Genomic DNA, 111,283 nt, shown 5'->3' with positions numbered 1-111,283 from the left:
TTCCGTGCCTGCGTGAAGAAGAACTTCCCCAAGCTCAAGGTCCTGGAGATCCCGGCCAAGTGGGAGTCCGACACCGCGGCCTCCAAGCTGGACACCCTCCTCAACGCCAACCCCGACATCAAGGGCATCTACATGCAGGCGGGCGGCGTCTACCTCGCGCCGACCCTCCAGACCCTGAAGTCGAAGGGCATGCTGAAGAAGGCCGGGCAGGCCGGTCACATCACGATCGTCTCCAACGACGGCATCCCGCAGGAGTACGACGCCATCCGCAAGGGCGAGATCGACGCGACCGTCTCCCAGCCCGCCGACCTGTACGCCAAGTACGGCATGTACTACATCAAGGCGGCGATGGAGGGGAAGACGTTCGAGCCCGGTCCCACCGACCACGACTCGACCATCGTCAAGCTGCCCAGCGGCATCCTGGAGGACCAGCTGCCCGCCCCGCTGGTCACCAAGGACAACGTCGACGACCCCGAGCTCTGGGGCAACACGGTCAAATGAGTACGGCCGTGATCACACCCATCGTCGAGGCGCGGGACATCGTCAAGCGCTACGGCCCCACCATCGCCCTCGCCGACGCCCGGCTCACCGTCCTCCCCGGCGAGTCCCATGCCCTCGTCGGCCGCAACGGCGCCGGCAAGTCGACCCTGGTCAACATCCTCACCGGCCTCCAGGCGGCCGACGAGGGCGAGGTCCGCTTCGACGGTGACCCCGCGCCCCCGCTGGCCGACCGCGACGCCTGGCGCCGCAAGGTCGCCTGCGTGTACCAGAAGCCCACGGTCGTCCCCGAGCTGACGGTCGCCGAGAACCTGTTCATCAACCGCCAGCCCCTCCAACGCGGCTTCATCAGCTGGCGCAAGCTGCGCGCCGAGGCCGCCCAGCTCCTCGACACCTGGGACGTGCACGTCGACCCCGAGGCCCGCACCGCCGACCTCGAGGTCGAGGACCGCCAAATGGTCGAGATCGCGAGGGCGTTGAGCTTCGGCGCCCGCTTCATCATCCTTGATGAGCCCACCGCCCAGCTCGACAACCGTGAGATCGAGCGGCTCTTCACCCGCATGCGGGCGCTCCAGGACTCCGGCGTCACCTTCCTGTTCATCTCGCACCACCTCCAGGAGGTGTACGAGGTCTGCCAGACCGTCACGGTCCTGCGCGACGCCCGCTGGATCACGACGGCACCGGTCGCCGAACTCCCGCGCCGGGCCCTGGTCGAGGCCATGGCGGGCGAGTCCATCGAGACCATCGCCGAACAGGCCGTGGACCCCAGGGACGTCGACCACGACGCGCCCGTTCTCCTCGAAGCGCGCGGGCTCACCTCACCGTCGTACGAGAACATCGACCTCACCGTCCGCCGCGGCGAGGTCGTCGGACTCGCCGGGATCAGCGGCAGCGGCAAGGTGGAGCTCGCCGAGTCCTTCGCGGGACTGCACACACCCACGAGCGGGACCGCTCAACTGGGCGATCAGAGACTCCCGTTCGGCGATGTGCAGGCCGCCCTCAAGGCGGGCGTCGCCTGCGTGCCCCGCGACCGGCACGACCAGGGCCTGGTCGCCGGCATGACCATCGGTGACAACGCCACCATGAGCGTCCTCGACCGGCTCGGCCGCTTCGGCTTCGTCGGCACCGAACGCAAGCGCGGCTTCGCCACCGCCCTCATCGAACGCCTCGACATCCACACCGAGGGCCCGGACCAGCCCGTCTCCGACCTGTCCGGCGGCAACGCGCAGAAGGTCGTGATGGCCCGCGCCCTCGCCTCCGACCCCCGTCTGCTCGTGCTGATCAACCCCACCGCGGGCGTCGACGTGAAGTCCAAGGAGTCCCTGCTCGCCCGCATGGACAGCGCCCGCGAGGACGGCACCGCCGTACTCGTCGTCTCCGACGAACTCGATGACCTGCGCCGCTGCGACCGCGTCCTCGTCCTGTTCCACGGCCGTGTCGTCGCCGAGCACCCGGCGGGCTGGCGCGACCACGAGCTGATCGCCTCCATCGAAGGAGTGGACCATGGCTGACACCAAGGCCCCACCGGTTACGCCCGTCAAGGTCCCCGATCCCCGTGCGGCCAGGACGGTCCTGCTCCGCCGCGCACGCGAACTCGCCCTGGTGCCGGCCTTGTTGCTCCTCCTGGTGCTCGGCGCGCTGGTCAACGACTCGTTCCTCACCGAGCGCAACCTGATCTCGATCCTGGGCGCCTCCGCCGCGCTGGCGATGGTCGTGCTGGCCGAGTCGCTCGTCCTCATCACCGGCAAGTTCGACCTGTCCCTGGAGTCGGTGGTCGGCATCGCACCCGCCGTCGGAGCGCTCCTCGTCCTGCCCGCCGCGCAGTCCGGCTGGGGTACCGAACTCCCCGCCGCCCTCGCCCTGTTGGCGATCGTCGTCGTGGGAGCGGCCGTCGGTGCCTTCAACGGCATCCTGGTCGTGAAGTTCAAGCTCAACGCGTTCATCGTGACGCTGGCGATGCTGATCGTCCTGCGTGGTCTGCTGGTCGGGGCGACCAAGGGCAAGACGCTGTTCGGGATGCCCGACAGCTTCTACTCCCTCGCCACCACCACCTTCCTGACCATCCCGATGTCGGTGTGGCTCGCGGCGGCCGCCTTCGCGATCGCCGGGTTCGTGCTCAAGTACCACCGCATCGGACGAGCCCTGTACGCCATCGGCGGGAACGCGGACGCCGCCCGCGCGGCAGGCATCCGGGTCGAGCGTGTGATGCTCGGCGTGTTCGTCGTCGCGGGCACCCTCGCGGCCGTCGGCGGGATCATCCAGACCGGCTACGTCGGGGCGATCAGCGCCAACCAGGGCAACAACATGATCTTCACCGTGTTCGCGGCCGCGGTGATCGGCGGCATCAGCCTGGACGGCGGCAAGGGCACCATGTTCGGCGCCCTGACCGGCGTACTCCTCCTCGGCGTCGTCCAGAACCTGCTCACCCTCGCCCAGGTCCCGTCCTTCTGGATCCAGGCCATCTACGGCGGAATCATCCTGGTCGCCCTCATGATCGCCCGCGTGACGACGGGCCGCGCGCAGGACTGACCCCGCGCCTGACTGCCACCGACCGAAAGGCCCTCTGTGTCCCCGAGCTCCGCCCGCATCATCGCGGTCGACACCTACGACATCCGCTTCCCCACCTCGCGCGAGCTCGACGGCTCCGACGCGATGAACCCGGACCCCGACTACTCGGCCGCGTACGTCGTACTGCGCACCGACGCCGGGGACGGGCTGGAGGGGCACGGATTCACCTTCACCATCGGGCGTGGCAACGAGGTCCAGGTCGCCGCGATCGAGGCGCTGCGCGGGCATGTCGTCGGCCGGTCCGTCGGCGAGCTGTGCGCCGATCCGAGGACCCTGAACCGCGACCTGATCGGCGACAGCCAGCTGCGCTGGCTCGGTCCCGAGAAGGGCGTGATGCACATGGCGATCGGCGCGGTCATGAACGGCGTGTGGGACCTCGCAGCCAAGCGGGCCGAGAAGCCCCTGTGGCGTCTGCTCGCCGACGCCGACCCCGAGTGGATCGTCCGCCAGATCGACTTCCGGTACATCACCGACGCGCTCACCCCGGAGGAGGCGCTGCAGATCCTGCGCCGGGGCCGGGAGGGTTTGGAGGAGCGCACAGCCCGGCTCCTGGAGCGCGGATACCCCGCCTACACCACCTCCGCCGGCTGGCTCGGCTACGACGACGACAAACTCACCCGCCTCGCCGCCGAGGCCGTCGCCGACGGCTTCCGGCAGATCAAGCTGAAGGTCGGCGCGGATTTGGAGGACGACGTACGGCGCTGCCGTGTCGCCCGTTCGGTCGTCGGGCCGGACATCCGCATGGCGATCGACGCCAACCAGCGCTGGGACGTCGACGAGGCGATCCGCTGGACCAAGGCGCTCGCCGAGTTCGACCCGTACTGGATCGAGGAGCCCACCAGCCCCGACGACGTCCTCGGCCACGCGGCGATCCGCAAGGCCGTCGCCCCGGTGAAGGTGGCCACCGGAGAGCACGTGCAGAACAGGGTCGTCTTCAAGCAACTCCTCCAGGCCGGCGCCCTCGACGTCCTGCAGATCGACGCGGCCCGTGTCGGCGGCGTCAACGAGAACCTCGCGATCCTGCTGCTCGCCGCCAAGTTCGGCGTGCCGGTGTGCCCGCACGCGGGCGGCGTCGGGCTGTGCGAACTCGTCCAGCACCTGTCGATGTTCGACTATGTGGCGGTCACCGGCACCACCGAAGACCGGGTCATCGAGTACGTCGACCATCTGCACGACCACTTCCTCGATCCGGTGGTGATCAGGGAAGGTCACTACACGGCACCCATCGCGCCGGGCTTCTCGGCTGCCATGCGGCCCGAGTCGATCGCGCGGTACACGTTCCCCGGCGGTACCTTCTGGGCCGCCGACCTCGAGACGCAGAAGAAGGGCCAGGCCGCATGAGCGACTTCGAGGGCCTCAAGGCCCTGGTGACGGGCGGCGCCTCCGGCATCGGCCGGGCCACCGCGGAACTCCTGGCCGAGCGCGGCGCCCAGGTCGCCGTGCTCGACCTGGACCCGTCGTCGGTGGAGAAGCCGCTGCTCGCCTTCCGCGCCGACGTCACCGACGACGCCTCCGTACGCGAGGCCGTGGCGGCCGCCGTGGCCGACCTCGGCGGACTGGACGTAGTGATCAACAACGCCGGCATCGGCGCCCAGGGGACCGTCGAGGACAACGACGACGCCGAGTGGCACCGGGTCCTCGACGTCAACGTCGTCGGCATGGTGCGGGTGGCCCGCGCCGCGCTGCCGCATCTGCGCCGGTCCGCGCACGCGGCGATCGTCAACACCTGCTCCATCGCGGCCACGGCGGGACTCCCGCAGCGGGCGCTGTACAGCGCGACCAAGGGCGCCGTGTACTCGCTCACCCTCGCCATGGCCGCCGACCACGTCCGCGAGGGCATCCGCGTCAACTGCGTCAACCCCGGCACGGCGGACACCCCCTGGGTCGGCCGCCTGCTCGACGCCGCCGACGACCCGGCCGCCGAACGCGCCGCCCTGGAGGCCCGCCAGCCCACGGGCCGCCTCGTCTCGGCCGCCGAAGTCGCGGGCGCCATCGCTTACTTGGCGAGCCCCCTCTCCGGGGCCACGACCGGCACCGCCCTCGCCGTCGACGGCGGCATGCAGGGCCTGCGCCTGCGGCCGGTGGGCCGGTGAAGCGGCTCGGCGGCAGCGCCGTCCAGGTCAGCGAACTGGCCTTCGGCGCCGGGACCATCGGCAACCTCTACACCGAGGTCGGCGAGCAGCAGGCGTACGAGGCGGTGGACGCCGCCTGGCAGCGCGGCATCCGCTACTTCGACACCGCGCCGCACTACGGCCTCGGCCTGTCGGAACGCCGCCTGGGCGCGGCCCTGCGCGGACGCCCCCGCGCGCAGTACACGATCTCGACAAAGGTGGGCCGCCGCCTGGAGCCGTCTGACGGAGACGGCGACGACCTCGGCAACGGCTTCGCCGTCCCCGCCACGCACCGCCGCGTCTGGGACTTCAGCGAGGACGGCATACGACGCACCCTCGAGGCCAGCCTGGAACGGCTCGGCCTCGACCGCGTCGACATCGTCTACCTCCACGACCCCGACGACCACGCCGAATGGGCCTTCCGGGAGGGCTACCCGGCGCTGGAGAAGCTTCGCTCGGAGGGCGTCGTCGGCGCGATCGGCGCCGGCATGAACCAGGCGCAGATGCTCACGCGCTTCGTGCACGACACCGACGTCGACGTGGTGCTGTGCGCCGGCCGCTACACGCTGCTCGACCAGGGGGCGCTCACCGAGCTGCTGCCCGCCGCCGAGGCACGCGGCACCTCCGTCGTGATCGGCGGCGCCTTCAACTCCGGCCTCCTGGCGGACCCGAAGCCGGGCGCGACGTACAACTACGCCGCCGCGTCGCCCGAGTTGCTGCACCGGGCGCTGCGCCTGAAGTCCGTCGCCGACCGCCACGGCACCACCCTGCGCGCCGCCGCCCTGGCCTTCTGCGCCGCCCACCCGGCGGTCGCGAGCGTGCTCGTCGGCGCTCGCTCGGCGCACGAAGTCGTCGACTGCGCCCACCAGTTCGCGGCCCCCGTGCCCGCCGCCTTCTGGCAGGAGCTGCGCGACACCGGCCTCCTGCCGCCCGACGCCCCCGTCCCCGCCGAGGAATCGTGATGAGAGTCGCCCTGCACACCAAGGTCCGCGCGGACCGTGTCGCCGAGTACGAGGCCGCCCACCGCGAGGTCCCGAAGGAACTCACGGACGCCATCCGGGCCGCCGGTGCCTCCTCCTGGACGATCTGGCGGTGGGGGTCCCCCCGCGCGAGCGAAGCCGAGCGTGGGGGAGGCACCGACCTCTTCCACGTCCTGGAGTGCGAGGACTACGGCCGGCTCCTCGCCGAGCTGGAGAAACTGCCGGTGAACGTGGCCTGGCAGGCCCGCATGGCCGAGCTGCTCGACGTGGTGCACGACTACTCCCGCGAAGGCGCGGACGCCGGCCTGCCCGTCGTATGGGAGCTGCCGTGACGGTCGTGGACGCCCATCACCATGTGTGGGACCTCTCCGTCCGGGACCAGGACTGGATCACCGGTCCCGACCTCCAGCCGCTCCGGCGGAACTTCACCATCGCCGACCTGGCCCCCGAAGCACGGGCGGCCGGAGTCGACCGTACGGTCCTCGTCCAGACGGTCACTGTGCCCGAGGAGACCCCGGAGTTCCTGGCCCTCGCCGCCGAGCACGAGCTGATCGCCGGTGTCGTCGGCTGGACCGACCTCACCCGCCCGGACGCCGCCGAGGAACTGGCCCGGTTGCGGGAGCTGCCCGGAGGGCAGTACCTGAAGGGCATCCGCCACCAGGTCCAGGGCGAGCCCGACCCGGAGTGGCTGCTGCGTGCGGAGGTACGGCGCGGACTGGCCGCCGTCGCGGACACGGGGCTGGTCTACGATCTGGTCGTCCTGCCGAACCAGCTGTCGGTCTGCGTCAAGGCGGCCGAGGCGCTGCCGCAGCTCACCTTCGTCCTCGATCACCTGGGCAAGCCGCCCATCGCCTCCGGCGAGCGAGAACCCTGGGAGACCGCCGTCCGCTCTCTGGCCGCCCTCTCCAACACTGTCTGCAAGTTCTCCGGCATGGTCACCGAGGCGGACGTCGCCTCCTGGACGGTCGACGACCTGCGCCCGTACGCCGACGTGGTGCTGGACGCCTTCGGCCCGGACCGGCTGATGTTCGGCTCCGACTGGCCGGTGTGCACTCTGGCGGCGTCGTACGGTCAGGTGCTCGCCACGGCCGAGGAGTTGCTCAGCCCGTTCGATCGCACACAAGTCTTCGAAACCACCGCCACCCGCGTCTACGACCTCTGAGCCACCTCCGCCAGCCGGGTCGGCGGCAGATACTCCCGCACGTACGTCCGCTCCCAGCACGCACCCGTCTCCCGCAGCTCCCGCCAGGTGGTGTAGCGGTAACGGAAGAGACGGGCGCGGACGAACCGCGGGGGCTCGTCGGGCGGGAAGGGCGAGCGGCGCAGCAGCCTCAGCGTGTCCCGGTCGTTCACCAGCAGCCGCTCCACCAGCGCGCCGAACCACGAGCCGGCATACGCGGGCGACAGCGCGGCGAACCACATCATCCAGTCCAGCCGCAGATGGTACGGCGCGAACTGGCGCGGCCAGTGCCGGGGATCACCGGGCTTGCCCTTGAACTCGTACTCCCGCCAGTCGGAGTCCTCGTGCGGTACGGCGTCGGCCGTGCCCTCGATCACCACCTCGTACCGCACCCGGCTGACGCTGCCGAACGCGCCGTAGGTGTTCACCAGGTGCAGCGGGTCGAAGGAGCGGTTCATGATCTGGCGGCGGGAGATCATGTTGCGGACCGGCTGATAGCTGAGGAACACGATCAGCGCGGCGACCGCGAGGACCACGACCATGTACCAGAGGGGAGCGTCGGGCACCGCCGGCGGGTCGCTCGGGAACTGCACCACGGACAGGGCCAGCACGATAGTGATCCAGTTCAGCCAGGAGAAGTTGCCCGACAGAACCAGCCACAGCTGCGTGACGATCATCAGCGAGGCGGCGGCGGTGGCGACCGGCTGCGGGGTGAACAGCAGAACAGGCACCACGAGCTGGGTGACATGGTTGGCGGCCACCTCCACCCGGTGCAGCGGGCGCGGCAGATGGTGGAAGAACCAGCTCAGCGGGCCCGGCATCGGCTGGGTCTCGTGGTGGTAGTCCAGACACGTCAGCTTCCGCCAGCACGCGTCCCCGCGCAGCTTGATCAGACCCGCGCCGAACTCCACCCGGAACAGGATCCAGCGCAGCAGGAACAGCACCACGATCGGCGGCGCCACCTCGTCGTTGCCGAGGAACACGGCGAGAAAGCCGACCTCCAGCAACAGGGACTCCCATCCGAACCCGTACCAGGTCTGGCCGACGTTGACGATCGACAGATACAGCGCCCACGGCACCAGCCACAGCAGCATGCCGCCCCACAACGGCAGCAGCGAGTCCAGGCCGGCCAGCAGCGCCGCCGACACCGCACAGCCCGACCAGGCGCACACCGCGAAGAAGCGGTCGGAGTAGTGGAGTTGGAAGATGCTCGGCGCCCGCTTGAAGGGCACATACTCGACGAACCGCGGCACCGGCAGCATCCCGCGGGCACCGATCAGCGCCCGGAACTGCAGGGCCGCCGTCAGGAACGCGACCAGGTACACGCCGGCCAGAGCCCGCTGGAAGACCAGCCGGCTCAGCCAGTAGTCGGGTGCGGTGAACCAGTCCACGGGCATGCGCTCCTCTCTTCCATTCTGGCGCCGGTACGTCTGCCCCCGGACCGGTTCGTCACTCTCTGCGTCCGCCCTCTCCGTTTACGTGATCACAGGAGAGTGAAGCAGACATCTTCGGCGGTCCGGCCGATGCCCTCGACCGCTGACCCGGTCGAAGAATCGGTCGAATCCTGGCAAAGTGGGCGCATGGCTGATCGGGGAGCGAGCGCCCTGTCTCTCCCGGACGACTGGCCCGCCCACCCGGACCCGATCCTGGCGCTCAACCAGATGGGCAGCTTCGACTGGGACCTGGACACCGGTCTGTTCCACATGGACCCCCAGGCCCACGAGGTCTTCGACCTGCGCCCCGAGGAATACGACGGCCGCCCGGAGTCCCTGGGCATCCGGGTCCCGCGCAGCGAAGGCCGACGACTCGACACCCTGGTCGCCCAGGCCATCAAGGACGGCAGCGAGAACTACGGCGCCTACTTCCGCCTCCGCCGCCGCGACGGCACCCTGCGCTGGACCCACACCCAGGGCTACATCCGGCGCGACGAGACGGGCCGGCCGCGCCGGATCATCGGCATCGTCCGGGACGCCACCCAGGAGCTCGGCGAGTTCGCGGCGCGCCGCGAACCCGTCGGCCAGGACCACGCCCGGCGCGATCAGACCGACGTCGTGGAGTTCACCACGGCCGCCCTTGCGCACGCCCGTACCGTCCAGGACGTCATCGACGTCCTCAAGGACACGCACGGCGTCACCCACCTCGGCGCGACCAGTCTGATCATGGGCCTGGTGGAGGCCGGACGCATCCGGCTGGTCGCCGAGGGCCCCGAGGGCAGCTTCGTGCCCGGCACGCTGATCACCCGTATCGACGAGCCCTACCCGATGAGCGAGGCCGTGCGCACCCTCAGCCCCCGCTTCATCGAGTCCCCGGAGGAGTTCGCCGAGGGCTACCCCATCCTGTGGCCGCACATCACCGACCTCAACATCACCTCGGCCGCCTATCTGCCGCTCATCGTCCAGGCCCAGCCCATCGGCGCGATGGGCCTGCTCTACAACGACCGCCGCGGCTTCACCCCCGAGGAACGCAACATCCTGGTCGCGCTCGGCAGCAGCATCGCGCAGAGCCTGCAACGGGCGATGTTCTACGAGCAGGAGAAGGACCTGGCCAGCGGTCTCCAGCAGGCCATGCTGCCGCGCACCATCCCCAGCGTGCGGGGCGCCGACGTCGCGGTCCGCTACCGGGCCGGTGGTGCCGGGGGCTCCCTCGGCCGGGACATCGGCGGCGACTGGTACGACCTGATCCCGCTCCCCGGCGGCCGGGTCGGCGCTGTCATCGGCGATGTCCAGGGCCACGACACACACGCCGCCGCCGTCATGGGCCAGCTGCGCATCGTCCTGCGCGCCTACGCCGCAGAGGGGCACACGCCCGCCACGGTGATGGCCCGTGCCTCCGTCTTCCTCCACGAACTGGACACCGACCGCTTCGCGACCTGCCTGTACGCGGAGGCCGACCTGGCCACCGGCGTGGTCCAGGTGGTCCGGGCCGGCCATATCGACCCGCTGATCCGGGCTCCGGACGGCGGCTGTCGCCGCGTGCCCGTCGTGGGCGGCCTGCCGCTCGGCCTGTCCGCCGAATTCGGGCGCCTCGAGTACCCCGTCGGCACCGTCGAGCTCGACCCCGGCCACACCCTGCTGCTCTGCACCGACGGCCTGGTCGAAGAGCCCGGCGCCGACCTCGACGACGGCGTGCAGGCCCTCACCGCGCTGGTCGCCTCCGGCCCCCAGGACGTGTGGAAACTCGCCGACCTGCTCATCGACGTGGCCGAGGAACGCGGCGGCGAGGACGACGTCGCGCTGCTCCTGCTGCGCCGCCGCGGCCTTGACGCCCCCCAGACCGGCGGCCGGCTCCAGCAGCACGTGGCCCCCGGCGACCCGGTGGCCCTCACCGAGGCCCGGCACATGATCCGCGCCGCGGTCGGCGCCTGGGGTGCCGCCGACCGCTCCGACGAGGTCGAACTCGTCGCCGACGAGCTGATCACCAACGCCCTGATGCACACCGAGGGCGCCGCGATCGTCACCCTGCGGGTCCTGTCCGGCGCCGACCGCCGACTGCGCGTCGAGGTCGAGGACTCCTCCAGCGCCCTGCCGCGCCGCCGTGAGGCGACCCACTCCTGCGTCTCCGGACGCGGCCTGCTCCTCGTCGAGGTGCTCACCGACGTGTGGGGCGTGGAGGCGCGTGGCGGCGGCAAGTGCGTGTGGGCCGAGTTCGTGGTGCCGGGACGTCGCTGAATCCCCTGGCACTGTCGGTCCCGGATGGCACTCTGGACGTATGCCGGAACTGCCCGAGGTCGAAGCGCTCAAGGACTTCCTGACCGACAACCTCGTGGGTCACGAGATCGTGCGCGTGCTGCCGGTCGCGATCAGTGTGCTCAAGACGTACGACCCGCCCCTCGCCGCCGTCGAGGGCCACGAGGTCGCCGCCGTGCACCGGTACGGCAAGTTCCTCGACTGCGAGACGGACGGCGGCCCGCACTTCGTGACCCACCTCGCCCGCGCGGGCTGGCTCCACTGGAAGGACCGCCTCCCGGACGGCCCGCCCCGCCCCGGCAAGGGCCCACTGGCACTGCGCGTCGCGCTGGAGACCGGTGCCGGCTTCGACCTGACCGAGGCCGGCACCCAGAAACGGCTCGCGGTGTACGTCGTCCGGGACCCGCAGGAGGTGCCCGGCGTGGCCCGGCTGGGCCCGGACCCGCTCGCCGACGACTTCGACGAGGCCCGGTTCACCGCGCTGCTGGAGGGCGAACGCCGACAGCTCAAGGGCGCCCTGCGCGATCAGAGCCTCATCGCCGGCGTCGGCAACGCCTACAGCGACGAGATCCTGCACGCCGCGAAGATGTCCCCGTTCAAGCTCGCCGCCTCCCTGACACCCGAGGAGATCCGAAGACTGTACGAGGCCCTGCGCACGACGCTCACGGAAGCCGTCGAACGCTCCCGGGGCCTGGCGGCCGGACGCCTCAAGGCCGAGAAGAAGAGCGGCCTGCGCGTCCACGGCCGGACCGGCGAGCCCTGCCCGGTGTGCGGCGACACGATCCGGGAGGTCTCCTTCAGCGACTCCTCGCTCCAGTACTGCCCCACTTGCCAGACGGGCGGCAAGCCACTGGCAGACCGCAGGATGTCCCGCCTGCTCAAGTGACGGGCCTGGATCAGCCGCCGCTCCGGTTGGGTAGCGCCCCAGGGGCGCGGGGCTGTATCGACATGCGGCTCCGCCGCGTGGGCGCGACCAGCCACGATGGTGCCGCAGACGCCCGACGGCACATCGCGGCACCTCCAGCGGAGCGCCTAGCGCGAGTCGACCGTCACCAGCCGCTCCCCAGCCTTCGTGCGCACCTCGTACCGCGCGATCTGGTCGGGGTGCAGGGCCGCCGCGCCCTGCAGCGTGTTCGGGCGGGCGTCATGGTGGGGCGCGGTCCAGTTGGTCACCGTCTCCTCCGAGCCGTCATGGCCGATGGCGACCAGCCGGCAGGCCCGGGGGCCGGCCGCATCCTTGACCTCCACCACCACCTGGCTGCCCCAGACCTCGTTCTCGGTCGTTACCTGTGCCCACACCCCGGTGCGCTCGTCGGTCGCCGACACGCGCACCGCCCGGTCGCCGCCCTCGGTCACGATCGCGATCCCGGGCCCGGCCACGGCGCACACCACCGCGGCGGCCACGGCGAACAGCAGCCGTCGACGCCCGGCCCGGTGCCGCGCCGCGACCTCGCCGAGAAGCCGGTCCAGTAGCCGGGGGCCGGGTCCGGCCATGGGGTGCACCGAGCGTGGCGTCGCGCGCCGGTAGAGCATCAACTGCCGTGCGGTGGGCCCGAATTCGGTGACGTGCGCGGTGCATCGAGGGCACTCCATGAGGTGGTCCTCGAAACGGAAGGCGTCCGCCTCGTCCAGCACGCCGAGCGCGTACGCGCCGACGTCGCGATGCCTCTCCAGGGACCTCATGCCGAATCCTCGTGATCCTCGTGCCGGTGGGTGTGGGTGGGGTTACTCCTTGCTCCCACCGGTACGCACCAAGCCGCCGAATCACTCAAGCCCCGTACAGAATCGCAACCAAGGAATTCGGAGCGGCCCGGCCCGAGGATTGCTCTGGATTCCGAAGAATCCAGAGGAATCTAGAAGAGATGGATGGCGAGGTGCCCCAGCGGCAGCCCCAGCTGCCACGCCGGCGTCCACACCTTCGGCCCGTCGTCCTCGCCCACCACGGCACCGCCGCCCGGGACCGCGTTCAGGTCGGGGGCGAGCAGCTCGGTCTCCTGCAGCCAGCGCCAGGCCTCCTGAGCCAGTTCCAGATCCGGCGCGGGGCCACCCGCCCGGGCCGCCTCGGCGGTGAGTTCGGCCATGCGCTCGCGCACCCAGTCCTCCCACGGCTGGTCGTACGCCGTCAGCGACAGCCAGGTCTCCAGCTGGGAGACGACCCGGATGCCGGAGAGCTCGCCCTCGGTGTCGGACAGGAAGATGGTCAGCGCCAGGGCGTCCCGCCCGGCGCGGAACTCGAAGGACGTCGGCGGCATGAGATCGCCGGTCCGCAGCAGTTCGTCGGCGATGTACTCGGCGTACAACCAGGCCATGGGGACGGTCAGTTCACCGCCACCGGTGCCGTCCGTACTCTGGTGACCTCTGTGCTGCATCCCTTCCTGCCTTCCTCCGGTGCGTGCGCGTCGCCGACCCCGGGTCTGTGGCCCGCGGCCCCATCCGGAACACGGATGAGGACAGCCGATTACTCAACCGGGGTCCTCAGCAAGGCGCTTTACGGAGGTTTGACTCGGCAGTCGGTTTCACCGCAGGTCGGTCGCGTATCCCGGAAGCACCCGGCGCAGGGCGCGCAGCGCGTAGTACGCGCGGGACTTCACGGTACCGGGCGGGATTCCCAGGGTTGCCGCCGCTTCCGCCACACTGGCCCCCTGGAAGTACACGAGCACCAGGACTTCACGGTGCTCCGGAGTGAGTGTCTTCACAGCCTCGCGTACGTCGACGGTCGCGGCCGACCGCTCGGCGTGGTCGGCGATCACCCGCGCGCTCTCCAGGACGGCGTCGCCGACCTCCGGCGGACGCGCCTGCCGGGCCCGCTGCGCGTCGATCGCGAGCCGTCGGCCCACGGTCAGCAGCCAGGGCAGTACGGACTCGAAGGCATCGGCGCGCAGCGCCTCGGGGTGCTGCCAGGCGCGTACCAGGGTCTCCTGGACGAGGTCCTCGGCGCGCTGCCGGTCGCCGTCACACAGCCGGAGCAGCAGCGCGAAGAGCGGTCGGCCGTGCTCCCGCTGCAGCGCGGCGAGCTCGTGCTCGGCGGTCGTCCCGTTGGTGATGGTGGTTCCGGCCGTCATGCGCGTATGGGATCGCAGGGTGCGTTTTCGGGACAGGGCGCGCACACGCTGGTGCGGCGGACGGTCGAACGCGTCGGCGAACGGTACGACGAACGGTCCGCAACCGCCGGTCGCGCACACCGGACGGGTTAAAGGGAGCCCTGGGGCTGTTTGGCGCTGTGTTCAACTTCGTACTTATTAGTCCGTAAATGTGACCGCACTGGGGTGAGTTGATGATCGTACGCATCGCACGCAGACGACAGGTGGCCCTGGCCCTGACGGCCCTTCTCGCCGCGGGCGCCACCTGCCAGGCCCAGAACGAGAAGTCCTCCGGCCGGGCCGGCAGCCCGGCCTCCGCCGACTCCAGCGCATTCACCCTCGTCGCGTCCGGCGACGTCCTCCCGCACGCGTCCGTCCTCGACCGGGCGCGCTTCGACGGGGGCGGGGTCGGCCACGACTTCCGGCCCATGCTGTCCGGGGTGGAGCCGGTCGTCTCCCGGGCGGACCTGGCGCTGTGTCACATGGAGGCCGTGTACGGCGTGGGAGGCGCCCACACCGGTCGGCCGGGCACGTTTCCGCCGGAGATCGCCGGAGGGCTCGCCGCGACCGGCTACGACGGCTGCTCCACCGCCGCCACACGCGGCACCGCCGACAGCGCCGAGGCCATCGGGCGCACCCTGGACGCCCTCGACCAGGCCGGGGTCCGGCACGCCGGGGCGGCGCGTACCGAGGCCGAGGCGCGCACGGTCACGATCCTGCCCGCGGGCCGGGCGATGGTCGCCCACCTCGCCTACACCAACGGCACCAACGGTCACCCGCTCCCGGGGCGGCCCTGGGCAGTCAACCAGATCGACGAGGGCCGGGTCCTCGCCGATGCCCGGGCAGCCCGGCAGGCCGGCGCCGATGTGGTCGTCGTGTCCCTGCACTGGGGCACCGAGTGGCAGGACGAACCGGACCGGCGGCAGCTGAGCCTGGCGGAGACCCTCACCGCCGCCAAGACCCGCGGCCGCCCCGACATCGACCTGATCCTCGGTACCCACGCCCATGTCCCGCAGGCGTACGAGAAGGTCAACGGCACCTGGGTGGTCTACGGGATGGGTGACCAGGTCACCGGCCAGATGCCCGACCGCCAGGGCGTCCCGGACCCCCGGGGCACCCAGTCCACCATCGGCCGCTTCACCTTCACCCCGCCCGCCCGGCCCGGGCAGCGCTGGCAGGTGACGAAGGCCGAGTTCATTCCGCAGCTGTACGACATCGACGCAGGCCGGGTGGTCAACATCAACGCCTCCCTCGCCCAGGGCGCCGACGTCGCCGCCGCGCGCGACCGCATCCAGCAGGTCGTGCTCAGCCGGGGTGCGGCGCAGGACGGGCTGGTGATGGGGGAGTAGCCGGTCAGTTCACGTCGACGTGATCGAACAGCTTCAGCATCTCGCCGAGCACCCGCAGGCACGCCGTCACCTCGGCGTCCGTCAGATCGCCGCCGACCTCCCGCAGGATGCCGTGCTCGCGGGCGAGGACGGCGGTGATCGCCGCGCGGCCGTCGTCCGTGAGCCGGATCAGGGGCGAGCGCTGGTGCGCCGGGTTGGGGACGCTCTCCACCAGCCCGCGCGCCGCGGCGTCGTTGACCATCCGCTGCACGAACTGCCGGCTCAGCGCCTGGGCCCGGCCCATCTGCGGCACGGTCATGGGCCCCTGTTTGCCCAGCAGGTCCAGGACGGCCCGTACCCCCACGGACAGCCCTTCGACGGCCTCGCCCTGCTCCACCTTGCGCTGCACGCGCCGGTACAGCGGGCCCATCAGGTCGAACACCGCGGTGAGGCGGTGAGCGAGTTCGTCGGGAGGGAGCGGTTTGTCGATGTCGTTCACGAGGCCATCATGGCACCTCGGTTGTCAAACTGCCCCAGAGATGACACCTTGGTTGTCATGACGACTGCTACGGAACTGAGGTACTTCGCATCTGCTGACGGCGATCTCGCCTACCACGACACGGGCAGCGGCGACCTGTTGGTCCTGCTCCACTCCGGGTACGCCGACCGCCGCGTCTTCGACGCCCAGACGCCGGCCTTCGCCGCCGGCCACCGGGTGATCGCCCCCGACGTACGTGGCCACGGTGCCTCCGCCAACGCGAGCAGACCGTTCCGCTGGGCCGACGACCTGGCCGCGCTGCTGCGTCACCTCGACGCGGGCCCGGCCGTCCTCGTCGGCGTCTCGATGGGTGGGGGCATCGCCACGGACACCGCGCTGGAGTACCCGGAGCTGGTCCGGGCGGTCGTCGTCTGCGGAGCCGCGACCAGTGAGTTCACGTACACCGAACCGTGGGGGCGCGAGATCGAGGCCGAGTTCGCCCGGGCCCTGGGCGCCGGGGACATCGACGCCTGGCTGGCGGCGTTCATGCGGACCGCGGCCGGACCGCACCGCACGGTCGACGAGGTGGACCCGGACATCCTGCGGCGGCTGCGGGAGATGGCCCTCGGCACCATCTCCAAGCACACGGCCGGTGAGCGGAACTGGCACGTCCCCCTCACCGACACGTGGCCCCGCGTGCCGAAGATCGACGTACCGCTGCTCGCCGTGAACGGGACCCTGGACTCCGCCGAACTGATCGCCGAGGCCGAACGACTCGCGCGCACCGTCCCCGACGGCCGTTCCGTCACCGTCGAAGACGCCGCGCACTACCCGAACATGGAGCGGCCCGACGTCTTCAACGAGATCCTCGCCGACTTCCTGCGCACCCTCTAACGGCCCGCCAGTTCCGACTTCCGGTACGAGTACCCGAAGTAGATCACCAGTCCGAGCGCGAACCACACGGCGAACCGCGCCCAGGTCTGCCACGCCAGGAACGTGATCAGCCAGATCGAGAAGACGACCCCCACCGCCGGCACCCACGGCATCCACGGCGTACGGAAGGTGCGCGGCAGCTCCGGGTGCCGGTAGCGCAGCACGATCACCGCGGTGCACACCACCGCGAACGCCAGCAGGATGCCGATGTTGGTCAGCTCGGCCGCCTCGCCGATGGGCAGGAACCCGGCGATCGCGGCCGACGCCACCCCGACGATCCATGTCACGCGGGTCGGCACGTGCCGCGTGGGGTGCGTCTTCGCGAACCACGTCGGCAGCAGCCCGTCCCGGGACATGGCGAACCACACCCGGGTGCAGCCCAGCATGAACGTGAACATCACCGTGAGGATGCCGATGATCGCACCCGCCGCGATCACGTTCGCCAGCCCGGTCAGCCCCACCGACTGGAACGCCGTCGAGAAGCCGCTCTCTGGGTCGATCTCCGTGTAGTTCTGCATGCCGGTCAGCACCAGACAGGCCGCCACGTACAGCACCATCGAGATCGCCAGCGAGTAGATGATCGCCTTCGGCATGTGCCGCTGCGCGTCCTTCGACTCCTCGGCCGCCGTCGACATCGCGTCGTACCCGAAGACCGCGAAGAACACGGTCGCCGCGCCGGTGAACGCGCCGCCGATGCCGTACGGGAAGAACGGGTCGTAGTTGGCCCCGGTGATGTGGAACGCGCCCACCCCGATGACCAGCAGCACGACCAGCACCTTCAGGGCGACCACCGCCGTCTCGAAGCGGGCCGCGCTGCGGATGCCGAGGTTCAGCAGATACGCGATGAGCAGGCACAGCAGCGCGGCGAACAGGTCGACCCGGTGCCCCTCGCCCGTCCCGGGCGCGCCCAGCATCCACGCGGGCAGGTCGGCGCCCAGCTCGCCGATCAGGAAGCCGAAGTAGCCCGAGATGCCGATCGCGACCACCGCCACGATCGCCGTGTACTCCAGCAGCAGGTCCCAGCCGATGAACCAGCCCGCGAGCTCGCCGAGCACCGCGTAGCCGTACGTGTAGGCGGAACCCGCCTTCGGAATGAGGCTGGCGAACTCGGCGTACGACAGTGCCGCCGCCGCGCTCGCGACGCCCGCGATGAGGAACGAGACGAGCACCGCTGGCCCCGCCGTGCCGTTGGCCACCGTGCCCGCGAGGGTGAAGATGCCCGCGCCGATGATGCCGCCGACGCCGATCGCGGTCAGTTGCCACAGGCCGAGGGACCGTTCGAGCTGGGTGCCCTCGACGACTTCCGTCTCTTCGATGTGCTCAATGGGTTTGCGGCGGAGAATCCCCTCGCCCATTCGGAGCCTGGCCATGCGCCTCACCTCTTCGCGATCGGCAACCGGCTGACCGCGGATCATGATGGCTCAGCAACGCCCTCGGAGGAAGACGCCACGCATGCCCCTACGGCACCACGGTCACCGGCCAGCGTCCCGCTTTGACCAGTTTGATCGCCACCGAGCCGACGAAGCGGTGACCGGCCTGCTCGGAGGCACCCACCACGACCGCGTCCGCCTTCAGCTCGTCCGCCGCCTTGACCAGGCCGTTGTAGGGATCGCCACGGAAGGTGTGAAACTCCCAGCGCAGCTCGAATATCCCCTTCAGCCGCTCGGTGGCCTCCCGGATCTCCGTCACCAGGTTCTCGGCGATCGCGTCGGTCGTCGCCGCGACCGGCGCCCCGAGCGCCGCACCGGCCGCCATGACCGGCTGGACGTACACGATGGCGAGCAGCGCCTTCTGCCTGCGGGCCAGGCCCGCGGCGTACGCCGTCGCCCGCATCGAGGTGTCCGAGCCGTCCACGCCGACCAGGATGACCTTCGGGCCGTCCGTGCCGCGCTCGAACTGGTGCGAGTGCTGTTCCGTCACGGCTCGAGGCTATCGGAAGCCGCAGGCCCGGACGCCGGGCGGGAGGCGACGGGCGCCGCGGACGGAGTGTCATGGGCCGCACGGGTGTTTCCTGCCACCGCTGCGGTGTTGCTGAGATGCGCCGGGCGTGGGCCGGGCGACTGATGAGTCATGAAGAAGGATCAGATGCTCCCGCGGCGCAGGGTGGTGCTGGGCGGCGCAGCCGCACTGGGCGCGGCCGGAACGGCCGGTCTGCTTGCCCTGGGCGCCGACGGGGACCCGGTCACACCGCTTGCCCCCGCGGCGGGTCCTCCGGCGCGCCGCCCGCTCAAGCCCTCCGCCTACCGCCTCCAGCCCCTCGCCGGATACGGCCCCCCGGCCGCCTCCGGCCGGACCCCGGTACGCAGTGAACCCCTCCTGCGGGTGACCGGAATCGGCCGCACCATGGTGCTGACCTTCGACGACGGCCCCGACCCGCACTACACCCCGGACATCCTGAGCACCCTGCGGGCCTACGACGTCCGCGCCATGTTCTTCGTGTGCGGCGAGATGGTCGTCCACAACAAGGACTTGCTGGCCCAGATGGCCGAGGAAGGTCACGTCGTCGGCAACCACACCTGGTCCCACCCCCTGCTGACCGGGCTGACCCGTGGTCGGATCCGCTCCGAGATGGAGCGCACCAGCGAGATCATCGAGGAGGCGTACGGCGAGCGGCCCCGCTGGTTCCGCGCCCCCTACGGTGCCTGGAACCGGGCGGTGTTCCAATTCGGTGCCGAACTGGGCATGGAACCCCTCGGCTGGACCGTCGACTCCCTCGACTGGATCGAGCCCGGCACCCGCACCATTGTCGACCGGGTGAGAAACGGCGCCGGACCCGGCGTCGTGGTGCTCTCGCACGACTCCGGGGGAGACCGCTCGCAGAGCGTGCGGGCGCTGCGCGACTATCTGCCGCAGCTGCTGGACGCCGGCTACCACATCACCGTGCCGCGCCGGTACCAGGTGTGAGGGGCGAGCGCCCGCACCGTCGGGGCCCGGTCAGCGGACCTCGACCATGCGGGCGAAGACGACCACGTTCCCGTCGTAGCCGTTCTGCTCGGAGAAACCGCCGCCGCAGGTGATGACCCGCAGCTCGGACGTGCCCTTGGAACCGTAGACCCGGTCGCCGGGGAAGTTGTTCTTCTCGAACACCTCGATGCTGTAGATCTCGAAAACCGCGGTCCTTCTGTCCTGCCGGGTGACCTCCACCCGATTCCCCCGCTTCAGCGACCCGAGACCGTAGAACACGGCGGGCCCCTGGTGGTTGTCGACATGGCCGACGATCACCGCGGTGCCCCTTTCACCGGGGGCGACGGCACCGGTGAACCAGCCCGCCAGATTGGCGTTCGCGGGCGGCGGCGCATCGACCCAGCCGGCCGAGTCCAGACCGACCGGCATCATGGGCGCGTTGACCTGGATGGCGGGAATCCTGACCCGGTCCGGCACGGAGTAGGGCAGCGGGGACGGGGCATTCGTGAAGGTGCCCGGGACGGTGCGGGTGTCCGAGGCCGCCGCCGACGCGGGCTGCGGCGGACCCACGTTGAACTCCCCCGAGCCGTTCCGGATGAGCGCGAGACCGGTCAGCAGGACAAGCGCTATCACGCCCCACGGGGCACGCTTCCTCGGCCGCACCTCCTCTTCGGCCGGCCCGAACTCGGAAACATACATTCGCCATCCCCTCTCGACGCGGCCGTCGCCACGTCATTTCGCGCATAGGAGAACGCTAAGTCCAGCGCGAGTCACAGGCGACGGGGCGGATACGAACGGGTGGCCCTGCGCGGCTTCCCGGTGCGCCATCCGAGTAGCCGCGAACAGGAATTTTTCGACGGCGCGTGACCTGCGGCAATATCAGATTGTGTGGTTTTCGCCCGGCGTGTCGCCTCACCAGGACGGACCATTGCCGAAATGCGGGCGCGTCCCCGGCAACTGAGGGTCTGTCTGGGAGACGCTTTCTCGCCGATCGACCGGGGACGGGTCCCGGGGCGTCTTCCGCGGAGGAAGACATGCGAACTCTACGTGCACTGGCGGCCTCTGCGGCTGCCGTCGCCGCCCTCGGGCTCGCCGCTCCCGCGGCCGTAGCCTGGGAAGACCCGAACGGCGGCGGGAACGGCGGCGGCTTCGGTGGGAACGGCGGCAACGGGGGCGACAACGGGAACGGCGGCGGCTTCGGGGGCAATGGCAACGGAAACGGCGGCGGCTTCGGGGGCAACGGGAACGGGAACGGCGGCGGCTTCGGCGGCAATGGCGGTAATGGTGGCCATGGTGGGGGTGATGGCGGCGGCTTTGGCGGGAACGGTGGCAACGGTGGGGGTGATGGGGGCGGCTTCGGCGGGAAGGGGAACGGCGGCAACGGCGGCAACGGCAACGGGAACGGCGGCGGCTTCGGCGGTAACGGCGGCAACGGCGGGGGTGGTGGCGGCTTCGGAGGCAACGGCAACGGCGGTAATGGTGGCCATGGTGGGGGTAATGGCGGCGGCTTCGGCGGTAACGGCGGCAATGGTGGCCATAACGGCAACGGGAACGGCGGTGGCTTCGGCGGTAACGGCGGTAACGGCGGGGGTGGTGGCGGCTTCGGAGGCAACGGCAACGGCGGTAATGGTGGCCATGGTGGGGGTGATGGCGGCGGCTTCGGCGGGAACGGCGGGAACGGTGGGGGGAATGGCGGCGGGAACGGCGGGAACGGTGGGGGGAATGGCGGCGGGAACGGCGGGAACGGTGGGGGGAATGGCGGCGGGAACGGCGGGAACGGTGGGGGGAATGGCGGCGGGAACGGCGGCGGCATCGGAGGCGGCAATGGCGGCGGCAACGCCGGTGGCAACGGCCTCGTCTCCCCGAGGAACATCGTCGCCCTGCCCGGCGTGATCTCCCGAGGCGGCCAGCTGGCCGTCACGGTCAACGACTGCCCCACCGGCGGCACCATCACGTCCCCTGCCTTCCCGACGACCAGGCTGCCGGTCAGCGCCGCCGGCGGGGCGTTGAGGGCCATCGCGATCATCAACAGCAACGCCCGCCCCGGTAGGTACGACATCACCGTCAACTGCTCCGGCCGGGTCCTGACCCGCCCGGGCGCCTTCACCGTCCTCGGCGGTGTCCGCGGCGGCATCGGCGGCAGCAGCAGCGTCGGGGCGACGCCGACCGACATGGCCATCGGCGGCGGCATGGTGGCCTCGGCCGTCCTCGGCGGCGGGCTGCTCTGGGTGCGCCGCCGCTCGGAGCAGCAGAACTGAGGCCGGGCCGGCCCTCAGGCCTCTCACGTGCAAGGCCTTCACCACGTATCCCGACGTCCCGACGGAATCCGTGGCGAAGGCCTCTGCGGTGGCGGCGAATGGATGCCGCGGTAGGGGCCTGTCAGCCGCGCTCGGCGTCGGGGAAGAGGCTGAGGAACGGCTCGGCCGAGGCTGTGATGCCACGGCTGTAGGGCGCGTCGAAGTCCCAGATCAGGAAGAGCAGGAAGGCGATCAGCGCGGAGAACAGGCCGGCGAGAATCAGCTCGCGTGGTGTCCGCCGGATCTGCAGGGCGAGGACCATCCCGATGGTGACCACTGCTCCGACGACGAGGCCGAACCAGACCACGCCCGGCATGGTCGGCGCGGTCGAGTCCGCGCGGGCGGCACGCGCCTGGTCCGCCGCGGCCACCTGGTCGAGGAGCGGCTGGTAGGCCTGGGCCTCGAAGTCCGACTTCGGCTGGTAGTCCGTCACGTCGGCGCGTACCCGGTCCAGGAGCTCGGTGCCGCGTTCGGTGACCTTGCCGTTGTCGGCCATCGCCTGCCACTCGGTGGTGACGACATGTCCTACATAGGCGTTGACATCGCCCCGGATGCGGTCACGGACGTCGGCAGGGTAGACCCGCACCCGCTCCGAGATCTCGTGCAGCGCCTGGGCCTCCGCCCGGACGTGCTCCTGGGCGACGCTGCGGGCCTCCCAGACACCGGCGATGGCCAGGCCCAGGACGATGGCGTAGACCACGCCGATCCACATCGTCATGTACTCGATGACGTCCGGCGTCTCGGAGGGATCCTCGTCCTCGGACGCCGATCGGTGGCGCAGGAGGGTGATGACGACCACCACGGCGCAGGCGGCCAGCATCGCGAGAGTGAGAACAAGCCATTCCGGCAACGGGTTCCTCCAGGGATCAACGCGGCCGCAGCGCGGCGACGGCGATCACCGCGGGCGCGGTGATGAGCAGGACGTAGGTGACCGGCGACCGGCGGTGGTGCGATGACCGGTTACGCGGCGGGGTGCGGTACTCCGGGTAGCTCACCGGGGTCACCGAGGGACGCGGAGTGGGCGACGGCGACGGCGACGGCTTCGGAGTCGGGGTCGGGGTCGGCCTCGGGGTGGGCGTCGGAGTCGGGGTGGGAGCGGCGGGCGGTGCGGGCCGGGGAGCCGGCGGGGGAGACGGAGGCGGTGGCTCCGGCGTCGGTTTCGGTGGCGGCGGTGGCGGCGGCTCCGGAGGGGGCGGCGGGGCCGGTTTCGGCGGCGGAGATGGGGTGGGCGTCGGGGTGGGTGTCGGTGTGGGCGACGGGCACATTGGGGGAGTGGGCCACGTGTGGCTCCCTGCCACTGCCACCGCCTCCGTGCCCCCGGGGCCGGTCGAGGCGTACGCACAGGCGTCGGCCGTAGCGACACCGGCCGGGACGCCGACGAGGACCCAGGCCAGTGTCACCAGGGCCAATACCCGTACGGCGACGGGCGAACGGGTCGGTTCGGATCCATGCACGACGGAGATCATGAGGCGTCGAAGGCCGCCGCACGCGCCTCGGCCGGGGGATTGCCCCGAAGGAGGGAAGCGAGGTGGCGGGGCGTTTGATCAGCGGGCGCCCGTGTGTCCGGACGGGTGGACGCCCATGCGACCCACCCGGGAGTCCGGCCGGCCACTTCACGGATTCCGGAAAGAAATCTCGTCGCGGTTGAACACAACCACCGTCCCCGTTCGTACCCATTGTCGTGCGGCGGCGCAGCAGGGCGCTGCAACACCCTTGCGATTATGGGGAGTTGACGATGAAGACCTCCTGGCGGAGCGCCTCACTCGTGGCGAGTGCCGTGGCCGTACTGGCGCTGACGACGGCGTGCGGTCAGGAAAACGGCGGCCAGTCGGCCAGTCAGAACGTGGGCGCCACGGCCGCGGCGGGCGGTTACGGCGGCACGGGCCTCGGTTCGGGTACTGGAACAGGGGCCGATGCGGGCGCGGCGCCGGACCAGCAGAACGCCGGGGCCAAGGCCGCCCCCGCGGGCAAGTTGGCGGTGTCGGCCAATGCGGAGCTCGGCCAGGTGCTGACCGACAGTGCCGGTCGCACCCTGTACCGGTTCGATCAGGACACCGCCGAGCCGCCGAAGACCAACTGCGAGGGCGACTGTGCGACCGCCTGGCCGCCCGTGCCTGCGGACGATGTCAAGGCCGGTGAGGGAGTCGACGAGGAGTTGCTCGGCGAGGTCACCCGTCCCGACGGCACCAAGCAGCTGACGATCGCCGGCTGGCCGGCGTACCGCTATGCGAAGGACGTCAACCCGGGCGACACCAAGGGCCAGGGTGTGGGCGGCACTTGGTACGCGCTGGCCCCCGACGGCAAGAAGGCCAAGCTGGCCGACCTGCCCGGCCTGTCCACCCGTGAGGACCCGAAGCTCGGCGAGATCGTCGTCGACAAGAACGGCCACACGGTCTACCGCTTCATGAAGGACGAGGCCTGGCCGGAGCCGGTGTCGGCCTGCACCGGCGAGTGCCTGGAGAAGTGGCCGGTCGTCGCCCCCGTGGCCGCCAACGACACCAAGGGCGTCGAGAAGGAGGGTCTGATGAGCTTCACCCGGCCCGACGGCGTCAAGCAGCAGACGGTCGACTGCTGGCCCATCTACACCTTCGCCGGTGACAAGGCCCCCGGCGACACCAACGGTCAGGGCGTGGGCGGCACCTGGTTCGCCGTCTCGCCCGACGGAAAGCCGGTCGGCGCGCCCGCAAAGGAAGAGTAGGAGGACCTCCCCACCGGTCTGTCCCCTGGCGCGCGACCTCGCGGTCCGCCTCCCGCATCCATGCGGAAGGCGGACCGCTTTGCCGTAATTCACCGGGAGTCCGCATGACTCATCCCCATACGCCGGAACTTCGGAACTCTGCGAGATGCTGCGGATACTTTTCGTAGCCTGTTCCCGAGTGGGTCAATTTGGCACGTGCCGCAGGCAGTGACCGGGAACGGATGGTCAATTTCCGTTTCCGCTCGCTCCTTTGGCGGGCGATCAGTAGCCTCAGCTCGAACACCGGATCGCCTACGCCTTGGAGAGATAGATGGAGCGTCCCGCCTGGGCCCCACGGAGCATCGACATCTCGGTGCCGAGCGTTTCGCGAATGTACGACTACTACCTGGGCGGTTCGCACAACTTCGAGGTCGACCGGGAGGCGGCCCGCAGGGCGATGGAGTTCATGCCGGGACTCCCCAAGATCATGCAGGCGAACCGGGCGTTCATGCGTCGCGCGGTGCGGTACGCGGTCGGCGAGGGCATCACACAGTTCCTCGACGTCGGCTCGGGCATCCCGACCTTCGGCAACGTCCACGAGGTGGCCCAGCAGGCGCGTCCCGGGGCGCGCGTGGTCTACGTCGACCACGACCCGGTGGCCGTGGCGCACAGCGAGGCCGTCCTCGAGGGCAACGAGAACGCGGAGGTCGTCGCCGCCGACCTCCGCAAGCCGCAGGAGATCCTGTCGAGCCCTCAGGTGGAGCACCTGCTCGACCTGAAGCGGCCAGTCGCGCTGCTCCTCGTTGCCATACTGCACTTCGTGGAGGACGCGGACGATCCCTACGGGGCGGTGGCTCAACTGAGCGACGCACTGGCGCCCGGCAGCATGCTGGTTCTCACCCATGCCTCGTACGAGGGAATCCCGCTGCCACCCGAGCGGGCGAGCGGCACGGTGGACGTATACAAGGACCTTCGCAACCCGCTGATCATGCGCTCGCGCGAGGAGATCGCGCGGTTCTTCGAGGGGTACGACATGGTGGAACCGGGACTGGTGCCGATGCCCGTATGGCGACCGGACACCGAACCGGAGGACGAGGATCCGTATGCCTTCTCCGGTTTCGCGGGCGTGGGGCGTACGGCGTGAGCGCGGAGCCGGACGGGCCGGAGGACAGAGTGCGCCGGTTCGCGACGATCTGGAGCCGGGCGGTGTTCCCGGCCACCTCGACGTCGCTGACCCGGCCGGAGTTCGAGGAGCAACTGCTGCCGCTGGCCCGGCGGTTGAGCGAGATGCTGCGGGCCCGCACCTTCGACGCGGCAGAAGCGCAGGCGGTCGGCGCCGCCCTGGTCGACGCGCACTGCACCGACCCGGAGGCGCTCACCCGCGCCCTGGACTGCATCGACGCCTACCTGGTGCTCTACTGCGGCGAGGACGGTCCGCAGGACGATCTGCGGGCGCGGTCGGCGCGGCTGCAGCACGCCGTGGCCGCCGGGTTCGCCCAGGCGCTGCGCGAGCGGACCCTGGCCGAGCAGGAGGCCATCGCCCAGGCGGCGTTGCGTGCCCAGGGCGTGGTGGCACAGGCGCTGCACACGAGCGAGGCCCGCTTCCGGGCGGTGTTCGAGGGCGCGGCCATAGGCATCGGCATCGCCGACCTGGACGGAAACGTCCTGGAGGCCAACCAGGCGCTGCTGCGCATGTTCGGCGGCTCCGAGCAGAGCGTGCGCGGCCGCAACTTCCGTGAGTGGACGCACGCGGACGACGCGCCCCAGGTGTGGCGGCTGTACGAGGAACTGGTGCGCGGCGAGCGCGAGCACTACCACGTGGAGAAGGCCTTCTACCGGCCTGACGGAACGGTCCTGTGGACCAATCTGACCGTCTCCCTGCTGCGTGACGCCGACGGCAACCCGCAGTACCAGCTCGCCCTGATGGAGGACACCACCGAGCGGCGGCTGCTCAACCTCCGGCTGCGCTACGAGGCCACGCACGACGCGCTCACCGGCCTGCCCAACCGCACCCTGTTCTTCGAACGCCTGGAGAAGGTGCTGAACGCCGGCGAGGGCCGGCGTTTCGGCCTGTGCTACCTCGACCTCGACGGATTCAAGACCATCAACGACAGCCTCGGTCATGCGGCCGGCGACCGGCTGCTCGTCGAGGTCGCCGACCGGCTGCAGGCCTGTGCCACCGCGCCCGGCGAGATGGTCGCCCGGCTCGGCGGCGACGAGTTCGTGGCGCTGACCACCGGCCCCGACAGCCGGTGCGAGGTCGACGAACTCGCCGCCCGCATCATGAACGCGCTGGTCGCCCCGGTCACCGTGGAGGGCCGGGAGCTGACCGTGCGCGGCAGCATCGGCATCGTCGAGGGCGCGGCGGGGGAGCGGAGCGCGGCGGAGGTGCTGCGCAGCGCCGACATCACGATGTACCGGGCCAAGTCGGCGGGCGGCAACCGGTTCGAGCTGGCCGACGCCGAGGCCGACGCCCGCGTCATCACCCGGCACGGGCTGACCACCGCGCTGCCCGCGGCTCTGGAGCGCAGCGAGTTCTTCATCGAGTACCAGCCGCTGGTCCATCTCGGCGACGGCAGCGTGCGCGGCGCCGAGGCACTGGTGCGCTGGCTGCATCCGCAGCACGGCGTCCTCGGCCCCGACCGCTTCATCCCGCTCGCCGAGCACACCGGTCTGATCGTTCCGCTCGGCCGCTGGGTCCTGGAGCAGTCGGTGCGGCAGGCCCGTGACTGGCGGGAGCGCCACGCCGGCACGGCCACCGCCCCGCTGCGTATCAACGTCAACCTGTCGCCCTGCCAGCTCACGCACGCCGGCCTGGTCCAGGACACCGTCGACATCCTGCAGGCCGCGGGCGTCGAGCCCGACGCGCTCTGTCTCGAGGTCACCGAGTCGGCCCTGATCGGCGCCGACGACGACCTGCTGAAGCCGCTGCGCCGGCTGGCCGAGATGGGGGTCGACATCGCCCTGGACGACTTCGGCACCGGCTACTCCAACCTCGCCAACCTCCGTCGCCTGCCGGTGAGCATCCTGAAGCTGGACCGTTCCTTCACCCAGGGCATGCAGCAGTTCCCGGCCGACCCCGTCGACCTCAAAATCGTCGAGGGGATCGTTTCGCTCGCCCACAGCCTCAACCTCGCGGTGACGGTCGAGGGCGTGGAAACCGGCGCCCAGGCGGAGCAGCTGCGGATCCTGGGCTGCGACACGGCCCAGGGCTGGTACTACGCCCGTCCGGGCCCACCGGAGAGACTGCACGACTTGGCGCTGGCGGACGCTACGACCTAGGGGCGCGGGGAACTGCGCGACCAGCCACATCGGATCCGCACCCCCGAACGGCGCTGAGGCAAACGGCGCCACCGGCCAAAAGCACCCTCACCGCTCAAGCAACATCCGCTGCAATTCCCGCGCAGCCCGAGGCGGAGCCACATCGCTCCGGTGCGCCAGCGCGATCGTCCGATGCAGTCCGGGCTGGGCCAACGGAGTGACCCGCAGGCCCCGCCCGGACCGCGCGGCAACCATGCGCGGAACGACGGCAACCCCGAGCCCCGCCCGCACGAACCCCAGCACCGCGTCCATCTCCCCGCCCTCCACCGCGAAGTCCGGTTCGAAGCCCTCGGCGCGGCATGCGGCGACGGTCAGTTCGCGCAGGTCGTAGCCGTGCCGGAACATCACCAGGCGCTCGCCCTCCAGATCGGCGACCCGGACGGTACGCCGGCCGCCGCCCGGCCGGGGCGCCTCCGGTGACGACACCACCACCAGGTCCTCGCGCAGCAGCTCCACCGTGGTCAGCGCGGGGGACGGCGTCGGCAGCGGCAGGACGACGAGGGCGAGGTCGAGGGCTCCGCGGGCGAGCTCGCGTACGAGATCGTGCGAACCGCCCTCCTCGATCAGCAGCTGAATGCCCGGATAGCGGTCGTGGAAGGCGCGCAGTACGTCCGGCAGCAGGCCCGTGCACAGGCTCGGCGTCGCACCCAGTCGCACCCGGCCCCGGCGCAGCTGCACCAGCTCCTGCACCTCGTGCCGCGCCGTGTCCGCGTCTGCCAGGATCCGCCGGGCCAGGGGCAGCAGGGCCTCGCCGGCATCGGTGAGAGTGATGTTCCCGCGCGCCCGCAGGAACAGATCGGCACCCAGCTCCCGCTCCAGCGCCTTGATCTGCTGGGACAGCGACGGCTGGGCGACATGGACGAGGTCGGCGGCCCGGGTGAAGTGCCGGGTCTCGGCGACCGCCACGAAGTACTGAAGCTGCTGGAACTGCACCCTGCCAGCATAGGCCAGGGCTATCGAATCAAGCCGGACCATGTCTTGGACCGATGAGGGGTCGCGCGCCTAACGTCCTGTCCCATGGCTCTGGCAACCCGGACGGACCGACGGCCGTCCATGGCGCGCACCATGTGGGACAGCTCCGTCGGCAAGAAGACAGTGATGGCGGTCAGCGGCCTCATCATGCTCCTGTACCTGATCGCCCACATGATCGGGAACCTGAAGATCTTCTTCGGGGCCGGTGAGTTCAACGAGTACGCGCACTGGCTGCGCACGGTCGGCGAGCCCTTCATGCACTACGAGTGGACGCTGTGGCTGATCCGCGTCGTGCTCGTCGTCGCGGTCGTCGCCCATGCCGTCTCCGCGTACCAGCTCAGCCGCCGTGACATCAAGGCGCGCCCCAGCAAGTACGTCCACAAGAAGCCGCGGGCCTCCTACGCGACACGCACCATGCGCTGGGGCGGGATCATCCTCGGCCTGTTCATCGTCTGGCACATCCTCGACCTGACCACCGGCACCGCGCACCCCGGCGGATTCCAGACCGGCCACCCCTACCAGAACGTCGTCGACACCTTCTCCACCTGGTACGGCAACGTCATCTACATCGTCGCGATGCTCGCCCTCGGCCTGCACATCCGGCACGGCTTCTGGAGCGCCGCACAGACCCTCGGCGTCGGCAGCCGCACCCGTGACCGCGCCCTGAAGACCATCGCCAACGTCCTCGCGCTGCTGCTCACGGCCGGTTTCATCGCCGTACCCGTGGGCGTCATGACCGGAGTGGTGAGCTGACATGACCTCTTACGTGGATTACGCGACCGGTGAGCCGGTCGTCGACGCCAAGGCCCCGTCCGGCCCGATCAACGAGCGCTGGGACAAGCGCCGTTTCGAGGCCAAGCTGGTCAACCCCGCCAACCGGCGCAAGCACACGGTGATCGTCGTCGGCACCGGCCTCGCGGGCGGCTCCGCCGGTGCCACGCTCGCCGAACAGGGCTACCACGTCGTCCAGTTCTGCTACCAGGACTCCCCGCGCCGCGCCCACTCCATCGCCGCGCAGGGCGGCATCAACGCCGCGAAGAACTACCGCAACGACGGCGACTCCATCCACCGGCTGTTCTACGACACCGTCAAGGGCGGCGACTTCCGGGCGCGGGAGTCGAATGTGCACCGGCTCGCGCAGATCTCCGTCGAGATCATCGACCAGTGCGTCGCGCAGGGCGTGCCCTTCGCCCGCGAGTACGGCGGTCTGCTCGACACGCGCTCCTTCGGTGGCGTCCAGGTGTCGCGTACGTTCTACGCCCGCGGCCAGACGGGCCAGCAGCTCCTGCTCGGCGCCTACCAGGCGCTCAGCAGGCAGATCGCTGCGGGGAACGTCGAGATGCACCCCCGTACCGAGATGCTGGATCTGATCGTCGTCGACGGGCGGGCGCGCGGAATCGTGGCGCGCGACCTGATCACCGGCAAGATCGACACCTACTTCGCGGACGCCGTCGTACTCGCCAGCGGTGGGTACGGAAACGTCTTCTACCTGTCGACCAACGCGATGAACTCCAACGCCACCGCCGTCTGGCGGGCGCACCGGCGCGGCGCGTACTTCGCGAACCCCTGCTTCACCCAGATCCACCCCACCTGCATCCCGCGCACCGGCGACCACCAGTCCAAGCTCACCCTCATGAGCGAGTCGCTGCGCAACGACGGCCGTATCTGGGTGCCGAAGGCCAAGGGCGACACCCGGCCGGCGAGCCAGATCCCCGAGGACGAGCGCGACTACTACCTGGAGCGCATCTACCCGTCCTTCGGCAACCTCGTCCCCCGCGACATCGCCTCCCGAGCCGCGAAGAACGTCTGCGACGAGGGCCGGGGAGTGGGCCCGGGCGGGCAGGGCGTCTACCTCGACTTCGCCGACGCCATCAAGCGGATGGGACGCAAGGCCGTCGAGGCCAAGTACGGCAACCTCTTCGACATGTACCAGCGGATCACCGACGAGGATCCGTACGAGGTGCCGATGCGGATCTACCCCGCCGTGCACTACACGATGGGCGGCCTCTGGGTCGACTACGACCTGCAGACCACCATCCCCGGCCTGTTCGCGATCGGCGAGGCCAACTTCTCCGACCACGGAGCCAACCGCCTCGGCGCCTCCGCGCTGATGCAGGGCCTCGCCGACGGCTACTTCGTGCTGCCGGCCACCATCAACGACTACCTCGCCCGCAACCCGCACCAGGACTCCGTCACCCACGAACACCCGGTCGTCCAGGAGGTGCTGGCCGAGACCCAGGACCGGCTCAACCTGCTCCTGTCCGTCGACGGCGACCGCACCCCCGACTCCTTCCACCGCGAAGTCGGCGAGCTGATGTGGGAGTTCTGCGGAATGGCCCGCACGGACGCCGGGCTGCGCAAGGCACTCGAGCGCATCCCGCAGATCCGCGAGGAGTTCTGGCGGCGGATCAAGGTGCCCGGAACCGGTGAGGAGTTCAACCAGTCCCTGGAGAAGGCCAACCGGATCGTCGACTACCTGGAGCTCGCCGAGCTCATGTGCCTCGACGCGCTGCACCGCTCCGAGTCCTGCGGTGGCCACTTCCGCGAGGAGTCGCAGACCCCGGACGGCGAGGCCGCCCGCAGGGACGACGAGTTCTCCTACGCCGCCGCCTGGGAGTTCACCGGCACCGGCGAGGCGCCCGTCCTGCACAAAGAAGACCTGGTCTTCGAGTACGTCCACCCCACCCAGCGGAGCTACGCATGAAGCTCACCCTGCGCGTCTGGCGGCAGCAGAACGCCGACGCCGACGGCACCATGTCCACGTACGAGGTGGACGGCATCTCCCCCGACATGTCCTTCCTGGAGATGCTCGACACCCTCAACGAGGAGCTCATCCTCAAGGGCGAGGACCCGGTCGCCTTCGACCATGACTGCCGCGAGGGCATCTGCGGTGCCTGCTCGCTCGTCATCAACGGCGACGCGCACGGTCCCGAGCGCACCACCACCTGCCAGCTGCACATGCGGTCCTTCCAGGACGGCGACACGATCGACATCGAGCCGTGGCGTGCCTCCGCCTTCCCGGTGATCAAGGACCTGGTGGTCGACCGGTCCGCCTTCGACCGGATCATCCAGGCCGGCGGCTACATCACCGCCCCGACCGGTTCCGCGCCCGAGGCCCACGCCACGCCCGTGCCGAAGCCCGACGCCGACTTCGCCTTCGAGCACGCCGAGTGCATCGGCTGCGGCGCCTGCGTGGCCGCCTGCCCGAACGGCTCGGCGATGCTCTTCACCTCCGCCAAGGTCAACCACCTGAACGTGCTCCCGCAGGGCGCACCGGAGCGTGAGAGCCGCGTCCTCGACATGGTGGCGCAGATGGACGAGGAGGGCTTCGGCGGCTGCACCCTCACCGGGGAGTGCGCCACCGCCTGCCCGAAGGGCATCCCGTTGATGTCCATCACCGGCATGAACAAGGAGTGGCTGCGCGCCACCCGCAGGGCGGCCAAGAGGTAGCCCCGCCCAGGTGGGAGAGACGTTCGCCGAATAGGTGCGGACGGGCGGGACCGGGGGTGGTGCTCATCCCGGTCCCGTCTCGCTTTCCCGCCCGCCCCTGGCATTCAACATCCGCACATCCCCGCTCCGGCCACCGGTCACGCACACGCCAACCGGCATCGGAAGAACTGTGGCGGCAGGCCGAACGACCCGGCCCGCCCGCTGCCGCCGTCGAACCGGCCCGTGACCAGGAGTGTGCCATGACCGGCGTTTCCACCCTCGATCGTCCCCCGCAGCCAGCGGCACCCACCCGCTACACCGTCACCCTCGCCCGCGACGAGGACGACGTGCGGGCCGCCCAGAAGCTGCGGCACGACGTCTTCGCCGGCGAAATGGGTGCGCTGCTCGCCACACCGCAGCCGGGGCTCGACATCGACTCCTTCGATGCGTACTGCGATCACCTCCTGGTCCGCGACACGCTCACCGGTCAGGTCGTCGGAACCTACCGGCTGCTGCCGCCCGAGCGGGTCTCGGTCGCCGGCCGGCTGTACTCCGAGGGCGAGTTCGACCTGACCCGGCTCGACCCGATCCGTCCCGGCCTCGTCGAGGTCGGCCGCTCCTGTGTGCACCCGGACCACCGCGACGGCACCGTCATCGGCCTGATCTGGGCCGGGATAGCGCGGTACATGGTCGACCGCGGCCACGAGTGGCTGGCCGGCTGCTGCTCCATCCCGCTGGCCGACGGAGGCGCCCTCGCGGCCGCCACCTGGGACCGGGTGCAGGCCAAGAACCTGGCCCCCGAGGAGTACCGCGTCCAGCCGCTGCTGCCCTGGGTCGCCGACGGCGTCGCCCGCCCGGCCGAGCGCACCGAACTCCCGCCACTGCTGCGCGGTTACGTCCGCCTGGGCGCCTGGGTGTGCGGTCAGCCCGCGCACGACGCCGACTTCGGCGTGGCCGACCTGTACGTACTGCTGTCGATGCGCCGGGTCAACCCCCGCTATCTGCGGCACTTCCTCTCGCTCGTCCCGGCCTGATGAGCGTCACGCGTACGGGGCTGCCGCACCGCCTCCGCCCGGGCGCGGCTGTCCTGCCGGCCGGGCGGATACGGACACCAAGGCGCGAGCGTGGGGCGGCGGCCGTGCCCCGTTCCGTCATACCGAGCAGCGCGTGGCTGCCCACCGCGCCCTGCTCCCCGCAGGTCTGCGTCACGTCCGCCCCGTCCCTGACGGACGTGCCGCGCGCCGTGCTGCGGATCGGGGCACTGCTGGCGATGCTCCTGGTGGGCGTCGTGCTGCTGCCGGTGCTCGGGAACGTGCCCGCGTCCCGGCGCGATGCGCTGATCCGCCGGTGGACCCGGGCCGTGGTCCGGGCCGCCGGCGTCCGTGTCCGCATCAGCGGCGCGGCGGCGCCCACCGGTGGCCTGCTGCTCGTCGCCAACCACATCTCGTGGCTGGACATCCCGCTGCTCGCCGCCGTGCGCCCGGCCCGGATGCTCGCCAAGGCGGAGATCCGGCAGTGGCCGGTGGCGGGTGCGCTCACCGCGCGCAGCGGCGCCCTGTTCATCGAGCGGGACCGGCTGCGCGCACTGCCTCGGACGGTCGCCCGCATCGCCGAGGCGCTGCGCGGTGGCGCCGCGGTCGTGGCCTTCCCCGAGGGCAGCACCTGGTGCGGCCGGGCTCAGGGACACTTCCGACGGGCGGTGTTCCAGGCCGCCCTCGACGCGGGCGTCCCCGTCCAGCCGGTCCGCCTCCACTACCGGTTCGAGGGTGGCCACGCGAGCACCGCGCCCGCCTTCGTCGGCGAGGACTCCCTGCTCGCCTCGCTGTGGCGGGTGGTCTCGGCACGCGGACTCGTCGCCGAGGTCGAGATACGGGACGAGATCCCGGCGGGCAGCCACCCCGACCGCCGAGCACTCGCCCATGCCGCCCAGCCCGGCCTGATGGGCGGCGAGCTCGAACGGGCCCACGTCGCCCTGGTCTCCGAGCAGTCGCGGGCCCGGGAACTGCGAGGCAGGCGTGCCGACCCCGTGGCGGGGCAGCGGCGCGCCGGAGGGGCTGGCGATCGCGCAACGGGGCTGAACGGGCGCGGCGACCGCCGTGCACCAGGCCGTGACGGCGCTGTTCTGAAGCCCTTCCCTCCGCGTGCTACGCGGGGGGAAGCCCCGCCCGGCCCGCGATCCGGGCAAGCCGCCGATGGGAGTCCAGCAGGGCCGCACGGTCATACGTGCTGGTTGTGACCAGGACCTCCTGCGCGCCCGTCTCCTTCAGCACGGTCTCCAGCTCGTGGGCGACCTCTCCCTCGGTGCCCGCGAGCTGGCCTGTGAGACCGGACTCGTAGAAACCGCGCTCCCGGTCCGTCATGGTGAGCGCCTCGACCCGCTCGGCGGGCGGCAGCGGCGGGAAGGTGCCGTGCGTGCGTGAGTACGCCATGGACCAGGCCTCCGGGATCAGCAGTCGCCGGGCCTCCTCGGGGGTCGCGGCCACCGCGACCGTGCCGGAGATGACGACGTACGGCTCCGACGCCCACTCCGATGGCCGGAAGTTCGCACGGTAGTGGTCGATCCCGCGCCGCATCTTCTCGCGGTTCCTGAGGTCGCCGATGACCATCGGCAGGCCCGCGCGGGCGGCGATGGCGGCTCCCTCGCCCATCGCGAGCACGAACGGCGGCACGGTGAGGCCCTCCGCGGGACGCGCGTGGACCCGCGTCGGGGAGGTGCCGCGGAACCAACCCAGCAGCTCATCGAGCTGGGCGGCGAAGTCCTCGGCGACGCCCTTGCCGCGGCCCAGCGCCTTGCGTACGCCGTCGGTGAAGCCCACCGACCGGCCCAGCCCCATGTCGATCCGCCCCGGGAAGAGCGACTCCAGCACGCCGAACTGCTCGGCCACGACGAGGGGTTGGTGATTCGGCAGCATGACGCCCCCGGTGCCGACCCGGATCGTCCGCGTCGCGGCGGCCACGGCGGCGGCCAGCACGGTCGGCGCGGACCCGGCGACGCCGGGCACCCCGTGGTGCTCCGAGACCCAGAAGCGGTGGTAGCCGAGCCCCTCCAGTTCCTGCGCCAGCCGCACGGTGTCGCGCAGCGCCTCGGCGTTCGTGTGTCCCTCTCGGGTCCGGGAACGGTCGAGGACGGAGAAGCGGGTCTGGGCGATCACGGAACTCACACAGGGTTCAACGCCCGGGAAGCCCTGGCATTCCCCCGTCTAGGGTGGCACTGTGACCGCACGTGACGAACGCCCGCTCGCCGTCTTCGATCTGGACAACACCCTCGCCGACACCGCTCACCGGCAGGGGTTCCTGGAGCGCAAGCCGCGTGACTGGGACGGCTTCTTCGCGGCCGCGCCCGAGGACCCGCCGATCGCCGAGGGAGTGGCGCTGGCGGTGGAGAGCGCGCAGAAGTGCGAGGTCGTCTACCTCACCGGACGGCCCGAGCGCTGCCGGCCGGACACGCTCGAGTGGCTGGCCGCGCACGGCCTGCCCGAGGGGCGCGTGTACATGCGGCGCAACGATGACCGCAGGCCCGCCCGGTACACCAAGCTGGGGATCCTCCGCCGGCTCGCCCGCACCCGGGAGATCCGCGTCCTCGTGGACGATGACGAACTGGTGTGCGAGGGCGCCGAGCGGGCCGGATTCACCGTCGTACGGGCGCGCTGGGCGGCCCCCTCCGCCGCGCTGAAGGTGGCGCAGGAGCGGGAGGGCAGGACCTGAGGCTGCTCAGCCCGCGTCCTCGAGGCGGAATCCGACCTTCATGCTGACCTGCCAGTGCGCGATCTCCCCGTTGTCGAGCTGGCCCCGCACCTCGGTCACCTCGAACCAGTCCAGGTTGCGCAGGGTCTGCGAGGCGCGGGTGATGCCGTTACGGATGGCCTGGTCCACGCCCTCGGGCGAGGTGCCGACGATGTCCGTGACCCGGTAGGTGTGGTTCGACATGCAGGTACTCCTCTCCGTCGTGACCCGTGTGTCACGCGTCACTCCACCGTGCCCCAAGCTGCGCCGGAGCGCGAGGCGTCGGCCGGCTCCCCGGGAATCCCTTGACCTCCGCATTGGTCCATACCAAAATCGGCACACCCGTGTGAGCCCTCGCGCTCGTTCCCCCACGTCGGGCCCCTCCGCCCTGTCCGCCAGACAGAACAGGACCCCTCGTGAGACTTCGCCGCCTCGCCCTCGTCTGCGTCTCCGTATCCCTCGTCGGCGCGTGCGGACTCGTGCCGCAGGGCGGGGGGACCGAACGGCGCACCGTCACCGTGTGGTTGATGAAGGACAGCGCCTCCAAGGACTTCCTGGAGCGGTTCACCGAGGAGTTCGAGCGCACCCACGGCGACCTCGACCTCGACATCCGCATCCAGGAGTGGACCGGGATCGGCGAGAAGGTGCAGGCCGCCCTCGAAACGGACGCCACCGGGGCCACCGACGGGCCGGATGTGATCGAGGTCGGCAACACCCAGGTCCCGCAGTACGTCGAGGGAGGCGGGCTGCTGGACCTGACCCTGGAGTCGCTGCGGGACTGGGGCATGCGCGACTGGCTGCCCGGCCTCGCCGAGCCGGGCCGGCAGCGGTCGACGCAGTACGGCATCCCCTGGTACGCGGCCAACCGCGTCGTCATCTACCGCAAGGACCTCTTCCAGCAGGCCGGCATCGAGGCGCCGCCGCGGACCCACGAGGAGTGGCTCACCGCCACCGAGAAGCTCAACTCGTCCGGGAACCAGGGCATTTACCTGGCGGGGCAGGACTGGTACACGCTCTCCGGCTTCATCTGGGACGAGGGCGGCGACCTGGCGCAGGAGGACGGCGGCACCTGGCGGGGCACCCTGGACACCCCGGCCGCCCTGCGCGGCATGGACTTCTACCGGCGGCTCCAGGCCCTCGGCAAGGGCCCGGTCGACGCGGACGAGGAACACCCGCCGCAGACCGGTGTGTTCGCCGAGGGACGCGTGGCGCAGATCGTGGCCGTGCCGGGGCTCGCCCGCGCGATCGTGCAGCAGAACCCCGGACTCGACGGCGAGCTGGGCTTCTTCCCCGTCCCCGGCAAGAGCGCCGACCGGCCAGGCGCCGTCTTCACCGGGGGCTCCGACCTCGTCATCCCGAACAACACCGACGCCCGCGACGGCGCCGTCGCCGTCGTCGAGGCGCTCGCCGGAGCCAAGTGGAACACCGAGCTGGCCCGCACCATGAACTACGTCCCCAACAAGACGACGCTCGCACAGGCCGTCGCCGGCGAGGAGGGGGTCGCCGCCATGGCGGCCGGGGCCGCGCAGGGCCGGGCGACCCCCAGCACTCCCGAGTGGGCGAACGTGGAGGCCGACAACCCGATCAAGGAGTACATGACCAAGGCGCTCACCGGTGCCGACCCGGCGACGGAGGCCCGCCGCGCCTCCCGTCGGATCACCGAGGCGCTGGCGGTCCCCTTCGGCTGATCAGCGGACGGTGCTCAGCGACAGCGCGAAACGGCCCTCGCCGTCCGTCCACCAGTGAGTCAACTCCAGTCCTGTAGCGGCGAGTTCGGCGCGTACGCCCTCCTTGCGGAACTTCGCCGACACCTCGGTGCGCAACTCCTCACCCGCCGCGAAGTCCACGGCCAGATCGAGCGCCGGAACCTTCACGGTCTGGTGCGTACGGGAGCGCAGCCGCATCTCGATCCACTCGTCGGCCGTGTCCCACAGGGCCACGTGGTCGAAGGCGCCGGGATCGAAGTCGGCGCCCAGCTCGCGGTTGACCACGGTCAGGACGTTCTTGTTGAACGCGGCCGTCACCCCGGCCGCGTCGTCGTACGCCCGGACCAGGACCTGCTCGTCCTTGACCAGGTCCGTGCCGAGCAGCAGGGCGTCGCCCGGCGAGAGCAGGGCGCGGATCGAGGCCAGGAACACCGCGCGCTCGGCCGGCAGCAGGTTGCCGATCGTGCCGCCGAGGAACGCCAGCAGCCGGGGGCCCGGCGTGTCCGGCAGCTCCAGGCGTGCGGTGAAGTCGGCGATCAGCGCGTGCACGCTCAGGCCGGGCCGCTCCGCGACGAGCGCCTGCCCGGCCTGGGTGAGGGCGCTCTCGCTCACGTCGACCGGGACGTACGTGTGCAGCCCGGTCAGCGCGTCGATCAGGTGCCGGGTCTTGTCGGAGGAGCCGGAGCCCAGTTCGACGAGGGTGCGGGCGCGGGTCGCGGCGGCGATCTCGGCGGAGCGGGCGATGAGGATCTCCCGTTCGGCGCGCGTCGGGTAGTACTCGGGCAGTTCGGTGATCTGCTCGAACAGGTCGCTGCCGTGCGCGTCGTAGAACCACTTCGGCGGCAGTGTCTTGGGCGTGCTGGTCAGTCCCTGCTGGACGTCGGCGCGCAGCGCCGCGTCCGTGGCGTCCTCGGGCAGGGTGCGGGTGAGAAGGAACGGACTCACGTGCGGGGCTCCTTCGGTGGTGCGTCCGCCGAGGCGTCGCTCGGCTCCTTGAGCGGGGTGAGCTGCACATCGGTGCGGCTCGCCGCGAGCAGGGTGTGGTCGGGGACCTCCTGCCAGCGCGGATCGTCGTCGTACGGTTCGGAGGCCACGACGGTGCCGCCGTCGGGCCGGGCCAGATACCAGAGGGTGTCGCCCCAGGCGGTGGCGGCGATGGACACGCCGTCGGTGAGCAGCAGGTTGAGCCGGGAGCCGGGGGCCGCCGCGGCGACCTCCGGGACCGTGTCGGCCAGCGCCCGGCCCATGTCGTCACCCGCGCGCAGCCGGGCGAGCACGAGGGCCCAGACGAGCGCGGAGTCGTTACGGGCCTCCAGGGACAGCAGGTCCACCGGGGACAGGCCCCCGGTGAGCGAGGCGAGTGAGTGGGGCCAGCCCGTGACGGCGCCGTTGTGGCTGAACAGCCAGGACCCCGCGGCGAACGGCGCCGCGGCGGCCTCCGCGTCGGCGCCCGCCAGCGTCGCGTCCCGCACGGCGGCCATCAGCGCGCCGGACCGTACGACCCGCGCCAGGTCGGCGAAGGACAGATCCGCCCAGATCGGCCCGGCCCGCCGGTACCGGGCCGGCACCGGGTCCCCCTCGGCGTACCAACCGACCCCGAAACCATCGGCGTTGACCGTTCCGTACCGCTGCCGCCGGGGAGCCCAGGACTGCCGGTACAGGCCGTGCGCCGGGTCCACCAGGAGCCGGCCGAGCGGCTCCTCGGGGCCCACATACGCCAGGTGACGGCACATCAGACGGCCCCCGAGCGGGCCGTGCGGAATCCGGAGAAGATCTGCCGCCGGATCGGATAGTCCCAGTTGCGGAACGTGCCCCGGCAGGCCACCGGATCCACCGCGAACGAGCCGCCGCGCAGCACCTTGTACTCGGATCCGAAGAACACCTCCGAGTACTCCTTGTACGGGAACGCCGTGAACCCCGGATACGGCAGGAAGTCGCTCGCCGTCCACTCCCACACGTCGCCGATCAACTGCCGTACACCCAGGGACGATTCCCCGGCCGGGTAGCTCCCGGCGGGCGCCGGGCGCAGATGGCGCTGGCCGAGGTTGGCGTGCTCGGGCGCCGGGTCGGCGTCGCCCCACGGGTAGCGGGTCGAGCGGCCGGTCGCCGGGTCGTGGCGGGCGGCCTTCTCCCACTCGGCCTCGGTGGGCAGCCGGCGCCCGGCCCAGCGGGCGTAGGCGTCGGCCTCGTACCAGCACACGTGCAGCACCGGCTCGTCGGGCGGCACCACCTCGGTGACGCCGAAGCGGCGACGCAGCCACTGCCCGCCGTCGCGGCGCCAGAACGCCGGGGCGTGGATGGAGTGGCGGCGGATGTGCGTCCAGCCGTCCGCCGCCCACCAGCGCGGGTCATCGTAGCCGCCGTCATCGATGAACGCCTGGTAGGCCGCGTTCGTCACCGGGGTCGTGTCGATGTAGAACGGCGGCACCTCGCGCCGGTGCGCGGGCCGTTCGTTGTCGAGTGCCCATGGCTCGGTGGAGGTGCCCATGGTGAACGGGCCGCCGGGTACCAGGACTTCGGAGGGCCCGGTGAACAGCGGGACGGGCTCCGGATCGGGCGCGTGCAGCGCCTGCGGACCCCGGCGGAGCTGATGGGTGATCAGCATGGTCTCGTCGTGCTGCTGTTCGTGCTGCGCGATCATCCCGAAGGCGAAACCCGCCTCCGTCAGACGCGTCCCGTGGAACGCGGTGCCGTCCAGCACGTCCAGGGCACGCCCGCGCACCTCGGCCGCGTACCGGCGGGCCTCGGCGGGCGGCAGCAGCGGCAGCGAGGGCCGTTCGGCGCGAGGGTGCTCGAAGGCGTCGTAGAGGTTGTCGATCTCGGGCCGTATCGCCTCCTGCCCGGCGACCGCCCGCAGCAGCCACAGCTCCTCCTGGTTGCCGATGTGCGCGAGATCCCACACCAGCGGGGACATCAGCGGCGAGTGCTGGGCCGTCAGGTCGGGCTCCTCGACACAGCTGGTCAGGAGCGTGGTGCGCTCCCGTGCGGTGGTGAGCGAGGTCAGCGCGCGCTCGCGGAAGGCTTCGATGTCGATCTCGGTGTCGAGGGCGGGGTCGGTCATGTGCGGAAGTCCTTCCCGTGCGGGGTGGGGATCCCCCCGGTCGAACGAGGCCGGGACCGGGGGAAGTCCGTACCGCGCAGCCGGTCCAGCAGATCGTCGGCGGGGCAGCGGCCCCTGTTGACATAGCGGTCCTGATACGCCGCCACGGCGTCGGTGACCTCGGTGCCGGCGCCGAGCCGGGGCAGTGCCCGCAACGCCGCCGCGAAACAGACGACGGCCACCTCGTGCAACTCCCGGTCGGCGAGCCCGTACCGGGCCGCGTCCAGCCACAGCGGATTGTGCGGCGCCGGCAGGGACATGGCCCGCTCCGCCAGGGGTTTCACCGCGCGGTAGGCCGTCTCGGCGGCCTCCGGGTCGTCGAACAGCGCCGCGGTCACGGCGAGCGGAACGATCCACCCGTCGTCGCCGGGCTGCGCGTCGATCATCCGCAGCTCGAGATGGCCGCGCGGTCTGACCGGCGGGAACAGCGTGGTCATGTGGTATCCGAGGTCGTCCCGGGTCGGAGGCCTGGGCGACCCCGATCTGGTCCACTCCCGGAAGGTCAGCCCCTCGGGCACGCTCCACGGGCCGCCGTCCCGCCGTACGCACATCACCGGTGCGTCCAGCACATGGCGTGCCCAGGCCCCGCGCGGATCGACGTCCAGCGCGGGCGCACCCGCCCGGCCCGCGCCGATCTGGATCCACCGCAGCTGACGGGTGGACAGCCAGCCGGTGGGCCGGTGCCCGGCCAGCGGGGAGTTGGCGAAGGCGGCGAGCAGGACCGCGCCCAGGTGGTGCGCCAGCCACCAGCGCCGCACATGGCCGAGCGGGCCGGGCTCCTCGAAGCCGGCGTCCAGGCAGACCTGGACCGAGGCCGAGGTGCACATCATGGCGCGGCCGGCCGGGCCGGTGCGGTCGAGACAGGTCTCCATCGCGTCGTAGCGCGGCTCGCGCAGGAAGCGGCGGGGAGCGTGCCACGGGTCGTGGCCGATGCCGAGGAGGCCGAGATCGTGCTCGCGCAGGATTGCGCGGACGGCGTCCAGATCGGCGGAGACGGTGCCGATGCACTCCATCAGGGAGGCGGCGGGCGGCGAGCTGAGCTCCAGCTGGCCGCCGGGTTCGACGGTGAGCACCGACCGCAGTGGGATGGTGCTCAGTGCGGCGTAGGCCGCTTCGAGTCGTTCGGGTGCGACGGGGAGCTGCGGTTTCTGCAGCTCTTGGACGAGCCATTCCACTTCGACACCGAGGGCGCGGGGCGGGCCGGTCTTGAAGCAGATACCACGGACCAGCGCCTCAACCTCCGCTTCGGTGACGGCGGGACGTGGCTCCGTACAGCCACTGACTGAGTCGGACATGTCGGGATCCTCCTGAGATTCCACCATGCCGCCGGTCCGGAGGAACGCAAGTCGGACCGGCACACTCGTCCCACCCAAGACCCTCTCGTCGCTTCGCACAAGAGTGCGCCGCGGGACGTAAGGGGTCGGACACCTCTCGTTGGGGGGCAGGGAAAACTCTGTTGCGCCGCATGACCAGCATCGCTCACGATGCGTTCATGAGCACGACGGGGGAGGCGGCGCAGCCCGCGCTCGTGGCGCACACGGGGGTTGCGCCATGAGCGCGCGACTGCGCGGCATCGCGCGGGAGACCGAGCAGATCGTGGCCACAGGGACCTACCGGGCGTCCGACGGGCGCACGGTCTCCGTGGCCGCCGCCGTGGACGCAGCGCGAGCGGGGACGCGGATGCACGGTCCGGAACCGGTGCCGATGGCACCCGCGCCCGCGGTGGACACGTTCTTCGAGGTCACGGGCGAGAGCAGCCTGGAGGCCGCCCGCCGGATCGGTCCGGCTGCCGTCCTGAACTTCGCCTCCGCCCGCAACCCGGGCGGCGGCTTCCTCAACGGCGCCCAGGCCCAGGAGGAGGCCCTGTGCCGCGCCTCCGCCCTGTACACGTGCCTGCTGCAGGCTCCGGAGTTCTACGACCACCACCGCACCCACCGCGACCCGTTCTACACGGACCGTGTCATCCACTCACCCGCCGTGCCCGTCTTCCGCGACGACCGGGGCCGGCTGCTGGACGAGCCGTACACCGCCGGGTTCCTGACCGCCGCCGCCCCGAACGCCGGGGTGGTGCGCCGCACGGCACCGCAGCGCACGGCCGAACTGCCGCACGCCCTGGCCGTGCGGGCCGAACGCGTCCTGGAGACGGCCGCCCACCACGGCTACCGGCGGCTGGTGCTGGGCGCCTGGGGCTGCGGAGTCTTCCAGAACGACCCGGCGCAGGTCGCCGGCGCCTTCCGGCAGCTGCTGGGCCCCGGCGGACGGTTCTCGGGCAGGTTCGAGCATGTGGTGTTCGGGGTGCTGGACCGTACGCCCGGTGCGGTGATCCGCGAGGCCTTCGTACGGGCGTTCCCATCGAGCCCGGTTCAGCTCCAGCCGTAGCGTTCCCGCAACCGGTGGCGCACCAGGTTGAACCGCATCCGGTCCAGCGCGCACGCCTCCCGCCGCATGCCCTGCTCGTGCAGCCGCAGCACCCGGTCCACGTCCACCCACGAGTCCCGGCCCGACCGGTCCCACGGCCCGCTGCCGATCGGCACCCACTCCCGGTCGCCGTCGTGCCGCTTGCTGGACAGCTGCACGGCGAGGAACGTACCCGCCGCCTCCCGCGCCACGACCAGCACCGGGCGGTCCTTGCCCCGCCCGTCGTTCTCCTCGAACGGCACCCACGTCCAGACGATCTCCCCCGGATCGGGGTCGCCGTCGTGCGCGGGCGAGTACTCCGTACGCACCCGGCTGACCTCACGCGGGTCGGCCTCGATGGTCGCGGTCGGGCCGAATCGGCCGGGGACGTTCTCATCCGTGAAGGCAGTCACGGGGGTCACGTTAGCGGGCGGCGAAATCCCCTATGCCGCAGGGGACTCCGAGGTGATCTGCTCGGGCGGGCGCAGCTCGTGCCAGCGCAGGTCGGCCTCCAGCTGTGCGGCGAGAGAGACGAGCAGCGGCTCACTGTGCGCGGGACCGAGCAGCTGCGCCCCGACCGGCAGACCACCGGTGACGAAACCGGCCGGGACATTGACGCCGGGCCAGCCCAGCACGTTCCACGGCCAGGCGTACGGGCAGGCGGCGATCATGGCGCGGTCGGTGGCGAGACCGCCGAGCTTCAGCATGGCGCCGATCCGCGGCGGGGGAGCGGCCGTCGTCGGCGCGAGGACCACGTCGTACGACGAGAAGAATCCGCCGATACGGCGGTGCAGGGCCGCCTCGGCACGCCGCGCCGCCCGCAGCGGGGCCCCGCCGAGCAGCCTCCCGAGCCGCGCCGCTTCACGCGTGCGCGGGTCCAGGAGCGCGGGGTCGGGCGCCTCGCGGACCCGCTCGGCGACGCCGACCGTGGCGCGCGGGACGAAGGTCAGCCCGATCTGGCCGTACGGCGGATCGGCCTCCACGACCGTGTGCCCCAACGTGGCGAGCCGCTCGGCGAGTTCGACGACCCGGGCGCGGATCTCCGGGTGCAGCCGGGCGGGCAGTGCGGTGAACGGCGGCTTCAGGGAGAGGGCGATGCGCAGCCGACCGGGGTCGCGGCCCACCGCCTCGGACACGTCGAGCACCGGCGGGCGGTGCGGGTCGTGTTCGTGGTTGCCGCTGGCCGAGTCCAGCAGCAGGGCCGCATCCGCGACCGTGCGGGCCAGGGTGCCGTTGACCGTGATGCCCTGGAACGACTCGCCGCGCGGCCAGGTGGAGATGCGCCCGCGCTGCGGCTTGACGCCGATCAGATGGGTCCAGGACGCCGGGATGCGCACCGACCCGGCGCCGTCCGAGCCGAGCGCGGCCGGCACCAGGCCTGCCGCGACCGCGGCCGCCGAACCGCCGGAGGAGCCGCCCGGCGTGTGGTCCGTGCTCCACGGATTGCGGGTCGCGCCGAACGCCGGCCCCTCGGTGAAGGGCCACTGCCCGAGTTCGCAGGTGTTCGTCTTGCCGACGATCACCGCGCCGGCCGCGCGCAGTCGCCGTACCGCTTCACCGTCCTCGGCGACCGGCGGGAACCCGCCCCGGCAGCCGAACGCGGTGGGCTCGCCGGCCACGTCCATGTCGTCCTTGATGGCGACGGGCACTCCGAGCAGCGGACGGCGCACCCCGGCAGCCAGTTCCCGGTCGGCGGCCTCCGCCTCGGCGAGCGCCGCCTGGGCGCGCACGATCCGGAAGGCGTTGAGGGTGTCCCGCGTCGCCTCGATACGGGCCAGGGCCGCCTCGACGAGGGCGCGGGACGTCACTTCCCCGTCGGCCAGCGCGCGGGCGGTTTCCGCCAGGCCGGCGGAGCGGTCGAGCGTCATGGGGACACCTCCGGAGCGTGTTGTCTACCGAACGGTAACGTCAGGAGGGCTTCGGGGGAACGCGGGTGAAAAGAAAGCCGGTTCACCTGTCCGCCACAGCATTCCCACAGGCCTCGTTCCATCGTGCGCGAACCATTGACGCGCTGCGACCTCACCCCTACCTTCTGACCGACTTTCCGAACTGTGTTCGGTATATCGAATCCCGGGTCGGAGGAGAGCCGCGCATGACCCCACGTCCCCCCGCCACGCCGTCCCGTCGCACCCTGCTGCGCACGCTGGCCGCCCTGCCCGCCTCGGCGCTCGTCCTGGGCGAACTGCCCGGCATGCTCGACACCGCCGAGGCCGCCGCGCCCCCCAGCGGCTCCGCCACCCGCTACACCATCGTCCCGTTCCTCAACAGCAACGACGGGACCGTGAACGTCTGCCAGTCCGACGACGCCACCGACTTCCGGCTGCTGAAGTCCTCGGCCTACACCCCGCCCGCCAACCGGATCCGCGACGCCGCGATCTTCCGGCACACCGACGGCTACTACTACATCACCTACACCACGCACACCTGGCAGGACACCAGCACCACCATCGGCTTCGCCCGCAGCTCCGACCGGGTCAACTGGACGTTCCTGTACGACTACCCGGTCCCGATCGCCAACCTGTCGCGTGCCTGGGCACCCGAGTGGTTCGTCGACAGCGACGGCAGCGTGAACGTCATCGTCTCCTGCTCCACCACCAACGACGAGTGGATATTCACCCCGTACCGTCTCCGAGCCACCAACTCCACGCTCACTGCCTGGACTTCACCCGTCCCCCTGTCCGGCATCGGCGCCAACCACATCGACACGTTCATCGTGCGGATCGGCTCGACCTACCACGCCTTCCCGAAGAACGAGACGACCAAGTACATCGAGTACGCCACGGCTTCCAGCCTCACCGGCCCGTACACCATCCGCCGCACCGACGACTGGGCGGGCTGGGGCAGCTACCGCGAGGGCCCTGCACTGGTGCAGCTCGACAACGGCGGCTGGCGCATCTTCTTCGACGGCTACGGCGACGGCACGTACTACTACAGCGACAGCTACGACACGTTCGTCACCTGGAGCGCGCCGCGCGCCCTGCCCGGCATCTCGGGCACCGCACGCCACTTCACCGTGATCAAGGAGACGGTCTCGGGCGGCGTGAGCCTGGCCCACAACACCACCCGCTCCTTCCGCTCCGCCAACTACTCCACCCGCTACTGGCAACAGCAGTCCGCGCTGCTCAACCTCCTGGTGGTGACCGGCTCCAGCACAGCCGCCGAGAAGCAGGCGTCCACCTTCACCGTCGTCGCCGGGCTCGCCGACGCAAACGCCTACTCCTTCCGCGACGCCTCCGGCAACTACCTGCGCCACTACGGCTTCCGGGGCCGCTTCGACCCCAACGACGGCACAACGACGTTCGCCCGCGACGCAACCTTCATCGCCCGCACCGGCACGGCAACGGACTCGATCCGCTTCGAGTCGTACAACTACCCGGGCCGCTACCTCCGCCACTACGACTACCAACTCCGCGTGGACCTGCCGGACGGCACGGAGCTGTTCCGGCAGGACAGTTCGTTCGTGCCGGTGGGGGCCTGGGGCTGAGCTGGGGGCTTACTGACCCGGGAAGTAGCGTTGAGGGATGCGGAGACTTCCCTCCAGTTCTCTGGATTTCCCGGGAGCGCCCGCACAAGTGTGCAATAGATGTGCAACGATCTTGCCGGCTGGGCTGCGTCGCTGTGCGCTGGTGGTGCCGTCGGTGGCCGGGTTCACGTGCGTCGGCCCTCTGCGGGCCGACGCACGTCGTGAGGTGCCTACGCGGCTCCGTCCCGCGGGCCGCCGGTCCGCAGGGCGAAGTCACGGACCGCGCCCGCGAACAGCTCGGGCTCCTCGATGTGCCCCATATGGCCGCTGTTCTCCAGTACCAGCAACTGCGAGTCGGGGATCAGCTCATCGAGTTCGAGTGCCCAGCGAGGCCCACAGATCACGTCGTGCCGGCCCACGACGACCAGAACCGGCGGCTCCAGTCCCTTGAGGGCAGCGCGGTCGTCGATGACATCGGGTACGAGGTCCTCGTCCAGGCCTGAGATGTAGGTGGCCCGGATCGCGTCCCGGAACGGGGCCAGCCGCTCCTCGTTCCCCCAGTAGTCGGCAAAGTAGGACGGGAGCACACCGCGGGCGACCGTCACGGTCTGCTCGTCGCTGGAGATGGTGGACATCGCGCCGAACGCGGCCAGCACACCAGGCAGTCCGGGGTGACCGGCGTGCTGCACGGCGAACGCCTCCACCCTGCGGCCCGCCTCCGCGCCGTGTTCGGGACCAGTGACGGGCGCGCCTTCGTACAGCACGACGCACGCCACCTGCTCGGGGCGGTACAGGGCGTGGTAGGCGGCCACGAACGCGCCGTGCGAATGCCCCAGCAGGTGCACCTTCCGCACGCCGAGCCGGTTGATCAGCACCTGCAGGAAGCGGCTGTACCTCTCCCGGGTGTAACCGTGCGGGTGCGAGGGGAGACGGCTGTCCTCGGCGGTGCCGACGGGCTCGACGTAGACCATCGTCAGATGCTCTTCGAGGGCGGGCATTCGCAGGTAGTCCCAGAAGATGCCGGGACCGCCGGGGAGCGCCACGCACACCGGGCCGCTGCCGTGCACGTGATAGCGCTGGACGATTCCGCCCGTCTGGTAGGAGTGGGTGCCGGGGGAGAGGGGGCCGGTGTGTGCGGTGGGTATGTTCATCGGGATCTCCGTAGGGTCCGCAGGTGTCTGTGACACCGACAAGACGCTCCGGAATCTGAGAAGTTTTATCGCCTGAATGTGATCTGGGTCATATTGCGGGGGCGAGGTGGCAAGGCCCGGACTCAGGCCGCGGCAGGCGCGGGCGCGGCCTCGGGGCGTGCTGCGTGATAGAGGGAGACCCGGTCGAAGCGGCCGCCGTCCAGCGACATGATCCAGGCAACCCCGGGCGGGCAGTGGTCCGGATCGTCGGGCGGGTTGACCAGTTCCATCTCCCAGACGACCAGGGACCGGCCGGCCACCACATGCAGGGGGCGCTGGCGCACACCCGCCGAGAGGTCCCAGTCCATCCCTGCCCGCAGGAGGTCGGCTCCGCCGAGCCGCCGGCCTCCGGTCAGCAGCGAGACCTCGGGGGAGTAGCGGTCCCTGACCACCTTGCCGAACTCGCCGCGCTCGGCGGCCGCGAGTGTCTCGCGTACCTCCTGCCAGCTGGCTTCGGTGCGGCGTGTCACGTCCTCGTGCGCCGAGGCCGCGGTGGCGGTCAGGGTCTGGGCGAGGGCGCCGCGTGCCTGGTTCAGTCGGCTGCGCACGGTGCTGACGGGAACGGAGCAGGCTTCGGCGATCTGCTGGTACGAGGTGATCCCGGTGGAGAAGTAGCGCAGGACGAGCGGCAGGCGCAGGGTCGGGGACAACGCCTCGACGGCCTCCCAGATCCAGTCCCGCAGTGCATGGGTCTGCAGGACCTGTTCGGGTGTGCCGCCGTCCGATGGCAGCGGCACCCACTCCATGGGCTCGACACGGCGCGAGGTGCGCAGCAGCGTCCGGCAGCTGTTGCGCACGACCATGCGCAGCCATGGCCCCACGGCTTCCGGATCGCGTACGTCCACGATCCGGCGCAGCGCCACCAGCGCCGCTTCCTGCATGACGTCGTCCACGTCCGGGCCCGGCCCCAGCAGGCTGAGCGCCACCGCGCGCATCCCGGGCCGGTGACGCTCCAGCAGCAGGGCGAGCGCCGACACGTCGCCCGCCTGTGCGGCCCGTGTCAGAGCTGCGTCCTCCGTCGGCCAGGTGTCTCCCGGTATCCCGCTCATGTCTTGTCCTCCCGGCCGCGACACGTGTCTTCTTTCGACCCTAACCGCTCCGAGGGGCCCGGGGCTCAGTACCAGTGGTTGGCCTGCCAGAACGCCCAGGCGCCACAGGGGCTGTCATAGGTGCTGTTCATGTAGTTAAGGCCCCACTTGATCTGGGTGGCCGGGTTGGTCCGCCAGTCGGCGCCGACGGAGGACATCTTGGAGCCGGGCAGTGCCTGGAAGAGGCCGTACGCACCGGAGGAGGCGTTGACCGCCGTGTAGTTCCAGCTGGACTCGTGGTCCACGATGTTGCTGAAGCACTGGAACTGGTCGCCGGGCACCATCTGTGCGGCCATCGCCTGAATCTGCGCGACGGTGTAGGAGCTCTGGACGGGGAAGCCGGAGGCGTCCCGGGAAGCCGCTGCCTTGGCCTCGGCGCGCTCCTTGGCCTCCTGTTCCGCCTGTTGGGCGGCCTCCTTCTTCTCGATCGCGGACTTGGCGGCCGCCCTGCGGGCCGCCTCCTCGGCGTCCTTCTTGGCGCTCGCGTCGGCGGCGATGGTCTGGACATCGGCCTGCCGCGTCAGGGACGCGGTCTGCACCTGGGCCTGGTGACCCGCCGGTATGTCCGTGAGGAGCGTGGTGTCGGCTGCCGTCGCCTCGGCGTCGTTGTTCTGCGCGACGCTGCCCGAGGCAACGCCGACGACGCTTCCGACAGCGGTGACCGCGGTGGCAGAGGCCACCGCGAATCCCCGGACCGAAATCGGGCTCACACGTTTTCCTTCCGGTTCGTCCGTAGGCTCGTGCTGCGACTGTCACAGCTATCTCGCTGCAGGGGCCGGCAGTTGGAACACTCTGCCGTGCCGGAGCAGAGGGTGCAATCGTGAAGCAGGTGTGAATACTCACACCTGATGTCAGCCGAGCAGCTCGCGAAGCTGAACCCTCTGCCCTGTTCGACCCGTGTACGTAGGGGTTTCACGTAGGTCGGTGACCATGACGCGGAAAGGCTGGTCCTCTGACATGTCCAAGGTATTCACGAAGCCTTTTGAAGTCCGTTGGGACGACGGGACCTGAACGGCCATGTGTGCAACACGAGATACCTGGAGTACGCGGGCCGTGCACAGGGCAGGTTTCGCCCCTGTGACGCTCGGCGACGAGGTCCGCTATCTGCGCGAGGACGCGCGCAGGATCGCCGCGCCGCCGACCGGACTGCGGACTGTCATGGAAGAGGCTCGGGCTGCCGACTGCGAGAACCTCAGTCGAAACTCCGACTTTCAGGCCCGGCCCGGTGTGGTGGGTGGAGCGGCCGCCCTCACGTCGGGGGGAAGAGCATGAGGACGACCGCCCCGTCCTGCGGCCAGGTCAGCCAATCAATACCCTGACCGCAGGAGTTCCTACCTGGGGCAACGGGATCGGAGCCGTGGCAGGTTCACGGATGGGACAGGACAATCGCGCCGGATGTCTCCGGCTCCTCTGCCGACGGATCCCCCCGGAGGCGGCCGCCGGTCGGGCACGACCTCGCCTGCCGCGAAATCCCCAGGTGAAAGGGCTGTCGGCCGGTCCGGCGCCCTTGATCCCACACAGATCGGAGTGCCGGATGACGAACGACCCTACGGCGATGCCCACTCGAGGATTGCTTCCGGAAGCCGCCCGACTACGGCGGCACGTGGAGTTCCTCGCCGCCGAGCCGCGCAGTCGGCTGCGGGCACCTCGGGCGATGCAGCGCGCCGAGGCCTACGTCCATGACGAACTGACCGCCGCGGGCTGGCTGGTGGAACGGCAACCGTTCGACGCGCGCTGGCAGATCGGTTCGACGGACCGGCACGGCCACCGGGCGCTCGCCCTCAAACCGCGGCTCCACCGGCGCCTGCACGGAGCGAACCTCATCGCCTCGCTGCCCGGGTCCGGCGACGGGCCGGCCGTGGTCGTCGGTGCCCATCTGGACAGCGTCAGCGGCAGTCCGGGCGCGGACGACAACGCCTCGGGCGTGGCGGTGCTCCTGGAGACGGCGCGTCTGCTGTCTGAGGCGTCGGTTCCCCCGCGTGTCGTCCTGGCCGTGTTCGACATGGAGGAACTCGGACTGATCGGGGCCCGTCAGGCTGCCCGTAAACTGTGCCGCCGCGGCGCTGTGCGGGGGATGATCTCCCTGGAGTCGGTCGGGTACTTCGTGGATGACCCGGGAACGCAGCGTCTCCCCGCCGGCTTCGAGCGAATTTTCCCCGAGGCATCCGCCGAGGCCCGGGCGGGCGGTTACCGGGGTGACTTCATCCTCGTCGTGCACCGGCGCTCCTCGGCGGGCGCGGCCGAGGTGTGGAAGCGGGCCGCCGCGGCGGCGTCTCCGGCGGTCCCGGGTCTGCTGCTGCGGGATCCGCGCCCCGACGGCCTGCTGGGCCTGCTCATAGGACTGGCCGTGCCGCCCGCGGGCCACCTGGGGCGCAGCGACCACGCGCCGTTCTGGAACCGCGGAATCCCCGCATTGATGGTCACGGACACCGCGAACTTCCGCAATCCGCACTACCACCGGTCGACGGATGTGCCGAGGACGCTCGACTACGAGCGTCTGGCCGCCGTCGCTGCGGCCACCGCCATGACCGCCGTCTCGTGGCCCGATGCCCGACGTACGGTGTGAACATGTAGCCCGGCTTGCGACCGCTGCCGATGTCGGCCTCCGGAATGCGGAACTCACACCTCGCTATGACATTATGTGTTCGTATCAGCGCGACACGTATGTCGCAGTGGCGCTCCTCCGGAGGCTCCATGTCCGCACCGCCCGAACCTGCCACCCCTTTCACGAGCCTCGCTCTGCCTCTCGGCGAGAACCCGGTGGCAGTTCTCGAGGCCGCCGCATGGGCCATGGCAGCGGTGCTGAGCACCCAGCGGCAGGCGCTGTCGGCGCCCCTCGCGGACGTGCTCGCGTGCGACCCACAGCGCACCGCGGTCCTGGAGAGCCTGGGCCTGGTCCTCCGGGGTCCCGACGGATTCGTCCTCCACCCTTCGCTGGACCAGGTGGACGCGGCGACGGCGCGCAGCGCGGTGGAGGCGAAGCTCAGCTCGCCGCGGCAGGCCGTGTCGGCCGCTGCCTCCGAGGCGGCCGGTACACCGCAGGGTGGTTGGGGAGCGCAGCCCGATGAGGTGCTGCTCAGCCAGGGACGGGCCTCCGCCGCGACAGGCCGCGCACTCGCCGCGAAGATTGTTCCTCGGCTTGCCGGGTGCACCGAGCGGCTGGCAGCCGAGGGCAGCCGCATCCTTGACGTGGGCACCGGCGTCGGCGCCCTGGCCTTGGCTCTGGCCCAGGGCTTCCCCAGGGCACGGGTGGAGGGCATCGACGTACTGGAGCGGCGCTGGCCCTGGCGCGGGCGGAGCTGACCGCCGCGGACCCTGCTGTGGCCGCCCGGGCGTCCCTGCGCCACCAGGACGCGGCGGACGTGTCGGAGACGGAGACCTACCAACTGATCTGGCTGCCGGCGCCCTTCCTGTCGGAAGAGGCGCTGCGGGCCGCTCTGCCCCGGCTCGTCGAGGCCCTGGTACCGGGGGCATGGCTGGTGGCGGAGACCAACCCTGTTGCCGATGACGCGCTGCGTCGCTCCGTCGAGCGGTGGACCGCGGTGCGCGGCGGCGGCAACTCCTTCGACACGGCGCGCATGGGTGAGGAGCTCGACGCGCTCGGGTTGGAGGAGACGAGGACCTTTCCCACGGTTCCGGGCGGCCCCGTACTAGCTTGACTCTGTCGGGGATCTTGGAGTTTCGCGGTGCCACAGCATGATCAACGGGCATGCTCGGGGCTGTTTCGAGTACCGATGAAGTTGTCGAGGTGTCCGTTGTCCCTCCGTCCCCGTTCTGGTGAGCAAGTCCCACCTCTGACTGCGCGGATCGCGCGGGTGAGCAACCCGGACGGTACGACGGCGATGTGGGTACGAGACCGGCTGGACGGGCTGTGGCGTGACGAGGACTTCGCCGACTGGTACCCGCGCGACGGGCGCCCCGGCCTCTCGCCCGCTCAACTGGCCACCGTCTGCGTGCTGCAGTTCCTGCTCGGCCTGTCCGACCGACAGGCCGCCGAGGCGGTCCGCTGCCGCATCGACTTCAAATACGCACTGGCCATGGAGCTGGACGATCCCGGCTTCCACCACAGTGTCCTGGGCGATTTCCGTGAGCGCCTTGCCCAGGACGACCGAGCCGACCGCCTCCTTGACCTCGCGTTGGCCCGCCTCAAGGACGCCGGGCTCGTACGCGAACGCGGCACGCAACGCACGGACTCCACCCATGTCCTGGCCGCGGTGCGCGATCTGACCCGGCTGGAGCTGATCACCGAGGCGGTGCGGGCCGCGCTGAAAGAACTCGCCGGCACCGCCCCGCACCTGCTGGTCGGCCTGGTCGACGAGGAGTGGGGACGCCGCTACGGCCGTCCGGTCCGCCTGGGCAAGAACCCCGCCCGGCCCAAGACCAGGATCAACACCACCGGCAACGACGCCCACCGACTGCTGGAGCAGCTCCAACAGCACGGGGGCAGGCCGCGCGTTCGGTCCCCGGGTCCAGGCCCTGCGGCAGATCCTCGTGCAGAACTACTACCGCGACGCGGCGGGACGCCTGCGCTGGCGCACCGACGACGACGGGCTGCCGCCCTCGTCCCTGGCGATCGTCTCGCCCTACGACCCGACGGCCCGCTACGCCCGCCGTGGCCAGACCACCCGCTGGAAAGGGTTCGTGGCCCATCTCACCGAGACCTGCACGCGCGACAACGCCAACGTGATCACAGACGTCGCCACCACCCCGGCCACCACGAACGATGCCCAGGTGCTGCCCGGCATCCACACTCGCCTGGCTCGCCGCGGCCTGCTGCCCGCCGAGCACCTCGTCGACGGCGGCTACACCTCCCTGGTCCACCTGGAACAGGCCGCCCGAGAGCACCAGGTCACCGTCAGCGGGCCACTGCCGGGCAACCCCACCCGTCAGCACCGCCAGAACGCAGGTTTCGGCCGGGACGACTTCCACATCGACTTCGACCGCCGGCAGGTGACCTGTCCCAACGGCCAGGTCAGCAGCAGCTGGCACGGCCCCTACCCGACCTCCTCACCCACCGCGGCCCCGCTGATCGTGGCGAAGTTCACCAAGGCCCAGTGCCAGCCCTGCCCGGTCCGCACCCAGTGCACCAGCTCTCGACAAAGCGCCCGGAACGTGGGCTTTCCCCCACGAGAACTCCGCGACCTGCAAATCCGGGCCCGCACCGAACAGCAGACGCCCGAATGGCAGGCCCGCTACGCGGTCCGCTCCGGAGTCGAGGGCACCGTCAACGAGTTCGCCCACGGCCACGGCATGCGCCGCTGCCGCTACCGAGGACAGACGAAGGCCCACCTGCAACACATCCTGACGGCCATCGCTGTGAACATCGAGCGACTCAGCGGCCTGTCGCCGACCGACGAAGCACCCCCGCCCCGGCCGCCGACCGCCTTCCAGAACTTCTTGGACCAGCATGGGATCCCCCGGTTGAAGTCCTGGCGAGCCGCCAGCGGCTGACCTCGACCACGGCAAGATCCCCGACAGAGTCAAGCTAGATGCCTCCACGGGATATCGTCACCCGGGTATGGCCTGAAAAGTTCTGTCGTACGAAGGGTGTGTACTCTGTGGCCGCATCCGGCGGTTCCGACACATGTGCGTTAGCCTCATACGTATCTACTTGAGTATGTGTACGGACGTAACGGCGGGGCCCGGCGGGCGCACCGCTGGGAAGCGAGGTGGGCATGGACTGGGCCGACCGAGGGCTGTGCCGGACGCAGCCGGACCGGGTGTTCGTCGAGGGCACCGCCCAGAATGAGGCCAAGGCTGCGTGTCTCGACTGCCCGGTGCGGTTCGAATGCCTCGCCTAAGCGCTGGACCACCGCGAGGAGCACGGCGTGTGGGGCGCGATGACCGAGCGGGAGCGCCGTGCGCTGCTGCGCCGCCGTCCGGCGGTGAGGTCCTGGTCGGAGGTCTTCCGCGCGGCCCGGACGTGCGAGGACGCCGCACAGCGGTTCTCGGCCGTGTGGCTCGACCGCTGAGCCCGTGGCCGGTTCAGGGCCGCAGAGCCTGGAGGGTCAGTTCGCCGTACCGGCGCCACCGTGCCGGATTCCGCTCCGCGAGGTTGATCAGTTGCAGACACATGCCGCACAGCACCACGCGCAGATCGAGCGGGTTCGCGTCCGGGCGGATCCGGCCGGCGGACCTGGCCTCGTCCATCAGAGCGGCCAGGCGGTCCAGCAGGGGGCCGGTGTACGTCGTCGACCTCCCCTCGGCGAGCGCCTCCGACAGCAGACGGTCCCGGGCAAGGTTCTCGAAGAGCAGGATCACGTACGTGTCGAAGGCTCGCGCGGGCTCGGCCTCCGCCAGGGCGGGCGCGGTGATGCGGCCCAACTCCGCCAGCCGGTGCCGCACGACCGCCGTCACCAGGTCCTCCTTGGTCGGGTAGCTGCGGTACACCGTGGCCTTCCCGACAGCGGCCCGCTCAGCGACCTGAGGGACGGTGCCCTGGAGCCCGAACTCCTCGAAGACCTCCAGCGCCGCCGCGAAGACCCGCTCATGGTTGCGCCGGGCGTCGGCCCGCTTGCGGGGGGACTCCTGTCGGGTCTGCTGCGGAGTCGTCTGTGCCGGATTCACCCGCCCATTCTGCCTGCCGCCGACACGGCGGGCGGACCGTGTGAACCAGGAGGGGAGTCGCACTCGTTGCGAAGATGAGAGGTTGTCTTCTTTTGTCTCCTGGCACATCTTGGCCGGAGAACTCATACTTGAAAGTTTGATTATATGTCGAACGGGAATCGAGTGATGGAATTCCTCGAGCGGGTGGTCGCTGACAATGCGGCCGCCTTCGCGGGGGTGTCGACATCTCTGGGCATCCGCCTCGGACTGTACGAGGCGATGGCGGGGGCAGGGCCGCTCACCTCGGACGAACTGGCCCAGAAGACCGGACTCGTCGAGCGGTACGTCCGGGAGTGGCTGGCGGCGCAGGTCGCCAGTGCCCACGTACTGCACGACCCCGAGACGAACACCTACGTCCTGCCGGACGAGCACGCGGCTGTACTGGCCGATTCCTCTCTGCCGACGTACGTCGCCGGCGGCTTCACCATGCTGAAGGCCCTCTATGGCGCCGAAGAGGCGCTGACGAGCGCCTACCGGAGCGGTGGCGGCGTGAGCTGGCAGGACTACGGGCCGGAACTGGCGGAGGGCGCCGCCGCCTTCTTCAAGCCCGGATACGAGGCGGTCCTCGTTCAGGAGTGGCTGCCCGCCATGGAGGGTGTCGAGGCCAAGCTCCGGCGAGGCGCCTCGGTCGCCGATGTGGGATGCGGCTTCGGCCACTCGACCGTGCTCATGGCCAAGGTGTTTCCGCAGTCCCGCTTTCACGGCTTCGACTTCCACGAGCCCTCCGTCGAAGCGGCCCGAAAGCTGGCCGAGGAGGCGGGCGTCGGTGATCGCGTGACGTTCGAGGTCGCCGCCGCGCACGACTTCCCCGGTGGCGACTACGACCTCGTCACCTTCTTCGACTGCCTCCATGACCTCGGTGACCCCGGTGCGGCACTCCGGCGCGCCGAAGAGGCCCTCGCAGCCGACGGAAGCTGTCTTGTCGTCGAGCCGAACGTGTCGGCCGAGCCCGGGGAGAACATCCACCCGATCGGCCGGTCCTTCGCCTCCACCTCCGCTGTCCTCTGTCTGCCGGCGGCCATGGCACAGAACGGCCCGCACGCGCTCGGCAACCATCCGGGCCCGGACGCTCTCCGAGCGATTGCCGCCGAGGCGGGTCTGCACAGCTGGAGGCTCGCCGTCGAGACCCTCACCAACCGCATCTACGACATCAAGCGTTGAGGGCGGACGCAGAGCGAGTGAACGACCAGCGGGAAGAAGCTGATGCACGATGAAGGACGGCTGGCTTCGTAGGTGTTCGTTGACTCCGTTTGTAGGTGAGTTCTGACTCCACCTGGCGGCCGGAGGGTCTCGTTTGGTAGGTGAGAAGTGACTCCACTTTGGGAGGTGTCGGCCCACGGTGCCCAGGGCCGTCTGCGCGGCGTCAGTCGTGACGGGCGAGCTTGGCCGAGGAGACGAGCAGGATCAAGGCCAGCACGGGGATGAGCACCAGGTCCGAGAACACGCCGACCAGCAGCCCTGTCGGCGTACGGATTGATGCACATAGCTGCGTACGGATGGACGTGCACAGCGATGTGTACGTGCACTGCTTCGATCCGGATGAGGGGGCGCGGCTTGTTCACATGTTTTGGCCGTGGTGATCCACAAGGGCGGCGAGGAGTCGGGCCAACTGCTCGCGTTCCGACGGGGTCAGTGGCGCAAGCACCTCGTTTTCCACCCCGGCAAGCAGTTTGTCCAGCTTCAGTAGTTGCCGGTGCCCCTGCTTGGTGACGGCGATGATGTTCTGCCGGCGATCGGCAGGGTTGGGTGAGCGTTCCACCAGTCCGCGATCGGCCAGCTCGTTGATCACCGTGACCATGTCGCTGCGGTAGATCCCCGTCCGGCGACTCAGCTCCGCCTGGCTGGCGGGTCCGAACTCGTCCAGCGTGGCGAGCGCCGCGTAATGCCACTTGCGGGCGCCCGCGCGCGCCAACTCCTCGTTCACCAGGCGATCCGACTGGATCGCGGCCAGTGACAGAAGCCGGGTCCCCAGATTCCGCAGCCGCGCGGCAGTGGCCAGGCGGTCGGTCGAGCTCGCCTTGTCGGGCGTGCTGTTGCTCATGCCGCGATCGTACGTTGCGTTAGTCCCACTAACAAACTATCGTCGCCAACGAGAGGAACGTTAGCGTGACGAACGATTTGGTGCACCAAACGCTGGCCGTCCGAACGTTTGGACGCCGAAAGAAGCCCCTGGAGTTGAGACCATGATCAAGCCGTTCCACATCGACATCCCCCAGGCCGACCTCGACGACCTGACCGACCGGCTCTCCCGCACCCGCTGGCCCAACGAGGTGGCCGACGCCGGATGGGACTACGGCTTCCCGCTGGCGCGGCTCAAGGAGCTGGCCGAATACTGGCGAACCGGCTACGACTGGCGCGAGCACGAGGCCAAGCTCAACGAGCTTGCGCACTTCACCACCGAGATCGACGGCCAGAACATCCACTTCGTCCACGTCCGGTCTTCGAAACCGGACGCGCTCGCGCTGATCCTCACCCACGGCTGGCCCGGTTCGTTCCTGGAGTTCCTCGACGTGATCGAACCGCTGTCGCGCGACTTCCACCTGGTGATCCCGTCCATCCCGGGTTACGGCTTCTCTGGGCCGACCCACGAGCGCGGCTGGGATATGGTCCGGGTCGCGCGGGCCTGGGCCGAGCTCATGCGCCGTCTCGGGTACGAGCGCTATGGCGCGCAGGGCGGCGACTTCGGCTCGGGCATCTCGACGGCGCTCGGCGCGGTGGCACCCGAGCAAGTCGTCGGGGTGCACGTCAACTACCTGCCGACCCGGCCGGCCCCGGACGCCGACATCGAACTGTCCGAAACGGATGAAGCCCGGCTGGACAAGGTCAGGCAGCTGATGGCGAACCGTCCGCCGTACCAGGCTCTGCAGGCCCTCACCCCGCAGACCATCGGCTACGCGCTGACCGACTCGCCGGTCGGCCAGCTGGCCTGGATCGCCGAGCGTTTCGCACAGTGGACCGACCCTCGCTCGCCAATCAGTGACGAGCGCATGCTCACCGACATCTCGCTCTACTGGCTGACCGCCACCGCGGCTTCCTCGGCGCGGCTGCACCACGAGGTTCCGCAGCGGATCGAGCCGTGCCCGGTACCAGTTGGCGTGGCGGTGTTCGCGCACGACATCACGCAGTCGGTGCGACCGCTGGCCGAGCGACTGTACGACATCAGGCACTGGTCGGAGTTCGAGCGAGGCGGCCACTTCGCCGCCATGGAGGTGCCGGACCTGCTCGCCGAGGACGTCCGGGACTTCTTCCTCACCCACATCAAGGACGACCACCGGGTCGCCACCCGTTAGGACACACTGCTGGCCGCGAACTCCCGGGCACTCGGAGCTCGCGGCCAACAGGCCGTTCGCCTCCGATGTCTAGTAGGGCTTTGTTAGGTACCCCGATTGATCATCGTCAGGTAGATTGTGATGTTCTGTCAGGTGTGACACCTGAGGAGATGGAGACGGTCCGCCCGCGCCTGGAGGCGTTCGCGGCGGAGATGCTCGGTTCGCTGGCGCGTCGGGACCAGCGGGCCAAGGGCGAGCTGTATCTGCGCGGGCTGATGCTGGACGGCAAGCGCAAGTCCATGCAGCCGATGGCCGAGCGCCTGGGCGTGGACCACCAGCAGCTGCAGCAGTTCGTCTCATCGTCCACCTGGGACTACTCCAAGGTCCGTGAGCGGCTGGCCCGTTGGGCTGCCGCGCACATTTCTCCCGAGGCGTACGCGATCGATGATGTCGGCTTCCCCAAGGACGGCTACGACTCACCGGGGGTGGCGCGGATGTACTGCGGCGCCCTGGGTAAGCGCGGCAACTGCCAGGTCGGCGTCAGTGTGAACCTGGTCAGTGACCGTGCGTCATCGGCTGTCGACTGGCGCCTGTTCCTGCCCGAGAGCTGGGACGACACCAAGTACGGCGAGGACGCGCTGATGGCCGAGGCGATCCGGCGCCGCCGCGCCAAGGCGGGAATCCCGGACACCGAGCGGCACCGGGAGAAGTGGCGCCTGGCGCTGGACATGCTCGACGAGGTGCGCGACAACTGGGAGTTGCCCGACCTTCCGGTCGCCGCCGACGCCGGATACGGCGACGCCACCGGCTTTCGCGAGGGCCTGACCGAGCGCGGCCTGACCTACGCGGTCGCGGTCAAAGCCACCACGACCGCGCACCCCGGCAATGCCACACCCCAACGCCCGCCGTACTCCGGGCAGGGCCGCCCTCCCGTGTCCGCCTACCCCCAACCGCACACCACCCTGCGCGCCCTGGCCCTGGCCGTCGGCCGAGCGGCCACCCGCACCGTCACCTGGCGCCAGGGCAGCAAGGCCACCAGACGCAACCCGAACGCCGAGATGCGCTCGCAGTTCCTGGCCCTGCGGGTCCGACCGGCCAACCGCACCATCCGCCGCGCCGCCGACGGCTCCCTGCCCGACTGCTGGCTGCTCGTCGAGTGGCCACCCGACTCCGCCGAGCCAACCGACTACTGGCTCTCGACGCTTCCCGCCGACACCCCACTGCGCGAACTGGTACGAATCGCCAAGATCCGATGGCGAGTTGAGCACGACTACCGCGAGCTCAAGGACGGTCTGGGCCTGGACCACTTCGAGGGCCGCAACTACCTCGGCTGGCACCGCCACGTCACCCTCGCGTCCCTCGCCCAGGCCTTCTGCACCATGCTCAGGCTCGACCCAAAAGCCCCTGCGCCGGCCTGACCCTCTACGCGGTCCTCCGCGAACTCCAGGCCCTCCTGGCCACCTGGACCGGCGCCTGCTCGATATGCGGCCAACCCGCACCAGCACCCGAACCCCACCACAGGACCTAACAAAGCCCTACTAGTGTCTTGTGATTCTGTTTGTGGAACCTGAGGCCTCTGTGATCGTTGAGTCTGGTATGGATCTCTCCTCTGAACAGATTGCTGAGCTGCGGGAGTTGGCGGGTTCGCGGCATGTGCCGGCTGTCGTGGCGCTTCGCGCGCGGGTCGTGTTGTGGTCGGCCGAGGGGCGGCGCCGAAAGGACATCGCCGAGCTCGCCGGTGTGGCTCCGCTGACGGTGGATCGGTGCAAGTCCCGCTATGCCGAGCGTGGTGTTGCCGGGCTGGAGGACAAACGCCGGGGCGGGCCGCGGACTCAGGTGCCGCCTCGGACGCGGGCGCGGGTGATCGCCTTGACGAGGATGTCCCCGCCGGTGGATTCCGGGCTCTCGCACTGGTCGACGCGATCGCTGGCCGACCACTTGAAGCGGCGCGAGGGCATCTCGGTGTCCTGGCATTACGTTGCCCGGGTCTGGCGTGAGGAGAATCTGAAACCGCACCGTTCGGGCACCTTCAAGATCTCGAAGGACCCGGCGTTCGCGGAGAAGGTCGCCGATATCGTCGGCCTGTACCTGGCCCCGCCCGGTGGCGCCGTGGTGCTGTCGGTCGACGAGAAGACGCAGGTGCAGGCCCTGGACCGGACCCAGCCGGTGCTGCCGGTGGCCTTCGCGGCCACCGAGCAGCGCACCCACGACTACGTCCGGCACGGCACCACGAACCTGTTCGCCGCGCTGAACGTCACGACCGGTGAGGTGCTGGGCGAGTGCAAGCCGAGCCGGAACGGCGCGAACTTCCTGGCGTTCCTGAAAAAGGCCGTCAAGCCGCATGCGGGAAAGGAGATCCACGTCGTCCTGGACAACCTGTCCACGCACACCACCCCGGACGTGAAGGCGTGGCTGGCGAAGAACCCGCACGTCCACTTCCATTTCACCCCTGTCGGGTCCTCGTGGCTGAACCAGATCGTGCGACACGAAAGCCGCTTGAGAAGAGCGGACTCACCGAAGGAGGATCGACTGATGTCGAAGGTGTAGCTCCCGAGCCAGTGCACAGGGCTCGTTCCCGCCTCAGCGTGCGTCGTGAGTAATCGCGGGGTGCGAAGCCTGGGGAAATGCCCAAGGATCCTCGTTCCATCCGGGGGTTACAGGCTGGGAAATGCCGGACGGGTGAATGCGAATGAACCCTTGATGATGCCTCGTCATGAGCACTCTCGCCGATGGGTCGTTTCAGCGAGAGATAGGGACTGGCCGCTGGAAATCGGCAGGCGCCGACTGGGGAAATCTGGCCAGTCGGGAGTGCACCGCCGTCCCCGGGGTGCAGAGGGCCCCCTCACCGGCAGCATCTCTCTCATGCGGAACGTGACAACCCCGATGGAGTCCAGGCAATGCAATTCTGACCTGGTAAGCCAACCGCAAGGAAGGCCCAACTCTCCAGCGGGCGCAGGAAGACCCAGCAAGCGAATGCCGGTCGCCGAAAGGCAACAGGAAACCGGGAACCATGCGCTGACACCTCCGTCGGTGGTCCCCGCATAACTGGCCGGATAGGGGCCGATGTCCCGGCCTGAAAGGGCGCTGACGTGGGTCTGGTGAGCCCGTGAAGAAACGATGACCAAAGACACCTGAACCGAAGGGCAAGTTGGACGCCGTGACGACACACGTGGCTGGGGCGGCGCAAGCCGCTGCGACCGCAGCCGGCATGGCGAACGGACCGGAGGACGAGATCACCGACTGGCCGTCGATCGACTGGCGGACCGTCGAGGACGACGTACGGCGTCTGCGGCAACGCATCTTCACGGCATCGCAGGCAGGAGACCTGGCCAAGGTCAGGAATCTGCAGAAGTTGATGCTCCGCTCCCGCGCCAACACACTCGCGAGTGTGCGGCGGGTCACGGAAGTCAACGCTGGCCGCAAGACGGCGGGCATCGACGGGAAAGTCGTCCTGCTGCCCCAGGGAAAGGCCGAGTTGGCCGACTGGGTCCAGCATGGCGCGGCCCCGTGGAAGCCCAAGCCCGTCAAGCGGGTGTATATAGCCAAGGCGAATGGGAAGCAGCGCCCACTTGGAATTCCTGTGATCGCCGACAGATGCCTTCAAGCTCTGACGCTGAATGCACTGGAGCCCGAGTGGGAGGCACGGCTGGAACCGAAGGTCTACGGTTTCCGTCCAGGCCGTGGCTGTCATGACGCGATCGTTGCCATCCACACGACGGCGAGCGGCAAGAACGCCAAACGCTTGTGGGTGCTCGACGCGGACTTGAAAGCGGCATTCGACCGAATCGACCACGATCACCTGCTCGCGTCATTGGGCTCCTTTCCCGGGAGGGGAATGATCGCCGGATGGCTGAAGGCGGGTGTGGTCGAGAAAGGTTGGTTCACCCCCACGGTGGAGGGAACTCCCCAGGGCGGGGTGATCAGTCCCGCGTTGTTGAACATCGCCTTGCACGGCATGGGAAAGGCTGCTGGAGTCCGCTACCAGAATCTCGGCAGTGATGCCACGATTCTGGCGCGCGATTCTCCGGTTCTGGTCGTCTACGCCGACGACCTTCTCGCCCTGTGTCATTCTCGGGAACAGGCCGAGCAGGTCAAGGCGCGGCTGACTGTGTGGCTCGCGCCCCGGGGCCTGGCCTTCAACGAGGACAAGACGCGCATTGTCCACCTCGATGAGGGCTGCGACTTCCTGGGGTTCAACATCCGACGCTACCGCAGCAAGCTGCTGACCAAACCGAGCAACGCGGCCTTGCGGCGGATCCGGGAACGGCTTGCCGCCGAGGTGCTGGCCCTGCGAGGGGCCAACGCCGACGCGGTGATCGCCAAGCTCAACCCGATCATCAAGGGCTGGGCTGCCTACTACCGGATCGGGGTGTCCAAGCGGGCGTTCAACTCGCTGGACGCCTACGTGTGGAGACTGGTCTACAAGTGGGCCAAGTTCTCCCACCCGAACAAGCCGATGCGCTGGGTGACTGCCCGGTACTTCGCCATGTTCAACCCGTTCAGGCAGGACACATGGGTATTCGGGGACCGCACCAGCGGTTTCTACCTCTACAAGTTCGCCTGGACGCCGATCGTCCGGCACCGGATGGTGCCAGGGAGGGCGTCAACCGACGATCCCGCCCTGGCCGACTTCTGGGCCAAGCGGTGCCGCCGCGGCAAACTCCCGCTGGGCAAGGGCACCTTGCATCTGTTGCAGATGCAAGACGGCCGATGTCCGCTCTGCGGAGGGCTGCTGCTGCACGCCGACCACGAGCCGCAAACTCCCGACCAGTGGGAGCAGTGGCTCAAGGTCACCCGCATCGCGATCCGCAAACACGCGGTCACCGCCGAAGCGGGCAACGGCAAGCCGGACAAACCCGCCGCCTCACGCCTGATACACACCCACTGCCGGCGTCGGCTGGCCACTGGCCCCGGCCGGTGACCAGCACTTCTGTTCGCCCGCGAGCCCAAGGGGCTTGCTTGAGCCGGTTGCCTGGAAAGCGGGCACGGCCGGTTCTGAGGGGGGACCGCTGCAGCAATGCAGCGGTCCTACCCGACGAGATCTGGTTCGGGATCATCACCCGGCAGTCCATCCGCCGTGGCACGTTCTCCAGCGTCAACGTCCTGGTCAAACAGATCCGCGACTACATCAACTCCTGGAACGAAAACGCGAAGCCCTTCACCTGGACCGCCACCGCCGACGAGATCCTCGCCAAGGTCCGACTCGTCCAGACCAGCGTGAAGAAACTCGTCAATAACAACTCGAAGTAACACAATCAGGATCACGAGACACTAGCCCGCCGCGCTCGGCGAGCAGGCATCCCAACTCGCCGTCGCCCGGTGCTGGAACAGCACGCTCGCTACCGCTGGACGGGGAGCCGGCCGAGGTCGCCGAATGGATCGAGCACTACGGCAAGTGGCTGGCGGGCAGCGGTGAGGTCCCCAAGCTGCTCCTCACCTTCGACTCCTCGCCGTTCCTTGCCGATCGGCAAGGAAATGGCCGTTTGGTGCGCGGCGAACATCACCGCGCTGCAAACCCGACACGGCGGCCCGGCTGGTCACCACGCACCCGAGGACCAACCCCAGGCCATCGCCGACACGATCGGCGCATGGGGCGGCAGGCTCTGACCAGCGACCGGCAACACTGATCACCTTCGTCACCGAACACCTGCCCCCAACACGCCACGTCCCTGTGCACGTTCACCCGTACGCGCCTGTGCACGCGAGTCCACACGCCGACAGCAGACGTTGGTCTGTGGTCGGGAGTCAGCCGGCAGCCTGCTGTGCTGCGGCCTGTTGTTCGGCGCGGGCGCGGGTGGCCGCCAGCCGGTAGGAGTCGGTGCCGGTCTCGATGATGTTCCCGCCGAACGTCAACCGGTCCACTATGGCCGCGCAGAGCCTTGGATCCGTAAAGGTTTTGGTCCACCCTCCAAAGGATTCGTTGGAGGCGATCGCCACAGAATTCTTTTCCTCACGCTCCGTCAAAACCTGGAACAGCAGCTCCGCCCCGCGACGGTCAAGCTCCATATAGCCGAGTTCATCAATGCACAAAAGGTCGACGCGGCCGTAGCGGGCGATGGTCTTGGCCAGCAGCTTCTCGTCGGCGGCCTCCACGAGCTCGTTGACGAGCTTGGTGGCCAGTACGTACTTCACCCGGTACTCGTGCATCGCCGCCTCGGTGCCCAGCGCGATCAGCAGATGGGACTTGCCGGTTCCGCTGTCGCCGATCAAGCACAGCGGCAGGCCCTTCTTGACCCAGTCGCACTTGGCGAGGGTGTGGATGGCGGCCGCGTCGATGACGGGGTTGGCGTCGAAGTCGAACTGCCGGATCGACTTCTCGCGCGGAAAGCCAGCCGCTTTGATGGGTCTTCGAAGTTGAGCGGTGCGCTGGTTCGGTTTGCTGACACGGCGTCACGCTCCGTGTTGGGTCGGGCTGCTTGGCCCTGGACGCAAGGTGCCCGTGGCCTGCGTGATCATTTCTGTTCTCTACGCAGAACGATCATGCAGGAGCCACGGGCTTGCTCAACGATACGACGTTGCTGCTCGACCTTGACGGGGTGTCCGTCGTCCGGGTCGAGCGGCTGGCGGACGGGACACGCCGGGTCCACCTGGCCACGGCCGATGACAGGGCCCGGGCGTGCCCGGCCTGCGGGGTGTTCGCCACCAGGGTGAAGGGCTCGGCGGTGACGCGGCCCCGCGATCTGCCGTACGGCGAGAGCGGACTGGAGTTCCGCTGGCACAAGCGCCGCTGGTGGTGCCGGGAGGCCGGCTGCCCGCGCCGGTCCTTCACCGAGCAGATCCCGCAGCTACCGGCCGGCGCACGGATCACCATGCGACTGCGCGGTGCCGCCGGGCGGCGAATACGCGACGCCGCCTCCACCGTCATCCAGGCCGCCCGGGATCTGCGTCTGTCCTGGCCGACCGTGATGGACGCCTTCCGCGCCGTCGCACGCGAGGTCACCGAGGCCCCGCTGCCCGAGGTGAAGGTGCTGGGCATCGACGAGACCCGGCGCGGACGGCCGCGCTGGGAACAGGACCCCGCCACGGGCAAGTGGATGCTGACACGCGATCGGTGGCACACGGGGTTCACCGACGCGCTCGGCACCGGCGGCCTGCTCGGCCAGGTCGAGGGCCGCACCGTCGCCGATGTGCTCGCCTGGCTCGCCGCCACCCCGCTGACCTGGAGAAAGAGCATCGAGTACGTGACCATCGACATGTCGGCCACCTACCGCGCCGCCGTCCGCACCGGTCTCCCGCAGGCCACCGTCGTGGTCGACCACTTCCACGTCGTCCAGCTCGCCAACAAGATGCTGTCCATGGTCCGGCGCCGCACCACCGCCGAGATGCGCGGCCGACGCGGACGCGCCAGTGACCCGGAATGGAAAGCCAGGCGGCGCCTGCTGCGCAACCGCGAGGACCTCACCGACGAGCAGTTCGCCACGATGTGGAACACGCTGCTGGGCGAGGGGACGATCGGCCAGACCCTGTTGACGGCATGGATCGCCAAGGAGAACCTGCGCAACCTCCTCGCCTTGGCGAGAACCGGCGCCGACCGCCACCAAGTCGGCCACGCCCGCTGGAAATTCCTCACGTGGTGCGCGGACTCCGACATCCCCGAGGTGCGGCAGCTCGCCGTCACCGTCGACCGCTGGTGGGCCGAGATCGCCGCATTCATCGACACCGGACACAGCAACGCCAAGAGCGAGGGCATCAACCGCGTGATCAAGCTCGTCGCCCGCAACGCGTTCGGCCTTCGCAATGCCGACAACCAACGGCTACGGACCCGCTGCGTCACCACCCGCCGGGCCCGCGGACACCTCCGCACCGCTCAACTTTGAAGACCCGGTTTGCGGACCAGGGCCTCCAGGTAGTGGTCCAGCACCAGCCGGGAGCCGCCCTTGGCGATCAGCCGCTCGTGGCGGGCGACTTCCTTGTGCGCGTCGTAGACCACCAGCTCGGAGGCGTGCAGCACGACCCGAACCATCCGGCCGATCAGCCGCACCGGCACCGAGTAGTGGTTGGTGCGCACGCTGACCTGGCTGTAGCGGTTCACCCGCAGCGAGGACACCAGCCCGGTCTCGAAGTCCTCCTCGGGCAGCGGGACCAGCAGCGGGCGCTCGACGGCGAACATCTCACCGATGGTCAGCGCCCGCTGCATGATCCGGCGGGCGTCGTCCTCCTCGTCCCAGCGCTCCACCATCGCGTTCAGCTCGGCCAGCGAGGTGACTGTCGGGACGGGGACCAGGTGGTTTCTGCGGAACCAGCCGATCTGCCCCTCGACGCCGCCTTTCTCATGGGCGCCGTCGATGCCGGGATTGCAGTAGAAGCTGTTGATCGAGAAGTGCGAGCGGAACGCCGTCCAGCGGTCGCTTTCCACCCGGCCCCGGGTGCGGCCCAAGACCTGGCTGACCGCAGCGCGCAGATTGTCGTAGCGGACCTTGCCGCGTGGCACGCCGCCCAGCACCTCCAGTGCATGGACGTGGCCTTCCAGGAATGCTTCCTGCCCGCACGAAGCGAAGATCTTGTGCACGGCCTTCCCGCTGAACGAAAGGCGCAGCGAGAACAGGAACACCTTGGTCGAAACGCCGTTCAGGTGGATCCAGACGTCCCCGAAATCGACCTCCGCCTCATCGCCGGGGCGGTGGGTCTGCGGCACGAACGCCTGCGGCGGGCCCCGGCCCTCCTCGACGCGGATCTCCGGGCGCCGATGGAAGATGTAGGCGCGGACCATCGAGTAGGTCACGCCCTGCGCGTCGTGCTCGTCGATCAGCCGGTCGAAGACCCGTTTGACGGTGTGCCGCTGCTTGTGCGCGGCGCGTCCAGGTCATCCCGCAGGATCTGGTCGATCGTCGCCTTGAACGCATCCAGGCGCGAGACCCGGGCGGGGAGCTGCTTGCGCGGTGCTGGCCACACCGACTCCAGCGCCATCGCGACCGTCCGGCGGCCCACCCCGTACTTGGCCGACAAAGCCCTGCTGGACAGCCCTTCGACCCGAGCGTCATGGCGTATCGCCGCGTACAACTCGACCTTCGAAACGGGCACTTGAGCCACTCAGCGCTAGCCGATGCACCCCGATACTCCCACCACAAGGCCCCCAGTGGAGTCAAAACTCACCGACATCAACTCTCTGCCGACGGCACTGGAGTCAGAACCCACCAACACCTGGCCTCAACTCTCACCTACAAAGCCAGACGGCACGTCCGTCTGGCTCCCCTATCACCGAAACCAGATCCCCGGCCTGCCTGACGGGTTCTCCTACTCCTACTGGGACGGAACGGCCCCACTGCCCGGCGACCCCGCCGACGTCCGTTTCCTCGTCGGCATACCGGCGCCCGGCGCCGAACGCGTCCTGGGCCCCGTACTGCCGCGAATGCACAACCTCGAGGTGCTCCAGCTGCTCAGCTCCGGTTACGACCACATGCTGCCGCTGCTGGGCACCATGCCCCCGGCACTCGGCTGACCACCGGGCGCGGAGTGCACCGCGAGGCCACCGCCGAGCTGGCGGTCACGCTGCTGCTGGCCCTGTGCCGGGGGCTCGACCAGTTCGCGGCCCACCAGGCCCGGAGGAAGTGGAAGGCCGAGTTCCGGCCCACGCTGGCCGGCAAACGTGTCCTGGTCATCGGGTACGGCGCGGTCGGTGCCGCCGTCGCCGCCCGGCTCGGTGCCTTCCGGGGCGAGGCGGTCCTCGTGGCCGGGACGGCGCGCACCACACCGGCCGGGCGGGTGCACGGGGCGGCGGAGCTGCCCGCGCTGCTGCCCACGGTGGACGCGGTGGTGCTGTGCGCGCCGCTGACCGACCGGACACGTGGCATGTTCGACGCGGACGCGCTGGCGCTGCTGAAGGACGGGGCCCTGCTGGTGAACGTCGCCCGCGGCGAGCTCGTGGACACCCGCGCGGTGGTCCGTGAGGTGCGGGCGGGACGGCTCCGGGTCGCGCTCGACGTCACCGATCCGGAACCGCTGCCGTCCGGGCATCCGCTGTGGAACCTGCCCGGCGCTCTGATCACCCCTCACGTGGCGGCGTTCACCGACGCGTTCGCCCCGATGACCGCGGACTTCCTGCGGCGGCAGCTGGACTGTTACCAGCGGGGCGAGGAACTGCACAACGCCGTTCTCACGACGACCGGCGCCGAAGCAGGTGAGCAGGCTGCCTAGGCCCATGCGGACATCCACGTACGGCGACCGCCCGAAGCTGCTCGGACCCGACACCGGTCTCGCGCGGGTGTTCGCGTTCTTCGAGGCGGAGGGGCACTCCGACCCGGCCGGGGCCTGGCAGGCCCTGACCGGCACCTGGAACTGGGCCGCGCCGCTCCCGACTGCCGTTCCCCGCACAGACGTTCCGGGGCCGGTGGCACGGCCGGCCCCCGGCGGCTGCGCGCTGTCCGGGCAGTGGCGCCTTCCGCCGTACGACCCGTGCGACGGAACCGGACCGTGGCTGGCCTTGCCGCTTTCCTCCGTGAGAGACGGCGGTCCCGACCTCTTCGTGGTGGCCTCCAAGGTGCTTTCGGGCGATGCCGGCGCCGGCTCCGCGTTCCGCCTGGAAGACGTGTACGTGCCAGCCGGCTTCGTCACGCACTCGGCGGGCGAGCCGCTGCGCTGCGGCGACGCGCCCTTCTTCTGGACGGCGGTCACCGCCCTGGCACTGGGCGCGGCCCGCCGCATGACCGACGCACTGGCTGTCCCGTCCACCGCCGCCGCGGCAGCCGAACTGGCCGCCGTACTGCACGACGAACGGCTGAGCCTGGCCGCGGCCCTGCACGGTGCGCCCTCCGCCCGGCAGGGCCTGCCCGCGCCCGTCGAGGAGCGGCTCGCCGCGCACGTCGGACAGGCCGGGAACGCCGTCCACCATGTGGTCGCCGCGGCGTACGAACTCGCGTTGGCGTCAGACTGGAGCGGCGGCCGGCACCCCCTGGTGAGCCTGATCGAAGCCGGTTCACCGATGCTTCAGCAGGTGCGCTACGCGACGGAGCTTCTGCTGCCCCACGACAGGACCTCCCTCAGGAAGGCTGAACACGGTGACGATCGCCGCATATCAGGGTGAACCCGGATCCAACTCGACGACCGCCGCGCGCGCCCTCTACCCCGACGGCGGCGAGCTGCCCTGCACGAGCTTCGAGCAGGCCCTGGACGCCGTGACGCTCGGCGCCGCCGACGTCGCCGTGATCCCGGTCGACAACTCCGCGGCCGGACGCGTCGCCGACGTGCACCATCTGCTGCCGGAGTCGGGGCTGTTCATCGTCGCCGAGTACTTCCTCGCCATCCGCTTCGACCTGATGGGGGTGCCCGGCGCGACGCTGGACCAGGTGGAGTGCGTACGCAGTCACGTGCACGCACTGGGACAGTGCCGCAAGGTGCTGCGGGAAGGCGGCTGGCGCACCCTCGTCAGCGACGATACGGCCGGAGCGGCGCGCGAGGTGGCCGAACTGGGCGACCCGCGGCACGCGGCGCTCGCCCCGCCCGCCGCGGCCGAGCTGTACGGCCTCGAGGTGCTGCGTGCCGAGGTCGAGGACGACCCGGACAACACCACACGGTTCGTCGTTCTCTCCCGGGACGCCACCCTGGCCCCGCACACCGGGGAGCCGACGATGACGAGCCTGTTCTTCAGCGTCCGCAACATCCCCAGCGCGCTGTACAAGGCGCTCGGCGGGTTCGCCAGCAGCGGCGTGAACCTCACCAAGATCGAGAGCTACCAGATGGGCGCCGGGCTCAACGCCAGCCGCTTCTACGTGGAGATCGAGGGACACCCCGACGACGAGCGCGTCGCCCTCGCCCTGCACGAGCTGCGCTTCTTCTCCACCGAGGTGCGCATCCTCGGGGTGTACCCCGCGCATCCGCACCGGCTGAAGAACTGAGCGCACACCCGTACAGCAGACGGTGTGCGGCCCCGCGCCGACGTGTCACGTCCGACCCGTCGTGCGGGGCCGCTTTCGCTCCGGCTCATGAGACAAGGAAGGCGTCCGGAGCGGTCCGGAAGGTTCCCCGCCGCCGTCGCCGGGGCAGCGGAGAACCCGTCACTGGGACAACGTAGGCACCCGCCCCGGGGGTTCACACGCGAGAGCCGTCCGCATCGACCACCGCCGTGGGTGACCATCGGCACATGTGCCTGGCCAGCGAGAAACATGTCTAAGGTGTGGGTGTGACCCAGCAGCGTAAGGGCCTCGTCCTCGACTTCGGTGGTGTGCTGACGACCCCTCTGCTGCCCGCCGCGCTCGCCTTCGAACGCCTCGAGGGACTGCCCGAGGGGACCCTGCTCACCGGCCTCTACCTCGACCCCGAGGGCATCCGGCTCACCGAGGAACTGGAGCGCGGCGCGCTCACCCAGACCCAGTGGAACGAAGCGGCCGCCCGGCTTCTCGGCATCCCGCCGGACAACCTGATGGGCCGCATCTTCGCCGACCTGCGCCCCGAGCCCTCGGTGATCGACGCGGCCGCCACCGCCCGCCGGGCGGGCATCAAGGTCGGCATCCTCTCGAACTCCGTCGGCCCGACCCCCTGGAACCTGTACGACGGCTACGAGGTGGAGCAGCGCTACGACGCCCTGGTGCTGTCGGAGGTCCACAGGACGCGCAAGCCCGAACCGGAGATCTTCCGGCTCGTGTTGGACGAACTCGGCCTGACCGCCGAGGAGTGCGTGTTCGTGGACGACACCGAGCGGTACCTGCCGCCCGCGGCGGAGCTGGGATTCGCCACCGTCCACGCCGTGGAGCCCACCCGGACGGTCACCGCGCTGGAAACCCTGCTCGGCATCCCGCTGACGGACGACGACCCGGACCGGGTCATCCCCTGAGGCGACACCTGTGCGACTGGGCCTGGCCCTGCCCACCTTCGGTTCCGCCGCCCGGCCGGAAGGCATCCTGCGCGTCTGCCGTACCGCGGAGGACATGGGATACGACTCCCTGTGGACCGGCGACCGCGTCCTCGCCCCGCCTGTGCCGGGCGCCCCCTACCCGAGCGGCGACGGCGAGATGCCGCGCGCCTACGAGAACCACATGGACCCCCTGGTCGCCCTGACGTTCGCCGCGTCCCACCCCACACGGGCCCAGCTGGGCACGAGCACCCTGAACGGCCTGTGGCTGCCGCCGATCATGCTGGCCCGGGCGCTGACCACCTCGACCTCCTCAGTCGGGGACGTCTGATCGTGGGCCTCGGCCTGGGCTGGATGCCCGACGAGTACACCGCGGTCTCCGTGCCCTGGAAGGGCCGCGGCGCACGGCTCGACGAGACCTGGACGTCCTGGAGGAGTACTGGGCCAGCGACGTCTTCTCGCACGAGGGACCGCTGTTCACCATCCCGGAGACCGTGGTGGGCCTCAAACCGCGCCAGCGGCCCAGACCCCCCGTGCTGCTCGCGGCGTTCACACCCGGCGGACTGCGCCGCATCGGCCGGCGGTTCGGCGGCTGGCTGCCCGCGGCGATGCCGCTCCCGCACCTGATGGACATGTGGGACGTCATCCAGAAGGAGGCGGTGGAGGCGGATCGCGATCCCGCTACCCTGCGCATGGCGCTGCGCGTCAACCCCCGGCTCACCGACACGAAGACGGACCCGGCCCAGATGCCCCGGGCGGGCACCCTGGCCCAGTACATCGACTACGCGCGGGCCGCCGCCGAGGCAGGTGTGCGCGAGCTGTTCGTGGACTTCGGGCAGACACCCGCCGGCCTCGCCGAACGCGTCGACCTGGCCGGCCGCTTCCTCGACGGAGTCCGCCAGGGCTGAATCGGTTCGTACCGGAGTGTGCCGACGCCGCCGTCGGTTTCTCGGAGCAGTCACCGATGAATGAATTGGCGTGTCAGGACGTTCCGAGGCCGTTCAGCAGGGTGTCGACGACGACGTCGGCCGCCTGTCCGGGGCTCAGTTCGGGCAGCTGCCGGGACACCAGGTGCATGAGCTGGGGCAGCAGCGCGCTCGCCCATCCCTCCGGGAGGGCGGGGCGCAGGAGGCCTTCGTCGGTGGCGCGCCGGAGGAAGGCGTCGACCTCGCGGACGGACGCGTCCCGCCGCCGGCGGATCGCGTCGTCGGCGAGCATGCGGGCGAGGTCGACGGGCCAGGTGCGGTTGACGGCGATGATGTTCTCGACGTAGCGGTGCAGGGCGACGGCGACGGGTGCCTCCCGGAGCCGCGCGTCCTCGATGGCGTGCTCGATGGCGGTAAGGCGAGATTCGTAAATGGCCGCCAGAAGGTCCTCGCGCGAGGCGAAGCGTCGGTAGACCGTGCGCCGGTCCACACCCGCCTCGGAGGCGATGCTCGCGATGCTCGCGGCGGGGTCGGCGGCGAGCATACGTGCTCCGGTGGTCAGGACGGCTTCCAGGTTGCGCGCTGCGTCGGCTCTCACCGCCCCGAGTCTAGTGGCGGGATGTGAAGCCTGATACATCTAGCGCCTCTCGGGAGTAGAACCCTGCCTTCTAAGTGCTACAATATCGTGGCATATAAATCTAGTAATGCCAGGCTGGTGAGTCTCTTAGGAAGGCATCTTCCGATGTCGAAGGCAGACAAGTCCTCATCACCCAGGGAGGGTGGGGTCGCCGCCGCGATGAGCGCGCTGATCCTGGCGGTCCTCCTCGCGGCCCTGGACCAGACGATCGTCTCGACCGCGTTGCCGCGGATAGCGCAGGACCTGAACGGGTTCGACGACATCGCGTGGGTCAGCGCCGCGTATCTGCTCGCGTCGACGGCGGTGACACCACTGTGGGGCAAGCTCGGCGACATGTTCGGCCGCAAGCGGCTGTACCTCGCCTCGACCTCGATCTTCCTGATCGCCTCGGTGGCCTGCGGCCTGGCACAGAACCTGCCCGAGCTGATCGGCGCCCGCGTGCTGCAGGGCGTGGGCGGCGGCGGCATGATCGTGCTGACCTTCGCCCTCGTCGGCGACATCGTCGCCCCGAGCGAACGCGGCCGCTACCAGGGCCTGTTCGGTTCGGTCTACGGCGTCGCCAGCATCGGCGGCCCCCTGCTGGGCGGCGTCTTCACCGACCAGCTGTCCTGGCGGTGGGCCTTCCTGATCAACCTGCCCGTCGGCATCGTCGCCCTGACCATCGCGGCACGGGCGCTGCCCGCGGCCACCCGGGGTGCCAGGGCCCGCATCGACTACCTCGGTGCCACCGTCCTGGCCGCCATCGCCACCGGCCTGGTCCTGATCACGTCCTTCGGTGAGCGCTGGGGCTGGGGCTCGCCCTCCATCGTCGGCCTGATCGTCGCCACCGTCGTGCTGGCCGTGCTCCTGGTGCCGGTCGAGCGCCGCGCCGCTGCCCCGGTCCTGCCGCCGGCCATGCTCGCCTCCCGGACCGTGGTCTTCTCCTCGCTGATCGGGTTCTTCGCCAACGCCGCGATGTTCGCCGTACTGGTCTATCTGCCGACCTACCTCCAGATCGTCCACGGAGTCTCGGCCACCCTCTCCGGCGTCCACATGCTGCCGCTGGTCGCCGGTCTGGTCGTCAGCCAGTCCCTGGCCGGACGCTGGGCCGCACACGTCGACCGGCTGCGGGCGATCCTCCTGGCGGGTCTGCTCGCCAACCTCGCCGGGCTGCTCCTGCTGGGCACCATCGGGGCGGCCACCGACACCCTGGTGCTGAGCGTCTACTTCCTGATCACCGGTGTCGGCATCGGCATGGTGCCCATGGTCGTGCTGACCACCGTCCAGAACAGCGTGCCCGCCACCGATCTCGGCGCCGCCAGCGCCGTGGTCACCTTCGCCCGCTCCATCGGCGCGGCCTTCGGAGTCGCCGTCTTCGGCACCCTCCTCAACACCGGCTTCGCCGACCGCACCCACGGCCTGCCGACGGCCGGCGGCTTCGACGCCGCCCGCCCCGACACCATCGGCCGGCTGCCCGCCGCCCTGCGCGACACCGCACTGGACGCCTTCGCCCACGCCACGGCCACCGGCTACCTCTGGATCGCGCCCACCCTCACCGTCGGCGTCCTCCTCGCCCTCTTCCTCAAGCCGGCACAGAAGACCGGCGAGCCCACCGCCACCTCCGACCCCGCCACCGCCAAGGAAGCCGTCCCCGCCGCCTGACCCAGCGGACCCCGCGCCCTCGACCGGCCGACGCCCTCACCGGGTGCCGGCCAGCGGCGTACGGGGACGCAGGCTACGCGCCACCGTCCTTTGGGGCGGCCTCCGAGATCCTCTTGAGCTGGGTGACCCACAGGGAGTTCAAGCGCTGCGCCCACAGCGGGGACAGCACGGTGAGGGACTTGGCGGCGGGACCGCGGACCACGTTCTCGGTCACTACATGGGTGCCGCCCGCGACCGGGGTGAGCAGCCAGGCCTGGTACAGCTGCACACCGGCGCCGACACCCGACCAGCCGAGCCGGCGGTGCGGCACATGCTCTCCCAGGAAGATCTCGAACCGGTGGCCGTGGAACCACACCTCGAAGCTCCGGCGAGCGGCCCGGCCCGGACCTCGGTGATGCCCGGAACCCATTCCGGCCACCGCGCCACATCGGTGAGCAGCGCGAAGGCCGTGGCGGGCGGAGCGTCCACGGCGGCCTGCGCCTGACAGAAGCTGTGGGCCTGGTCGGGCTCGAACCCCGACGGCCAATGGATGTCCGGATGACTGTCCGAGGCACCGGACATTCCGGTTCCCCTCTCGTGGTGCAGGGTGGCGTCAGGTGCGGCCACCGGGGGAGGACGGCCCAGGAGGACATCCCCGCGTCCACTCTGCGAGGGGGCCCGAAGCCCGGAATACGTCAAATGGTCAAATGACTGAGGGAACGACGAAGCCGTCGGTTCTCGCCCGCCGGGGTCAGTCGTCCTCGTCCGTGTCGAGCTGGGAGAGTGCGTCCCGGAGCGCGGCCCGAGAGGTGATGCCCGGCTTGGGATAGATCTGGTACAGGTGCGTGCCGATGGTCCGATGGGACAGGAACAGCCGCTCGGCGATCTGTTTGTTGGTCAGTCCGGTCGCCGCGAGCTTGGCGATCTGCAGTTCCTGAGCGGTCAGTGTCACGGCTCCCGGCCTGACGGCTGTCGGTGCGGACTGGCCGCCGGCGCGCAGCTCCGCCGCGGTACGCGCCACCCAGGGCTTGGCGCCCAGGCGTTGGAAAGCCTCCAGTGCCTGGGCCAGCTGCTCCCGGCCCTCCGTCGTGGCACGCAGCCGCCGCAGACGTTCGCCGTAGAAGAGCCGCACCCGTGCGACGTCGAAGGGCCAGCGCTCCGGACCGGGCAGAGACAGGGCCCGCTCGAAGAGGCCGACCGCCGCCTTCCCGGGTGTGGTCAGCGCCTCGCAGGTCAGCACCAGCAGCTCCAGCCGGGGCGACAGCTCGGCCATCGAGAACGCGCGCATTGCGGCTGCGTGGGCCGCGGCCTCCTTCTCCCGGCCGGCGCGTGGCCCACCGGAAGTCCCCGAGCCGGTCCGGGAAGACCGAGGCGGTGCCGACGCGGATCACCCGGGTGGGGTCGTCCCCCACGGTGGCGATCAGCTCCGTCAGGCGGGGCAGCGCCGCAGCACCGGTGCGCGCCGGGTCGGCGAAGGTCTGGGTGATCACCCAGAGCAGCTCGGGCGGCTTGGGGGTCAGCCGGTCCACGAACGCCGGCAGCGGCTCCCACAGCTTCGGGTCACCGCCGTACCAGCACAGCAGCACCAGGACGTGCGGGACCTCGATGAGCGCGTCGTCCGAGGCGTCGTAGCCGTGCTCCCCGGACTCGATCGCGCCGACCAGCAGCCGGTACGCGGTGTCGATGTCGCCGTCCCTGTTGATCAGCAGAAACGCGGACGCGGCCGCCGCGTGCAGCGACTGCTGTCCGGTGGGATGGGCCTGGGCTCCGGCGAGCAGTCGCGAGGCGTCCTCCAGCTCTCCACCGGAGTCCACGCCGACATAGGCCGCCTCGGCCAGCCGGCGGCTCTCGTCGGACGCCGCGGGACTGAGCCCCGCGGCACGGGTCAGAGCCGCCACCGCGCCGAGCGCGTCGCCGCGCCGCAGCCGGCGGCGCGCGGCCTTCTCCAGCAGGGCCGCGACCGTCTCGTCCCGGCCCACCGCCGCCTCTCCCAGGTGCCAGGCGCGGCGCTCCAGCTGGGCGCCGAGCACGTCGGCGAGCGCCTGATGGGCTCGTCTGCGTTCGGCGGCGGTCGCCAGCTCCACCACCGCGGAACCGATCAGCGGATGCCGGAAGGACAGCTGTCGGTTGTCGGTCGAGATCGTCACCAGCCGGTTCTGCTCCGCGGGGGCGAGATCGTCGACACCGGCACGGTCGGATGCGGCGGCCTCGACGGCGGCCAGGTCACCGGTTCCCTCGAGAGCCGCGAGCAGCAGCATCTGCCGGCTGCGGTCGGGCAGACCGGCCACGCGCGAGGCGGACATGGCCTGGAGCCGCTCGCTCAGCGGCAGCACACCGGGAACCGCCGCCAGGGTCGCGCGCTGCTCGGCGGAGAGCGCCATCGGCAGCTCCACCAGAGCCAGCGGGTTGCCGCGTGCCTCGGCCGCGATGCGGCGCCGTACGGCGGGGGAGACGTCGAGATGCGAGAGGGCGAGCAGCTCTGCCGACGAAGCGTCGTCCAGCGGCTCCAGCCGCCGCTCGGTCAGGCCGCTGGACTGGAAGAAGCTGTCGGAGCCCGTACGGGAGGCCGCGAGGAAGCCGATACGACTGCCGACGAGCCGCCGGGCCACGAAGCCGAGCACGGCGTTGGTCGCCCGGTCCAGCCACGGCAGGTCGTCGATGACGAGCAGGAGCGGCGTCCGGGCGGATATCAGCCGGAGCAGCAGCAGAACCGCGGTGGAGGTCAGGAGCCGGTCGGGGGCCGGTCCGCCGCCGATGCCGACCGCGACCCGCAGAGCGTCGCGGTGGACGGGGTCCAGGACGTCGAAGTCGTCGAAGAGCGGCACGAGGAGCTGGTTGAGACCGGCGTAGCTGATGTCCGCCTCGAACTGCACACCGGCCGCGCAGGACCCGGACGCCGTCGCGCAGGGCGCCGGTCGCCACCGCGTCGAGCACGGCGGTCTTGCCCACCCCCGCCTCGCCCGAGAGCAGCAGAGCTGCCCCGTGGACCTCGGAATTGCCGAAGAAGGAGTGGATGAACGCGAGGTCTCGGTCGCGTCCGACCAGCCGTGTCGAGGCCGGGCCGACGGTCGAGTCCAGGTCATTCATCGAGCTGCCTCCAACGGCTGACGTCTGGAGGCCTGGTGCTGTCCGCCGACCTGGCTGCGCCTGCACCCCGCTCCGTGCGGCCCATGCAATCACTGCAGTCCAAAGGACGTCCTGAATTCACCCCTCTCGTTGTTCCGAACCGGAAGGGCTTGATTCTGTGGGCCGAAGCACGAGATGCGTCACTAGAGCAGGCTGTCTGTCACCCGAGGACTAGCGCTGTACGGCAGCCTGGCGCAGATGGCAGCTGACATCGCCGACGAGGTTGATGCGGACCTGTCGCTCTACGAAGCGCCACTGCCCGGAACGGCGCTCGAAGCGGTCACGGTACCGGCCTCTGGCGATGGGTTGCAGCGGCAGGTCGGGCAGCGCCTGAAACACGGTGACGTACGAACGCGAGACCGCCGTGCTCGTCTCTTCGTCGACCTCGATGGCGACATTGGTCGTGACGTGCTGGGTTCGAGGTGTGCCGTCGTCGTAGAGGATCACAGTGTCCTGGAACATCCGCTGGATCGCGTTGCGGCCGCTCACTGGCTCGCCGCTGCCTGTGAAGGTGGCGTCAGGACATGCGGGTGGACCTCGGCATGGTTTCCTCCAGGTGAGACGAGCGATCTTCAGCGCGCTTCCCTCGATGATCACAGGGCTGCAAATTCGCCGATTGCGACAAGTAGTGTGCCTAGATGGCACACGTATCTCCTACGCGTCCGTCCTTCACGGCGACAGAACACTGCCCTGCCGTCAACATGTGAGTCCGGACATGTTGATGTGAACGGCGAAGGGGGTCCGGCCCGTTTCAGTCACGTCAGGGTAGGCGCCCGGTGACCGTCTTGCCTCGCTCCGCGCGGGTGAGTGTCTCGGGGCGTTCCGCTTATGTGAGTGAGGTTGTGATCAGGATGAGTGCGGACGTGTCCGGTACGGCGGGTGTGGATCTACGGCCGGAGGACGTGATGGCTCTGCGGCATTCCGTGAGAGGACCGGTTCTCGAGCCGGGATCGGCGGAGTACGAGGCGGAGTGCGCCACGTACAACCTGGCCTGTGGTCTTCGGCCGGCCGTCGTGGTCGGGGCGAGCAGTGAACTCGACGTCCGTTCGGCGGTCCTGTTCGCCGTGCGCCACGGGCTGCCGGTCGCGGTGAAGTCCGCGGCCCATCAGATGGTCTCCTCAGCCCACGGCGGCCTGCTGATCACGACGCAGCGGATGAAGCGCATCGTTGTCGACGCACAGGAGAGCACCGTGCGGGTCGAGGCGGGTGTGCGCTGGCGTGAGGTGCTGCCTCGCACGGCGGAGTTCGGGCTGGCCCCCATCGTGGGCTCGGCGCCGGACGTCGGCGTCATCGGATACACGCTGGGCGGCGGTCAGAGCCCGCTGCTGGGACGCACGCTCGGCTATGCCGCCGATCACGTGCGGTGGCTGAACGTGGTTACGGCGGACGGAGAACTGCGCCGTGTGACACCGCAGAGCGAACCGGACCTGTTCTGGGCGCTGCTGGGCGGCAAGGGCAACTTCGGTGTGGTGACCGAGATCGAGTTCGAGGTGTTTCCGGTCGCATGCTTCTACGGCGGCGGCATCTACTTCGCGGGTGAGCACCTGGCCGAGGTGCTGGAGGCCTGGCGTGCCTGGCTGCCGACGGTGGGGGAGACGATGACCTCGTCCCTGGGGATCCAGCGGCTGCCCGACGTCCCGGCGCTGCCCGAGCCGCTGCGCGGTGCCTTCGTGGTCCATCTGCGGATCGGTTACCTGGGGTCGGCGGCCGACGGGGCCGAACTGGTCGCTCCGCTGCGGGCGGCCGCGCCGGTGCTGGTCGACCTGGTGGGGGAGAAGCCCTTCACGTCGATCGGGGAGATCCACATGGATCCGGTGGATCCGATGCCGTACTTCGATCGCAGCGTCTGCCTGGAGGAGTTCTCCGAGAAGACGGCGCAGGCGCTCGTGGAGCTGACCGGCGCGGAGTCGGGATGCACCCTGGCGAACGTCGAGATCCGGGCGCTCGGCGGCGCCTTCGACCGGGAACCGGAGTTCCCCAACTCGGTGCCCAGCCGCGGTCTTCCGTATGTCGTCTTCGGGTTCGCGGTGGGCGCTCCGGATCAGGCGGAGAAGCTCCGGGCCGACCTGGCGCGGGTCGTGGACGGGCTGGAGCCCTGGACGGCGGAGCGGAACATGGTCAACTTCCTCTCGCCGGACGAGGCGACCGACACCGAGGGAGTGCGCGCGGTGTACGGGGCGGAGCGGTTCGACCGGCTCGCCGCGGTGAAGAAGCGCTACGACCCGACCAACGTCTTCCGGTTCAACCACAACATCACGCCCGCCTGATTCCGGGCCCGGAAGTGAACCGGCGGTCGTCCCGGATCCGTGTCGGTAGCGGCAGGTTCCCCGCTGTTGGTCGGCTGCGGCGGGGACGCGACGGCCGCTTCGGCGTGGTGCGTCTCCGGGCGGTCGTCCCCCGGGCTGCCGCTGAGACCCGCGGTGGAGGCGGGGCCGAGCGGGAGCCCGGGGCTGTCCGGATCCAGGCGCCCTATGACGTGAACGGCGGTGTCCGAACACCGTGAGCGGTGGGGATCGTCGTACCGAGCGCAAGACATTTCACAACACACGACAAAGTGAGGGGTTGCCGTGACGGACCTGACGGCCGCGGTCGAATCCGTGGCACAGCTCTCCACGGTCTGGCGTGCCATGGTGCTCGACCGGGACGAGGAGTCGGACGTACGCGATCTGCCGGGTGTAGCCGTCCGCTGGGCCGACTGCCGCTTCGCCTTCTGGAACGCGATCACCCTGACCGAGGTCGGGGCCGACGCCGTGCTCCTGGAGAAGCGTCTGGAGCAGGCGGCGGACATCATGCGGTCCAAGAGGCAGCCGGGCTTCCTGTGGCTGTTCGAGGACCTGCTCGCGGACGACGCGCGTGCGGCACTGGAGGAGGCGGCGGAGCGCGCGGGCCTGGCGTACGCCTTCCCCGGCACCGGCATGGCCGGCGACCTGCTGCCCATCCCCGAGCCCCGCCACCCTGACCTGACGTTCGAACGAGTCACCACCGACGAACACCTGCGGGCCTACGCGGACATCAACTCGCGCGCCTACGGCTTTCCCCTCGAGGACGGCCGCGACGGTCTGGTCGGCTCCACGCTGTGGAAGCGGGAGGTGTACGCCTACCTGGCGCTGCGGGACGGCGCCCCGGTCGCCTGCGCCGCCACGGTCGAGGCCGAGGGCCGGCTCTTCGTCGTGCTCGTCGCCACCGACCCCGAACAGCAGCGCCGAGGCTACGGTGAGGCGGTGACGCGCAAGGCGCTGTACGAGGGCGCCCGCGCCACCGGACTGACCCGGGCCACCCTGCACGCAACCGTCGCCGGGGCACCCGTGTACCCGCGCATCGGCTTCGAGCCGAACTCCCCGATGCACTTCTACGGACTGAAGAGCTGAGGATGTGAGGTCACCCGTGGCTGTACCGCCCTCGACATATGTGTGTCACACGTATCGAAGGGCACCATCCACCGTCAAGTGACTGATGCGCGTGGTTTGTCCGGAAGTGCAGACTGACGGCAGCCGACACCTCCGGCGAACCCCTCGGCACCCGATACCCCGCCGCCGGCGGGATATCGGGTGCCGGTATGTCCGACACGGAGAAGAGGATCTGGCGTGACACCGGTCGAGCAGCAGCGTTCGTTGAAGAGCAGCAATCCGATACTCTCCCGGCCGCAGTTCAAGCGGCGAGGCGGGCAGAAGACGGCGGCCAGGGACCCCCGAGCGGGGATCGCCGTCGCGCAGAGCCGGATCGGCACGGGCAAGGACCTGGACCAGGTCCACGAGGACGATTCCGCTCCGCTCCCCTTGTCCGTCGGCGACCTGATGACGATGGACGACGTCCTGTCCCGTGCGCTGGCGGGGCTCGGGGTGACGGCCCTCGCGGCCGCGCTGTCGTGGACTCTGCTGCCGTACGCTCCCCTCGGTGCGGCCGTGGCCTACGGCATCGCCGCCGGCGCCGGACTGGTCGCCGCGGCGCTGGTGGTGATCCAGCGCCGCAGGAAACCACCGTCCCCGGCCCTGCCCCTGACGTTCGCCGCCTTCCAGGGTGTGTTCCTCGGCGTGCTCTCGGCCACGGCCTCCAGCGACCTCTCACCGGGTGTCTTCGTCCAGCTCGTGCTGGGGACGATGGCGACCTCCGCCGGAGTCCTCCTCGCCTACAAGCTGCACTGGATGCGAGTGAACCGCCGCCTCTACGGCTTCGTCGGCGCCGCACTGTGCGGAGTGTGCTTCCTCGGCCTGGCGGACTGGACCCTGTTGCCCCTCACGGGCGCGGACGTCCTGGGCCTGCACCCCGCTGGCCTCGGCGTCTTCATGGGCCTGTTGGGCGTCGTCCTCGCGGCGTCCTTCCTGTCCCTGCACTTCAGGAAGGTCGAGGACGCCATCAAGTACGGCGCGCCCCGGGACCAGTCCTGGCTCGCCGCGTTCGGTCTCACTCTGACCCTGACATGGCTGTACGTGGAGACCGTGCGGCTGCTCACCCTCTTCCCCGGCGAGGAGCTCTACTGACCGGGCGTCACACGGTCTTGATCAGAACCGTGGCCAGAAGGCCGACGGTGTACGCGATGCCGTAGCGGCGAAGCATCGGCTGCCGGGGCGAGATTTTCAGCAGGGCCAGCGCGAGCACGGCCGTCGCGCCGATCACGAAGGGGTCGAACTCCGCCTTCTCGAAGGCCGGGTCGGCCGTGATGCCCGCGCCGGCGAACAGGGCGTTCACGGTGATCAGGACGTTGTCCCACAAGCGTGGAGAACGGTCGGTCGGAAAGAGGAACTGGGTCACCATGACCGTGGTGTTGAGCAGCGTGAACCCGGCGAGGAACACGACGTCGGAGAACACGTCGTCGTGGAAGGCGACGACCCGGCAGATCGCGGGGAGGCTCTCCGAACAGAAGCGCCCGTGCAGACAGTTGGTGACAGCAGGACGGTGCACAGGCCGAGCGCCATGTTGTCGGCCTCGACCCAGCGCAGGAACTGGTTGTTTGCGACGAACGCGAGCGTGCCGTCGGCCTTCCGGTTGACGGAGACGAGCACGACGAGCAGCGAGTCGAGGGTGAGCAGCAGATGCAGCCTGCCGTGCGCGAGACGACCCCGGGTGGCCGGCCGGGTGTCCGGTACCCGCGCCGAGCGAAGATCACTGACCACACCCGCACAACGTTCCGGACACCCGGCGGGGTTCACCTACCCCACGTGCCGCGCTCCCTCCGGAACGGAGGCCTCCTGCGTGTCGCCCGACGGGCACAGCCCCCGCATGAGCACGTCGAAGAGCCGCCTCGATCTGGCGCACTCCTCGTCGTCCGCGCCGACGCGCCACAGGGGACCGAGCAGCAGGAGCATGTCGTCCGCCGTCGTGCCGGGCACGATGGTCCCGGTCGCCTCGTTGGCGTCCACCAGCACCGAGAGGGCGTCGAGCAGCGGTCGGTACGCCGGTCGGCACTGCTCCGTCAGCGTGCCGGCGGTCCCGCTCATGGCGTCCGCGAACCCCGGCGCGCTCGTGCCGACGCTCAGGAGGCGCTGCAGCCACGCGCGCAACGCGAGCGGCGGGCACAGGGTGCTCAGGAGGGCGGGCACGGCGGTCACCAGTTCGTCCACCTCATCGCCGTACACCTCGAGCACCAGGGACTCCCGGGTGGGGAAGTGACGATAGAGCGTCCCCTGGCCGACGCCCGCTCTGCGCGCGATGGTCTTCAACGAGGTGTCGCCGGGAGCGGCGAGCACTTCGGCCGCCGCTTCGAGGATGCGCAGCCGGTTGTGGCGTGCGTCCGATCTCATCGATGCTCCGGTCTCTCTCCGGTGGTGATGCCACGGGGCGCCGTCCTGCCACGCCGGGCAGGGGCTGAATGACCACACATGTTGCCGTCACGGCTGGAGGCACCCGTGAGACATGTATTCTGAGTGAAACCTACACCGGCCCGTCGTCCGGTGGGGTATCGCAGACACATGTCACCCGCGCTGAGCCGAAGGCCATCGATTCCGTGTCCCATGAGCACCTCACCTCACTGACCGCCGCCCTCGCCGATGACCTCGACCAGGGCGTCTGGGCCCCGGAACCGCTGGAGCGGACCCTCGCGGCTCGCCTTCTCCTGGCCTGTGCTGGAGACGGGCAGTTCACCCCGGCCCGCCTGCGCGAGACCCTGTGGGAGGGCAGCGTCGCCCTGACGTATGCCGGTGGCGGCCGCCTCGCCCGCTTCCTCGCCCACCTGTACGAGGTGACCACGCATCCCGCACCGGACACCGACTTCGTGCTGTCCGACGCCTCACGACTGCTGGAGCGGGTGGCACAGGACGCGGCGCCTGCCACGTACCCCGCAGTCGGATGACGGATGTGGTCCGGCCCCCGCCCCCGAGAGACTTCCTGCACGAAGCTCACACACCGGGCACGAGGGGAGAGACCATGACGAGGTGCGACAGGTGTGGCCGGCCGTGCTGTGACCACTCGTCGGCTGTGCCGCCCAAGGGCGCCGGCGCGGGCCGGTCCGTTCTCGCCCTGGTACGGGGCTCCGACACCGACGGGGCGCCCGTCGAGCTGTCCACGCTGACGCGGACGCCCATGCCGACGGACGTCCGGGCGCGATCGCGACGCCGGTGCACGGCACGCTCATGGCCACCTGGATGCCCCTGAGCAGGCCGTCCCGCATCCCGCAGAGCCGAGTCCTGCTGGCGGTCTGGCCGGGCCTGCGCGGCGACTGCTCCGGCGTCGCCGCAGTGACGGAACTGCACGCCGCGCTCCGCCTCGCCACCGTGGTCCTGGACCGCCTGACCGACTGACTGCGGTGAGGCTACGCCTCCTCGTTCACCCAGCTCATCAGCAACCGATGACCGCGACCTTGCGGCCCTGGATGACGGACAGGTCGGCGTCGTAGAACAGCTTGGCCATGGGGAACTTCTCCTTGTCTGAGATGTGTGGCACCGGTCAGGCCGCCGTGTAGGCGGCGACCAGCCGGTCCAGAAACACTTCGAGCCGTTCGTTCATCGCGCGGTGGTCGTTGCGCCGCAGCTCCTCCGGCTGCCGGACGAAGCGGTGGCCGGCGAGCGCGGTGAGTTCCTCCTCCGCCGACTCGATGAGCCCCTCGACGGTGTCCCGGTCGAACTCCATGTGGCACTGGAACCCGTACAGGAACCTGCCGTACGCCACGATCTGCCGGGGGCACCCCTCGCTGGCGGCCAGCACGGTCGCGTCGGCCGTGAGTCCGGGCATGTCGTGGTGCCAGTGCCCGGAGTCGAAACTCTCGTCGAAGCCGTCGAACAGCGGGTGCCGGCGGCCGGCTTCGGCGAGCGTCACAGGGAAGGAGCCGACTTCCGGCTCCGGGCTGCGCAGGCAGGGAGCGCCGAGCGCCTCGCCGAGCAGCTGTGCGCCGAGGCAGACGCCGACGACGGCCTTGCCCGCCGCCGCGCAGGAGGCGATCAAGGACATCTCCGCCGCCGCGTCGAAGTGCGGGCACTCGGCGGTGGTCGTGGCCGGGGACTGGGGGCCGCCCATCACGACAAGCAGGTCGATGTCGTCGGCTGCCGGCGGGAGACTCTCGTCGGCGTGGAGGCGGGAGTAGGTGACGGTGTGCTGCCGGTCCAGGGCCCACCGAGCGTAGGCCCCGGGAGCCTCGAACGCTTCGTGGACGACGAAATGCACGCGCATGGCTTGTCGGACTCCTGTAGAGGTCAACATTCGTGGGGATGGCGGGGAGCCGGAACGGTCGGCAGAAACCGTGGCCCCGGCGCCGTCGGCCACCTGACCGTGTCGGTGGGGGAGAGCTCGGGGTGGGACCGATGGATGTCACGGAGGAATCCGGTGAGGATCTCCAGCGTCCGTCCCGGCTCCTCGAAGACCGCCGCGTGCCCGCCCCTGACCGCGGCCAGCCGTGCGCCGGGTATGCCGACCGCGAGCTCCACCGAGTGCTCCGGGGCCACGAACTGGTCTCCCGCCGCCGCGACGACCAGGGTGGGGGCGGTGACGGCGGCGAGGTCGCCGCGGACGTCGATGCCCAGGGCGAAGGCGATCTGCTGGGCGGTGCCGGGAGCGGAAGCCGCCAACCGGGAGGTCAGGCTTCGGGCCGCTTCAGGTGTCTGCGCGGCCAGGTAGTCCTCGGAGAAGGACAGCGAGGTCAGGAAGTCGCTCAGCTCGTCGTCGTGGCGGGCGTGCAACGACGCCCACATCTCCAGGCTGAGCCACAGCGCGGTGCGGGCCGGGCGAATCCGGCGAGGGTGAACAGGCCGCGGACCCGGTGGGGATGGCGGGCGGCGACCTTGACGGCGGCGGCCGCGCCGAGCGAGGTCCCGGCGATCACGAAGTCGCTCAGCCCGGCCCTGCGAGCGGTGGCCACCACCTGGTCGGCCACGGCACCCGCCTCCAGCGGGCCGACGGGCAACGGACTGCGGCCCGATCCGGGGAGGTCGGCGAGCACGACGGTGTGCTCGGCCGCGAGGTCGGCGAGCAACGTCTCCCAGGTGCCGGTCGCGGTGCCCCCGATACCGGGCAGGAGGACCAGACCGGGCCCGCTTCCCTGGATGTCGTACGCGAGCATGTGCCACCTCTCCTCACACTTCCCTAGATGATCAATTCCAAGGGATGCCTGCGGAGGGTGTGGGGTGGGCGGCGGCCGAAGCCACCGCGAGACGGTCAGGCGGCGGGCTGCCGGCCCTGGTTGTCGAGGTGGCAGCGGGCGGTCAGGCGTCAGGGTCGACTTCGGGGTGCGTGAACCGCACGGGCTTGCCCAGCGACCGGGCGTAGGCGATTTCGGCTCGGGTGCTGTCTCCGATGTAGTCGCCGACTACGAGCACCTCATCAGCGAGCCGGATCTTCGCCCGGTGCAGATCGTCGAGTCGAACCTTCAGCGCCTCGGCCTCGACAGGATCGGACCAAAGTTCGTGCGGCGACTTCATGTCACAGCCCGGTTTGACGACAATCTTTCCGGCTTTGGTCTCCCGCAGATCGGCCTCGTTCATCTCGGTCATGAAGCGGGTGGAGCCGCAGATCACGACGATACGCGGGAGGCTCAACAGCTTCTTCGCGTCGGCGAGCTTCTCCTCGGGGGTGAGCAGTTGCGGGTATGACACTGGTTCCTCCTGGTGGTGTGGTCCAAGGGGTGCCTGCGGAGACGAGAACGAGGGTGTCCAAGATCGTTTTGTGACGAACGACGTGGACACCCTCGCGACAGCACTCTATGCGACGACCGACGACATGCTGAAGGAGCATCCCGACCTGGCGCCGTGGCGCCCGCCGGTCGGCATTACGCCCCGCCTGAGCGATGCCGAACTGGTCACCCTCGCCACGATGCAGGCCATACTCGGCTACACCTCCGAGGCCAAATGGCTCCGCCATGCCCGTGCCCACCTGCGCCACCTCTTCCCCTACCTGCCCCAGCAGCCCGGCTACAACAAGCGGCTGCGCAAGGCCGCCGGTCTGATGCGAAGCGTCAACCGGATCCTGGCCACCACCACCTCGGTGTGGAGCGACGACGTACGGGTCGTGGACTCCACCCCGGTGGAATGCGGCCGCTCCCGCGAGACCGTCAAACGCTCCGACCTGGCAGGTTGGGCCGAATACGGCTACTGCGCCAGCCACAGCCGCTTCTTCTGGGGCCTGCGCCTGCACCTGGTCTGCACCCTTCAGGGCCTGCCCATCGCCTTCGCCCTGACCGGGGCCAAGGCCGACGAACGCGAGACCCTCCTTGACCTCCTGGCAGCCGAATGCGAGCTTCTGCGAGAGCGCCCCCGACAGACTCTCATCGGCGACAAGAACTACTTCGGCCGTGGTTTCGAACGCGAACTGTCCGAGCATGGAGTCCAGTTGCTGCGGCCTGCCCGTAAAGGTGAACGGGAACGGCCTGGCGCAGCCCTGTTCAAGCCGCTGCGACAGGTCATCGAATCGATCAACGAGACCTTCAAGGGACAGCTTGACCTCGAACGGCACCGAGGGCGCACACCCGGAGGTGTCATAGCCCGCGTCATGCAACGCATCCTCGCGCTGACCGCCGCGATCTGGCACAACGACGCCACCGGACAAACCGTCCTACGCTCACTGATCGCCTACGATCACTGACCCCTTGGAATAGATCATCTAGAGAAGGATCCCTTCAGGCATGCGTCTACCGCGTCTCCTGTGGGGTCGCGAGCCCTTCACTGTGGCCGGTCCCCAAGACGACGCCCGCCACCCTGCCGGGCTGACGATGATGAGCAGTCAAGCCTCCGATGCCAGGAAGCCCCTCAAAACCGAGCCGGACGAAACAGCCGCCTACGGCGACAGCCCCGGTGAGTGATCGAGGCGGTGGTGGCGCCGGACCGGTCAAAAGCCAGAGGCGCGCCGGCACCCGCTTATCGCCCAACACCTCCCCGGCCCTCTTTACGGCGTCCTCGCCGCCGATGCTCCTCAGCCCGGCCCGTCCCCTGACCGTCCTGTCCTCATGGCCGCCCAGCACCAGCAGATCGCTCACAGAAGGATGCTTGGGAGTCAACGGCCCGGGCGCGACGGAGACCAAGTACGCCTTGGCCAGGTGCTCGACGGCCACAGCCATGTGACGCGAACCCGGTCCCCGAAAACCAGTACTTCCGGCACTACCGGACTGTACTCCAGGCCACGCGGCGGCAGGGGCGAAAGGCACGTATGACCTCCCGCCCCGTGGGTCGTGATGGTCAGCGGCGCTCTGCCCAGGCACGGGAGACCGTCTGCTGGACGCTGTTGCCCGCGGAGCCCCGGGCCGTGACGCGCAGGGTCACGTACGAGGTGCCGCTCTGATGGCGCGGGCGGTCCACCGTGGCCCGGAACGTGTCGTGGCCACGGTCGTGGACGTTCGCCGGACGCCAGGTGCGGCCGTCGTCGTACGAGATCTCGACCTGCACCCTCGACCCGTGCGGGGCGGGTGCCCTGTCCTGGGCGCGGCCGGTGACGTCCACGCCGTACGATCCGGCCCGGGCGATGGTGTTGTGGGCGTCGACCGGTACGGCGTAGTCGAGTTGGAGGAGGGGCAGCTCGGTGGGCTTGTCTCTGGGGGGCGAACGGAACGACCAGGTCGTCGCGGTCGCGGTCGCGTAGTCCCAGTCGGGGGAGGTGCGCGAAGTGTCAGCTCCAGGCGGTAGTTGGCGGGGCTGGTCGGCACCTCGACGTCGGTCCAGGCGGCCTTGGGACACCAGGGGTGAGGCGTCGGAGGGGAGCACCGTCAGGTGCCCGTCCTGTTCGAAGGTGTGGAAGACGATGCCGTCGCGTCCGGGGCCCGGCCGTACCGAGGCCGTCTGCCGGCCGTCCGGGCCCTTGGCCACAGTCACGCTGTCGCCGGTGATCAGGCGGGCGGTCGTCTCGCCGGACGTGGCCCCGTCGCCACCTTGGTGTGCGGCAGCCCCGGCGGGTCGGCGAACGACGGGGCGACCGCCGCTGCGGCCAGTGCGACGCCCGCTGTGAACGTCGCCAACAAGCGGATGTGTCTCATCGGTTCCGTTCCTCTCCCGGCGCTGCGTGTGCCGTTCATCTGCGCGACAGAATCCGACGGCCGTGAGGCAGGTGCCACTCGATACCGGTGGCATAGCTGGGACATGTCATCAGGGCGACAGGGGACATGTGTAATTCGCGAAGTCGCCAATCACCGGCTTGACGGGTGACGGGACGACTGCCATGATTGCGTCACCGCCTCAACCGGTGACACGAAAAGTGTCCTGGTCGGCAGGCGCCCGAAGACCTTTCGACCCAGATGGGGAGCACCAGTCATGGCAGTCAGCTACACCGCCGTTGTCGACGTCGACGGAGAGGGCCGGAACGGCGGTCACGTCCGCTCCTCCGACGGTCTGCTGGAGACCGGCCTCGCCCTCCCCAAGGAGCTCGGCGGCGCCGGCACCGCGACCAACCCCGAGCAGTTTCTGGCCGCAGGCTGGGCCGCCTGCTTCCTCGGCGCTTTGCGCCGCGCCGCCACCATCCGCAAGATCCGGCTCACCAGTACCACCATCACCGCCGAGATAACCCTCACGCACGGCGACGACGGCGAGTTCTCCCTCTCCGCGGTCCTCAACCCGGTGCTCGGCGGTGTCGACCAGGCCACCGCCGAGGAGCTCGCGCAGGCCGCCCACCAGATCTGCCCGTACTCCAAGGCCACGCGCGACAACATCCCGGTCACCATCAACGCCAGCGCCGCCGCCTGACCCGTCCCCCTGGACCGCGGGTCGCGTGTTCCCCCTGCACGGGACCCGCCACCCCCTCAGCCGTACCCACACCGCCGACCGAAGAGTGAGGGCAGGACATGGCCTCCATGACGCACACATACGTACGGATCGCCCCGCAGCCTCGTTCGGATCGCGACTGCCTCCCCGGCGAGCGGCCGTCCCGAGACGTGGCAAGCTCCGAGGACCGTGACTGGCAGACGGACACGCAGGTGTGGAACTGGGCGGAGAGTGCGGCGCTGTTCGGGTACGGCCCGTCGGCCTCGAGCTTTCTCTGACCGGCGGAAGGACCGGTCCGGCACCGGATCATGCCGGACCGGTCACCTGGCTACGAGGGGAACGTCAGTGGTGCCGTCCATGACGTGTGAGAACACCCTCGACGGCGGCGGCCATCACGCTCTCACCCATGGCGTTGGGGTGCACCGGCGCGGCCGGCCTCTCGGGGGGCGAAGGTCTCGATCCACCGCTCGCCGGTCGGCTTGCACAGGTCGTGGCCGACGGTCGGCGTGTACGTGTTCACGTACTCCGCCCCGCCGGGCCTGGCGGGCCAGCATCGCGTTGAGCTCCTTCTCCTTGTCACGGAGCCAGGCGAAGTCGCCCGCGGCCAGCGGCACCTTGCTGCTGGTGCACCCCACTCCGTCCTCGGAGAAGAGGTCGGGATAGCCGACCACCACGACACGGGCGTGCGGCGCGCGGCGGTGGATGCCGCGCAGCACCTGCGCGACCTTCGGTGCGGTCCGGGCCCGCGTCCGTGACCTGGTCCGCGCTGGTGCCCGCGTAGTGGGACTGGCACGGCGTCCGCGGGGTCGCCGGACGTGAGGTGGGCGCAAGTGCCCAGCACGGTCGAGAAACCGATGTCGTTGCCGCCAATGGTGACGGTGACCAGATCGGTGCCCCGGTCGAGGGCGTCGAGCTGCGCGGGCACGCCGTCGGCCTGCGGGGCCGTCATGCCGGCGGTGGTGGCACCCGAGCAGCTGACGTCCGTCAGCGTCGCGGACCGCGACCGCGCCACCAGCGAGGGGTAGTTCTGGTTGGAACGCAGACAGGTCGCGTCGACCTGGGTGGGCACGAGTGGTGCGGAGGCGTACGAGTCACCGAGAGCGACGTAGTCCACCTTGTGCCAACTCTCCGTGGCTGTGCTCGCCGTGGCTGTTCCGGCCGTGGCGAGGACACCTCCGGCGGAGAGCAGTGCGGCACCCACCATCAGTGCGCGTCCGGCGCGGGAGGCAGGAAAGGTTCTTCTCAAGATCTGCCCTTCCGTGATCGGTCGAGGGCCTCCGCCCTGGCGCGCGTTCGCGGCCCAAGGCGGAGCGCCCAACATTCACACGTATCCCAAAGCCGTCAGGTGCTATGGCTCCGGCAACGAATTGAGTCAGGTGACTGAGGCGACACATGTCGACCACGGCCGACACTGAGAGCGCAGTGCCTGCCGACGTATGCCGAACCGTAGAAAGCGAGATCACAGTCATGGACATGAAGCTCGAAGTCGTCATCCTGCCCGTCTCCGACGTGGACCGGGCCAAGGGCTTCTACGTGGAGCAGCTCGGCTGGCGCCTCGACGCCGACTTCCCGATCAACGACGGCTACCGGATCGTGCAGGTGACCCCGCCCGGCTCCGAGTGCTCGATCATCTTCGGCCGGGGCCTCACGCAACAGGAAGCGGGCACGCTCCACGGCCTCCAGCTGACCGTCACCGACATCGTCAAGGCCCAGGAGGAGCTGACCTCCCGCGGTGTGGAGGTCTCCGGCCCGTTCCGCGACGAGACCGGCGCCTTCCACCACGCCGGTGACTCCCACCGAATGCCCGGCCTGCACCCCGAGCGGGCCAGTTACGGCGCCTTCGCCGCCTTCGAGGACCTCGACGGCAATGAGTGGTTCCTCCAGGAGGTCACCGAGCGCGCCCCGGGCCGCTGAGACCGCCATCCCGCCATGGCCACGACACCCATCCGACCGACACTCATCCGACCGACACCCATCCGACCGGCTCCGTCACCGGAGGACACATGCCGACCGAGAACATACGCACGTACGACGTCATAGTGATCGGCGCAGGTCCGGTCGGCGAGAACGTCGCGGACCGCACCACCGCCGCGGGCCTGAGCACCGTCATCGTGGAGAGCGAACTGGCCGGCGGCGAGTGCTCGTACTGGGCCTGCGAACCCAGCAAGGCCCTGCTGCGCCCCGTCCTGCTCCGCGCCGACGCCGTGCGCGTCCCGGGTCTCGGCCCCGCCGTCAAGGGACCGCTGGACGTCGAGGCTGTCCTGGCGCACCGCAACCGCATGTCCGCCGACTGGAAGGACGACGGCCAGGTCGAGTGGATCAAGTCGGCCGGCATCGATCTGCTGCGCGGCCACGGACGTCTGGCGGGGGAGCGCGAGGTGTCCGTGGAGACCCCCGAGGGCGACACCGTCCGCCTGCGGGCCCGGCACGCCGTCGCCGTGTGCACCGGCAGCCGCACGGCCCTGCCCGCGCTGCCCGGGATCGAGAACCTGCGGCCCTGGACCAGCCGGGAGGCGGCCAGCGCCCAGCAGCCGCCGCAGCGCCTCGTGATCGTCGGCGCCGGTGTGGTGGGCGTTGAGATGGCCACCGCCTGGCAGGCCCTGGGCAGCCGGGTGACCCTGCTCGCCCGGGAGGACGGCCTGCTGCACCGGATGGAGCCCTTCGCGGGCGAACTGGTCACCGAACGCCTGCTGGAGGCCGGTGCGGACGTACGTTTCAACGTCTCCGTCGTCGGCGCGGAGCGGGTGGGCGACGGCGAGGGCGAGGTCCGTGTCGCCCTGTCGGACGGCGATGAGATCACCGCCGACGAGATCCTCTTCGCCACCGGCCGCGCCCCGCGCTCGGAGGACATCGAGCTCGACACCGTGGGACTGAAGCCGGGTGACTGGCTCGCCACCGACGACAGCCTCACCGTCACGGCCGTCCCCGGGAACTGGCTCTACGCCGTCGGCGACGTCAACCGCCGGGCCCTGTTCACCCACCAGGGCAAGTACCAGGCGCGCATCGCCGGTGCCGTGATCGCCGGCCGAGCCCGGGGCGAGGAACTCGACACCGGTCGCTGGGCTCCGCACAGCAGTACGGCCGACAGCGAGGCCATTCCCGGCGTCGTCTTCACCGACCCCGAGGTCGCCTTCGTGGGCCTGACGGTCCGTGAGGCCGAGCGCACCGGCCGGGCCGTCGAGGTCGTCGACTACGAGATCGGTCACCTCGCGGGAGCCGTCCAGTACCGCCCCGACTACCGGGGCCGGGCCCGGATCCTCATCGACCGGGACCATCAGGTCGTCGTCGGCGCCACCTTCGTCGGACCGGGCGTTGCCGAGCTGCTGTACTCGGCCACCGTCGCCATCACCGGGGAGGTGCCGGTCGAGCGTCTCTGGCACGCCGTACCCGCCTTCCCCACCATCAGCGAGGTGTGGCTGCGCCTGTTGGAGACGAGGAGGGACTCATGACCACCGCACGGGACCTCGCGCTGGTCGCCCTGGGCCTGCCGCCCGATCGGCCCGTGGCACAGGGAGACCTGTCCCTTGCGCTCGCGGGGGCCGAGGCGGTCGATCTCCTGGAGAGCGGAGCGCTGAGCCTGGACGGCGACCGCATGATGCCCGGCCCTCGGGTGGCGACGGGTGACCGTCTGCTGGACCAGGCGCACGCCTCGCTCACCCGCCAGGAGCCGTACGAGACGGTCGACGAGTGGCTGTGGCGCCGCGGTGGCGAGCTCGCCGCGGCCTATGTCGACGACCTGGAGCGGGCTGGGCTCGTCACCCACCCACGGGGCCACTTTCGGCTGCGGTCCGCGCGGACCGTCCTGGCCGCCTCGCACGCCCGCCGCAGTGCGGAGGAACGCAGGGCGTCCGGCGAGCCCGTCCTCGCCACTCTGCTGGCGGCCGCAGGGATCGGGGAGGACCCGGCCGAGGCCCGCGAGAGCCTTACCGGGGACGCGGTCACGACGGTGCTGGCCGCCGTCGGTGACGCGGTGACGCAGCTGGAGGCCGTACGACTGCGGTGGGACGTCGAGAACGCCGCGTTCGACAACGTTTGGCGGGGATAGGGCCGCTGAGCGGGCGCGCCGACGGGCGTGGTCACACCCGTGAGTGGGGCTTTCACACCTGCCTCGTGGGAGAGAGCGGCGACGGCCGGACCGGGGCCCGACGAGGACATGGTGTCGATCGGACCGTCCTGGGGCGTCTTGAGACTCCGCTGCCTGGACGAGGCCGCTCAGGGCACCGGTCGGCTGATCGGCCGTCGGCTCCTACAGACGCTGTGGCAACCCCGTGTGAACCTTTTCCCCTTAGAAGTACGTGGAGCTATAGGGAACAGAGGAAGCCGGGATCTTTCCGCCCGTCGGACCGTCGTGAGGAGAAGGCGCGCTCGTGAGGATCGGTATCGTGCCCCCACCAGATCCGAGATGTCCGGCCCGACGCCGTCCCGACCTGGGCCAAGGCGTCGGAGGAGACCGGGTTCAGCTCGCTCGGGCGTATCTCGACGCGGTCTCCGGCGGGCGGCTCACTCTCGATCTCGGACTGGGCGGAAGAGCCGACGACTTCGTGGTGGACGACACCGGCCCGTCGGTGCCGGCCACGGCCTTCGGCCGCGCACGTGCGGCCTGGAAGGCTGCCGGACGCGAGGGCACGCGGGACCTCGTCGCTGTTGCGTACTTCGCCCTGGGCGACGAGGACCTCGGCGTCGACGAACTCATGCTCGCCCCGACTGTCGACGAGGCATGGCCGGCGGATGTGGCTCCGTAGGGAGGAACCCTTGGTACACGCCCTGAAGTGCCGCACCCGTCCCGCGTGGCGGGTTGTGTCGCCTGAGGTGCATTGCAGTGCCCGGTTGCGGCCCACCGCCCGCGGGACGCGCGTGGGCGTCAGTCGGAGCTGTCCGCCTCGCCCGCTACACCAGGGTGTACATGACGGAACGCTGCTGCTTGTGACGCCTGATACGTCCCTTGGCGACCAGGGATTCGAGGGTGTTTCGTACCACCTGCGGTGTGGGGTTGCGGTCCGGGTGCTTCTCGAGGAGTTCGTCCCGCAGCTCCTTCGCCAGACGCGGCTCCTCGTACTGGCCGAGCAGGTCCGCAAGCAGGTCACCGAGCAGAGGCTGGTGCGACTTCCCCTTCGCGCGGGCCTGTGCAGTCTTGGCGGCCGGAGTGGTCTTGGCCGACGTGGAGCGTCGTGAAGCGGTTTCGGCAGGGGCCTGCTTCGCCTTTTCGCCGACGGGCTTTTCCTGCAACTGCTCGGGCAGACGGGACGCGTCCGTGAAACCCTCGTACTGCTCGGCGAGGTTGATGATGTCCGCCAGGAGGGCTTCCTCCTGCTTCAACATCTTGATTTTCTCCATCAGCTCCTGCTGTCGCCGACGGTTCTCCTCCAGGTCCGACGCGGCTTGTGCTACGTACCGCGATCGGAGCGTGGCGGCTGATTGGCTGGTCACACCGTTCACTCCCTCGATATGGATGACGTTGCGCATGGTACCCACGCCGAGGGTCCCGTGCAGATAAGTGTCGACGCCAGATGGTTCGTCCAGCATGTCCACTCTTCACGATAGGCGCTGATGTGCCTGCGCATAGAGGAAGTGTGGACCTTCTTCGACCTCCCGAGGGTTCGACGACGTCACTCGCACGAGGCTCCCTCCGCCAATACTGCCCGGTAAGTATGTCGTCGAGCCGTCTCCCTGACGACCCTTGGTGGGTCGTTGTACGTGTGGGACCGTGTTGCCCCATCGGGGGGACGAGTGCGAGTGTCGGACCGCGCCTCGGATTCGGGGCCGTCACCTGGCGGCGCACTCGCGGGCCGTCAGGGCTGCCTCTTTGGCCAACCCGCGATGCACGGGTCCGTGACCAGGCAGGATGAGACCCGCGTCCAGGCCCTCGATCACGGCCAGGGAGTCGAGAGCCCGGGCACGGTCGGTGTGGAACATGTCGGGCAGCAGCTGCGGTCCGTTGATCCGCGACGTGGGGTGCGCGGTCGCCAGGGCGTCGCCGGTGATCAGGATGCCGCTGCCGGGCAGGTGGTAGGCGCAGTGGCCCTTGGTGTGCCCCGGTGTGTGCACGGGCACCGGCGCACCGGGCAGGTCCAGTGCTCCCGGCGCGGGGAACGCCTGCGGCTCGCAGACCGGAACATGCGTGATTCCGCCGGCTCGGAGGGCGTGTACGGCCCACGGGAGCACACCGGGCCGCCATGCCTGCGCGAGCACCTGGCCGACGGACACCTGGTCGAGGAAGTCGCGGCGGGCGTGCGGTACCTCCTCCTGGTGCATGAGGACCGGCACGTCGTACGTGGCGCGCAGGTGCTCGGCCGCGCCGATGTGGTCGTTGTGCGCGTGTGTGACCAGGACGGCGGCCACGGAGCGGGCGTTCAGCCCGACCGCCTCCAGTGAGGCCAGCACGGCGTCGCGGTCGCCCGGGTAGCCGGTGTCGACGAGGGTGCAGCTGTCGCCGTCCTTGACGATGACCCAGTTGGTGTTGCTGCCGGACACCGAATAGACGTTGCTCTCGACGCGGACGATGTCGTCCTCACGCAGAAGCTTCGGCATGGTCCTTCTGATCCTCTCGTTGCGGCCGGAACCTGAGGGGCCCTGTCGCTGGGTGAGGGGCCCTTCCTTCGCGCCGCGCGCCGTCGGCGCGTGACGCGGGAAGCGGCTACCTGAGCGCGGAGGGTGACCGGACGGGCGCCGTCGTCACACCCCGCAGTGCAGGTCCGGTCGTGTCACTTGGTGTCGCGCTGGAGATCGGCCGGAGTGGCTCCGGGCGGGCCGAGGATGACGTCCCCGAACTCCTCGGTGACGGCCTGGAACAGCCCCATGTCCCACTCGGTCTCGGTGGTGGCCAGGTGCGCGGGGGTACCAGTGCGACTGATGAGCTCCGCGAACCTGGCGGGAGAGGTGATGGCGAGGGTGCGCGCACCGTCGTCCCCCGCCTTGATGGTGTGGGGCGTGTTCATCTTGATGGCGTAGAAGTCCCCGGACCGCAGGGTGAAGGCGTCCGAGCCCGCCCAGACCGTCAGCGAGCCGGAGACGACCCAGATGCGCTCCTCGTAGCCGGTGTGCAGATGCAGCGGCGTCCCGGCGCCCGGGGGCAGGATGACATCGGACACGTCGTGTCGGCCCTCGGTCTCCTCCCCGGAGGCGAGGACCGACAGGCGCAGATGCTGGCCTACGGCCCCACAGCGGCCCCTGCGGCCGTGACCTCGTCGGCTCGCCTCCGGGCACGGGTTGCGCGGGCAACGCCGGCAGGAGGTTCGCGGCCGTCATCACGGCGGCCGCCCTGGCCGCGACCTCGGCCCGGGCCGTCGTCAGAGCCTCCAGGACACTGTCGCCCAGCTGTGGGGCGGCCATCCCGCGGAACCGATTGTCGACGAAGCGGATCCACGCCGCGTGGCCGTTGGCACCCACGGTGACCTCCACGACGCCGTCCCTGGAACGCGCCGTCACCGACAGCGCCCTCATCTGTTCCCGGGCCCTGGACAGAGTTCCGTACCGCTCGGCGAAGTCGGCAAGGACCTGCTCCAGACGGCTTCCCGGTGACGTCTCCATCGTCCTCCTCTGCCGGTGAAGCCACCCGCAGGCGGCACGCACATCCTCGCCGCATGTCCCCGAAAGGGGAAGAGGACGGGTGTGTCGGAGGGCGACCCGGCCCAGGGCCTTCCGACACATGAAGGACACGAGAGGACCGCACATTTGGTTCACATGTGCGCCGGTTATGCTCCGTGCCGAGCGCACACCCCATTTGGAGGACTCTTGTTCAGCATCACCGTACGTGACCACATGATGGTCGCCCACAGCTTCCGCGGCGAGGTCTTCGGCCCGGCCCAGCGGCTGCACGGGGCGACATTCGTCGTGGACGCGACGTTCCGGCGCCAGGAGCTGGACGACGACAACATCGTCGTCGACATCGGTCTGGCCACCACGGAACTCGGCAAGGTGATCGACGAGTTCAACTACCGCAACCTCGACGACGAGGAGCAGTTCCACCAGGTCAACACCTCGACGGAGTACCTGGCCAAGGTGATCGCCGACCGCCTGGTCGAGGCGATCCACGCGGGGACGCTGGGGGAGGGCGCCCGGGGGATCCGTGAGGTGGTTGTGACTCTGCACGAGTCGCACATCGCGTGGGCCAGTTACGAGCGCAGTGTGTGACACACGCACGGGAGCCTGTGCCGGCACAGGGCGGCACAGGCTCCCCACCGCTCAGCCGCGCACCGTGACCGGGGGAGTGTTGTACCCCTCGACCCGCAGCTTCGGTCGGCCGGCGGGCAGGGCGGACGCGGGCCACGACAACGTCACCGTGCGTGCCTCACCGGGCAGCAGCCACAGGTAGTTGTCGTCGTAGAGCGTCGGCAGGACGCGGGCGTCATCCTCGTCCAGCAGGGAGAGCCGGACCATCGCGGCGACCATGGACCCGCGGTTGCGGACCGTGGCGGTCGCCGTACGCCGGTCTCCGTCGCGCGACACCCGCGTGAGGGAGGCCGACAGCCTGGCCTGCTGGACCTGGTTGAGGGCACGCAGCGCCTCGGGTGTGCGGCAGCGCCAGTAGGTGTTGTGCGACAGCACCTGGCCGCGGTCGTCCGTCAGGGTCAGCCGCAGCAGGTGCAGGTCCGGCAGGTCGTCCGTGGGAGCCGCGGTGAACGCCGTCGTCGAGGCCGCGGGGTCCACGTCCACGCGCGCCCGCCGGGTGCTTGCGATCCGGCGCCCTGACAGGTCGTACGTCTCCGCGGTGACCGTCGCGTGCTTGAGCGTCCTGCGGGTGTGGTTGACTGCGATGACCTGCCACTTCACCGGGTCGGCCTGGACGTGCAGGGGCTCGCAGGCGCTTCGGCAGCCGAAGTAGGCGCCGTTGACGTCGAAGTCGTAGTCGTAGGTCTGCCAGACAGTGCTGTGCCAGGCCGGGTGGGACATCCACAGCATCAACCCGCTGGCGTTGTCCCACAGGTGGGCGTTCCAGGCCTCGAACATGGCACGGAAGTTCTCATAGTTGACGAACTGCGCCTTGCGTGTGAAGTCGTCCAGGTCGCGGGCGGTGCCGAGGCGGGTCTCGATGGCCGTCTTGTAGTTCTGCGGGGCCTGGTTGCCGCGCTCGCTCCAGTCGTGGTGGTACCAGGCGCCGCCGACCGGCCACTCGGGTCCGTCCTCGCCGACCATGGCGCGGGTGCTGGCGGCGGTGGAGACGACGGGCATGCCGATCTCGGTGTGGAAGCCGAAGTCCTTGCTGCCGTACGTCGACGGGTCGAAGTACCGTTCCGGTTCGACCCAGCCGTAGGGGCCGCCGCCGGTGACGATGCCGCCGGCGGAGTTGTTCTGGTAGAGGATGCCTGGCGCCTGGCTCTCGACCGCCTTGCGCATGCCCTCGTCGACCGCGGCGGGCGGGTTGCCCTCGTTGGCGCCGCACCAGACCGCCACGCTCGGGTGGATGCGGTAGCGCAGCACGGTGTCGCGGGCCACGGAGAGGAAGGCCTCGTGGTCCGGCGGGTCCATGCTCCAGGCGTTGGGGAAGTCGTTCCACACCAGGATGCCGTGCGCGTCGCAGGCGGCGTAGAATTCCTCGCGGTTGCTGCTGCCGACCCAGTTGCGGATCATCGTGAAGTTCATGTCCCGGTGCATCCGCACCGCCGCGTCCATCCGCTCGGCGGGCATCCGGCGCAGTAGTTCGTCCCAGCCCCAGTTGCCGCCCCGCACCAGCACCCGTACGCCGTTGACGCTGATCTTCAGCGGGTCGGGGGTGTTGGTGACGGTCGTGACGTCGGCCCAGGTGTCGCCGTCGTCGGAGATCTGGATGGTGTACGTCTTCGGGTACGCCTGCTCCCACAGGACGGCGACCCGGTCGAAGCGCCGGGCGGCGCCGAGGTCGACCTGGAGCCACTGGTGGTCCTCGTAGGCGGAGGACCAGCGGGTGCCGGGGTCGCCGTCGGTGGCGTGGGCGGCCGGGTGGCCGTCCTCCTCGCTGGAGGCGGTTGCCTTCTGGTGCAGTGCGAGGTCGGTGCCCGGCTCGGCGCTGTCGATGACGGTGAGGGACCACAGGGAGTTGCCCCAGCTGGTGTTGCGGAGGCCGCAGGCCAGACGGACGTAACGAGCCGTGCGGGCCTCGAAGTCGGTCACCCGCAGGCTGGCGTCGCCGCTGTTGAAGGGCAGCGGGACGGCCGTGTTGTCCACGGACGCGGCGTCCGTCCACTGCTCGCCGTCCGCGGAGACCTGCACGACGAAGGTCCGCGCGTAGGCCTGCTCCCAGACCAGGTCGACCCGGTCGAAGGACTGCACCGAGCCGAGGTCGACACGGATCCACTGGTCGTCGGCGAAGGCGGAGGACCAGCGGGTATTCGAGTCGCCGTCGGTGACGTTGGCGGCCCCGTGGCCGTCCTCGTCGGTGCTGGAGGCCTCGGCCGCGGCGTGCAGGGCGAGGTCGGTGCCGGGACGGGCGCTGTCGAACACCGACAGTGCCCACAGTGAACTGCCCCAGCTGGTGGCCCGGGTGAGACAGCGGACGCGGAGGTGGCGGGCGCGCCGGTCACCGAGCGGGACGGTCTGCGTGTAGGCGTCGGAGGAAGGTGTGAACTTCAGCGGGGTGTCGTACTCGTAGCCGAACTGCCGTATGCCGAAACGGGTGGTGCGCCGGTCGCTCTCGGCGCCGCCGGTCCGGGCGACCAGGGTGAGGTCGTGCAGGGTGGGCTCGCCCAGGCCGTTGGGCCACCACAGCTCGGGGTTCTTCACCCGCAGGGCGCTGAACGCGTCAGGGGTGAAGATGACATCGATGTCGCCGCCGGCCGGGACGGTGACCGTGCGCGAGGCGCGGACGTCGCCGAACGAGGCGGAGACGGTGGCCTCGTGGTCGGTGGAGTCGGCGTTGCGCACCGGGACGGTCAGGGTGAGCTCGGCGACCGACAGGTCCGGCAGCGCGGGCAGAACCGTGTCGACCCGCGGGTCGCCGATCACGATGTGGCCGGTCGATCTCAGCCGTACGTGGTTCCAGATGCCGGCTGCGCGGTCGCGGACGGCCGGCATCCAGTCCCATCCCGAAGAGGCGAGGTAAGTCGGCGAGTTGAGGTTCATCGTGTTGGCTCCGGCGTCCACCCAGGCCTCGCCCGCCGGTCCCTTGTCGCCGGGGCTGCCGGGCACCGGCATGGGGGAGATCCTCACGGCGAGCGCGTTGCCGCCCTCAGCGGCCAGGAGTTCGGTGATGTCGTGGGCGGAGCGGGCGAAGGGGAACGTCACCTCGCCCACTCCGTGTCCGTTGAGCCAGATCTCGGCCTTGTGGTTGACGCCGTCGAACTCCAGCCAGAGGTGCCGCCCCTGGCCGGTGCGCAGGCCGCGGGGCAGGTCGAAGTCCCGCCTGTACCACCAGGAGTGGCGGGACAGAGCCTCGGGGACACGCAGGTTGTTCAGTCCCGCGACCGGGTCGGGCAGCTTGCCCTGGTCGACGAGGGAGCCCAGGACGGTGCCGGGCACGGTCGCGGGCAGCCAGCGGCTGGTGTCCACGCCGATCTGCGAGAGGGCCGCGCCGTCGCCGTCCGCCCAGTCGTCCAGAGTGAGCGTCCAGCCCGACTCCAGCGGCACCGTGCCGTCGACGGCGACCGTGAGCCGCGGGGCGTCGCCGTGGTGGGTGCCCCAGTCGGTCCAGCCGGTGGCCTTCGGGCGGTGGCCGGGAGCGGTGCCGTACACCTCGAAGCCGTTGAGGCCGAGGGGGTTGGGGCTGGACCGCCGGTGGGCGGTCATCCGTACCCAGCGGGCCGTGACGGGTTTCGACAGCGGGATGTCCACCACGCCGCCGGTGCCGGCCGTGGTGCGGTACATGCTGGTCCAGGAGTCGTGGTCGCGGGACGTCTCGACGACGAACTCCGTGGCGTAGCTGGAGAGGATCTCCTTGCCGGTGGTGCCCTGGCGCGGGTTGCCGCTGGTCGGCGGGGTGAACACCGGGTCGCTCGCGTCGGCCTCGAAGGCCAGCCGGATCCGGTCGACGCGGCAGTCCGCCTCCAGGTCGACCTCGATCCACTGCGGGTCGCCCGCCTCGGCGCGCCATCCGGTGCCGCGCACGCCCGGCGCGGGGAGCGCGTCCACCACGAAGTCGGCGGGGGTGGGCGCGTAGGCCTGTGAGGAGACCCGGACCGGGCGGTAGGCGGCGATCTCACCCGGTGCGGAGGATGAGCCGGTGCCGGTGCCGGTCGCGCCCGCGGTCCGGGCGGCGGCGTCGGCGGCCGGAACGAAGACCGTGCCGAGGCCGAACCCGGCCAGTAGCGTCGAGCCGGTCGCGACGACGGTGCGCCGGGAGGGGTGTCGTGAGGGACACGACTGATCGGCCATGTGTAGTCGTCCAATCACAGAAGGTGAGTGAGGGCGGCGCATGTTGCCGGTACGGGGCGGCCCCCGCGATCTGACAACGTTGCCATAGGCTGTTGTGGCGGACACTTCCCTGTCAAGGCCCTTGACGATGACGAAACCCTCTGCCCTGCCGGACGAAGAGACATGTGAACGGTGATGACATCCTTTGACGACGGCGCCATGCCGATGGCCCTGCCCGTGCGGCCCACCGATACCGCCTTCGCCGAGCTGCTGCTCTCCAGTCATCTCCGGCTGGTGGGCGAGCTGTTGTGTCCGGCGGTGTGGGAGACCGGGCGGGATGCCGCGCGGTGGCTGTACGAGCAGGCCCCGTTCGGGCTGCTGGCGCACGACACGTCCGCCGACCCGCGCTTCGTCTACGCCAACAGTACGGCGCAGAACTGCTTCGGCTACTCCTGGGACGAGTTCGTCGGCCTGCCGTCCCGGCTGTCGGCGCGCCCGGACGGCCAGGAGGACCGGGAGGCCTTCGTGCGCGCCGTGACGGCCCACCACTACACCACCGGCTACCGGGGGATACGCGTCGGCAAGAGCGGCCGGGCCTTCTGGATCGAGGACGTGACCATGTGGGACCTGATGGACACCCGCGGGCGGATCCACGGCCAGGCCGCGGTGTTCCGTTCCTGGTCGCCCACCGACATGTGAGGGGGCCTCGGGGCCCCACCGTGCGAGGAGCCCGCCACGGTGTGTCGCCGTGGCGGGCTCGTCATGTGCTGCGCAGGGGCCGGGGACCTACTGGAAGTCGCAGCCCGGGTTGGGGGCGTCCTCCGACAGCGGGGCGCCGTGCGGCAGGACGTACAGGACGTCGAGGACGACGTCGGTCGTGCCGAGGTTGCGGCCGATGTGCACGTGGTCCGCGCCGGACGGCTCGGTGAGGCCGCTGCCTGCCTTGTAGACGCCGTCGGACTCGCAGTCCGAGTCGAAGTGGCTGAGCGTGCCCTGCTGGACGAAGCCGTAGAGGGTTCCGTCGTGGTAGTGCCAGCCTGTGCTCTGGCCCGGGGGAATGGTGACCTGGCGGAGGATGTAGTCCTTCCCGCCGAACGTGGTCTGGGAGATGATCTTGCCCGTCACACCCGGACCGGCCGGGGTGGCGAACGCGGTGCCCGCGCCGAGGGACAGACCGGCGGCGGCAGCCATGGTCACTCCCAGTCGCAGCAGGTTCTTACGCAATGTGTCATACCTTTCACTGTCTCGCTGGAACATGCGACAGTGTCACATGCGTAGTTTCGGGCCATGGAGCCCGCGCACCCTCTGTCGGGGTCAAGGCGGCTCGGCACACGTGACATGCAACTCACATGCTGCATCCGTTTGGAGTGCGCCAAAGCGGGGAATCGGTGCCCCGGGTGGAAAATACCTGGTGAGAAGGGGTTCTCCGGCGCCGGACGAGCGCCTCGCGGGCATATGTTTCGCCGGTCGAGGGCCGCGGCACTACGGCGACACAAATGCGGCATGTTTCTGGCACTTGCCGCTGCCTAAAGTGCGCACGCGGGGGTTACATCAGGCCCCCGGTCGCCGCACGACAGAGAACCAGGATGGTTCAGAACACTATGGCTACGCCCCTCACGACTATGTCCCGGTCCGATCTGCTCGGCACCATCATGAGGGAACACCGGGACGGGCTTGTCTCGTACGCCGAGAAGATGCTGGGTGACCACGGACTTGCCGAGGACATCGTCCAGGAGACCATCATCCGGGCCTGGCGGAACATCGACAGACTGCTGGGGATGGAGGGGTCGGTCCGCGGCTGGCTGTTCACCGTGACCCGGCACTTGGTCATCGACTGGGTGCGCAAACCCCATGCCCGAAGGGAGGTCGTCGGAGTCACCTATAACGACCCCGTGTCGGGTACCGACGGCACCGAGGCGGTACACGACACCCTGGTGGCCAGGCCCTTACTGCGTCGGCTGTCTCCCGATCACCGTGCCGTGCTGGTCCACATATACCTGTGCGACCGCAGCATTCAGGAAACCGCCGGCATCCTCGGCATCCCGGCCGGCACCGTCAAGAGCCGTCACCACAACGCCCTGCGCAAGCTTCGGAGCGTCGTAGGGTCAGAGGCAGGGGCCGCTTAGAAACCGGTCGAGTGCAGACACATCTCCAGCGCTGAGGTCAGTTGGCGTCGGAACGTCTCGCCGCGGGGGTCGTGGCCGATGGTGCGGACGAGCTCCGGCAGCAGGTACTGCTCGGCGACGATCCACTCGGCGGCGTCCGCGCGTTCGCCGAACTCCTGGGGCCGGACCCCCGGTCTCGGCGGCGGCAGGATCACGGTGCCGCAGTGGGGCGCGAGCAACGCCGTGGCGGCGTTGGCGCTGTACAGATAGTGCTCGAACATCCTGGCCAGCGCCTCGGACCGCACGGTCGGGGAATCCAGGAGCGAGCTGAGCTCTCTCGCGTAGGCGCGCAGCAGTTCGTGACAGGTGTACCGGCCGGCGGTCAGTTCGACGAGCAGGTGGTGGTCCATCAGCTCGGCCACGTCCTGCCGGGTGCTGCGCGGGTCGGTGCCGACCAGGCTGGCGGCGGCCGGCAGGGTGATGTCACGTGTGGGATGCAGGCCGAGCAGCCGGAACAGCCGCGCGGCACTGCTGCTGAGCGCTTCGTAAGAGCGGTGGAACGAACTGCGGATGTTGGTGCGGGCGTCGCGGCTGGACAGAGCGTCGAGACAGTCGTCGGCGTCCTGGAGCCTGGCCGCGAGCGAAGCCAGTGGGAACTGCGGCTGCACGAGTGCCCGGGTGCCGGCGACGGCCAGCGCCAGCGGCAGCCCGCCGCACAGCTCCACGATCTCCTCCGCGGCCTCGTGCTCGGCTCTGATCCGGTCGGTGCCCAGGCGCCGGTCGAGCAGTTCGAGACCCTCCTCGCGGGTCATGGGATCCAGCGTGGTGATCCGGGCGTTGTCCGTGACGGCCAGGCCCTCCAGCCGCCGTCGGCTCGTGACGATCGCGAGGCAGCCCGGCGTGGCGGGGAGCAGGGGACGTACCTGCTCGCTGTCCTCGGCGTCGTCCAGGACGAGGAGCAGCCGGCGCCCGCCCAAGGCACTGCGGTAGGCGGCGGCGAGTGCGGCGGCGCTCGAATGCGAACGGTCGTGCTCCACGCCCAGCGCGCCGAGCACCTCGGCGATGGCCTCGGCCGGGTCGAGCGGGGGGCGGGAGGGGTGGTGGCCCTGGAGGTCGACGTAGATCTGCCTGTCGGGGAAGTGGTCGGCGACCATGTGGCCCCAGTGCACGGCCAGTGTCGTCTTGCCCACTCCCGCCATGCCGCAGATGGCCGCGGTCATCGTGGGAGGCCGGCGCTCGCCCTTCAGCGGCAGCAGCTCCAGGCACTGGCTCAGGATCTGCCGACGCCCGGCGAAGGAGGCGCAATCCGCGGGCAGTTGGGCCGGCCTTCCGGCTTCCACGGGACGGGGCGGGGGAGCGTCCGGGGCCCGGGAGAGTCTGCGCTGGAGCAGGTGCTGCTGGGCGGCGCGCAGTTCGGGACCGGGCTCGACGCCCAGTTCTTCGGCCAGCGCGCCCCGGATGGTCTCGAACTGCTGCAGGGCCTCTGCCTGTCGGCCGGTGGCGGCCAGGGCGGCGATCACCCGGGAGTGGAGCGCCTCGTCGAAAGGGTGGCTCTCCACGGTGCGCCGCAGCATCGTCAGCACCTCCTCCGTCAGTGCTGGTGCCGCGGTCAGGACGGCGTCGGCGGCCTCCTTCACCGTCGCGACGAACTCGTGGCCGACCGAGGTGAACACCGGATGCCGGGCCACCGAGGTGCCGGCGGCGACGACGGGACCGCGCCACAGCCGGAGGGCTTCGACGAAGTCCTCCGCGGCCTGGGCGGGAGCGTCGCCCCTGACCGCGAGCTGCGCCTGGGCGCGCAGGTCGCGGAAGCGCAGCAGATCCGAGGTCGAGGTGTCGACCAGCAGGCGGTAGCCGTCGGAGGCGCGGACGAGGTGTTCGGCGTGGGTACGGCTGCGCAGTTCGGGTTCGAGTGTCCTGCGCAGTGCGCCGATGTGCCGGTGCACCACGTTGACGGCGCTGACCGGCGGTTCCTCGTCCCACAGGATGTCGACCGCCTCGCTCAGGGTGAGCGGGCCGGGGGCACGGAGCAGCAGCAGGGCGAGCAGGGCCAGTCGCTTCGGGGGGTCCAGGTCGATCTCGGTGTCCTCGCGCATCGCCCGCACGGTACCGAGGATTGAGTAGCGCACTGTCGCGTCCATCTCGCGGCTGGCCTCGCCATTTCTCATGAGGTGCTGTTGGTCGCCTGTCGTCACCGCGCCGCCGGGGGACCCAAGCCGTCTCCGCCCGAGGGGCTTGCGGCCAAGACCGCGAAGTGTAGCCACGATTCGTGACACGTGTGCGCAGCGGAGAAGGGCTCGAGGTGTGTCATCGCGGCGGTGGTGTCCGGGTGGAACGTCTCTGCTGAGCAGTCGCGGCCGGGACGACTCCCCAGGGTGTCGAGTGCCGCACCGAGACCGGCAGTCGGCGGATCTGTCAGCCGACTTCGCACTCCTACCGCGTCCGCAAGCGCGTCGCACGACCGACATGTGCGCCTCCGAAGAAGAGAAGTAACCACCTTGACAGGTGACGATGGTTTCATGAGGTTTCGTCACCTGTCAAGGCGGTTGCTCGCGGGAGTGGCGTGGCGGGGTGCACCCCCGGTGAACCCCGCGGTGGCCTGTTCCGTTCGCTTTCATGACAGGCTCCTGCTGGCTGGGCGAGTGCTGTGGGAGCCTGCTCACCGGCGAACCGGTCCGAGCGGTGACGCCAGGCGGTGCACCCGTGTCCCGCGCGACGGCCGTACCGCGCTCGGCTTCGAGCCGTCAAGCCGGTGAGACGAAGAGCCCTTGTACGCCCTGGTCCCTGACGATCCCGTCTTCTTCGCGAAGTTCCAGAGCCTCGAAGAACCGCTTCTCCGCCACCTCTACCGACTGCACAGCGCGGGCCTGGAGTCCGACGACGAGCGGATCCTCTCGGATGCCTACGACGGCTGGGTGCAGGTGCTGCTGAAGCTGCCGTTGTGGTCCCGGTGGCACAGCGAAGAAGCATCCGCCGACCCCGCTCCGGCCGAGCGTTGCACCATGCACAGCGTGCGCGGCGACCAGCTGACGAGTCTGTACCCGATCGAGCTAACCGCGGTCGATCTCGGACACCTGGCGGCCTGCCTCGACCTGTTCGTCGAGGCCGACAAGGTCTGGCGTCCGGTGCCGGAGCAGGCGTGTGCCGAACCGCCGGATCGGGAGGAGAGCCTCACCGATGTCTTCCGACGCGTCATGGAAGTGCTGCTGCTGCCGCCTCCACCAGGCCTTCTGGGCGCCCTGCGGCCCGTCGTGCCCCAGGGATCCGTCGTCTCCGTGACCCTGCTGGCCGAGCAGGAGACGGAGTACCGACGCTTCTGCGAGGAGATCGTGACCATCCTCAGCTCGGGCGACACGTTCGCCTACTGTAGTCATCGAGCCATGTATCTCTGAGACACCTCGAAGGTGACGGCCGGATGCGCATGCTGTGGTGAACCTTCCGGTCTGTTGCTGCGTTCTCCGGATGGAAGGCTCTGCGGTCTGGACACGCGGGCGGCGGTGCCGTGGCGGGACATTCGGAGTCCAGCCACGCTCTCGTGGTCCGTTCCCGTCCCCGCACTGGCGGCCAGAGTCCCCCCTCGGCTGCCAGTGCGCACATGTCGTGAACCACTGCCGTCGGCCCGTCCGTTCCTGCAGTGAACGGCCCCTGGAGACGGATCCTCCAAGGACGGCCGCAGGTTCAGGTCCTCATCCCAAGGGCCTGGACCGGTACGGCCCGCTCCCTGTGACGGGAACGGGCCGTACACCATGTCGTCATGGGGGCGCGGGAAACAGGGAAGAAAGGTCCACGGATGTCCGCCACGCAGGCGCCAGTCACGGAAGGCGCCCCTCTCTTCAAGGAAATCCTCGCCGTCCATGCCGTCATGACCCGGGGCGCCGAGCTCGTCGTCAGGTCCTTCACCGGGCTGGCGGGCGGTGCGGCCGTCGACACGAAGGCCCTGGTGACGACCGTGCAGTGGTTTGTCGATTTCGTACGTCGGCACCGCCGCAGCGAGGACGAGCTCTGGCCGGTGCCGCGGGAGCGGTGCCCCGAAGCGGTCCGCAGTCTGGACCTGCTGGACGAGGAGGACGACTCGCTGGCCGAGGGGCTCGACGAGCTGGAGAGCGGCATCGCGCGGATCGCCGAGGAGCACCGGGTCGGCGGATCGGTGAGCTGGGGCACGCGATGAAGGAGGGGGCGCTCACCTCCCGCCGGAGCCGGGACGGGCTGGCCGAGCACTTCGCCGTCGTGGAACCGCTGCTCAGGGGGCTGCTCCGCAAGCCTCTGGACGAGGACGTCCTGGGGTTCTGCAAGGCGGCAGCCGACGGTGTCCGGCGGGGTGGGCCGCACCTGGTCTTCGGCCTCCTGGAGCACTCCGAGCCCGTCCCCGGCCGGGATCACGTGTACGCCGCATTCCCGCCGCCGGTGCGCTGGACTCGGGGAATGCTGGTGAACAGGTTCCGCGGGACCCTCAAGGACCTCGCCGCCGACTGAGCCCCGCGTTCGCCGGGATCGCCCGCCGCCCAGGTCAGGAGGTCAGTGTGCGGCCACGGCGGGCGCGGACTTCTTGCGTGCGCGGTACGCGGCGGCCTTGATCTTGTTGCCGCAGGATTCCATGCCGCACCACTGGCGCCGCATGCCCCGGGAACGGTCGATGTAGACCCGGGTGCACTCGGGGTTGCCGCACTCCTTCATCAGGGGGACGTCCGGGCCGCTGAGCAGCTCCACGGCCTGCCGGGCGACGGTCGCCAGCGCCTGCTCGGGCGTCGCCTCGGTGAGCCGCCCGGTCAGGGTGAGCTGGGGCGTCGCCGGAGTCCTGCGCGCGGCGGCGTTGACCGCGTCGAGCGCCTCCCGGTCGAACTTCTCGCCGAGTCGGCGGTTGGTGACGAGCCGGTAGATGGCCTCGCGTACGGTCGTGGCCTCCCGGACGTCGTCCTCCCCGCCGGGAGTGATCGTGTCCACCAGCCCGGACTCCAAGTACCAGGCATTCAGCCGCTCCGGCGTCACGAACATCTCGAACCGGATCGAGCGCCGGGCCCGGAGGGTGGCCGCGAAGTCGAGAGCCGGGTGCCCACATACGAAAACATGGTCAAGATTCACATCACCATCTTGACAGGTGACTTACGTCGGACGCAAGAAGCGTCACCGTTCCAGGCGGTTCTCCCTGGTGTCAGTGTGCTGAAGATCGTACGGCACCGGCTCGGTCAGCGCTGGTCAGGGCCGTGGGCGGGGGTGTGGGGCCGCCTCTTCCCGTCGCCCGCGTCCCGGTTCCAGGCGGAGTTCGCGGCCCTGCCAGCGCCGGCGCAGCCAGCGGTCGTGGCTGGCGACGACGATCGCGCCGGGCCCCGGCCCCAGGGCGGCCTCCAGCTCGTCGCACAGTCGCGGGGAGAGGTGGTTGGTGGGCTCGTCGAGCAGCAGCAGCTGGGGCGGGCGGGCCACCAGAAGGGCCAGTGCGAGCCGTCGGCGTTGCCCCACGGACAGCTGCCCGACCGGTTTGTCCAGGTCTGCCTCGTGCATCAGGCCGAGCGAGCCCAGCGGCACCTTCTCGGCCCGCTGCGCGCCCAGCGACAGCTCGTAGGTGTCGCGGACGGTGCGGTCGTACCGCTCGAACACGGTGTCCTGGGTGAGCAGCCCCACCGTCAGCCGGCGCCGCCGGTGCACCTCGCCCTCGGCCGGGAGACGTCCGGCGAGCACGGCGAGCAGCGTCGACTTGCCCGCCCCGTTGCCGCCGGTGACCAGCAGCCGGTCCGTCGCCGACACCTCCAGGCCGACCGGCGCGAGCCGGCCGGGCACCCGCACGTCGTGCAGGGACACCAGGGGCCGCGGGCCCTCCTCGCTGTGCGCGGCCAGCTCCCCGGCGGCGAACCGCAGCGGGCGCGGCGGCTCGGCGACCTGGGTGCGCTCGAGTTCCTCAAGCCGCCGGGTGGCGTTGCGGACCCGGCGGGAGATCTGGTTCTGCACCCGGCCGGCCCGGTGCCCGTAGCCCATCTTCTCGTTGTCGGTGCGACCCCGGTCCGGCGCGACCCGGTGCGCGGTCACCCCCGCCGCGTGCCTGAGCTCCGTCAGTTCCTCCTGCTCCTCGGCGTACCGCCGCTCCCAGCGCTCCCGCTCGGCGTGCTTCTCCGACAGGTAGGCGCTGTAGTTGCCGCCGTAGCGGACCGGGCCGTCCACCGCGGGGTCGAGGTCGATCAGGTCGGTGCAGACGGCGTCGAGGAAGGCCCGGTCGTGGCTGGCGACGACCACGGTTCCGGGCAGGCCGCGGATCTGCTCCTCCAGGAAGGCGGCGGCGCCGTCGTCGAGGTGGTTGGTCGGTTCGTCAAGCAGCAGCGCCGAGGGCCGCCGTACGAGCAGTGCGGCCAGGGCCAGTCGGCCGCGCTGGCCGCCGGAGAGCGAACCGAGCGTGCGGTCGTGCCCGAACGCGCCGAGGCCCAGGCCGTCCAGCACCAGGGCGGCGCGGCGGTCGGCGTCCCAGGACTCCCGGTCCTGGGCCTGCTCCAGCCGCCTGCCGTAGGTGTCGAGGAGCTCCTGGTGGCCGGGGTCGTCCTCCGGGACGCGGGCGAGTTCCTCGCCGAGCCGGTCCAGTTCCGCGAGGTCCTCGCGGGCCTCGCGCAGTGCCTCGTCCAGGACCGCGGCGATGGTCGAGTGGGCTTCGTACGGCATTTCCTGGTGGAGGAAGCCGAGGTCGCCGGGGCGGGTGACACTTCCCGCGTCGGGTTCGTCCACGCCGGCGAGCACGCGCAGCAGGGTGGACTTGCCG

At 70.2% G+C, this 111,283-nt stretch carries 111 protein-coding genes and 8 pseudogenes (2 of these 119 cut by a window edge); 66 read left to right on the top strand and 53 right to left on the bottom strand.

The window, feature by feature from the left end:
* The 8 genes in view from ACKTSN_RS05130 to ACKTSN_RS05095 are tightly spaced (at most 36 nt apart) and all read left to right on the top strand, a layout consistent with a single transcriptional unit that may run on beyond the window.
* On the top strand, positions 1 to 501 hold the final stretch of the coding sequence (locus ACKTSN_RS05130) for a sugar ABC transporter substrate-binding protein (RefSeq protein ID WP_409467977.1). Its footprint begins 573 nt before the window's first position; the window shows 501 of its 1,074 coding nt (coding positions 574–1,074); its start codon lies off the left edge, out of view; the stop codon is at positions 499 to 501.
* Positions 498 to 2,009, top strand: coding sequence for a sugar ABC transporter ATP-binding protein (locus tag ACKTSN_RS05125; protein ID WP_409467976.1), 1,512 nt, complete (start codon positions 498 to 500; stop codon positions 2,007 to 2,009). The genes ACKTSN_RS05130 and ACKTSN_RS05125 overlap by 4 nt, the downstream gene beginning before the upstream one ends.
* Positions 2,002 to 3,027 (top strand): ABC transporter permease, encoded by a 1,026-nt coding sequence (locus ACKTSN_RS05120; protein ID WP_409467975.1) that lies wholly within the window; start codon positions 2,002 to 2,004, stop codon positions 3,025 to 3,027. Before ACKTSN_RS05125 ends, ACKTSN_RS05120 begins: the two co-directional genes overlap by 8 nt.
* 36 nt (positions 3,028 to 3,063) lie before the next feature.
* A complete protein-coding gene (locus ACKTSN_RS05115) occupies positions 3,064 to 4,407 on the top strand; it encodes an L-fuconate dehydratase (protein WP_409467974.1) in 1,344 nt (447 codons plus the stop codon).
* Positions 4,404 to 5,159: an SDR family NAD(P)-dependent oxidoreductase gene (locus ACKTSN_RS05110; RefSeq protein WP_409467973.1), complete on the top strand. Its 756-nt coding sequence runs from the start codon at positions 4,404 to 4,406 to the stop codon at positions 5,157 to 5,159. Before ACKTSN_RS05115 ends, ACKTSN_RS05110 begins: the two co-directional genes overlap by 4 nt.
* The gene (locus ACKTSN_RS05105) at positions 5,156 to 6,139 is read left to right on the top strand and encodes an aldo/keto reductase (RefSeq protein ID WP_409467972.1); all 984 of its coding nucleotides are present in this window, start codon (positions 5,156 to 5,158) and stop codon (positions 6,137 to 6,139) included. Before ACKTSN_RS05110 ends, ACKTSN_RS05105 begins: the two co-directional genes overlap by 4 nt.
* Positions 6,139 to 6,489: an L-rhamnose mutarotase gene (locus tag ACKTSN_RS05100; protein ID WP_409467971.1), complete on the top strand. Its 351-nt coding sequence runs from the start codon at positions 6,139 to 6,141 to the stop codon at positions 6,487 to 6,489. The genes ACKTSN_RS05105 and ACKTSN_RS05100 overlap by 1 nt, the downstream gene beginning before the upstream one ends.
* Positions 6,474 to 7,319, top strand: a complete 846-nt coding sequence (locus ACKTSN_RS05095; RefSeq protein ID WP_409467970.1) for an amidohydrolase family protein — start codon at positions 6,474 to 6,476, stop codon at positions 7,317 to 7,319. Before ACKTSN_RS05100 ends, ACKTSN_RS05095 begins: the two co-directional genes overlap by 16 nt.
* Here the strand turns inward: ACKTSN_RS05095 and ACKTSN_RS05090 are convergent.
* Positions 7,307 to 8,728 carry a lipase maturation factor family protein gene (locus ACKTSN_RS05090; protein ID WP_409467969.1) on the bottom strand — a complete coding sequence of 474 codons (1,422 nt, stop codon included), beginning with the start codon at positions 8,726 to 8,728 and terminating at the stop codon, positions 7,307 to 7,309. The genes ACKTSN_RS05095 and ACKTSN_RS05090 overlap by 13 nt on opposite strands.
* Positions 8,729 to 8,917: 189 nt before the next feature.
* Here ACKTSN_RS05090 and ACKTSN_RS05085 point away from each other — a divergent pair, with 189 nt between their 5' ends.
* Positions 8,918 to 11,005 (top strand): SpoIIE family protein phosphatase, encoded by a 2,088-nt coding sequence (locus ACKTSN_RS05085; protein ID WP_409467968.1) that lies wholly within the window; start codon positions 8,918 to 8,920, stop codon positions 11,003 to 11,005.
* Between the two features lie 40 nt (positions 11,006 to 11,045).
* Positions 11,046 to 11,909, top strand: a complete 864-nt coding sequence (locus ACKTSN_RS05080) for an Fpg/Nei family DNA glycosylase (protein ID WP_409467967.1) — start codon at positions 11,046 to 11,048, stop codon at positions 11,907 to 11,909.
* Between the two features lie 146 nt (positions 11,910 to 12,055).
* Here the strand turns inward: ACKTSN_RS05080 and ACKTSN_RS05075 are convergent, their stop codons facing one another.
* From ACKTSN_RS05075 to ACKTSN_RS05065, 3 genes are all read right to left on the bottom strand, one after another.
* Positions 12,056 to 12,706 carry a zf-HC2 domain-containing protein gene (locus tag ACKTSN_RS05075; RefSeq protein WP_409467966.1) on the bottom strand — a complete coding sequence of 217 codons (651 nt, stop codon included), beginning with the start codon at positions 12,704 to 12,706 and terminating at the stop codon, positions 12,056 to 12,058.
* A 170-nt stretch (positions 12,707 to 12,876) separates the two neighbouring features.
* Positions 12,877 to 13,392, bottom strand: a complete 516-nt coding sequence (locus tag ACKTSN_RS05070) for a hypothetical protein (protein WP_409467965.1) — start codon at positions 13,390 to 13,392, stop codon at positions 12,877 to 12,879.
* A gap of 147 nt (positions 13,393 to 13,539) precedes the next feature.
* Positions 13,540 to 14,085, bottom strand: a complete 546-nt coding sequence (locus ACKTSN_RS05065) for a sigma-70 family RNA polymerase sigma factor (protein WP_409467964.1) — start codon at positions 14,083 to 14,085, stop codon at positions 13,540 to 13,542.
* A gap of 212 nt (positions 14,086 to 14,297) precedes the next feature.
* On the opposite strand from ACKTSN_RS05065, the gene ACKTSN_RS05060 reads away from it, so the two are divergent.
* The gene (locus tag ACKTSN_RS05060; protein WP_409467963.1) at positions 14,298 to 15,452 is read left to right on the top strand and encodes a CapA family protein; all 1,155 of its coding nucleotides are present in this window, start codon (positions 14,298 to 14,300) and stop codon (positions 15,450 to 15,452) included.
* Positions 15,453 to 15,456: 4 nt separating this feature from the next.
* Here ACKTSN_RS05060 and ACKTSN_RS05055 read toward each other — a convergent pair whose 3' ends face one another.
* Entirely contained in the window at positions 15,457 to 15,930 is a 474-nt protein-coding gene (locus ACKTSN_RS05055; protein ID WP_409467962.1) for a MarR family winged helix-turn-helix transcriptional regulator, read from the bottom strand.
* 57 nt (positions 15,931 to 15,987) lie between these two features.
* Between ACKTSN_RS05055 and ACKTSN_RS05050 the strand changes: the two genes are divergently transcribed.
* Entirely contained in the window at positions 15,988 to 16,803 is an 816-nt protein-coding gene (locus ACKTSN_RS05050; protein ID WP_409467961.1) for an alpha/beta fold hydrolase, read from the top strand.
* Here the strand turns inward: ACKTSN_RS05050 and ACKTSN_RS05045 are convergent.
* Positions 16,800 to 18,212 carry an amino acid permease gene (locus tag ACKTSN_RS05045; RefSeq protein WP_409467960.1) on the bottom strand — a complete coding sequence of 471 codons (1,413 nt, stop codon included), beginning with the start codon at positions 18,210 to 18,212 and terminating at the stop codon, positions 16,800 to 16,802. The two genes, ACKTSN_RS05050 and ACKTSN_RS05045, sit on opposite strands and share 4 nt — an antisense overlap.
* 88 nt (positions 18,213 to 18,300) lie before the next feature.
* On the bottom strand, positions 18,301 to 18,762 hold the full coding sequence (locus ACKTSN_RS05040; protein WP_385268258.1) for a universal stress protein: 462 nt from the start codon (positions 18,760 to 18,762) through the stop codon (positions 18,301 to 18,303).
* A gap of 150 nt (positions 18,763 to 18,912) precedes the next feature.
* Between ACKTSN_RS05040 and ACKTSN_RS05035 the strand changes: the two genes are divergently transcribed.
* Positions 18,913 to 19,746: a polysaccharide deacetylase family protein gene (locus ACKTSN_RS05035; RefSeq protein WP_409467959.1), complete on the top strand. Its 834-nt coding sequence runs from the start codon at positions 18,913 to 18,915 to the stop codon at positions 19,744 to 19,746.
* Between the two features lie 30 nt (positions 19,747 to 19,776).
* Here the strand turns inward: ACKTSN_RS05035 and ACKTSN_RS05030 are convergent, their stop codons facing one another.
* On the bottom strand, positions 19,777 to 20,445 hold the full coding sequence (locus ACKTSN_RS05030) for a class F sortase (protein WP_409467958.1): 669 nt from the start codon (positions 20,443 to 20,445) through the stop codon (positions 19,777 to 19,779).
* Positions 20,446 to 20,789: 344 nt separating this feature from the next.
* Entirely contained in the window at positions 20,790 to 21,383 is a 594-nt protein-coding gene (locus ACKTSN_RS05025) for a hypothetical protein (RefSeq protein ID WP_409467957.1), read from the bottom strand.
* Positions 21,384 to 21,635: 252 nt separating this feature from the next.
* Here ACKTSN_RS05025 and ACKTSN_RS05020 point away from each other — a divergent pair, with 252 nt between their 5' ends.
* Positions 21,636 to 22,004 carry a hypothetical protein gene (locus ACKTSN_RS05020; protein WP_409467956.1) on the top strand — a complete coding sequence of 123 codons (369 nt, stop codon included), beginning with the start codon at positions 21,636 to 21,638 and terminating at the stop codon, positions 22,002 to 22,004.
* A 121-nt stretch (positions 22,005 to 22,125) separates the two neighbouring features.
* On the opposite strand, the gene ACKTSN_RS05015 is transcribed toward ACKTSN_RS05020, so the two are convergent.
* Genes ACKTSN_RS05015 through ACKTSN_RS05005 form a run of 3 tightly spaced genes read right to left on the bottom strand, consistent with a single transcriptional unit; the run spans position 22,126 to position 23,324 of the window.
* On the bottom strand, positions 22,126 to 22,893 hold the full coding sequence (locus tag ACKTSN_RS05015) for a DUF4239 domain-containing protein (RefSeq protein ID WP_409467955.1): 768 nt from the start codon (positions 22,891 to 22,893) through the stop codon (positions 22,126 to 22,128).
* 16 nt (positions 22,894 to 22,909) lie between these two features.
* Positions 22,910 to 23,038: a hypothetical protein gene (locus ACKTSN_RS05010; RefSeq protein WP_409467954.1), complete on the bottom strand. Its 129-nt coding sequence runs from the start codon at positions 23,036 to 23,038 to the stop codon at positions 22,910 to 22,912.
* Positions 23,004 to 23,324, bottom strand: a complete 321-nt coding sequence (locus ACKTSN_RS05005) for a hypothetical protein (RefSeq protein WP_409467953.1) — start codon at positions 23,322 to 23,324, stop codon at positions 23,004 to 23,006. The genes ACKTSN_RS05010 and ACKTSN_RS05005 overlap by 35 nt, the downstream gene beginning before the upstream one ends.
* Before the next feature lie 454 nt (positions 23,325 to 23,778).
* Between ACKTSN_RS05005 and ACKTSN_RS05000 the strand changes: the two genes are divergently transcribed.
* The 3 genes from ACKTSN_RS05000 to ACKTSN_RS04990 all read left to right on the top strand — a co-directional run bounded on the left by ACKTSN_RS05000 (position 23,779) and on the right by ACKTSN_RS04990 (position 28,002).
* Complete coding sequence (locus ACKTSN_RS05000; RefSeq protein ID WP_409467952.1) at positions 23,779 to 24,741, top strand: SCO0930 family lipoprotein; 963 nt, start codon at positions 23,779 to 23,781, stop codon at positions 24,739 to 24,741.
* A 310-nt stretch (positions 24,742 to 25,051) separates the two neighbouring features.
* Positions 25,052 to 25,864 (top strand): SAM-dependent methyltransferase, encoded by an 813-nt coding sequence (locus ACKTSN_RS04995; protein ID WP_409467951.1) that lies wholly within the window; start codon positions 25,052 to 25,054, stop codon positions 25,862 to 25,864.
* The gene (locus tag ACKTSN_RS04990; RefSeq protein WP_409467950.1) at positions 25,861 to 28,002 is read left to right on the top strand and encodes a putative bifunctional diguanylate cyclase/phosphodiesterase; all 2,142 of its coding nucleotides are present in this window, start codon (positions 25,861 to 25,863) and stop codon (positions 28,000 to 28,002) included. Before ACKTSN_RS04995 ends, ACKTSN_RS04990 begins: the two co-directional genes overlap by 4 nt.
* Before the next feature lie 87 nt (positions 28,003 to 28,089).
* On the opposite strand, the gene ACKTSN_RS04985 is transcribed toward ACKTSN_RS04990, so the two are convergent.
* Positions 28,090 to 28,974 (bottom strand): LysR family transcriptional regulator, encoded by an 885-nt coding sequence (locus ACKTSN_RS04985; protein WP_409467949.1) that lies wholly within the window; start codon positions 28,972 to 28,974, stop codon positions 28,090 to 28,092.
* 120 nt (positions 28,975 to 29,094) lie between these two features.
* Here ACKTSN_RS04985 and ACKTSN_RS04980 point away from each other — a divergent pair, with 120 nt between their 5' ends.
* The 5 genes and pseudogenes from ACKTSN_RS04980 to ACKTSN_RS04960 all read left to right on the top strand — a co-directional run.
* Positions 29,095 to 29,766, top strand: coding sequence for a succinate dehydrogenase (locus tag ACKTSN_RS04980; RefSeq protein ID WP_409474744.1), 672 nt, complete (start codon positions 29,095 to 29,097; stop codon positions 29,764 to 29,766).
* Between the two features lies 1 nt (position 29,767).
* A complete protein-coding gene (locus ACKTSN_RS04975; RefSeq protein ID WP_409467948.1) occupies positions 29,768 to 31,717 on the top strand; it encodes a fumarate reductase/succinate dehydrogenase flavoprotein subunit in 1,950 nt (649 codons plus the stop codon).
* Entirely contained in the window at positions 31,714 to 32,463 is a 750-nt protein-coding gene (locus tag ACKTSN_RS04970) for a succinate dehydrogenase/fumarate reductase iron-sulfur subunit (protein ID WP_409467947.1), read from the top strand. The genes ACKTSN_RS04975 and ACKTSN_RS04970 overlap by 4 nt, the downstream gene beginning before the upstream one ends.
* Before the next feature lie 239 nt (positions 32,464 to 32,702).
* Positions 32,703 to 33,476: a GNAT family N-acetyltransferase gene (locus ACKTSN_RS04965; RefSeq protein ID WP_409467946.1), complete on the top strand. Its 774-nt coding sequence runs from the start codon at positions 32,703 to 32,705 to the stop codon at positions 33,474 to 33,476.
* Positions 33,477 to 33,595: 119 nt separating this feature from the next.
* A pseudogene (locus ACKTSN_RS04960) lies at positions 33,596 to 34,375 on the top strand (lysophospholipid acyltransferase family protein); the annotation flags it as partial.
* Positions 34,376 to 34,586: 211 nt separating this feature from the next.
* Here the strand turns inward: ACKTSN_RS04960 and ACKTSN_RS04955 are convergent.
* Positions 34,587 to 35,603 carry an LLM class flavin-dependent oxidoreductase gene (locus tag ACKTSN_RS04955; RefSeq protein WP_409467945.1) on the bottom strand — a complete coding sequence of 339 codons (1,017 nt, stop codon included), beginning with the start codon at positions 35,601 to 35,603 and terminating at the stop codon, positions 34,587 to 34,589.
* Between the two features lie 52 nt (positions 35,604 to 35,655).
* Between ACKTSN_RS04955 and ACKTSN_RS04950 the strand changes: the two genes are divergently transcribed.
* Positions 35,656 to 36,147, top strand: coding sequence for an LNS2 domain-containing protein (locus ACKTSN_RS04950; protein WP_409467944.1), 492 nt, complete (start codon positions 35,656 to 35,658; stop codon positions 36,145 to 36,147).
* Between the two features lie 6 nt (positions 36,148 to 36,153).
* Here ACKTSN_RS04950 and ACKTSN_RS04945 read toward each other — a convergent pair whose 3' ends face one another.
* Positions 36,154 to 36,369, bottom strand: coding sequence for a dodecin (locus ACKTSN_RS04945; RefSeq protein ID WP_409467943.1), 216 nt, complete (start codon positions 36,367 to 36,369; stop codon positions 36,154 to 36,156).
* 212 nt (positions 36,370 to 36,581) lie between these two features.
* On the opposite strand from ACKTSN_RS04945, the gene ACKTSN_RS04940 reads away from it, so the two are divergent.
* Complete coding sequence (locus ACKTSN_RS04940) at positions 36,582 to 37,853, top strand: extracellular solute-binding protein (RefSeq protein ID WP_409467942.1); 1,272 nt, start codon at positions 36,582 to 36,584, stop codon at positions 37,851 to 37,853.
* On the opposite strand, the gene egtD is transcribed toward ACKTSN_RS04940, so the two are convergent.
* Genes egtD through egtA form a run of 4 tightly spaced genes read right to left on the bottom strand, consistent with a single transcriptional unit; the run spans position 37,854 to position 42,266 of the window.
* Positions 37,854 to 38,816 carry an L-histidine N(alpha)-methyltransferase gene (egtD, locus tag ACKTSN_RS04935; protein ID WP_409467941.1) on the bottom strand — a complete coding sequence of 321 codons (963 nt, stop codon included), beginning with the start codon at positions 38,814 to 38,816 and terminating at the stop codon, positions 37,854 to 37,856.
* Positions 38,813 to 39,604, bottom strand: a complete 792-nt coding sequence (egtC, locus tag ACKTSN_RS04930; RefSeq protein ID WP_409467940.1) for an ergothioneine biosynthesis protein EgtC — start codon at positions 39,602 to 39,604, stop codon at positions 38,813 to 38,815. Before egtC ends, egtD begins: the two co-directional genes overlap by 4 nt.
* The gene (gene egtB / locus ACKTSN_RS04925; RefSeq protein WP_409467939.1) at positions 39,604 to 40,932 is read right to left on the bottom strand and encodes an ergothioneine biosynthesis protein EgtB; all 1,329 of its coding nucleotides are present in this window, start codon (positions 40,930 to 40,932) and stop codon (positions 39,604 to 39,606) included. The genes egtC and egtB overlap by 1 nt, the downstream gene beginning before the upstream one ends.
* Positions 40,929 to 42,266 (bottom strand): ergothioneine biosynthesis glutamate--cysteine ligase EgtA, encoded by a 1,338-nt coding sequence (egtA, locus tag ACKTSN_RS04920; RefSeq protein ID WP_409467938.1) that lies wholly within the window; start codon positions 42,264 to 42,266, stop codon positions 40,929 to 40,931. The genes egtB and egtA overlap by 4 nt, the downstream gene beginning before the upstream one ends.
* A 256-nt stretch (positions 42,267 to 42,522) precedes the next feature.
* Between egtA and ACKTSN_RS04915 the strand changes: the two genes are divergently transcribed.
* Positions 42,523 to 43,350, top strand: coding sequence for a TIGR02452 family protein (locus ACKTSN_RS04915; RefSeq protein ID WP_409467937.1), 828 nt, complete (start codon positions 42,523 to 42,525; stop codon positions 43,348 to 43,350).
* Here the strand turns inward: ACKTSN_RS04915 and ACKTSN_RS04910 are convergent.
* Complete coding sequence (locus tag ACKTSN_RS04910) at positions 43,335 to 43,781, bottom strand: type II toxin-antitoxin system PemK/MazF family toxin (RefSeq protein ID WP_409467936.1); 447 nt, start codon at positions 43,779 to 43,781, stop codon at positions 43,335 to 43,337. The genes ACKTSN_RS04915 and ACKTSN_RS04910 overlap by 16 nt on opposite strands.
* Positions 43,782 to 43,811: 30 nt before the next feature.
* Positions 43,812 to 45,236, bottom strand: a complete 1,425-nt coding sequence (locus ACKTSN_RS04905; RefSeq protein ID WP_409467935.1) for an amidase — start codon at positions 45,234 to 45,236, stop codon at positions 43,812 to 43,814.
* A gap of 224 nt (positions 45,237 to 45,460) precedes the next feature.
* On the opposite strand from ACKTSN_RS04905, the gene ACKTSN_RS04900 reads away from it, so the two are divergent.
* The gene (locus ACKTSN_RS04900) at positions 45,461 to 46,852 is read left to right on the top strand and encodes a glycoside hydrolase family 43 protein (protein ID WP_409467934.1); all 1,392 of its coding nucleotides are present in this window, start codon (positions 45,461 to 45,463) and stop codon (positions 46,850 to 46,852) included.
* A gap of 209 nt (positions 46,853 to 47,061) precedes the next feature.
* Here ACKTSN_RS04900 and ACKTSN_RS04895 read toward each other — a convergent pair whose 3' ends face one another.
* The 3 genes from ACKTSN_RS04895 to ACKTSN_RS04885 form a co-directional block, all read right to left on the bottom strand.
* The gene (locus ACKTSN_RS04895; RefSeq protein WP_409467933.1) at positions 47,062 to 47,982 is read right to left on the bottom strand and encodes an alpha/beta fold hydrolase; all 921 of its coding nucleotides are present in this window, start codon (positions 47,980 to 47,982) and stop codon (positions 47,062 to 47,064) included.
* Between the two features lie 122 nt (positions 47,983 to 48,104).
* Positions 48,105 to 49,070 carry an RNA polymerase sigma factor gene (locus ACKTSN_RS04890; RefSeq protein ID WP_409467932.1) on the bottom strand — a complete coding sequence of 322 codons (966 nt, stop codon included), beginning with the start codon at positions 49,068 to 49,070 and terminating at the stop codon, positions 48,105 to 48,107.
* A gap of 65 nt (positions 49,071 to 49,135) precedes the next feature.
* On the bottom strand, positions 49,136 to 49,819 hold the full coding sequence (locus ACKTSN_RS04885; RefSeq protein WP_409467931.1) for a transglycosylase SLT domain-containing protein: 684 nt from the start codon (positions 49,817 to 49,819) through the stop codon (positions 49,136 to 49,138).
* Between the two features lie 343 nt (positions 49,820 to 50,162).
* Here ACKTSN_RS04885 and ACKTSN_RS04880 point away from each other — a divergent pair, with 343 nt between their 5' ends.
* The 7 genes and pseudogenes from ACKTSN_RS04880 (at position 50,163) to ACKTSN_RS04850 (ending at position 55,081) form a co-directional block, all read left to right on the top strand.
* Positions 50,163 to 50,381, top strand: a complete 219-nt coding sequence (locus ACKTSN_RS04880; RefSeq protein ID WP_409467930.1) for a hypothetical protein — start codon at positions 50,163 to 50,165, stop codon at positions 50,379 to 50,381.
* Positions 50,382 to 50,664: 283 nt separating this feature from the next.
* Positions 50,665 to 51,675, top strand: a complete 1,011-nt coding sequence (locus ACKTSN_RS04875; RefSeq protein WP_409467929.1) for a M28 family peptidase — start codon at positions 50,665 to 50,667, stop codon at positions 51,673 to 51,675.
* A 128-nt stretch (positions 51,676 to 51,803) separates the two neighbouring features.
* Positions 51,804 to 52,412: a hypothetical protein gene (locus tag ACKTSN_RS04870; protein WP_409467928.1), complete on the top strand. Its 609-nt coding sequence runs from the start codon at positions 51,804 to 51,806 to the stop codon at positions 52,410 to 52,412.
* 17 nt (positions 52,413 to 52,429) lie between these two features.
* Positions 52,430 to 52,768, top strand: coding sequence for a hypothetical protein (locus ACKTSN_RS04865; RefSeq protein ID WP_409467927.1), 339 nt, complete (start codon positions 52,430 to 52,432; stop codon positions 52,766 to 52,768).
* Positions 52,769 to 52,843: 75 nt separating this feature from the next.
* Positions 52,844 to 53,176 (top strand): annotated as a pseudogene (locus ACKTSN_RS04860) (transposase); the annotation flags it as partial.
* Positions 53,177 to 53,600: 424 nt separating this feature from the next.
* Positions 53,601 to 54,560 carry a transposase gene (locus tag ACKTSN_RS04855; RefSeq protein ID WP_409467926.1) on the top strand — a complete coding sequence of 320 codons (960 nt, stop codon included), beginning with the start codon at positions 53,601 to 53,603 and terminating at the stop codon, positions 54,558 to 54,560.
* A gap of 224 nt (positions 54,561 to 54,784) precedes the next feature.
* Positions 54,785 to 55,081, top strand: a pseudogene (locus ACKTSN_RS04850) (WhiB family transcriptional regulator).
* 13 nt (positions 55,082 to 55,094) lie between these two features.
* Here the strand turns inward: ACKTSN_RS04850 and ACKTSN_RS04845 are convergent.
* Positions 55,095 to 55,676, bottom strand: a complete 582-nt coding sequence (locus ACKTSN_RS04845; protein WP_409467925.1) for a TetR/AcrR family transcriptional regulator — start codon at positions 55,674 to 55,676, stop codon at positions 55,095 to 55,097.
* A gap of 165 nt (positions 55,677 to 55,841) precedes the next feature.
* Here ACKTSN_RS04845 and ACKTSN_RS04840 point away from each other — a divergent pair, with 165 nt between their 5' ends.
* Positions 55,842 to 56,876, top strand: a complete 1,035-nt coding sequence (locus ACKTSN_RS04840; RefSeq protein ID WP_409467924.1) for a class I SAM-dependent methyltransferase — start codon at positions 55,842 to 55,844, stop codon at positions 56,874 to 56,876.
* A 397-nt stretch (positions 56,877 to 57,273) separates the two neighbouring features.
* Here the strand turns inward: ACKTSN_RS04840 and ACKTSN_RS04835 are convergent, their stop codons facing one another.
* The gene (locus tag ACKTSN_RS04835; RefSeq protein ID WP_409467923.1) at positions 57,274 to 57,756 is read right to left on the bottom strand and encodes a MarR family winged helix-turn-helix transcriptional regulator; all 483 of its coding nucleotides are present in this window, start codon (positions 57,754 to 57,756) and stop codon (positions 57,274 to 57,276) included.
* A 142-nt stretch (positions 57,757 to 57,898) separates the two neighbouring features.
* On the opposite strand from ACKTSN_RS04835, the gene ACKTSN_RS04830 reads away from it, so the two are divergent.
* From ACKTSN_RS04830 to ACKTSN_RS04805, 6 genes are all read left to right on the top strand, one after another.
* Positions 57,899 to 59,005 (top strand): epoxide hydrolase family protein, encoded by a 1,107-nt coding sequence (locus tag ACKTSN_RS04830; protein ID WP_409467922.1) that lies wholly within the window; start codon positions 57,899 to 57,901, stop codon positions 59,003 to 59,005.
* Between the two features lie 134 nt (positions 59,006 to 59,139).
* Positions 59,140 to 60,402 (top strand): IS701 family transposase, encoded by a 1,263-nt coding sequence (locus ACKTSN_RS04825; protein ID WP_409467247.1) that lies wholly within the window; start codon positions 59,140 to 59,142, stop codon positions 60,400 to 60,402.
* Between the two features lie 178 nt (positions 60,403 to 60,580).
* Complete coding sequence (locus ACKTSN_RS04820) at positions 60,581 to 61,531, top strand: IS630 family transposase (RefSeq protein ID WP_409467921.1); 951 nt, start codon at positions 60,581 to 60,583, stop codon at positions 61,529 to 61,531.
* A 661-nt stretch (positions 61,532 to 62,192) separates the two neighbouring features.
* The gene (ltrA, locus tag ACKTSN_RS04815; RefSeq protein ID WP_409467920.1) at positions 62,193 to 63,905 is read left to right on the top strand and encodes a group II intron reverse transcriptase/maturase; all 1,713 of its coding nucleotides are present in this window, start codon (positions 62,193 to 62,195) and stop codon (positions 63,903 to 63,905) included.
* A gap of 38 nt (positions 63,906 to 63,943) precedes the next feature.
* Positions 63,944 to 64,234 (top strand): hypothetical protein, encoded by a 291-nt coding sequence (locus ACKTSN_RS04810; RefSeq protein WP_409467919.1) that lies wholly within the window; start codon positions 63,944 to 63,946, stop codon positions 64,232 to 64,234.
* A 225-nt stretch (positions 64,235 to 64,459) separates the two neighbouring features.
* A complete protein-coding gene (locus tag ACKTSN_RS04805) occupies positions 64,460 to 64,591 on the top strand; it encodes a hypothetical protein (RefSeq protein ID WP_409467918.1) in 132 nt (43 codons plus the stop codon).
* Positions 64,592 to 64,729: 138 nt separating this feature from the next.
* Here ACKTSN_RS04805 and istB read toward each other — a convergent pair.
* Positions 64,730 to 65,332, bottom strand: a pseudogene (gene istB / locus ACKTSN_RS04800) (IS21-like element helper ATPase IstB); the annotation flags it as partial.
* Between the two features lie 149 nt (positions 65,333 to 65,481).
* Between istB and ACKTSN_RS04795 the strand changes: the two are divergent.
* On the top strand, positions 65,482 to 66,801 hold the full coding sequence (locus tag ACKTSN_RS04795) for an ISL3 family transposase (RefSeq protein ID WP_409467917.1): 1,320 nt from the start codon (positions 65,482 to 65,484) through the stop codon (positions 66,799 to 66,801).
* Here the strand turns inward: ACKTSN_RS04795 and ACKTSN_RS04790 are convergent.
* Positions 66,792 to 67,730: an IS21/IS408/IS1162 family transposase gene (locus ACKTSN_RS04790; RefSeq protein WP_409474743.1), complete on the bottom strand. Its 939-nt coding sequence runs from the start codon at positions 67,728 to 67,730 to the stop codon at positions 66,792 to 66,794. The two genes, ACKTSN_RS04795 and ACKTSN_RS04790, sit on opposite strands and share 10 nt — an antisense overlap.
* Entirely contained in the window at positions 67,730 to 68,005 is a 276-nt protein-coding gene (locus ACKTSN_RS04785) for a hypothetical protein (protein WP_409467916.1), read from the bottom strand. The genes ACKTSN_RS04790 and ACKTSN_RS04785 overlap by 1 nt, the downstream gene beginning before the upstream one ends.
* A 328-nt stretch (positions 68,006 to 68,333) precedes the next feature.
* Between ACKTSN_RS04785 and ACKTSN_RS04780 the strand changes: the two are divergent.
* The 6 genes and pseudogenes from ACKTSN_RS04780 (at position 68,334) to ACKTSN_RS04755 (ending at position 72,676) form a co-directional block, all read left to right on the top strand.
* Positions 68,334 to 69,118 (top strand): annotated as a pseudogene (locus tag ACKTSN_RS04780) (NAD(P)-dependent oxidoreductase).
* A gap of 4 nt (positions 69,119 to 69,122) precedes the next feature.
* A complete protein-coding gene (locus ACKTSN_RS04775; RefSeq protein WP_409467915.1) occupies positions 69,123 to 70,004 on the top strand; it encodes a hypothetical protein in 882 nt (293 codons plus the stop codon).
* Positions 69,979 to 70,815, top strand: coding sequence for a prephenate dehydratase (locus tag ACKTSN_RS04770; protein WP_409467914.1), 837 nt, complete (start codon positions 69,979 to 69,981; stop codon positions 70,813 to 70,815). Before ACKTSN_RS04775 ends, ACKTSN_RS04770 begins: the two co-directional genes overlap by 26 nt.
* A 284-nt stretch (positions 70,816 to 71,099) precedes the next feature.
* The gene (locus tag ACKTSN_RS04765) at positions 71,100 to 71,750 is read left to right on the top strand and encodes an HAD family hydrolase (RefSeq protein ID WP_409467913.1); all 651 of its coding nucleotides are present in this window, start codon (positions 71,100 to 71,102) and stop codon (positions 71,748 to 71,750) included.
* A gap of 10 nt (positions 71,751 to 71,760) precedes the next feature.
* Positions 71,761 to 72,099 (top strand): LLM class flavin-dependent oxidoreductase, encoded by a 339-nt coding sequence (locus tag ACKTSN_RS04760; protein ID WP_409467912.1) that lies wholly within the window; start codon positions 71,761 to 71,763, stop codon positions 72,097 to 72,099.
* A 19-nt stretch (positions 72,100 to 72,118) separates the two neighbouring features.
* Positions 72,119 to 72,676, top strand: coding sequence for an LLM class flavin-dependent oxidoreductase (locus tag ACKTSN_RS04755; RefSeq protein WP_409474742.1), 558 nt, complete (start codon positions 72,119 to 72,121; stop codon positions 72,674 to 72,676).
* Between the two features lie 73 nt (positions 72,677 to 72,749).
* Here ACKTSN_RS04755 and ACKTSN_RS04750 read toward each other — a convergent pair whose 3' ends face one another.
* Positions 72,750 to 73,238: a TetR/AcrR family transcriptional regulator gene (locus ACKTSN_RS04750; protein WP_409474741.1), complete on the bottom strand. Its 489-nt coding sequence runs from the start codon at positions 73,236 to 73,238 to the stop codon at positions 72,750 to 72,752.
* Between the two features lie 198 nt (positions 73,239 to 73,436).
* On the opposite strand from ACKTSN_RS04750, the gene ACKTSN_RS04745 reads away from it, so the two are divergent.
* Positions 73,437 to 74,972, top strand: coding sequence for an MDR family MFS transporter (locus ACKTSN_RS04745; RefSeq protein ID WP_409467911.1), 1,536 nt, complete (start codon positions 73,437 to 73,439; stop codon positions 74,970 to 74,972).
* Between the two features lie 73 nt (positions 74,973 to 75,045).
* Here ACKTSN_RS04745 and ACKTSN_RS04740 read toward each other — a convergent pair whose 3' ends face one another.
* The 5 genes and pseudogenes from ACKTSN_RS04740 to ACKTSN_RS04720 form a co-directional block, all read right to left on the bottom strand.
* Complete coding sequence (locus ACKTSN_RS04740) at positions 75,046 to 75,327, bottom strand: hypothetical protein (RefSeq protein WP_409475121.1); 282 nt, start codon at positions 75,325 to 75,327, stop codon at positions 75,046 to 75,048.
* 23 nt (positions 75,328 to 75,350) lie between these two features.
* Positions 75,351 to 75,533 (bottom strand): annotated as a pseudogene (locus tag ACKTSN_RS04735) (SRPBCC family protein); the annotation flags it as partial.
* A 169-nt stretch (positions 75,534 to 75,702) separates the two neighbouring features.
* Positions 75,703 to 76,224: a response regulator transcription factor gene (locus ACKTSN_RS04730; RefSeq protein ID WP_409474740.1), complete on the bottom strand. Its 522-nt coding sequence runs from the start codon at positions 76,222 to 76,224 to the stop codon at positions 75,703 to 75,705.
* Positions 76,225 to 77,174: 950 nt separating this feature from the next.
* On the bottom strand, positions 77,175 to 78,038 hold the full coding sequence (locus tag ACKTSN_RS04725; RefSeq protein ID WP_409467910.1) for an ATP-binding protein: 864 nt from the start codon (positions 78,036 to 78,038) through the stop codon (positions 77,175 to 77,177).
* 210 nt (positions 78,039 to 78,248) lie between these two features.
* Complete coding sequence (locus ACKTSN_RS04720; protein WP_409467909.1) at positions 78,249 to 78,674, bottom strand: nuclear transport factor 2 family protein; 426 nt, start codon at positions 78,672 to 78,674, stop codon at positions 78,249 to 78,251.
* Positions 78,675 to 78,928: 254 nt separating this feature from the next.
* Between ACKTSN_RS04720 and ACKTSN_RS04715 the strand changes: the two genes are divergently transcribed.
* The 3 genes from ACKTSN_RS04715 (at position 78,929) to ACKTSN_RS04705 (ending at position 82,555) form a co-directional block, all read left to right on the top strand.
* Positions 78,929 to 80,344: an FAD-binding protein gene (locus ACKTSN_RS04715; protein ID WP_409467908.1), complete on the top strand. Its 1,416-nt coding sequence runs from the start codon at positions 78,929 to 78,931 to the stop codon at positions 80,342 to 80,344.
* A gap of 300 nt (positions 80,345 to 80,644) precedes the next feature.
* Positions 80,645 to 81,445 (top strand): GNAT family N-acetyltransferase, encoded by an 801-nt coding sequence (locus ACKTSN_RS04710; protein WP_409467907.1) that lies wholly within the window; start codon positions 80,645 to 80,647, stop codon positions 81,443 to 81,445.
* Positions 81,446 to 81,661: 216 nt separating this feature from the next.
* A complete protein-coding gene (locus ACKTSN_RS04705) occupies positions 81,662 to 82,555 on the top strand; it encodes a Bax inhibitor-1/YccA family membrane protein (protein WP_409467906.1) in 894 nt (297 codons plus the stop codon).
* Between the two features lie 7 nt (positions 82,556 to 82,562).
* Here the strand turns inward: ACKTSN_RS04705 and ACKTSN_RS04700 are convergent, their stop codons facing one another.
* The gene (locus ACKTSN_RS04700; RefSeq protein WP_409467905.1) at positions 82,563 to 82,976 is read right to left on the bottom strand and encodes a hypothetical protein; all 414 of its coding nucleotides are present in this window, start codon (positions 82,974 to 82,976) and stop codon (positions 82,563 to 82,565) included.
* Between the two features lie 248 nt (positions 82,977 to 83,224).
* A complete protein-coding gene (locus tag ACKTSN_RS04695; RefSeq protein WP_409467904.1) occupies positions 83,225 to 83,815 on the bottom strand; it encodes a TetR/AcrR family transcriptional regulator in 591 nt (196 codons plus the stop codon).
* 203 nt (positions 83,816 to 84,018) lie between these two features.
* On the opposite strand from ACKTSN_RS04695, the gene ACKTSN_RS04690 reads away from it, so the two are divergent.
* Positions 84,019 to 84,363, top strand: a complete 345-nt coding sequence (locus ACKTSN_RS04690; protein WP_409467903.1) for a hypothetical protein — start codon at positions 84,019 to 84,021, stop codon at positions 84,361 to 84,363.
* Between the two features lie 280 nt (positions 84,364 to 84,643).
* Complete coding sequence (locus ACKTSN_RS04685; RefSeq protein WP_409467902.1) at positions 84,644 to 84,811, top strand: hypothetical protein; 168 nt, start codon at positions 84,644 to 84,646, stop codon at positions 84,809 to 84,811.
* Between the two features lie 145 nt (positions 84,812 to 84,956).
* Here ACKTSN_RS04685 and ACKTSN_RS04680 read toward each other — a convergent pair whose 3' ends face one another.
* The 4 genes from ACKTSN_RS04680 to ACKTSN_RS04665 form a co-directional block, all read right to left on the bottom strand.
* Positions 84,957 to 85,676, bottom strand: a complete 720-nt coding sequence (locus ACKTSN_RS04680; RefSeq protein ID WP_409467901.1) for a glutamine amidotransferase-related protein — start codon at positions 85,674 to 85,676, stop codon at positions 84,957 to 84,959.
* 23 nt (positions 85,677 to 85,699) lie between these two features.
* The gene (locus tag ACKTSN_RS04675; protein WP_409467900.1) at positions 85,700 to 86,182 is read right to left on the bottom strand and encodes an alpha/beta fold hydrolase; all 483 of its coding nucleotides are present in this window, start codon (positions 86,180 to 86,182) and stop codon (positions 85,700 to 85,702) included.
* Complete coding sequence (locus ACKTSN_RS04670) at positions 86,155 to 86,562, bottom strand: alpha/beta fold hydrolase (RefSeq protein WP_409467899.1); 408 nt, start codon at positions 86,560 to 86,562, stop codon at positions 86,155 to 86,157. The genes ACKTSN_RS04675 and ACKTSN_RS04670 overlap by 28 nt, the downstream gene beginning before the upstream one ends.
* A gap of 142 nt (positions 86,563 to 86,704) precedes the next feature.
* Positions 86,705 to 87,094: a hypothetical protein gene (locus ACKTSN_RS04665; protein WP_037743720.1), complete on the bottom strand. Its 390-nt coding sequence runs from the start codon at positions 87,092 to 87,094 to the stop codon at positions 86,705 to 86,707.
* 70 nt (positions 87,095 to 87,164) lie between these two features.
* On the opposite strand from ACKTSN_RS04665, the gene ACKTSN_RS04660 reads away from it, so the two are divergent.
* Positions 87,165 to 88,079: an IS982 family transposase gene (locus ACKTSN_RS04660; RefSeq protein WP_409467898.1), complete on the top strand. Its 915-nt coding sequence runs from the start codon at positions 87,165 to 87,167 to the stop codon at positions 88,077 to 88,079.
* Between the two features lie 590 nt (positions 88,080 to 88,669).
* Here ACKTSN_RS04660 and ACKTSN_RS04655 read toward each other — a convergent pair.
* Both ACKTSN_RS04655 and ACKTSN_RS04650 read right to left on the bottom strand, forming a co-directional pair.
* On the bottom strand, positions 88,670 to 89,299 hold the full coding sequence (locus ACKTSN_RS04655; RefSeq protein ID WP_409467897.1) for a hypothetical protein: 630 nt from the start codon (positions 89,297 to 89,299) through the stop codon (positions 88,670 to 88,672).
* Positions 89,300 to 89,313: 14 nt separating this feature from the next.
* Positions 89,314 to 89,460, bottom strand: a complete 147-nt coding sequence (locus tag ACKTSN_RS04650) for a hypothetical protein (protein WP_409467896.1) — start codon at positions 89,458 to 89,460, stop codon at positions 89,314 to 89,316.
* A 274-nt stretch (positions 89,461 to 89,734) separates the two neighbouring features.
* On the opposite strand from ACKTSN_RS04650, the gene ACKTSN_RS04645 reads away from it, so the two are divergent.
* Positions 89,735 to 90,163, top strand: a complete 429-nt coding sequence (locus ACKTSN_RS04645; protein WP_409467895.1) for an organic hydroperoxide resistance protein — start codon at positions 89,735 to 89,737, stop codon at positions 90,161 to 90,163.
* 107 nt (positions 90,164 to 90,270) lie between these two features.
* Positions 90,271 to 90,459 carry a hypothetical protein gene (locus tag ACKTSN_RS04640; RefSeq protein ID WP_409467894.1) on the top strand — a complete coding sequence of 63 codons (189 nt, stop codon included), beginning with the start codon at positions 90,271 to 90,273 and terminating at the stop codon, positions 90,457 to 90,459.
* A gap of 64 nt (positions 90,460 to 90,523) precedes the next feature.
* Here the strand turns inward: ACKTSN_RS04640 and ACKTSN_RS04635 are convergent.
* A pseudogene (locus ACKTSN_RS04635) lies at positions 90,524 to 91,385 on the bottom strand (SGNH/GDSL hydrolase family protein).
* A gap of 263 nt (positions 91,386 to 91,648) precedes the next feature.
* On the opposite strand from ACKTSN_RS04635, the gene ACKTSN_RS04630 reads away from it, so the two are divergent.
* From ACKTSN_RS04630 to ACKTSN_RS04615, 4 genes are all read left to right on the top strand, one after another.
* A complete protein-coding gene (locus ACKTSN_RS04630) occupies positions 91,649 to 92,095 on the top strand; it encodes a VOC family protein (RefSeq protein ID WP_409467893.1) in 447 nt (148 codons plus the stop codon).
* An 89-nt stretch (positions 92,096 to 92,184) separates the two neighbouring features.
* Positions 92,185 to 93,630 carry a dihydrolipoyl dehydrogenase family protein gene (locus ACKTSN_RS04625; RefSeq protein ID WP_409467892.1) on the top strand — a complete coding sequence of 482 codons (1,446 nt, stop codon included), beginning with the start codon at positions 92,185 to 92,187 and terminating at the stop codon, positions 93,628 to 93,630.
* Positions 93,627 to 94,226: a GPP34 family phosphoprotein gene (locus tag ACKTSN_RS04620; protein ID WP_409467891.1), complete on the top strand. Its 600-nt coding sequence runs from the start codon at positions 93,627 to 93,629 to the stop codon at positions 94,224 to 94,226. Before ACKTSN_RS04625 ends, ACKTSN_RS04620 begins: the two co-directional genes overlap by 4 nt.
* A 322-nt stretch (positions 94,227 to 94,548) precedes the next feature.
* On the top strand, positions 94,549 to 94,923 hold the full coding sequence (locus ACKTSN_RS04615) for a hypothetical protein (RefSeq protein WP_409467890.1): 375 nt from the start codon (positions 94,549 to 94,551) through the stop codon (positions 94,921 to 94,923).
* Between the two features lie 145 nt (positions 94,924 to 95,068).
* Here ACKTSN_RS04615 and ACKTSN_RS04610 read toward each other — a convergent pair whose 3' ends face one another.
* From ACKTSN_RS04610 to ACKTSN_RS04595, 4 genes and pseudogenes are all read right to left on the bottom strand, one after another.
* Complete coding sequence (locus ACKTSN_RS04610; protein WP_409467889.1) at positions 95,069 to 95,608, bottom strand: hypothetical protein; 540 nt, start codon at positions 95,606 to 95,608, stop codon at positions 95,069 to 95,071.
* A 336-nt stretch (positions 95,609 to 95,944) separates the two neighbouring features.
* On the bottom strand, positions 95,945 to 96,709 hold the full coding sequence (locus ACKTSN_RS04605; RefSeq protein ID WP_409467888.1) for an MBL fold metallo-hydrolase: 765 nt from the start codon (positions 96,707 to 96,709) through the stop codon (positions 95,945 to 95,947).
* A gap of 173 nt (positions 96,710 to 96,882) precedes the next feature.
* Complete coding sequence (locus tag ACKTSN_RS04600; RefSeq protein WP_409467887.1) at positions 96,883 to 97,269, bottom strand: cupin domain-containing protein; 387 nt, start codon at positions 97,267 to 97,269, stop codon at positions 96,883 to 96,885.
* A gap of 160 nt (positions 97,270 to 97,429) precedes the next feature.
* Positions 97,430 to 97,708 (bottom strand): annotated as a pseudogene (locus ACKTSN_RS04595) (YbaB/EbfC family nucleoid-associated protein); the annotation flags it as partial.
* A gap of 204 nt (positions 97,709 to 97,912) precedes the next feature.
* Here ACKTSN_RS04595 and ACKTSN_RS04590 point away from each other — a divergent pair.
* Positions 97,913 to 98,311 carry a 6-pyruvoyl trahydropterin synthase family protein gene (locus ACKTSN_RS04590; RefSeq protein WP_409467886.1) on the top strand — a complete coding sequence of 133 codons (399 nt, stop codon included), beginning with the start codon at positions 97,913 to 97,915 and terminating at the stop codon, positions 98,309 to 98,311.
* Positions 98,312 to 98,362: 51 nt separating this feature from the next.
* On the opposite strand, the gene ACKTSN_RS04585 is transcribed toward ACKTSN_RS04590, so the two are convergent.
* On the bottom strand, positions 98,363 to 102,463 hold the full coding sequence (locus ACKTSN_RS04585) for a discoidin domain-containing protein (protein WP_409467885.1): 4,101 nt from the start codon (positions 102,461 to 102,463) through the stop codon (positions 98,363 to 98,365).
* Between the two features lie 174 nt (positions 102,464 to 102,637).
* On the opposite strand from ACKTSN_RS04585, the gene ACKTSN_RS04580 reads away from it, so the two are divergent.
* Entirely contained in the window at positions 102,638 to 103,141 is a 504-nt protein-coding gene (locus ACKTSN_RS04580; protein WP_409467884.1) for an MEKHLA domain-containing protein, read from the top strand.
* A gap of 87 nt (positions 103,142 to 103,228) precedes the next feature.
* On the opposite strand, the gene ACKTSN_RS04575 is transcribed toward ACKTSN_RS04580, so the two are convergent.
* On the bottom strand, positions 103,229 to 103,633 hold the full coding sequence (locus ACKTSN_RS04575; RefSeq protein ID WP_409467883.1) for a cupin domain-containing protein: 405 nt from the start codon (positions 103,631 to 103,633) through the stop codon (positions 103,229 to 103,231).
* A gap of 431 nt (positions 103,634 to 104,064) precedes the next feature.
* Here ACKTSN_RS04575 and ACKTSN_RS04570 point away from each other — a divergent pair, with 431 nt between their 5' ends.
* Complete coding sequence (locus tag ACKTSN_RS04570; protein WP_409467882.1) at positions 104,065 to 104,568, top strand: sigma-70 family RNA polymerase sigma factor; 504 nt, start codon at positions 104,065 to 104,067, stop codon at positions 104,566 to 104,568.
* On the opposite strand, the gene ACKTSN_RS04565 is transcribed toward ACKTSN_RS04570, so the two are convergent.
* The gene (locus ACKTSN_RS04565) at positions 104,565 to 106,643 is read right to left on the bottom strand and encodes an AfsR/SARP family transcriptional regulator (RefSeq protein ID WP_409467881.1); all 2,079 of its coding nucleotides are present in this window, start codon (positions 106,641 to 106,643) and stop codon (positions 104,565 to 104,567) included. The genes ACKTSN_RS04570 and ACKTSN_RS04565 overlap by 4 nt on opposite strands.
* A 672-nt stretch (positions 106,644 to 107,315) precedes the next feature.
* Between ACKTSN_RS04565 and ACKTSN_RS04560 the strand changes: the two genes are divergently transcribed.
* The 3 genes from ACKTSN_RS04560 (at position 107,316) to ACKTSN_RS04550 (ending at position 109,020) form a co-directional block, all read left to right on the top strand.
* Complete coding sequence (locus ACKTSN_RS04560; protein ID WP_409467880.1) at positions 107,316 to 107,939, top strand: hypothetical protein; 624 nt, start codon at positions 107,316 to 107,318, stop codon at positions 107,937 to 107,939.
* A 398-nt stretch (positions 107,940 to 108,337) separates the two neighbouring features.
* Positions 108,338 to 108,715: a hypothetical protein gene (locus tag ACKTSN_RS04555; RefSeq protein ID WP_409467879.1), complete on the top strand. Its 378-nt coding sequence runs from the start codon at positions 108,338 to 108,340 to the stop codon at positions 108,713 to 108,715.
* A complete protein-coding gene (locus ACKTSN_RS04550) occupies positions 108,712 to 109,020 on the top strand; it encodes a hypothetical protein (RefSeq protein WP_409467878.1) in 309 nt (102 codons plus the stop codon). The genes ACKTSN_RS04555 and ACKTSN_RS04550 overlap by 4 nt, the downstream gene beginning before the upstream one ends.
* A 42-nt stretch (positions 109,021 to 109,062) precedes the next feature.
* Here ACKTSN_RS04550 and ACKTSN_RS04545 read toward each other — a convergent pair whose 3' ends face one another.
* Together ACKTSN_RS04545 and ACKTSN_RS04540 are read right to left on the bottom strand one after the other, a co-directional pair.
* Positions 109,063 to 109,626: a CGNR zinc finger domain-containing protein gene (locus tag ACKTSN_RS04545; protein ID WP_409467877.1), complete on the bottom strand. Its 564-nt coding sequence runs from the start codon at positions 109,624 to 109,626 to the stop codon at positions 109,063 to 109,065.
* Positions 109,627 to 109,740: 114 nt separating this feature from the next.
* Positions 109,741 to 111,283, bottom strand: partial view of an ABC-F family ATP-binding cassette domain-containing protein gene (locus ACKTSN_RS04540; protein ID WP_409467876.1) — the 3' portion only. The gene runs 125 nt beyond the window's last position; the window shows 1,543 of its 1,668 coding nt (coding positions 126–1,668); its start codon lies beyond the right edge, outside the window; its stop codon occupies positions 109,741 to 109,743.

This window comes from Streptomyces flavusporus (assembly GCF_046267975.1).
GTDB classification, from domain to species: domain Bacteria; phylum Actinomycetota; class Actinomycetes; order Streptomycetales; family Streptomycetaceae; genus Streptomyces; species Streptomyces flavusporus.
Note: the sequence above shows the minus strand (reverse complement) of the source record. Positions and strands in the feature narration are given on the sequence as shown.

Bases quoted from the DNA above. Each gene is read 5' to 3' on its own strand.
- ACKTSN_RS05065 (WP_409467964.1), bottom strand. From the start codon at position 14,085: ATGACGGCCGGAACCACCATCACCAACGGGACGACCGCCGAGCACGAG.
- ACKTSN_RS04645 (WP_409467895.1), top strand. From the start codon at position 89,735: ATGGCAGTCAGCTACACCGCCGTTGTCGACGTCGACGGAGAGGGCCGG.
- ACKTSN_RS04550 (WP_409467878.1), top strand. From the start codon at position 108,712: ATGAAGGAGGGGGCGCTCACCTCCCGCCGGAGCCGGGACGGGCTGGCC.
- ACKTSN_RS04875 (WP_409467929.1), top strand. From the start codon at position 50,665: ATGCCCACTCGAGGATTGCTTCCGGAAGCCGCCCGACTACGGCGGCAC.
- ACKTSN_RS04965 (WP_409467946.1), top strand. From the start codon at position 32,703: ATGACCGGCGTTTCCACCCTCGATCGTCCCCCGCAGCCAGCGGCACCC.
- ACKTSN_RS04890 (WP_409467932.1), bottom strand. From the start codon at position 49,070: ATGAGCGGGATACCGGGAGACACCTGGCCGACGGAGGACGCAGCTCTG.
- ACKTSN_RS04685 (WP_409467902.1), top strand. From the start codon at position 84,644: ATGGCCACCTGGATGCCCCTGAGCAGGCCGTCCCGCATCCCGCAGAGC.
- ACKTSN_RS04725 (WP_409467910.1), bottom strand. From the start codon at position 78,038: ATGAATGACCTGGACTCGACCGTCGGCCCGGCCTCGACACGGCTGGTC.
- ACKTSN_RS04840 (WP_409467924.1), top strand. From the start codon at position 55,842: ATGGAATTCCTCGAGCGGGTGGTCGCTGACAATGCGGCCGCCTTCGCG.
- ACKTSN_RS04575 (WP_409467883.1), bottom strand. From the start codon at position 103,633: ATGGCTGCCGCCGCCGGTCTGTCCCTCGGCGCGGGCACCGCGTTCGCC.
- ACKTSN_RS04915 (WP_409467937.1), top strand. From the start codon at position 42,523: ATGAGCGCGCGACTGCGCGGCATCGCGCGGGAGACCGAGCAGATCGTG.
- ACKTSN_RS04680 (WP_409467901.1), bottom strand. From the start codon at position 85,676: ATGCGCGTGCATTTCGTCGTCCACGAAGCGTTCGAGGCTCCCGGGGCC.
- ACKTSN_RS04970 (WP_409467947.1), top strand. From the start codon at position 31,714: ATGAAGCTCACCCTGCGCGTCTGGCGGCAGCAGAACGCCGACGCCGAC.
- ACKTSN_RS04900 (WP_409467934.1), top strand. From the start codon at position 45,461: ATGACCCCACGTCCCCCCGCCACGCCGTCCCGTCGCACCCTGCTGCGC.
- ACKTSN_RS04670 (WP_409467899.1), bottom strand. From the start codon at position 86,562: ATGCTCGCGTACGACATCCAGGGAAGCGGGCCCGGTCTGGTCCTCCTG.
- ACKTSN_RS04945 (WP_409467943.1), bottom strand. From the start codon at position 36,369: ATGTCGAACCACACCTACCGGGTCACGGACATCGTCGGCACCTCGCCC.
- egtA (WP_409467938.1), bottom strand. From the start codon at position 42,266: ATGTCCGACTCAGTCAGTGGCTGTACGGAGCCACGTCCCGCCGTCACC.
- egtC (WP_409467940.1), bottom strand. From the start codon at position 39,604: ATGTGCCGTCACCTGGCGTATGTGGGCCCCGAGGAGCCGCTCGGCCGG.
- ACKTSN_RS05080 (WP_409467967.1), top strand. From the start codon at position 11,046: ATGCCGGAACTGCCCGAGGTCGAAGCGCTCAAGGACTTCCTGACCGAC.
- ACKTSN_RS05045 (WP_409467960.1), bottom strand. From the start codon at position 18,212: ATGGCCAGGCTCCGAATGGGCGAGGGGATTCTCCGCCGCAAACCCATT.
- ACKTSN_RS04585 (WP_409467885.1), bottom strand. From the start codon at position 102,463: ATGGCCGATCAGTCGTGTCCCTCACGACACCCCTCCCGGCGCACCGTC.
- ACKTSN_RS05030 (WP_409467958.1), bottom strand. From the start codon at position 20,445: ATGTATGTTTCCGAGTTCGGGCCGGCCGAAGAGGAGGTGCGGCCGAGG.
- ACKTSN_RS04620 (WP_409467891.1), top strand. From the start codon at position 93,627: ATGACCACCGCACGGGACCTCGCGCTGGTCGCCCTGGGCCTGCCGCCC.
- ACKTSN_RS04775 (WP_409467915.1), top strand. From the start codon at position 69,123: ATGCGGACATCCACGTACGGCGACCGCCCGAAGCTGCTCGGACCCGAC.
- ACKTSN_RS05120 (WP_409467975.1), top strand. From the start codon at position 2,002: ATGGCTGACACCAAGGCCCCACCGGTTACGCCCGTCAAGGTCCCCGAT.
- ACKTSN_RS04750 (WP_409474741.1), bottom strand. From the start codon at position 73,238: ATGCTCGCCGCCGACCCCGCCGCGAGCATCGCGAGCATCGCCTCCGAG.
- ACKTSN_RS04570 (WP_409467882.1), top strand. From the start codon at position 104,065: ATGTCCCGGTCCGATCTGCTCGGCACCATCATGAGGGAACACCGGGAC.
- ACKTSN_RS04805 (WP_409467918.1), top strand. From the start codon at position 64,460: ATGGCCGTTTGGTGCGCGGCGAACATCACCGCGCTGCAAACCCGACAC.
- ACKTSN_RS04625 (WP_409467892.1), top strand. From the start codon at position 92,185: ATGCCGACCGAGAACATACGCACGTACGACGTCATAGTGATCGGCGCA.
- ACKTSN_RS05075 (WP_409467966.1), bottom strand. From the start codon at position 12,706: ATGAGGTCCCTGGAGAGGCATCGCGACGTCGGCGCGTACGCGCTCGGC.
- ACKTSN_RS04650 (WP_409467896.1), bottom strand. From the start codon at position 89,460: ATGAGACACATCCGCTTGTTGGCGACGTTCACAGCGGGCGTCGCACTG.
- ACKTSN_RS04565 (WP_409467881.1), bottom strand. From the start codon at position 106,643: ATGCGCGAGGACACCGAGATCGACCTGGACCCCCCGAAGCGACTGGCC.
- ltrA (WP_409467920.1), top strand. From the start codon at position 62,193: ATGGCGAACGGACCGGAGGACGAGATCACCGACTGGCCGTCGATCGAC.
- ACKTSN_RS04605 (WP_409467888.1), bottom strand. From the start codon at position 96,709: ATGCCGAAGCTTCTGCGTGAGGACGACATCGTCCGCGTCGAGAGCAAC.
- ACKTSN_RS04905 (WP_409467935.1), bottom strand. From the start codon at position 45,236: ATGACGCTCGACCGCTCCGCCGGCCTGGCGGAAACCGCCCGCGCGCTG.
- ACKTSN_RS05100 (WP_409467971.1), top strand. From the start codon at position 6,139: ATGAGAGTCGCCCTGCACACCAAGGTCCGCGCGGACCGTGTCGCCGAG.
- ACKTSN_RS05025 (WP_409467957.1), bottom strand. From the start codon at position 21,383: ATGGCCACCATTACCGCCGTTGCCGTTGCCTCCGAAGCCGCCACCACC.
- ACKTSN_RS04870 (WP_409467928.1), top strand. From the start codon at position 51,804: ATGTCCGCACCGCCCGAACCTGCCACCCCTTTCACGAGCCTCGCTCTG.
- ACKTSN_RS05050 (WP_409467961.1), top strand. From the start codon at position 15,988: ATGACGACTGCTACGGAACTGAGGTACTTCGCATCTGCTGACGGCGAT.
- ACKTSN_RS04820 (WP_409467921.1), top strand. From the start codon at position 60,581: ATGGATCTCTCCTCTGAACAGATTGCTGAGCTGCGGGAGTTGGCGGGT.
- ACKTSN_RS05085 (WP_409467968.1), top strand. From the start codon at position 8,918: ATGGCTGATCGGGGAGCGAGCGCCCTGTCTCTCCCGGACGACTGGCCC.
- ACKTSN_RS04895 (WP_409467933.1), bottom strand. From the start codon at position 47,982: ATGAACATACCCACCGCACACACCGGCCCCCTCTCCCCCGGCACCCAC.
- ACKTSN_RS04695 (WP_409467904.1), bottom strand. From the start codon at position 83,815: ATGAGATCGGACGCACGCCACAACCGGCTGCGCATCCTCGAAGCGGCG.
- ACKTSN_RS04830 (WP_409467922.1), top strand. From the start codon at position 57,899: ATGATCAAGCCGTTCCACATCGACATCCCCCAGGCCGACCTCGACGAC.
- ACKTSN_RS04745 (WP_409467911.1), top strand. From the start codon at position 73,437: ATGTCGAAGGCAGACAAGTCCTCATCACCCAGGGAGGGTGGGGTCGCC.
- ACKTSN_RS04715 (WP_409467908.1), top strand. From the start codon at position 78,929: ATGAGTGCGGACGTGTCCGGTACGGCGGGTGTGGATCTACGGCCGGAG.
- ACKTSN_RS04730 (WP_409474740.1), bottom strand. From the start codon at position 76,224: ATGGCCGAGCTGTCGCCCCGGCTGGAGCTGCTGGTGCTGACCTGCGAG.
- ACKTSN_RS04835 (WP_409467923.1), bottom strand. From the start codon at position 57,756: ATGAGCAACAGCACGCCCGACAAGGCGAGCTCGACCGACCGCCTGGCC.
- ACKTSN_RS04580 (WP_409467884.1), top strand. From the start codon at position 102,638: ATGACATCCTTTGACGACGGCGCCATGCCGATGGCCCTGCCCGTGCGG.
- ACKTSN_RS04640 (WP_409467894.1), top strand. From the start codon at position 90,271: ATGACGCACACATACGTACGGATCGCCCCGCAGCCTCGTTCGGATCGC.
- ACKTSN_RS04555 (WP_409467879.1), top strand. From the start codon at position 108,338: ATGTCCGCCACGCAGGCGCCAGTCACGGAAGGCGCCCCTCTCTTCAAG.
- ACKTSN_RS05035 (WP_409467959.1), top strand. From the start codon at position 18,913: ATGAAGAAGGATCAGATGCTCCCGCGGCGCAGGGTGGTGCTGGGCGGC.
- egtB (WP_409467939.1), bottom strand. From the start codon at position 40,932: ATGACCGACCCCGCCCTCGACACCGAGATCGACATCGAAGCCTTCCGC.
- ACKTSN_RS04975 (WP_409467948.1), top strand. From the start codon at position 29,768: ATGACCTCTTACGTGGATTACGCGACCGGTGAGCCGGTCGTCGACGCC.
- ACKTSN_RS04995 (WP_409467951.1), top strand. From the start codon at position 25,052: ATGGAGCGTCCCGCCTGGGCCCCACGGAGCATCGACATCTCGGTGCCG.
- ACKTSN_RS05110 (WP_409467973.1), top strand. From the start codon at position 4,404: ATGAGCGACTTCGAGGGCCTCAAGGCCCTGGTGACGGGCGGCGCCTCC.
- ACKTSN_RS05095 (WP_409467970.1), top strand. From the start codon at position 6,474: ATGGGAGCTGCCGTGACGGTCGTGGACGCCCATCACCATGTGTGGGAC.
- ACKTSN_RS05060 (WP_409467963.1), top strand. From the start codon at position 14,298: ATGATCGTACGCATCGCACGCAGACGACAGGTGGCCCTGGCCCTGACG.
- ACKTSN_RS05125 (WP_409467976.1), top strand. From the start codon at position 498: ATGAGTACGGCCGTGATCACACCCATCGTCGAGGCGCGGGACATCGTC.
- ACKTSN_RS04630 (WP_409467893.1), top strand. From the start codon at position 91,649: ATGGACATGAAGCTCGAAGTCGTCATCCTGCCCGTCTCCGACGTGGAC.
- ACKTSN_RS05070 (WP_409467965.1), bottom strand. From the start codon at position 13,392: ATGCAGCACAGAGGTCACCAGAGTACGGACGGCACCGGTGGCGGTGAA.
- ACKTSN_RS04980 (WP_409474744.1), top strand. From the start codon at position 29,095: ATGGCGCGCACCATGTGGGACAGCTCCGTCGGCAAGAAGACAGTGATG.
- ACKTSN_RS05000 (WP_409467952.1), top strand. From the start codon at position 23,779: ATGAAGACCTCCTGGCGGAGCGCCTCACTCGTGGCGAGTGCCGTGGCC.